General features: G+C 35.7%; 100 protein-coding genes, 4 pseudogenes, 5 riboswitches and 1 other annotated feature (2 of these 110 cut by a window edge). Of the genes and pseudogenes, 70 read left to right on the top strand and 34 right to left on the bottom strand.

Annotated elements, in window-relative coordinates:
- The 8 genes from gatA to AC2CGR_RS24635 all read left to right on the top strand — a co-directional run.
- Positions 1 to 933 carry the 3' portion of an Asp-tRNA(Asn)/Glu-tRNA(Gln) amidotransferase subunit GatA gene (gene gatA / locus AC2CGR_RS24670; protein ID WP_484481314.1) on the top strand. 525 nt of this gene lie to the left of the window's left edge, so 933 of the gene's 1458 nt are visible here — the last part of the coding sequence; its start codon lies off the left edge, out of view; it ends in the stop codon at positions 931 to 933.
- Between the two features lie 14 nt (positions 934 to 947).
- Positions 948 to 2375: an Asp-tRNA(Asn)/Glu-tRNA(Gln) amidotransferase subunit GatB gene (gene gatB / locus AC2CGR_RS24665; protein WP_001047685.1), complete on the top strand. Its 1428-nt coding sequence runs from the start codon at positions 948 to 950 to the stop codon at positions 2373 to 2375.
- 471 nt (positions 2376 to 2846) lie between these two features.
- Positions 2847 to 3752, top strand: coding sequence for a diacylglycerol kinase (locus AC2CGR_RS24660; RefSeq protein WP_000977671.1), 906 nt, complete (start codon positions 2847 to 2849; stop codon positions 3750 to 3752).
- A 139-nt stretch (positions 3753 to 3891) separates the two neighbouring features.
- The gene (locus AC2CGR_RS24655) at positions 3892 to 4638 is read left to right on the top strand and encodes an HAD family hydrolase (protein ID WP_087964060.1); all 747 of its coding nucleotides are present in this window, start codon (positions 3892 to 3894) and stop codon (positions 4636 to 4638) included.
- Between the two features lie 154 nt (positions 4639 to 4792).
- Positions 4793 to 6157 carry a 4-aminobutyrate--2-oxoglutarate transaminase gene (gene gabT / locus AC2CGR_RS24650; protein ID WP_087964061.1) on the top strand — a complete coding sequence of 455 codons (1365 nt, stop codon included), beginning with the start codon at positions 4793 to 4795 and terminating at the stop codon, positions 6155 to 6157.
- Between the two features lie 116 nt (positions 6158 to 6273).
- Positions 6274 to 7641: a sigma-54 interaction domain-containing protein gene (locus tag AC2CGR_RS24645; RefSeq protein ID WP_087964062.1), complete on the top strand. Its 1368-nt coding sequence runs from the start codon at positions 6274 to 6276 to the stop codon at positions 7639 to 7641.
- Entirely contained in the window at positions 7634 to 9085 is a 1452-nt protein-coding gene (gene gabD, locus AC2CGR_RS24640; protein ID WP_484481313.1) for an NADP-dependent succinate-semialdehyde dehydrogenase, read from the top strand. The genes AC2CGR_RS24645 and gabD overlap by 8 nt, the downstream gene beginning before the upstream one ends.
- A gap of 47 nt (positions 9086 to 9132) precedes the next feature.
- A complete protein-coding gene (locus AC2CGR_RS24635) occupies positions 9133 to 9456 on the top strand; it encodes a DMT family transporter (protein ID WP_000263262.1) in 324 nt (107 codons plus the stop codon).
- Between the two features lie 40 nt (positions 9457 to 9496).
- Here AC2CGR_RS24635 and AC2CGR_RS24630 read toward each other — a convergent pair whose 3' ends face one another.
- The 4 genes from AC2CGR_RS24630 to AC2CGR_RS24615 all read right to left on the bottom strand — a co-directional run bounded on the left by AC2CGR_RS24630 (position 9497) and on the right by AC2CGR_RS24615 (position 14814).
- Positions 9497 to 10726: an aminopeptidase gene (locus AC2CGR_RS24630; protein WP_087964064.1), complete on the bottom strand. Its 1230-nt coding sequence runs from the start codon at positions 10724 to 10726 to the stop codon at positions 9497 to 9499.
- 116 nt (positions 10727 to 10842) lie between these two features.
- Positions 10843 to 11925: a polysaccharide deacetylase family protein gene (locus tag AC2CGR_RS24625; protein WP_087964065.1), complete on the bottom strand. Its 1083-nt coding sequence runs from the start codon at positions 11923 to 11925 to the stop codon at positions 10843 to 10845.
- A 311-nt stretch (positions 11926 to 12236) separates the two neighbouring features.
- The gene (locus AC2CGR_RS24620) at positions 12237 to 13340 is read right to left on the bottom strand and encodes a polysaccharide deacetylase family protein (RefSeq protein WP_087964066.1); all 1104 of its coding nucleotides are present in this window, start codon (positions 13338 to 13340) and stop codon (positions 12237 to 12239) included.
- 277 nt (positions 13341 to 13617) lie between these two features.
- A complete protein-coding gene (locus AC2CGR_RS24615; protein ID WP_029437217.1) occupies positions 13618 to 14814 on the bottom strand; it encodes a NupC/NupG family nucleoside CNT transporter in 1197 nt (398 codons plus the stop codon).
- 202 nt (positions 14815 to 15016) lie between these two features.
- Positions 15017 to 15118: riboswitch (purine riboswitch) on the bottom strand.
- A gap of 121 nt (positions 15119 to 15239) precedes the next feature.
- On the opposite strand from AC2CGR_RS24615, the gene rlmD reads away from it, so the two are divergent.
- The 3 genes from rlmD to AC2CGR_RS24600 all read left to right on the top strand — a co-directional run bounded on the left by rlmD (position 15240) and on the right by AC2CGR_RS24600 (position 19894).
- Positions 15240 to 16616, top strand: a complete 1377-nt coding sequence (gene rlmD, locus AC2CGR_RS24610; protein WP_087964067.1) for a 23S rRNA (uracil(1939)-C(5))-methyltransferase RlmD — start codon at positions 15240 to 15242, stop codon at positions 16614 to 16616.
- A 96-nt stretch (positions 16617 to 16712) separates the two neighbouring features.
- Positions 16713 to 17702, top strand: coding sequence for a tRNA dihydrouridine synthase (locus AC2CGR_RS24605; protein ID WP_087964068.1), 990 nt, complete (start codon positions 16713 to 16715; stop codon positions 17700 to 17702).
- A gap of 173 nt (positions 17703 to 17875) precedes the next feature.
- A complete protein-coding gene (locus tag AC2CGR_RS24600) occupies positions 17876 to 19894 on the top strand; it encodes a GAF domain-containing sensor histidine kinase (protein WP_087964069.1) in 2019 nt (672 codons plus the stop codon).
- A gap of 103 nt (positions 19895 to 19997) precedes the next feature.
- On the opposite strand, the gene AC2CGR_RS24595 is transcribed toward AC2CGR_RS24600, so the two are convergent.
- The gene (locus AC2CGR_RS24595) at positions 19998 to 20909 is read right to left on the bottom strand and encodes an endonuclease NucS domain-containing protein (RefSeq protein ID WP_001108406.1); all 912 of its coding nucleotides are present in this window, start codon (positions 20907 to 20909) and stop codon (positions 19998 to 20000) included.
- A gap of 229 nt (positions 20910 to 21138) precedes the next feature.
- On the opposite strand from AC2CGR_RS24595, the gene AC2CGR_RS24590 reads away from it, so the two are divergent.
- Both AC2CGR_RS24590 and AC2CGR_RS24585 read left to right on the top strand, forming a co-directional pair.
- Positions 21139 to 21657, top strand: a complete 519-nt coding sequence (locus AC2CGR_RS24590) for a YehS family protein (RefSeq protein ID WP_484481312.1) — start codon at positions 21139 to 21141, stop codon at positions 21655 to 21657.
- 94 nt (positions 21658 to 21751) lie between these two features.
- A complete protein-coding gene (locus AC2CGR_RS24585; RefSeq protein WP_087964071.1) occupies positions 21752 to 22459 on the top strand; it encodes a M48 family metallopeptidase in 708 nt (235 codons plus the stop codon).
- Between the two features lie 60 nt (positions 22460 to 22519).
- On the opposite strand, the gene AC2CGR_RS24580 is transcribed toward AC2CGR_RS24585, so the two are convergent.
- On the bottom strand, positions 22520 to 23215 hold the full coding sequence (locus AC2CGR_RS24580; RefSeq protein ID WP_087964072.1) for an N-acetyltransferase: 696 nt from the start codon (positions 23213 to 23215) through the stop codon (positions 22520 to 22522).
- A gap of 14 nt (positions 23216 to 23229) precedes the next feature.
- Positions 23230 to 24339, bottom strand: a complete 1110-nt coding sequence (locus AC2CGR_RS24575) for a mandelate racemase/muconate lactonizing enzyme family protein (RefSeq protein ID WP_087964073.1) — start codon at positions 24337 to 24339, stop codon at positions 23230 to 23232.
- 92 nt (positions 24340 to 24431) lie between these two features.
- Here AC2CGR_RS24575 and AC2CGR_RS24570 point away from each other — a divergent pair, with 92 nt between their 5' ends.
- Positions 24432 to 25703 (top strand): hypothetical protein, encoded by a 1272-nt coding sequence (locus AC2CGR_RS24570; protein WP_001978750.1) that lies wholly within the window; start codon positions 24432 to 24434, stop codon positions 25701 to 25703.
- Here AC2CGR_RS24570 and nhaC read toward each other — a convergent pair.
- The gene (gene nhaC / locus AC2CGR_RS24565; protein ID WP_484481311.1) at positions 25692 to 27113 is read right to left on the bottom strand and encodes a Na+/H+ antiporter NhaC; all 1422 of its coding nucleotides are present in this window, start codon (positions 27111 to 27113) and stop codon (positions 25692 to 25694) included. The two genes, AC2CGR_RS24570 and nhaC, sit on opposite strands and share 12 nt — an antisense overlap.
- A 295-nt stretch (positions 27114 to 27408) precedes the next feature.
- Here nhaC and AC2CGR_RS24560 point away from each other — a divergent pair, with 295 nt between their 5' ends.
- The 3 genes and pseudogenes from AC2CGR_RS24560 (at position 27409) to AC2CGR_RS24550 (ending at position 30015) form a co-directional block, all read left to right on the top strand.
- A complete protein-coding gene (locus AC2CGR_RS24560) occupies positions 27409 to 28524 on the top strand; it encodes a M20 peptidase aminoacylase family protein (RefSeq protein ID WP_000853526.1) in 1116 nt (371 codons plus the stop codon).
- A 132-nt stretch (positions 28525 to 28656) separates the two neighbouring features.
- Positions 28657 to 29265, top strand: coding sequence for an SAM-dependent methyltransferase (locus tag AC2CGR_RS24555; RefSeq protein ID WP_087964076.1), 609 nt, complete (start codon positions 28657 to 28659; stop codon positions 29263 to 29265).
- Between the two features lie 3 nt (positions 29266 to 29268).
- Positions 29269 to 30015 (top strand): annotated as a pseudogene (locus AC2CGR_RS24550) (hypothetical protein).
- A gap of 53 nt (positions 30016 to 30068) precedes the next feature.
- Here the strand turns inward: AC2CGR_RS24550 and ahpF are convergent.
- Together ahpF and ahpC are read right to left on the bottom strand one after the other, a co-directional pair.
- A complete protein-coding gene (ahpF, locus tag AC2CGR_RS24545; protein WP_000599518.1) occupies positions 30069 to 31595 on the bottom strand; it encodes an alkyl hydroperoxide reductase subunit F in 1527 nt (508 codons plus the stop codon).
- Between the two features lie 14 nt (positions 31596 to 31609).
- The gene (gene ahpC, locus AC2CGR_RS24540; RefSeq protein ID WP_000924420.1) at positions 31610 to 32173 is read right to left on the bottom strand and encodes an alkyl hydroperoxide reductase subunit C; all 564 of its coding nucleotides are present in this window, start codon (positions 32171 to 32173) and stop codon (positions 31610 to 31612) included.
- A gap of 589 nt (positions 32174 to 32762) precedes the next feature.
- Between ahpC and mtnK the strand changes: the two genes are divergently transcribed.
- The 3 genes from mtnK to AC2CGR_RS24525 are packed head-to-tail and all read left to right on the top strand — an operon-like array spanning position 32763 to position 35744.
- Positions 32763 to 33992: an S-methyl-5-thioribose kinase gene (mtnK, locus tag AC2CGR_RS24535; protein ID WP_087964077.1), complete on the top strand. Its 1230-nt coding sequence runs from the start codon at positions 32763 to 32765 to the stop codon at positions 33990 to 33992.
- Between the two features lie 12 nt (positions 33993 to 34004).
- Positions 34005 to 35048 (top strand): S-methyl-5-thioribose-1-phosphate isomerase, encoded by a 1044-nt coding sequence (gene mtnA, locus AC2CGR_RS24530; RefSeq protein ID WP_131101303.1) that lies wholly within the window; start codon positions 34005 to 34007, stop codon positions 35046 to 35048.
- Between the two features lie 54 nt (positions 35049 to 35102).
- Positions 35103 to 35744: an L-fuculose-phosphate aldolase gene (locus tag AC2CGR_RS24525; protein ID WP_087964079.1), complete on the top strand. Its 642-nt coding sequence runs from the start codon at positions 35103 to 35105 to the stop codon at positions 35742 to 35744.
- A 46-nt stretch (positions 35745 to 35790) separates the two neighbouring features.
- On the opposite strand, the gene AC2CGR_RS24520 is transcribed toward AC2CGR_RS24525, so the two are convergent.
- Genes AC2CGR_RS24520 through AC2CGR_RS24510 form a run of 3 tightly spaced genes read right to left on the bottom strand, consistent with a single transcriptional unit; the run spans position 35791 to position 38801 of the window.
- Complete coding sequence (locus tag AC2CGR_RS24520) at positions 35791 to 36798, bottom strand: FecCD family ABC transporter permease (protein ID WP_087964080.1); 1008 nt, start codon at positions 36796 to 36798, stop codon at positions 35791 to 35793.
- A complete protein-coding gene (locus tag AC2CGR_RS24515; RefSeq protein WP_131101305.1) occupies positions 36795 to 37835 on the bottom strand; it encodes a FecCD family ABC transporter permease in 1041 nt (346 codons plus the stop codon). Before AC2CGR_RS24515 ends, AC2CGR_RS24520 begins: the two co-directional genes overlap by 4 nt.
- 48 nt (positions 37836 to 37883) lie before the next feature.
- Positions 37884 to 38801, bottom strand: a complete 918-nt coding sequence (locus AC2CGR_RS24510) for an iron-hydroxamate ABC transporter substrate-binding protein (protein WP_484481310.1) — start codon at positions 38799 to 38801, stop codon at positions 37884 to 37886.
- Positions 38802 to 39133: 332 nt separating this feature from the next.
- Between AC2CGR_RS24510 and AC2CGR_RS24505 the strand changes: the two genes are divergently transcribed.
- Positions 39134 to 40183, top strand: a complete 1050-nt coding sequence (locus AC2CGR_RS24505) for an NAD(P)/FAD-dependent oxidoreductase (protein ID WP_087964083.1) — start codon at positions 39134 to 39136, stop codon at positions 40181 to 40183.
- Between the two features lie 195 nt (positions 40184 to 40378).
- On the opposite strand, the gene AC2CGR_RS24500 is transcribed toward AC2CGR_RS24505, so the two are convergent.
- Positions 40379 to 40747: a hypothetical protein gene (locus AC2CGR_RS24500; RefSeq protein ID WP_087964084.1), complete on the bottom strand. Its 369-nt coding sequence runs from the start codon at positions 40745 to 40747 to the stop codon at positions 40379 to 40381.
- 181 nt (positions 40748 to 40928) lie between these two features.
- Here AC2CGR_RS24500 and AC2CGR_RS24495 point away from each other — a divergent pair, with 181 nt between their 5' ends.
- The 7 genes and pseudogenes from AC2CGR_RS24495 (at position 40929) to AC2CGR_RS24465 (ending at position 45680) form a co-directional block, all read left to right on the top strand.
- Positions 40929 to 41168, top strand: a complete 240-nt coding sequence (locus AC2CGR_RS24495; protein ID WP_001004507.1) for a helix-turn-helix domain-containing protein — start codon at positions 40929 to 40931, stop codon at positions 41166 to 41168.
- A 236-nt stretch (positions 41169 to 41404) separates the two neighbouring features.
- On the top strand, positions 41405 to 41902 hold the full coding sequence (locus AC2CGR_RS24490; RefSeq protein ID WP_484481309.1) for a spore coat protein: 498 nt from the start codon (positions 41405 to 41407) through the stop codon (positions 41900 to 41902).
- Between the two features lie 20 nt (positions 41903 to 41922).
- On the top strand, positions 41923 to 42372 hold the full coding sequence (locus AC2CGR_RS24485; protein ID WP_484481308.1) for a spore coat protein: 450 nt from the start codon (positions 41923 to 41925) through the stop codon (positions 42370 to 42372).
- A 162-nt stretch (positions 42373 to 42534) separates the two neighbouring features.
- Entirely contained in the window at positions 42535 to 43203 is a 669-nt protein-coding gene (locus AC2CGR_RS24480; RefSeq protein ID WP_060629358.1) for an LSm family protein, read from the top strand.
- A 237-nt stretch (positions 43204 to 43440) separates the two neighbouring features.
- Positions 43441 to 44706, top strand: a complete 1266-nt coding sequence (locus AC2CGR_RS24475) for an S-adenosylmethionine decarboxylase related protein (protein WP_042515781.1) — start codon at positions 43441 to 43443, stop codon at positions 44704 to 44706.
- A gap of 161 nt (positions 44707 to 44867) precedes the next feature.
- A pseudogene (locus AC2CGR_RS24470) lies at positions 44868 to 44992 on the top strand (ATP-binding protein); the annotation flags it as partial.
- 307 nt (positions 44993 to 45299) lie between these two features.
- Positions 45300 to 45680 carry a hypothetical protein gene (locus tag AC2CGR_RS24465; protein ID WP_087964086.1) on the top strand — a complete coding sequence of 127 codons (381 nt, stop codon included), beginning with the start codon at positions 45300 to 45302 and terminating at the stop codon, positions 45678 to 45680.
- 27 nt (positions 45681 to 45707) lie between these two features.
- Here AC2CGR_RS24465 and AC2CGR_RS24460 read toward each other — a convergent pair whose 3' ends face one another.
- Complete coding sequence (locus AC2CGR_RS24460) at positions 45708 to 46340, bottom strand: cyclase family protein (protein WP_029437289.1); 633 nt, start codon at positions 46338 to 46340, stop codon at positions 45708 to 45710.
- Positions 46341 to 46426: 86 nt separating this feature from the next.
- A riboswitch (SAM riboswitch) is annotated at positions 46427 to 46539 on the bottom strand.
- Between the two features lie 151 nt (positions 46540 to 46690).
- On the opposite strand from AC2CGR_RS24460, the gene AC2CGR_RS24455 reads away from it, so the two are divergent.
- Positions 46691 to 47800 carry a PRK06851 family protein gene (locus AC2CGR_RS24455; protein ID WP_087964087.1) on the top strand — a complete coding sequence of 370 codons (1110 nt, stop codon included), beginning with the start codon at positions 46691 to 46693 and terminating at the stop codon, positions 47798 to 47800.
- 121 nt (positions 47801 to 47921) lie between these two features.
- Positions 47922 to 48704, top strand: a complete 783-nt coding sequence (locus AC2CGR_RS24450; protein ID WP_087964088.1) for a nucleotidyltransferase domain-containing protein — start codon at positions 47922 to 47924, stop codon at positions 48702 to 48704.
- Between the two features lie 12 nt (positions 48705 to 48716).
- Here the strand turns inward: AC2CGR_RS24450 and AC2CGR_RS24445 are convergent, their stop codons facing one another.
- Positions 48717 to 50018, bottom strand: a complete 1302-nt coding sequence (locus tag AC2CGR_RS24445) for an MFS transporter (RefSeq protein ID WP_242229942.1) — start codon at positions 50016 to 50018, stop codon at positions 48717 to 48719.
- Between the two features lie 262 nt (positions 50019 to 50280).
- The gene (locus tag AC2CGR_RS24440) at positions 50281 to 51807 is read right to left on the bottom strand and encodes an FAD-dependent oxidoreductase (protein WP_270185548.1); all 1527 of its coding nucleotides are present in this window, start codon (positions 51805 to 51807) and stop codon (positions 50281 to 50283) included.
- Between the two features lie 580 nt (positions 51808 to 52387).
- Here AC2CGR_RS24440 and desB point away from each other — a divergent pair.
- A complete protein-coding gene (gene desB / locus AC2CGR_RS24435) occupies positions 52388 to 53473 on the top strand; it encodes a Delta(10) desaturase DesB (protein ID WP_000661225.1) in 1086 nt (361 codons plus the stop codon).
- Between the two features lie 52 nt (positions 53474 to 53525).
- Here desB and AC2CGR_RS24430 read toward each other — a convergent pair whose 3' ends face one another.
- From AC2CGR_RS24430 to AC2CGR_RS24420, 3 genes are all read right to left on the bottom strand, one after another.
- Positions 53526 to 54218, bottom strand: a complete 693-nt coding sequence (locus AC2CGR_RS24430) for an amino acid ABC transporter permease (RefSeq protein WP_000461611.1) — start codon at positions 54216 to 54218, stop codon at positions 53526 to 53528.
- Positions 54219 to 54309: 91 nt separating this feature from the next.
- The gene (locus AC2CGR_RS24425; protein ID WP_000823731.1) at positions 54310 to 55104 is read right to left on the bottom strand and encodes an ABC transporter substrate-binding protein; all 795 of its coding nucleotides are present in this window, start codon (positions 55102 to 55104) and stop codon (positions 54310 to 54312) included.
- Between the two features lie 116 nt (positions 55105 to 55220).
- On the bottom strand, positions 55221 to 55943 hold the full coding sequence (locus tag AC2CGR_RS24420) for an amino acid ABC transporter ATP-binding protein (protein WP_000616945.1): 723 nt from the start codon (positions 55941 to 55943) through the stop codon (positions 55221 to 55223).
- A gap of 210 nt (positions 55944 to 56153) precedes the next feature.
- Between AC2CGR_RS24420 and AC2CGR_RS24415 the strand changes: the two are divergent.
- Together AC2CGR_RS24415 and AC2CGR_RS24410 are read left to right on the top strand one after the other, a co-directional pair.
- Positions 56154 to 56504 (top strand): annotated as a pseudogene (locus AC2CGR_RS24415) (HAMP domain-containing protein); the annotation flags it as partial.
- A gap of 369 nt (positions 56505 to 56873) precedes the next feature.
- Positions 56874 to 57446, top strand: a pseudogene (locus AC2CGR_RS24410) (methyl-accepting chemotaxis protein); the annotation flags it as partial.
- Positions 57447 to 57476: 30 nt separating this feature from the next.
- Here the strand turns inward: AC2CGR_RS24410 and AC2CGR_RS24405 are convergent.
- Positions 57477 to 58811, bottom strand: a complete 1335-nt coding sequence (locus tag AC2CGR_RS24405) for an FAD-binding oxidoreductase (RefSeq protein ID WP_087964092.1) — start codon at positions 58809 to 58811, stop codon at positions 57477 to 57479.
- A 243-nt stretch (positions 58812 to 59054) separates the two neighbouring features.
- Between AC2CGR_RS24405 and AC2CGR_RS24400 the strand changes: the two genes are divergently transcribed.
- The 4 genes from AC2CGR_RS24400 to AC2CGR_RS24385 all read left to right on the top strand — a co-directional run bounded on the left by AC2CGR_RS24400 (position 59055) and on the right by AC2CGR_RS24385 (position 66664).
- Entirely contained in the window at positions 59055 to 60719 is a 1665-nt protein-coding gene (locus AC2CGR_RS24400) for a glycoside hydrolase family 13 protein (RefSeq protein ID WP_484481307.1), read from the top strand.
- 200 nt (positions 60720 to 60919) lie between these two features.
- Positions 60920 to 62557 carry a PTS transporter subunit IIBC gene (locus tag AC2CGR_RS24395; RefSeq protein ID WP_000705537.1) on the top strand — a complete coding sequence of 546 codons (1638 nt, stop codon included), beginning with the start codon at positions 60920 to 60922 and terminating at the stop codon, positions 62555 to 62557.
- A 4-nt stretch (positions 62558 to 62561) separates the two neighbouring features.
- The gene (locus AC2CGR_RS24390) at positions 62562 to 63353 is read left to right on the top strand and encodes an endonuclease/exonuclease/phosphatase family protein (protein ID WP_087964094.1); all 792 of its coding nucleotides are present in this window, start codon (positions 62562 to 62564) and stop codon (positions 63351 to 63353) included.
- 305 nt (positions 63354 to 63658) lie between these two features.
- Positions 63659 to 66664, top strand: coding sequence for a YhgE/Pip family protein (locus AC2CGR_RS24385; RefSeq protein WP_484481306.1), 3006 nt, complete (start codon positions 63659 to 63661; stop codon positions 66662 to 66664).
- A 40-nt stretch (positions 66665 to 66704) separates the two neighbouring features.
- On the opposite strand, the gene topB is transcribed toward AC2CGR_RS24385, so the two are convergent.
- Positions 66705 to 68894, bottom strand: a complete 2190-nt coding sequence (topB, locus tag AC2CGR_RS24380) for a DNA topoisomerase III (RefSeq protein WP_484481305.1) — start codon at positions 68892 to 68894, stop codon at positions 66705 to 66707.
- Between the two features lie 276 nt (positions 68895 to 69170).
- Positions 69171 to 69280: riboswitch (TPP riboswitch) on the top strand.
- A 63-nt stretch (positions 69281 to 69343) separates the two neighbouring features.
- Here topB and thiM point away from each other — a divergent pair.
- Together thiM and thiE are read left to right on the top strand one after the other, a co-directional pair.
- Positions 69344 to 70159: a hydroxyethylthiazole kinase gene (gene thiM, locus AC2CGR_RS24375; RefSeq protein WP_346655051.1), complete on the top strand. Its 816-nt coding sequence runs from the start codon at positions 69344 to 69346 to the stop codon at positions 70157 to 70159.
- Between the two features lie 16 nt (positions 70160 to 70175).
- Positions 70176 to 70835: a thiamine phosphate synthase gene (gene thiE, locus AC2CGR_RS24370; RefSeq protein WP_087964400.1), complete on the top strand. Its 660-nt coding sequence runs from the start codon at positions 70176 to 70178 to the stop codon at positions 70833 to 70835.
- 97 nt (positions 70836 to 70932) lie between these two features.
- On the opposite strand, the gene AC2CGR_RS24365 is transcribed toward thiE, so the two are convergent.
- A complete protein-coding gene (locus AC2CGR_RS24365) occupies positions 70933 to 72246 on the bottom strand; it encodes an anaerobic C4-dicarboxylate transporter family protein (RefSeq protein WP_000498715.1) in 1314 nt (437 codons plus the stop codon).
- Positions 72247 to 72529: 283 nt separating this feature from the next.
- A riboswitch (cyclic di-GMP riboswitch) is annotated at positions 72530 to 72614 on the top strand.
- 142 nt (positions 72615 to 72756) lie between these two features.
- Between AC2CGR_RS24365 and AC2CGR_RS24360 the strand changes: the two genes are divergently transcribed.
- From AC2CGR_RS24360 to AC2CGR_RS24330, 7 genes are all read left to right on the top strand, one after another.
- On the top strand, positions 72757 to 74496 hold the full coding sequence (locus tag AC2CGR_RS24360; protein WP_087964401.1) for a methyl-accepting chemotaxis protein: 1740 nt from the start codon (positions 72757 to 72759) through the stop codon (positions 74494 to 74496).
- 61 nt (positions 74497 to 74557) lie between these two features.
- Positions 74558 to 74659, top strand: a riboswitch (TPP riboswitch).
- Between the two features lie 100 nt (positions 74660 to 74759).
- On the top strand, positions 74760 to 75080 hold the full coding sequence (locus tag AC2CGR_RS24355) for an MTH1187 family thiamine-binding protein (RefSeq protein WP_000082900.1): 321 nt from the start codon (positions 74760 to 74762) through the stop codon (positions 75078 to 75080).
- Entirely contained in the window at positions 75052 to 75825 is a 774-nt protein-coding gene (locus tag AC2CGR_RS24350; protein WP_001057155.1) for an ABC transporter permease, read from the top strand. The genes AC2CGR_RS24355 and AC2CGR_RS24350 overlap by 29 nt, the downstream gene beginning before the upstream one ends.
- Positions 75822 to 76820 carry an ABC transporter substrate-binding protein gene (locus AC2CGR_RS24345; RefSeq protein ID WP_042874280.1) on the top strand — a complete coding sequence of 333 codons (999 nt, stop codon included), beginning with the start codon at positions 75822 to 75824 and terminating at the stop codon, positions 76818 to 76820. The genes AC2CGR_RS24350 and AC2CGR_RS24345 overlap by 4 nt, the downstream gene beginning before the upstream one ends.
- Complete coding sequence (locus AC2CGR_RS24340) at positions 76817 to 77566, top strand: ABC transporter ATP-binding protein (RefSeq protein ID WP_029437307.1); 750 nt, start codon at positions 76817 to 76819, stop codon at positions 77564 to 77566. The genes AC2CGR_RS24345 and AC2CGR_RS24340 overlap by 4 nt, the downstream gene beginning before the upstream one ends.
- Positions 77567 to 77631: 65 nt before the next feature.
- Complete coding sequence (locus AC2CGR_RS24335; protein ID WP_087964402.1) at positions 77632 to 78405, top strand: hypothetical protein; 774 nt, start codon at positions 77632 to 77634, stop codon at positions 78403 to 78405.
- Positions 78406 to 78711: 306 nt separating this feature from the next.
- Positions 78712 to 80250 carry an ABC-F family ATP-binding cassette domain-containing protein gene (locus AC2CGR_RS24330; RefSeq protein ID WP_131101320.1) on the top strand — a complete coding sequence of 513 codons (1539 nt, stop codon included), beginning with the start codon at positions 78712 to 78714 and terminating at the stop codon, positions 80248 to 80250.
- A 465-nt stretch (positions 80251 to 80715) separates the two neighbouring features.
- Here AC2CGR_RS24330 and AC2CGR_RS24325 read toward each other — a convergent pair whose 3' ends face one another.
- Entirely contained in the window at positions 80716 to 82740 is a 2025-nt protein-coding gene (locus AC2CGR_RS24325) for a glycosyl hydrolase family 18 protein (RefSeq protein WP_484481304.1), read from the bottom strand.
- 371 nt (positions 82741 to 83111) lie between these two features.
- Here AC2CGR_RS24325 and AC2CGR_RS24320 point away from each other — a divergent pair, with 371 nt between their 5' ends.
- From AC2CGR_RS24320 to AC2CGR_RS24285, 8 genes are all read left to right on the top strand, one after another.
- Positions 83112 to 83483, top strand: coding sequence for a DnaJ family domain-containing protein (locus tag AC2CGR_RS24320; RefSeq protein WP_270185545.1), 372 nt, complete (start codon positions 83112 to 83114; stop codon positions 83481 to 83483).
- Positions 83484 to 83493: 10 nt separating this feature from the next.
- The gene (locus AC2CGR_RS24315) at positions 83494 to 83808 is read left to right on the top strand and encodes a thioredoxin family protein (protein WP_131101326.1); all 315 of its coding nucleotides are present in this window, start codon (positions 83494 to 83496) and stop codon (positions 83806 to 83808) included.
- A gap of 13 nt (positions 83809 to 83821) precedes the next feature.
- Positions 83822 to 84067 carry a hypothetical protein gene (locus AC2CGR_RS24310; protein WP_131101328.1) on the top strand — a complete coding sequence of 82 codons (246 nt, stop codon included), beginning with the start codon at positions 83822 to 83824 and terminating at the stop codon, positions 84065 to 84067.
- Positions 84068 to 84193: 126 nt separating this feature from the next.
- Positions 84194 to 84337 (top strand): hypothetical protein, encoded by a 144-nt coding sequence (locus AC2CGR_RS24305; RefSeq protein WP_000817976.1) that lies wholly within the window; start codon positions 84194 to 84196, stop codon positions 84335 to 84337.
- Between the two features lie 80 nt (positions 84338 to 84417).
- Positions 84418 to 84999, top strand: coding sequence for a TetR/AcrR family transcriptional regulator (locus tag AC2CGR_RS24300; protein ID WP_131101330.1), 582 nt, complete (start codon positions 84418 to 84420; stop codon positions 84997 to 84999).
- Between the two features lie 65 nt (positions 85000 to 85064).
- On the top strand, positions 85065 to 86297 hold the full coding sequence (locus tag AC2CGR_RS24295; RefSeq protein WP_484481303.1) for an MFS transporter: 1233 nt from the start codon (positions 85065 to 85067) through the stop codon (positions 86295 to 86297).
- Between the two features lie 56 nt (positions 86298 to 86353).
- Entirely contained in the window at positions 86354 to 86605 is a 252-nt protein-coding gene (locus AC2CGR_RS24290; protein ID WP_087952017.1) for a helix-turn-helix transcriptional regulator, read from the top strand.
- A gap of 12 nt (positions 86606 to 86617) precedes the next feature.
- The gene (locus tag AC2CGR_RS24285; protein WP_484481302.1) at positions 86618 to 87010 is read left to right on the top strand and encodes a hypothetical protein; all 393 of its coding nucleotides are present in this window, start codon (positions 86618 to 86620) and stop codon (positions 87008 to 87010) included.
- A gap of 36 nt (positions 87011 to 87046) precedes the next feature.
- Here AC2CGR_RS24285 and AC2CGR_RS24280 read toward each other — a convergent pair whose 3' ends face one another.
- Both AC2CGR_RS24280 and AC2CGR_RS24275 read right to left on the bottom strand, forming a co-directional pair.
- Positions 87047 to 88330, bottom strand: coding sequence for an MFS transporter (locus AC2CGR_RS24280; protein ID WP_087952018.1), 1284 nt, complete (start codon positions 88328 to 88330; stop codon positions 87047 to 87049).
- 108 nt (positions 88331 to 88438) lie between these two features.
- Positions 88439 to 89752 (bottom strand): alkaline phosphatase family protein, encoded by a 1314-nt coding sequence (locus tag AC2CGR_RS24275; RefSeq protein WP_087952019.1) that lies wholly within the window; start codon positions 89750 to 89752, stop codon positions 88439 to 88441.
- Positions 89753 to 89906: 154 nt separating this feature from the next.
- Between AC2CGR_RS24275 and AC2CGR_RS24270 the strand changes: the two genes are divergently transcribed.
- Both AC2CGR_RS24270 and proS read left to right on the top strand, forming a co-directional pair.
- Entirely contained in the window at positions 89907 to 90200 is a 294-nt protein-coding gene (locus AC2CGR_RS24270) for a YesK-like family protein (protein ID WP_000364817.1), read from the top strand.
- Between the two features lie 93 nt (positions 90201 to 90293).
- Positions 90294 to 90500 (top strand) — a binding site (T-box leader).
- A 47-nt stretch (positions 90501 to 90547) separates the two neighbouring features.
- Entirely contained in the window at positions 90548 to 91978 is a 1431-nt protein-coding gene (gene proS / locus AC2CGR_RS24265; RefSeq protein ID WP_131101337.1) for a proline--tRNA ligase, read from the top strand.
- Between the two features lie 117 nt (positions 91979 to 92095).
- Here the strand turns inward: proS and AC2CGR_RS24260 are convergent, their stop codons facing one another.
- Positions 92096 to 93040 carry an LPXTG cell wall anchor domain-containing protein gene (locus AC2CGR_RS24260; protein WP_484481301.1) on the bottom strand — a complete coding sequence of 315 codons (945 nt, stop codon included), beginning with the start codon at positions 93038 to 93040 and terminating at the stop codon, positions 92096 to 92098.
- A gap of 202 nt (positions 93041 to 93242) precedes the next feature.
- Here AC2CGR_RS24260 and AC2CGR_RS24255 point away from each other — a divergent pair, with 202 nt between their 5' ends.
- The 7 genes from AC2CGR_RS24255 to AC2CGR_RS24225 all read left to right on the top strand — a co-directional run bounded on the left by AC2CGR_RS24255 (position 93243) and on the right by AC2CGR_RS24225 (position 99817).
- A complete protein-coding gene (locus tag AC2CGR_RS24255) occupies positions 93243 to 94121 on the top strand; it encodes an ROK family protein (RefSeq protein ID WP_087964407.1) in 879 nt (292 codons plus the stop codon).
- Positions 94122 to 94249: 128 nt separating this feature from the next.
- Positions 94250 to 94846, top strand: a complete 597-nt coding sequence (locus AC2CGR_RS24250; RefSeq protein ID WP_001121586.1) for a TerD family protein — start codon at positions 94250 to 94252, stop codon at positions 94844 to 94846.
- A gap of 23 nt (positions 94847 to 94869) precedes the next feature.
- The gene (locus AC2CGR_RS24245) at positions 94870 to 95454 is read left to right on the top strand and encodes a TerD family protein (protein ID WP_000146723.1); all 585 of its coding nucleotides are present in this window, start codon (positions 94870 to 94872) and stop codon (positions 95452 to 95454) included.
- Between the two features lie 79 nt (positions 95455 to 95533).
- Positions 95534 to 96112 (top strand): TerD family protein, encoded by a 579-nt coding sequence (locus AC2CGR_RS24240; RefSeq protein ID WP_001007533.1) that lies wholly within the window; start codon positions 95534 to 95536, stop codon positions 96110 to 96112.
- Between the two features lie 72 nt (positions 96113 to 96184).
- Positions 96185 to 96976: a TerC family protein gene (locus AC2CGR_RS24235; RefSeq protein WP_000025695.1), complete on the top strand. Its 792-nt coding sequence runs from the start codon at positions 96185 to 96187 to the stop codon at positions 96974 to 96976.
- 108 nt (positions 96977 to 97084) lie between these two features.
- Positions 97085 to 98716, top strand: coding sequence for a YceG family protein (locus AC2CGR_RS24230; protein WP_484481300.1), 1632 nt, complete (start codon positions 97085 to 97087; stop codon positions 98714 to 98716).
- 18 nt (positions 98717 to 98734) lie between these two features.
- On the top strand, positions 98735 to 99817 hold the full coding sequence (locus AC2CGR_RS24225) for a toxic anion resistance protein (RefSeq protein ID WP_001064409.1): 1083 nt from the start codon (positions 98735 to 98737) through the stop codon (positions 99815 to 99817).
- A gap of 187 nt (positions 99818 to 100004) precedes the next feature.
- Here the strand turns inward: AC2CGR_RS24225 and AC2CGR_RS24220 are convergent, their stop codons facing one another.
- Positions 100005 to 102671: a cation-translocating P-type ATPase gene (locus AC2CGR_RS24220; RefSeq protein ID WP_484481299.1), complete on the bottom strand. Its 2667-nt coding sequence runs from the start codon at positions 102669 to 102671 to the stop codon at positions 100005 to 100007.
- A 193-nt stretch (positions 102672 to 102864) separates the two neighbouring features.
- A complete protein-coding gene (locus tag AC2CGR_RS24215; RefSeq protein ID WP_000366196.1) occupies positions 102865 to 103089 on the bottom strand; it encodes a DUF1128 domain-containing protein in 225 nt (74 codons plus the stop codon).
- Positions 103090 to 103263: 174 nt separating this feature from the next.
- On the opposite strand from AC2CGR_RS24215, the gene AC2CGR_RS24210 reads away from it, so the two are divergent.
- Genes AC2CGR_RS24210 through AC2CGR_RS24200 form a run of 3 tightly spaced genes read left to right on the top strand, consistent with a single transcriptional unit; the run spans position 103264 to position 105173 of the window.
- Positions 103264 to 103728: a low molecular weight protein-tyrosine-phosphatase gene (locus AC2CGR_RS24210; protein ID WP_000250910.1), complete on the top strand. Its 465-nt coding sequence runs from the start codon at positions 103264 to 103266 to the stop codon at positions 103726 to 103728.
- A 53-nt stretch (positions 103729 to 103781) separates the two neighbouring features.
- Entirely contained in the window at positions 103782 to 104297 is a 516-nt protein-coding gene (locus AC2CGR_RS24205; RefSeq protein ID WP_001085393.1) for a DUF4075 domain-containing protein, read from the top strand.
- A 6-nt stretch (positions 104298 to 104303) separates the two neighbouring features.
- Positions 104304 to 105173: a YihY/virulence factor BrkB family protein gene (locus AC2CGR_RS24200; RefSeq protein ID WP_001226530.1), complete on the top strand. Its 870-nt coding sequence runs from the start codon at positions 104304 to 104306 to the stop codon at positions 105171 to 105173.
- 183 nt (positions 105174 to 105356) lie between these two features.
- Here the strand turns inward: AC2CGR_RS24200 and AC2CGR_RS24195 are convergent, their stop codons facing one another.
- Positions 105357 to 107282 carry a heavy metal translocating P-type ATPase gene (locus AC2CGR_RS24195; protein WP_029437325.1) on the bottom strand — a complete coding sequence of 642 codons (1926 nt, stop codon included), beginning with the start codon at positions 107280 to 107282 and terminating at the stop codon, positions 105357 to 105359.
- Between the two features lie 271 nt (positions 107283 to 107553).
- Here AC2CGR_RS24195 and AC2CGR_RS24190 point away from each other — a divergent pair, with 271 nt between their 5' ends.
- The 3 genes from AC2CGR_RS24190 to lepB all read left to right on the top strand — a co-directional run bounded on the left by AC2CGR_RS24190 (position 107554) and on the right by lepB (position 110096).
- Positions 107554 to 108504 carry a DMT family transporter gene (locus AC2CGR_RS24190; RefSeq protein WP_270185539.1) on the top strand — a complete coding sequence of 317 codons (951 nt, stop codon included), beginning with the start codon at positions 107554 to 107556 and terminating at the stop codon, positions 108502 to 108504.
- 122 nt (positions 108505 to 108626) lie between these two features.
- Complete coding sequence (locus tag AC2CGR_RS24185) at positions 108627 to 109307, top strand: lysoplasmalogenase (protein WP_087964413.1); 681 nt, start codon at positions 108627 to 108629, stop codon at positions 109305 to 109307.
- Positions 109308 to 109559: 252 nt separating this feature from the next.
- Positions 109560 to 110096 carry a signal peptidase I gene (gene lepB, locus AC2CGR_RS24180; RefSeq protein ID WP_087964414.1) on the top strand — a complete coding sequence of 179 codons (537 nt, stop codon included), beginning with the start codon at positions 109560 to 109562 and terminating at the stop codon, positions 110094 to 110096.
- Positions 110097 to 110291: 195 nt separating this feature from the next.
- Here the strand turns inward: lepB and AC2CGR_RS24175 are convergent, their stop codons facing one another.
- Positions 110292 to 113054: a tetratricopeptide repeat protein gene (locus tag AC2CGR_RS24175; protein ID WP_270185538.1), complete on the bottom strand. Its 2763-nt coding sequence runs from the start codon at positions 113052 to 113054 to the stop codon at positions 110292 to 110294.
- 474 nt (positions 113055 to 113528) lie between these two features.
- On the opposite strand from AC2CGR_RS24175, the gene AC2CGR_RS24170 reads away from it, so the two are divergent.
- Positions 113529 to 114122 (top strand): DedA family protein, encoded by a 594-nt coding sequence (locus AC2CGR_RS24170; RefSeq protein ID WP_087964416.1) that lies wholly within the window; start codon positions 113529 to 113531, stop codon positions 114120 to 114122.
- An 11-nt stretch (positions 114123 to 114133) separates the two neighbouring features.
- Here the strand turns inward: AC2CGR_RS24170 and AC2CGR_RS24165 are convergent, their stop codons facing one another.
- The 3 genes from AC2CGR_RS24165 to AC2CGR_RS24155 form a co-directional block, all read right to left on the bottom strand.
- On the bottom strand, positions 114134 to 114562 hold the full coding sequence (locus tag AC2CGR_RS24165; protein ID WP_000100304.1) for an EamA family transporter: 429 nt from the start codon (positions 114560 to 114562) through the stop codon (positions 114134 to 114136).
- 145 nt (positions 114563 to 114707) lie between these two features.
- The gene (locus AC2CGR_RS24160) at positions 114708 to 114854 is read right to left on the bottom strand and encodes a BH0509 family protein (RefSeq protein ID WP_000817786.1); all 147 of its coding nucleotides are present in this window, start codon (positions 114852 to 114854) and stop codon (positions 114708 to 114710) included.
- 154 nt (positions 114855 to 115008) lie between these two features.
- Positions 115009 to 115343, bottom strand: partial view of a pyridoxamine 5'-phosphate oxidase family protein gene (locus AC2CGR_RS24155; protein WP_000550219.1) — the 3' portion only. The gene runs 82 nt beyond the window's last position; the window shows 335 of its 417 coding nt (coding positions 83–417); its start codon lies off the right edge, out of view — the gene reads right to left on this strand; it ends in the stop codon at positions 115009 to 115011.

The raw sequence follows: 115343 nt of genomic DNA, 5'->3' as shown, positions 1-115343 counted from the left end.
GGTTCTATCCGTCAGCCAGCTGCATATTGCGGTGTTGTAGGTTTAAAACCAACTTACGGACGTGTATCTCGTTACGGATTAGTAGCATTCGCATCTTCACTTGACCAAATCGGACCGATTACACGTACAGTAGAAGACAATGCATACTTATTACAAGCTATTTCAGGTATCGACCGTATGGATGCAACTTCTGCAAACGTTGAAGTAGGAAACTACTTAGCTGGTTTAACAGGCGACGTTAAAGGTTTACGTATTGCTGTACCGAAAGAATACTTAGGAGAAGGTGTTGGCGAAGAAGCTCGTGAGTCAGTACTAGCTGCTTTAAAAGCATTAGAAGGTATGGGCGCAACTTGGGAGGAAGTATCTCTTCCACACTCTAAATACGCTCTAGCAACGTATTACTTATTATCTTCTTCTGAAGCATCTGCTAACCTTTCACGCTTTGACGGTGTACGTTACGGTGTTCGTTCTGATAATGTAAATAATTTATTAGACCTTTACAAAAACACACGTAGCGAAGGTTTCGGTGATGAAGTAAAACGCCGTATTATGCTTGGTACATTTGCACTTAGCTCTGGTTACTATGATGCATACTACAAAAAAGCACAACAAGTACGTACATTAATTAAAAACGACTTTGAAAATGTATTTGCTAACTACGATGTTATTATTGGACCAACAACGCCAACTCCGGCATTTAAAGTGGGCGAAAAAGTTGATGATCCAATGACAATGTATGCAAACGACATTTTAACAATCCCAGTAAACTTAGCGGGTGTCCCAGCGATTTCTGTTCCATGTGGATTCGGTGCTAACAACATGCCACTTGGTCTACAAATCATTGGTAAACACTTCGATGAAGCGACAATTTACCGCGTTGCACATGCGTTTGAGCAAGCAACAGACTATCATACAAAAAAAGCAAGTCTGTAAGGAGGCGAGCATAGATGAATTTAGAAACAATTATTGGTTTAGAGGTTCACGTTGAGTTAAAAACAAATTCGAAAATTTTCTCTGCGAGTCCAACAGAATTCGGAGCAGAGCCAAATACACAAACAAGTGTAATTGACTTAGGATACCCAGGGGTACTTCCTACTTTAAATAAAGAAGCAGTTAACTTTGCAATGAAAGCTGCAATGGCATTAAACTGTGAAATCGCAACGGAAACGAAGTTCGACCGTAAAAACTATTTCTACCCAGATAATCCGAAAGCTTACCAAATTTCTCAATTTGATAAGCCAATTGGTGAAAATGGCTGGATTGAAATCGAAGTAGACGGTAAAAAGAAACGTATCGGTATTACACGTCTTCATTTAGAAGAAGATGCTGGTAAATCAACGCATACAGCTGATGGTTCATTAGTAGACTACAACCGTCAAGGTATGCCTTTAATCGAGATCGTGTCTGAGCCAGATATGCGTACACCTGAAGAAGCATATGCATACTTAGAGAAGTTAAAATCAATCATTCAATACACTGGCGTATCTGATTGTAAGATGGAAGAAGGTTCCTTGCGTTGTGATGCGAACATTTCTCTTCGTCCAGTTGGACAAGAGAAGTTCGGTACAAAAGCAGAACTGAAAAACTTAAACTCATTCACTTACGTACAAAAAGGTCTTGAGCACGAGCAAGTGCGTCAAGAAAAAGAATTATTATCTGGTGGTATCATCCAACAAGAAACGCGTCGTTATGATGAAGCAACGAAGAAAACAATCTTAATGCGTGTGAAAGAAGGATCTGATGATTACCGTTACTTCCCAGAACCAGACTTAGTTGAACTTTACATCGACGATGAGTGGAAAGAAGCAGTTCGCGCTTCTATTCCAGAACTTCCAGATGCACGTAAAGCTCGCTACGTTGCAGAATTAGGCTTACCAGCTTATGATGCACACGTATTAACATTAACGAAAGAAATGTCTGATTTCTTTGAAGCAACTGTTGCAGACGGTGCTGATGCGAAATTAACATCAAACTGGTTAATGGGTGAAGTACTTGCATACTTAAACAAACAACAAAAAGAATTAAAAGATGTTGCATTAACGCCTGCTGGTTTATCTAAAATGGTTCAATTAATTGAAAAAGGTACAATTTCTTCTAAAATTGCGAAGAAGGTATTTAACGAATTAATTGAAAAAGGTGGAGACCCAGAGGAAATCGTTAAAGCGAAAGGCCTTGTTCAAATTTCTGACGAGGGTACACTTCGTAAAGTTGTAACAGAAATTCTTGATAATAATGAGCAATCTATCGAAGACTTTAAAAACGGTAAAGACCGTGCGATTGGATTCTTAGTTGGTCAAATTATGAAAGCTACAAAAGGACAAGCAAATCCACCGCTTGTTAACAAAATCTTACTTGAAGAGATTAATAAGCGATAATAGTAGTAACTTTTAAAGATTAAGCAGAAAAACACCCGTACATGGGTGTTTTTCTAGGTTAATCAAACGTTTGTTTAAATGAGAGAAAATCATTTAAACAAACGTTTGATTAACTGTCAAAAGTGGAAAAATGTTTGTATAGCAACTATGGTATGATAGTTGCAAAAAGGTGGGAATAATGATAAATCTAGACATAGAGGTTTTTTTCATCTCATGAAATAATAGATAATTATTATTCGTTATATGTAAATTGTTGTGAGGAAATAGATGGACATAAATTTTTTTGTCAAATAAAACAAAACCATTGAAATGAATATTTACTTTTGATGGGCTACACGAATCGGGTTCTTACTGCCTGTTTGAGCGAGATAAAAGAAGGATAGGAAGATGAGAGGAGGTAGGCATGGGAATACTGGATAGAAGTTCGGTATGTTCTTTTTCGATATATAAAGAAATTTCCTGTGCTAATAAATGATGAAGCGAGCAAGAATTATTTATAATCCTACTTCTGGGCGTGAGCTATTTAAGAAGAGTTTACCAGAAGTATTACAAAAATTAGAACAAGCTGGGTATGAAGCATCTTGTCATGCGACAACGGGTCCTGGAGACGCAACTGTGGCGGCGAGGCAAGCTGCGGATCGTAAATTTGATGTTGTTATCGCAGCTGGTGGTGACGGCACGTTAAATGAAGTGGTGAACGGTTTAGTAGGGCATGAACATCGTCCAAAGTTTGGAATTATTCCGGTTGGAACGACTAATGACTTTGCACGTGCAATCGGTGTACCTCGTTCTATTGAAGAGGCAGCTGATATTATTTGTGAAGGGAAAACTGTGCCATTAGACCTTGGTAGAGCAAACGATACATATTTTATTAACATCGCTGGTGGCGGTCGTATTACAGAATTAACATATGAAGTACCGAGTAAGCTAAAGACAGTATTAGGACAACTTGCTTATTATTTAAAAGGTATCGAAATGTTACCGTCATTACATCCAACATATGTTGAAATTGAGTATGATGGAAAATTACTACAAGAAGAAATTACGATGTTTTTAATTACAAATACTCGTTCAGTGGGTGGCTTTGAAAAGGTAGCACCATATGCATCAATTAACGACGGATTATTTGATTTATTAGTGCTGAAAAAAGGGTCTATTGCTGACTTAATTAAGGCAGCAACACAAGCGCAGCGTGGTGAACATATTAACAATCCAAAAGTATTGTACACACAAGCGAACCGAATTAAAGTACATTCACCAGATAAACTAATGATTAATTTAGACGGTGAATATGGTGGAGATGCACCGATGGAATTCGAAAATATATATCATTGTCTGGAACTATTTGTTCCTGAACATCAAGAGGATGCCCTGTAAAGGCATCCTTTTTATTATATAGAAGGATTGTAAATTGGAAGTTAGTTTGATTTTCATGATATTTTTACAATTCGTTTATTTTATATCCATACTTTATTGATACACTGGAGGAGATAAGAGACGAGAGGTAGGGTGTGCTATGGAGAAGATAAAAGCAATACTATTTGATAAAGATGGGACATTAATGGATTTTCATTCAATTTGGATAAAAGTAGCTGAAGAACTTGTGGCGGAATGTATAAATTTATATGAACTGCCAAAGTCAATGCAGCCTACTTTATTAAAAGAAATCGGCGTGGATGGGGTGTTTGTGAACCCTCGTAGCGCGATAGCAGCAGGAACGAGCCTTGATGTTGCAAAGGGGCTTTGTAAGTATATTACGTCATCTAAAGAACAGGAGATGCATGAGTGGGTAAGTGAAAAATTATTTTCGCTTATGTACGAGCATCGTTCCTATATGAAAATGACGGCGGATTTACCGAGAATTTTACAAGGTTTAAAGGATAGAGGATTTATTTTAGGTGTTGTCACGGCGGATGATTTCGCACCAACAGAATTATTTTTAAAACAGTATCAATTAGAGTCTTTTTTTGATTATATTGTAGCTTCAGATACGTTTCCGGCACAAAAACCAGATAAAAGAATTGTAGAATCCTTTTGTGAGAGGTTTCATTTAGATGCATGTGAAGTAGCGGTCGTTGGGGATACACCGACCGATTTATATTTAGCAAAAAATGGAGGAGATTGTTATGCAATTGGAGTACTATCTGGTACAGGAGATCGTCAAACATTAGAGCCACTTGCGGATTTAGTAGTACAATCTGTTGGGGACTTTATTTCTCATTCAGGTGAGTTTATTTGGGAACAAGGAAAGTCTAATGTGTAAGAAAAATAAGTCTATAAAGACTCTTAATGAGTCTTTATAGACTTATTTTTTATGGCGAAATAGAAGGTGTGTAGGATGAATACTGAAAAAGAATGTTGGCATACATTTTGCAATGAAAAGAGAAAACAATGTAAAGAAAAGGATGGGATACGTAATGAATACAAAAAAATTTGCTAAAGTAAATGAACAAATTCCTGGACCGAAAGCAGCGGCTTTACTAGAACGCCGTCAAAATATAGTACCAAAAGGAGTAAGTAACGGCATCCCAACGTTTGTACAATCTGCAAATGGTGCTCTTGTAATAGATGTTGATGGCAATCAGTACATTGATTTTGCTGGAGCGATAGGAACAATTAACGTAGGGCATTGTCACCCAGCTGTTAAAGAAGCACTCCATAAACAAGTAGATCAATACATTCATACTGGATTTAATGTCATGATGTATGAGCCATATATTGAATTAGCGGAAAAACTTGCGGTATTAGCGCCAGGAGGTTTTGATAAGCAAGTACTATTTTTAAATAGTGGTGCAGAAGCAGTTGAGAATGCGGTGAAAATCGCTCGTAAATATACAAAAAGACCTGGTATTATTGCATTTTCTAAAGGTTTCCATGGACGCACATTAATGACAATGACGATGACAAGTAAAGTAAAACCATATAAATTTGGATTTGGCCCATTTGCTCCAGAAGTATATAAAGCGCCATTCCCGTACGAATATCGTCGCCCGGAAGGACTAACTGAAGAGCAGTACGATGACTTTATGATTGAAGAGTTTAAGAATTTCTTCATATCAGAAGTAGCGCCAGAAACGATTGCAGCCGTTGTAATGGAACCTGTTCAAGGGGAAGGCGGATTTATCGTCCCAAGTAAGAAGTTTGTGCAAGAAGTACGCAATATTTGTTCAGAGCACGGCATCTTATTTGTAGCGGATGAAATTCAAACTGGATTTAGCCGTACAGGAAAATATTTTGCCATTGATCATTATGATGTCGTTCCGGATTTAATCACGGTATCTAAATCATTAGGTGCTGGTGTACCGATTAGTGGTGTTATTGGGCGCAAGGAAATTATGAATGAGTCTGCACCAGGAGAACTTGGTGGAACGTATGCAGGAAGTCCGCTAGGATGTGCGGCAGCATTAGCAGTACTTGATGTAATAGAAAAAGAGAATTTAAATGATAGAGCGATAGAATTAGGAAAAGTCGTAATGAACCGATTCGAAGAGATGAAAAATAAATATAATTGCATCGGTGATGTGCGCGGTTTAGGAGCAATGTGTGCATTCGAGATCGTTCAAGACCGTAAGACGAAAGCACCTGATAAAACGTTAACAGCTAATTTGTGCGCAGAAGCAAACAAACGCGGTTTACTTCTACTATCAGCAGGAACATACGGTAATGTTATTCGTGTGCTAATGCCATTAGTGATTACAGATGAGCAACTTGAAGAAGGATTAACAATCATTGAAGAATCATTGCAAGTCTGTTATGAGAAAGCAAATATTGCTCGTGTTTAAAAGTTAAATAATAAAACAGCAAACATTCTAGCTGACTCTATATAAAATGCAGAAAATTCACTTTATAATAAAGGTAGTGAAGTGAATTGATGGATTGGAAGTTAGGGGTGGCTAGGATGGTTGCAGAAAAGGAACGAGTGTTAATGGATTTACAAGATGTATTTGAATATGCGTTTGACGAAATTTTTGTGACTGACGAAAAGGGAATCGTTGTGCGTGTAAATAGTACATGTGAAAGGCACTATCAATTAGCGGCTAAAGAGTTAGTAGGTAAACATGTAAAAGAATTGCAGAAGGATGGTATCTTTTATCCATCAGCAACGTTAGAAGTAATTGAAAAAAAGAGACCGATTGAACTTGTTCAAACGACAAAATCAGGAGAGTATTTACACGTTCGTACAAGGCCCGTTTTTGATGATGAGGGAAATTTAAGAAGGGTGATTAGTTACTCTCGTGATCTTACAGAACTTTATCAATTACGTCAAAAGGTAGAAGAAATGGATAATCAGTTAAAAACATATAAAAAAGAATTAAGAGAAACATATGAACATGAAGGACTTATTTTTAAAAGTATCGCTATGCAAAAAATAGTCGAGACAATAAAGAAAGTATCCGTGGTAGATAGTACTGTTCTCGTTTTAGGTGAGACAGGAGTGGGGAAGAGTCGATTGGTGCGTCATTTACATGAAGTGAGTAACCGGAAGAATGAAAGTTTCTATGAAATTAACTGTGCGGCATTGCCAACGAATTTAATTGAATCGGAGCTTTTTGGATACTCAGGCGGATCTTTTACAGGTGCGAATCGTGAAGGGAAAAAGGGACTATTAGAATCAGCGCATAAAGGAACTCTTTTCTTAGATGAAATTGGTGAAATGCCGCTTGAAATTCAAGCAAAACTTTTGCAAGTGTTGCAAGAAAAAACGTTTCGCCCTATAGGTGGAAGAGAATTAAAAAAGGTGGACGTTAGAATTGTAGCGGCAACAAATAGAGATTTAAGTATGATGGTGAAACAAGGAACATTCCGTAAAGATCTATATTATCGTCTGAATGTCATTCCAATTTTAATTCCACCACTAAGGGAAAGAAGCGAAGACATCTTGCCACTCATTTATCATTATTTACACCACTTTAACAAAAAATATGGTCGGAATGTAAAATTAGCACCTAGTACATTGCAAATGTTTGTTGGTTACCCGTGGGAAGGAAATAATAGAGAAATTGAAAATGTGATTGAGCGAATTGTTATAACTGCTGATGATATCGTTACGATAGAGGATTTGCCAATAGCGATGCAAGAATCAACAGTTGAACAGTCTGGTCAAAGTCTCTATAAAATGTTAGAAGAAGTAGAACGGAATATTATTTTGAAAGCATATAAAACATATGGATCGAGTTATAAAGTAGCGGAGTTTTTAAAAATAAGTCAATCTGCTGCCACGAGGAAAATAAAGAAACTTATAGAGGAGGAAGAGAACATTGGATAAAAAAGCGACGTTTGTAAATGTAGAGAAAAAGGCGATGTATATAAATGGTGAGTGGATTACATTGCAAGAACAAATCGAAGTAAATAATCCAGCAACGAAGGAAATATTTGCGACTGTACCAAAGGGTGGGGTAACAGAGGCAAAGCAAGCCGTTGATGCTGCGCATGAAGCTTTTAAAACGTGGTCTAAGTTAACAGCGGCAGACCGTGCAGCAAAATTAAAAAAATGGTTTACACTTATCGATGAAAATAAAGAAGAGATTGCAGCAATTATGACGAGAGAACAAGGAAAGCCGTTTGCAGAAGCGCTTGGTGAAGTGAATTATGCAAATAGTTTTGTTGAATGGTATGCAGAAGAAGGAAAACGCGTATATGGTGAAATGATTCCTGCTTCTCATCCGAATAAACGTATTTTAGTTATGAAGCAACCAGTCGGAGTTATGGCAGCTATTACGCCTTGGAACTTCCCCGCTGCTATGATTACGAGAAAGGTAGCCCCGGCACTTGCAGCAGGCTGTACAGCGGTTGTAAAACCAGCAAGTCAAACGCCGTTAACTGCACTGAAATTAGCTGAATTAGCTCATGAAGCGGATATTCCAAAAGGTGTAATCAATATTGTAACAGGTAGTGCGAAAGCAATTGCTGATACGTGGATGGAAGATGGACGTGTTCGAAAAGTTTCCTTTACAGGATCAACGGAAATTGGAAAAGAATTAATGGCTAGTGCTGCACAAACGATGAAAAAAGTTTCACTTGAGTTAGGTGGTCACGCACCGTTTATTGTTATGAATGATGCGGAATTAGATAAAGCGGTAGACGCAGTAATCGGTTCGAAATTCCGTAACGCAGGACAAACGTGTATATGTACAAACCGAGTATTTGTTCAGGAAGAAGTGTATGAAGCGTTTGTAGAGAAGTTCCAAAAGGCAGCAGGGCAGTTGAAAGTAGGAGATGGTTTCGGTGATGGAACGACTGTGGGACCACTTATTGACGAGAATGCAGTTTCGAAAGTACAGGAACATATCGAAGACGCTATTCAAAAGGGTGGAACAGTTTTATATGGTGGCCAAAAGGTTGCAGAGCTAGATGGACATTTTATGCAACCAACTGTAATTGGATTGGCGAATGATACGATGCTTTGTATGAATGAAGAAACTTTTGGTCCAGTTGCACCAGTTGCAAAATTTAAAACGATTGAAGAAGTAATCGAACGTGCAAATCATACGCCATATGGTTTAGCTGCGTATATTTTCACGCAAGATATTAGCCAAGCGTTCCAAATTAGTGAAGCACTAGAGTATGGTATTATCGGTTTGAATGATGGACTCCCGTCAGTTGCACAAGCGCCGTTCGGTGGCTTTAAAGAGAGTGGCATTGGCCGTGAAGGAGGTCATTTCGGTATCGAGGAATATTTAGAAATTAAATATATTTCATTAGGACTATAAGTAGTATACTAGAGTCTCTATAAGGTAACAGAGAAGGAGATTCTAGTATGGTATATTGGTTATTATTACTCGTAACAATTATTTTTGAAGTAGCTGGAACAATTGCGATGAAATTATCAAACGGTTTAACAAAGCTCGTTCCAAGTGTACTTATTTTCGTATTTTATGGAATTTGTTTCAGCGTATTTGCTATCGTCGTTAAAAAGATTCATTTAAGTATTGCTTATGCCATTTGGTCTGGCGTTGGAACGTTACTTATTACAATCATTAGTGTGTACTTTTTTAAAGAGCATATTAGCTTATTCCAAGCATTTTGTATTCTTTTTATTGTGTTAGGAGTAATTGGACTTAAGGTTTCATCAGCATCATAAAAGGCTATCTTCCGGTGTGGAAGATAGCCTTTTATTTGTATTAAAATGCCCAGTTACCTTTACGGAAGATTGGTTCATGTCTGCCATCAGCTGTAATACCGTCGATATCAAGCTCAGCTGATCCAATCATGAAGTCGTTGTGTGTAATACTAGTGTTTGCACCATTTTCAGCAAGTTCTTCTTTAGACATTGTTTTTCCGCCAACTAAGTTAAATGCATAAGCGCTTCCGATTGCAAGGTGGCAAGATGCGTTTTCATCAAATAGCGTATTGTAGAATAAAATATTTGTATTTGAAATTGGTGAATCATGAGGTACTAAAGCAACCTCGCCTAAGAAGTGAGAACCTTCATCTGTTTCTACTAAATGTTTTAAAGCTTCTTCGCCAACTTCAGCTTTATAATCTACGATACGTCCGTTTTCAAATGTTAACGTGAAGTTATCAATAATATTCCCTGCAAATGCTAACGGTTTTGTGCTACATACTTGGCCGTTTACACCTGTTTTAAGTGGCATTGTAAATACTTCTTCAGTTGGAATGTTCGCCATAAATGGTACGTTCTTTTCATTTAAACTACCAGCACCAGCCCATACATGCTTTTCTGGAAGTTCGATCGTTAAATCTGTTCCAGGGCCTGTATAGTGAAGAGCTTTATAATGCTTTTCATTTAAGTAATCAACTTTTGTATGTAACGTTTTATCATGTTCTTTCCATGCTTCCACAGGATTTTCTAAATCAGCACGAGTCGCTTTAAAGATAGCATCCCATAGTTTTGCTTCTTGTTCTTCTGGCGTTACGTCAGGGAATACTTTTGCAGCCCATTCTTTCGTAGGAACAGAAATGACACACCAGCTTACTTTATCAGCTTGTACGTAATCACGGTATACTTTCATTGCTTCACCAGCTACTTTATGAGCTGTTGCGATACGAGTTGGTTCTACACCTTTTAATAAATCAGGGTTTTCTGCATAAATAGACATAAATGCAGCGCCTTCTTTTGCTAATTCTTCACGAGCGTGTGCTTTCCAAGATGGAAACTCAGCGAATGCTTCTTCAGGAGCTAGATCGAACTTTAAGCGTGTTAACGTCTCATCATTCCAATCCACATATACGTGTTTTGCACCAGATTTATATGCTTTTTCTGTAACGAGGCGTACAAATTGTACAGCTTCAAGAGGTGCACTGATTGATAATGTTTGTCCTGGTTGAATATTAACACCAACATTGACTGCAAGGGCAGCATATTTCTCTAACGTTTGTTCAAATGACATATGTATAATCTCCTTTAATTTGAAAGATTTCTTACTATATATAATACAAGAAAATTCAAAAAATATATATAAATATAGCTTAAAAAGAGAGCTCAAAATATATTGAGCTCTCATCGTTATTTAATCGAAGAAGCAAATTGTTCTACAGTCGTTGTATAGTGTATGCGAACACGCTTCATTTTTAACAACTCATCAGGTTCACCTTTTGTAATGAATTTTCCAGGTTTTGTTGTTGTTGCAAATTGATAATATTTTTTCGTTTCTGCAACGACTTTATCATCTACATGACCGAATGGATAAGCAACTGCGATAACGGGTTTACCTGTTATTTTTTCTAGCTTTTCTTTCGATTCCTTTAATTCTTCTTCATAGTTTGTAATCTTCGGCAAGTCTGCATGTGTTGCAGTATGAGATTGCATAGAGAAAATGCCGGAATCAACCATTTCTTTTATATCAGATGTAGAAAGAGATCCTTCAGCATCAACATTATTAACAATCATATATTCTGTTGCCGCTGGTTTAAATGTATCGTCTTTTAGCTTTTGTAAAACATGAAATGCATTCATATTATTTTTCATACCATCATCAAATGTAACAAAGATAGGTTTATTTACTTTATTTATATCGCCCCAGCGTTCAAACGTTAACAGTGTATAACCATTGTCCTTTAAGTGTTTCATTTGGGCTTCAAAGTTAGCAGGTGATACGAATAAGTCTTTAATACCTTGACCGTGATAATCATCGATTGCATGGTACATAAGAACGGGAACCTTTTGCTCAAAAGTAATAGCAGATTTTGTGAGTGGAATGGTTTTCCCATCTTCTTTTATGCCTATTGCTTCAATTTGGAACTCACCGCGTTTTCCTTCAAATTCTTTTATATCAAAAGGAAGTGAAAATTGTTTTTCCTTTTCTTTAGAAGACAAAGATTTAGCAGTTTCCTTTCCATCAGCGGTACGCCAAATTTTATATTGTACCTCAGTTAAAGTATCTTTTATGTCTGTCATATGAATAGTAGTATTTGTAGCTTCGTGTGTAATCGGGTTATAAGAAATTTTACCTTGTTCTTGAACAGTCTCTTCTTGTTTCTTAGTTTCTTGAACCTTTTTCTCTTTTTTAGGCTCTGGACTTACATTGCTAGTATTACAACCTGCTAGAATGGCAGACATACATAAAGCAATTGCTGCATATTTTCTCATAAGATCACCTTCTATTGTGTATTATGTTGCGTACTGATATTTAAAATCCCCACCGCTGTAAGAGAGGTGGGGACATACCCTTGTTCATCATATCATTTTAGTTATGAGATAAGTTAGTGCCTTTTAATAGAACTATTTTTATCATCTTTTAGTAAAGTTTACTTTATCCCGCTTTAATGGGCAGTAAGACCCCCACCTCAAAATTCAGCGAAAGCAAAGAAGTTAGGTGGGGGGCGGGCTGCCCATAAAAGTCCGATTGGTGAGGGCTAATAATCAGTGGGGGATGAAGAAAACCCCCACTGATTAAAGTTTCACTTTATAAGAGATATGAATTTTTCCATCGATGTATTAGGCCCTACAAAATGGCGTTTAATTAAGTACTGTTCGTTTGGCATTCCTTTTGTAATGTGATTACCGTGATCAGTAGTTACTGCGAACTCATAATATTTTTTCGTTTCTTCAACAGCTGGATCATTATAAGAACCTACTGGATAGGCGAGAGCGATGACCTTTTTACCAGTAAGAGCTTCAATCTTTTCTTTTGAACCACGTAATTCCTCATCATAGTTATTGGAGTGAGCCATCATCGTATGATTAGCAGTATGAGATTGAATAGAAAAAATGCCTGAATCCATCATTTGTTTTATATCATCTGTTGATAGACGATTCGGTTTGTCTATCTCATTTGCAGTAAGGAATTCAGTAGCCGTAGGTTGGAATGTATCATCCTTTAATTTTTGTAAAATATGAAGAGCGTTCATATTATTTTTTCGACCATCGTCCATTGTTATGAAAATAGGTTTATTTACACGATTTATATCATTCCAACGTTCAAACGTAAGCATCGTATAACCGTTATCTTTTAAATATTGCATATGTTTTTCAAATTGTGCAGGTGGCACGTATAAGCCGTAATCTCCATCACTTGGTCCAGGGAATTTTTCAATTGCATGATACATTAAAATAGGTACATGTTGCTGGAATGTAATTTTAGATGTTACTAGATTTGTTTCAGTATTATCTTCTTTAATTCCTACTGTTTCAATTTGAAATTCTCCACGTTTTAAATGAAATGTTTTTAAATGAAGTGGGAGGGCAAAATCACGATCTTTTTCTTGTGAAGTGAAAGTTTGTTTGCTTTCAGAGCCATCAGCAGTACGCCAAATGTTATAACGTACTTCTTTAAACGAATCTCTTAAATCTTTTGTGTAAAGCGTGGTATTTTGTGCGTTATATTCATACGGATCCCATGTAATAACTCCTTGTGTTAAAGGAAGTTCAACTGCTTTCGCTTTTTTTTGTTCAACTGCTTGTTTCGCCGTTGTTTCTTTTATTTGTTTATCACTAGTGCTACTAGTGTTACAACCTACGAGAATAGCAGAAGAAAGTAAAGCGATATATGTATACTTTTTCATTCTATCATCCTTCTATTGTGATTTAATTATCATCACTTATGTCATGAAACTATCGTTTTTATAAGTGACACTAATTCAAATTTTTGATTCTAAAAATTTGAATTATACCCTTGTCCATCATATCACTATAGAATATATAGGGGAATATGTTTTTGGAATATTTAGGGAAAGATACCTTATTTTTTTCTGGTGTTATTTACATAAAAATACATATAGAAGGTAAAAAAACTCCACCCAAACTTCTTTGAGAAAAGGAGAAGTAAGGTGGAGTTTTTCATTAAATAAACAATCCAGCGATTGTCGCAGATAAAATAGAAGCAAGTGTTGATGCAAATAGCATTTTCCAACCAAATTTCGATACGACGCTTCCTTGTTTCTCAGAAAGAGCACGAATTGTACCAACGATCGCGCCAATTTGGCTAATACTTGCGAAGCTAATTAAGAATACTGTAACGATTCCAACTGTGCGTGGGGATAATGTTGCTGCAACACCTTTTAAATCAAGGATTGCTACAAACTCGTTTAATACAATCTTCGTACCCATAATTCCACCAGCTGGGATAATATCTTGAGCTGGAATACCCATTAAGAATGCGAATGGAGCAAGTACGTAACCGAAGATTTGTTGTAACGTAACAGCATGTCCCATTGCACCTGAAGCTGCGCTAATTACATAGTTTACAACTTCCATCACACCGATGAAAGCGATCATTAATGCGGCAACGATACCAGCTACTTTTAAACCGTCAAGCGCACCGTTAATCATTGCACCGATAAAGCTGTCTCCGAATAAAGTACGGTCAAATTTCTGAACTACTTCGTCTTCTTTTTTCGTATCAACAGGTGTTAATAACGAACAAACGATTAAGCTTGAGAATAAGTTTAATGGAAGAGCTGCTAGTACATATTTCGCATCTAACATCATTACGTATGATGCTGTAACAGAAGCAGAAACTGAGCTCATCGCAGAACAACAGATGATAAACATACGGTTTTTGTTAAAATGCTGTAAATCATTTTTAATAACAATTAACGCTTCACTTGAACCAAAGAATACAGAGTTTACTGCGTGGAATGATTCAACGCGTGGTAAACCAGTAATTTTTGAAATGGCACCGCCGACAACGCGAACGATGAATGGTAAAACACCTAAATAACTAAAGATAGAAAGTAGTGCTGAGAAAAATACGATAATTAATAATACGTTTAAGAAAAAGACAAAATCTCTTTGAATTCCATTAAAGAGAAAATCGACGCCTGTCGTACCAAGTTTAATTAGTTTGTTGAAAACTTTACTAATGAAGATGATAATTTGTTGACCAATTTTTGTGCCAAACATAAACCAACCGATTAAAATTTGGAAACCAATCATAATTGCAATTGCACGGAAGTTGATTTTACTTTTGTTGTTTGACAAAGCAAAGCATAAACCTAAAACGACAAGAATACCGATAATGCTCATTACATATTGCATGTAGTTGCCCCTTTCAGAAGTTCGTATAAAGTTTGTACATAAAACGCTCGTTATATTACTAAAAACAAAACAAAGAGGTTTTATGTCATACGTAAGATGTCTGACCTTTTAGAAAAATAAAAATAAAAAAAGACCCATATGGATTCACTTTCATCTATGAGAGAAAGCTAATCAATATGAGTCCCTTTTTGCACATAGGCTAATATTCATTAGTTTTCCCCATAGTCCAGCAATTTAAGGTTGCCGGGTAGAAACTCTCGATCCATATTATCGAGTATATATGAGGTAACATCGTCCGTATTAAATTAGTAGTAGCGTAACATTAACAGAGAACTATCGTCAATAGCTTTTTTTCTTCCAATAGAAATAGACCATATAAGTATGATAAAATGTAACGCAGTGTTATGAAAAAGAGAGGTCGGAAAATGAGTACAAAAATGACGCCACCAGTTGAAAAAAACGAGTTTATAGATGTAGTATTTGAAGATTTAACACATGATGGTGCCGGTGTTGCGAAAGTAAAAGGATATCCTATTTTCGTTAAAAACGGATTACCAGGTGAAGAAGCGCAAATTAAAATTATTAAAGTGAAGAAAAACTTCGCATTCGGTCGTTTAATGAAGCTTCATACAGAGAGCCCATATCGTAAAGATGCAGAATGCCCAGTGTACAATCAGTGCGGCGGTTGTCAGCTTCAGCATTTAACATATGAAGGACAATTACAAGCGAAAGAAAAACAAGTACGTGACGTTATGCAGCGTATTGGCGGATTAGGTGATGTTCCTGTTCATCCTGTACTTGGCATGAAAAACCCTTGGGTATACCGTAATAAAGCACAAGTACCAATCGGAGAACGTGAAGGCGGACTTGTAGCTGGTTTCTATCGTCAAGGAACGCATGACATCATTAATATGGAATCATGTTTAATTCAAGCGGAAGAAAACGATACATTAATCCAAGAAGTAAAACGTATTTGTGAAAAGCACGGTATTTCGGCGTACAACGAAGAGCGTAACAAAGGAACACTTCGCCACGTAATGGCTCGTTACGGACAAGTAACAGGGGAAATTATGCTTGTCTTCATTACTCGTACAGCAGAATTACCAAATAAAAAAGCAATCATTGAAGAAATTGCTGCGAAATTCCCAGAAGTAAAATCAATTGTTCAAAACGTAAACCCGAAACGTACAAACGTCATTTTCGGAGACAAAACAACAGTACTGTACGGATCAGAATATATTTATGATTTTATTGGCGACATTAAATTTGCGATTTCAGCACGTTCATTCTATCAAGTAAACCCAGAACAAACGAAAGTGTTATACGATAAAACGTTAGAATACGCAAAATTAGATGGCAATGAAACAGTAATTGATGCCTATTGCGGAATTGGATCAATCTCCTTATTCCTAGCACAAAAAGCGAAAAAAGTGTACGGCGTTGAAATCGTCCCAGAAGCAATTGAAGACGCAAATCGTAACGCAGCACTAAACAATATGACAAACGCTGAATTTGGCGTAGGAGAAGCAGAAGTAGTCATTCCAAAATGGTACAAAGAAGGCGTAATCGCTGACACAATGGTCGTAGATCCACCGCGTAAAGGCTGTGATGAAGCATTACTAAATACAATCATCGATATGAAACCAAAACGCGTCGTATACGTATCATGCAACCCAGCAACATTAGCACGTGACTTAAAAGTACTAGAAGAAGGCGGATATAAAACGCAGGAAGTACAACCTGTTGATATGTTCCCGCATACGACTCATGTAGAGTGTGTGGCTTGGCTTAAGTTGGTATAATAAAAAAGCAGTTGATATAGGAAAATCTATACCATCTGCTTTTTGGTTTATTGAGAGTTTGAAATTGTATTCATAGTGAGAGGATTTGAATTTGAAATGATAGATAATTTTTGGCATGATTTACCACGACCATTTTTCGTACTTGCACCAATGGAAGATGTGACAGACGTTGTTTTCCGTCACGTAGTAAGTGAGGCTGGGCGTCCAGATGTATTCTTCACAGAGTTTACAAACTCGGATAGTTATTGCCATCCAGAAGGTATGAAAAGCGTACGTGGCCGTTTAATTTTTACAGAAGATGAACAGCCAATGGTGGCACATATTTGGGGAGATAATCCTGAATATTTCCGTCAAATGAGTATTGGTATGGCAGAGTTAGGATTTAAAGGTATTGATATTAATATGGGTTGTCCTGTACCGAACGTAGCATCAAGAGGAAAAGGTAGTGGCCTTATTCTACGTCCAGACGTTGCGGCAGAACTTATTCAAGCTGCAAAAGCAGGCGGATTACCTGTCAGCGTAAAAACACGACTTGGCTTTAAAGAGTTAAGTGAGTGGGAAGATTGGTTAACACACATCTTCAAACAAGATATTGCGAACCTTTCTATTCATTTACGCACAAGAGAAGAGATGAGCCAAGTAGATGCGCACTGGGAGCTAATTCCGGAGATTAAAAAATTACGTGATCGTATTGCACCAAATACGCTCCTAACGATAAACGGAGACATCCCTGACCGTAAAACTGGGCTGGAACTTGCTGAAAAATATGGTATTGACGGTGTAATGATTGGACGAGGCATCTTCAAAAATCCATTTGCTTTTGAAAAAGAGCCAAGAGAGCATAGCAGTAAAGAGCATCTTGACCTTTTAAGACTACAGCTTGATCTTCAAGATCAATATGCAGAAGTATTGCCTCGCTCTATCACAGGGCTACATCGCTTCTTCAAAATTTATGTAAAAGGCTTCCCTGGAGCTGCTGAACTACGAAATCAATTGATGAGCACAAAATCAACGGATGAAGTACGTACATTGCTTAATAAGTTTGAGGCGAGTGTTAATGTGGTAGAAGGTAGTGAAACGGTGTAACTTTTGAAAGTTACACTGTTTCATTTTAATTAAGGTGGACTGTATCAGAAGTAAAGGCGTAAAACAAGGGTAAGAAAAGAATACAGGAGAAAAGCGAAAATGGTAGATTGTTCTTGATTTTCAATGATAGTATCATGTTTATTTTATTATGCCTATAATTGGAGGTCATGTGAATGTTAAGTGATCAGACGAGATATTCTAGGCTCGCGAATATAACGAAAATAATAAATACAAAATTAGAACTACGTGAAGTATTGCAGCGTGTAACAGTAGCGATATCAGAGGAGATTGTTAAGTGCAACGCTGTTGGAATTTATTTACCCCAGGCAGATGGAACATTTAGAGGATTTGCAGGAAAACCAGAGACTATAAATGGCGTAACGCTCGATACTCAGGTAATTGATCCTGAAATAGACTTACTGGCAAAAGAAGTTATTGAAACAAAAAAACCCATCTATATCCCTGATACCTCAAAGGACCATCGGCCGGATCCAAAATCAGTTGATGCGTTCAAAATTAAGTCCTTATTAGCTCTGCCTATTTCATTTGAGAAAGAGTTATTTGGTCTTGTTTTTCTATTTGATTATGGAAATCCAATGAACTTAACAGATTCAGAAATTCAAAGTGTTGAAGCTTATGTAAATATGGCGGCGGTCGCCATTCAAAACGCAAAAAATTTAACCCAAAAAGAAAATCTTATTGCCGAGAAGCAGCTGTTACTAAATGTTACCCGTGATTTATCAATGTGTTCCTCAATACAGGAGAGTTTTGATAAATGCTTTTTTTACTTAGGACAGATTTTAGAGAGTAAAAACATGGCTGCCCACCTTTTAGATCCGCTAGACAAAATAACGATTAAGACAACGAAGTTAAGCTCGGGCTGTGATTGGATAGAAGCAGATTGGATGGAGAAAAGCTATGAAGCCAAGATTCAAGAGATTATTCGAACAAAAAATATAGATAGTAAGGGTTTACTGATGATTCCATTGGTTTCAATGGGAGAAGTATTAGGGGTAATCGTCGTTGGCAAAGAGGGAAAAGCTCACAATTACGATAATTCCCAAATTCAACTGGCAAAATCTATCGTTGATGCCACAGCTCCTACGTTTTCAAACTTGTTATATATGGACCAACTTGAAAGTATGGTGGAAGAACGAACGAAAGAACTAGCAGCTGCTAATGAAAAAGTTACAAGTGTGATTGAAAGTATTACGGATGGATTCTTTACTTTAAATAATACATGGGAATTTACGTATGTAAATAAGCATCAATATTTTCCACAAAGAAAAACAGCAAAAGATGTATTAGGAAAGAATGTATGGGAGGTTTTCCAGAGTAGCGTCGACACAGTTATGTATAAGGAATTTCATCGTGCAATGTCAGAGCGAATTACAGTTCACTTCGAAGTTCTTTCTACCTCTGATGAATATTGGCACGAAGTTATTGCCTACCCGTATGATGATGGTATTTGTTGTATTTTTAAAAACATAACGGAAAAAAAGCAATATGAGCAGGAATTGAAAAGGCTATCCAACATAGAGTTAATAGGGCAAATGGCAGCAGGTATCAGCCACGAGATTAGAAATCCAATGACAACAGTACGAGGATTTTTGCAGTTATTAAAAGAAGAGAACAACTATGAGAAACATAATAACTACTTTAATTTAATGGTTGAAGAACTTGACCGTGCCAATTCTATTATTACTGAATTTCTTTCAATAGGTAATACAAAGAAATCAGATTTGCAGATGTTAGATTTAAACTCAATTATCCATGATATTATTCCTTTAATAAAGATAGATACGCATAATCAAAATAAATATATTCAAGTCGATACAAATGACGTTCCAGAATTACTTTTAAATCGTAATGAGATAAGGCAATTATTAATGAACCTATACCGTAATGGCTTAGAAGCGATGAGTACAGGGAAAACTCTAACCATTAGCACCTATAAGGAAGGGCAAAATTGTGTGGTGCTTGCAGTGCGGGATGAAGGGAAAGGTATCAGGCCTGAAGTATTAGAGAAACTGGGGACTCCATTTTACACGACCAAAGATAATGGAACTGGATTGGGATTAGGCATATGTTATGCTATTGCTGCCCGTCATAATGCAAAAATAGAAATTCAAACGGGATCCGAAGGCACTACCTTTTTTGTTAAATTTAATTATGAAAATAATAAAAACTAATCTTATTTAGATTAGTTTTGTTGAACTGTATCACAAATATTTATATTTGAGTAGTATAAAAAAATGGACAAACCTATATTAGATTTGTCCATTTTTAAGTGTGTTAATTAATAGTAAAGCCCCAACCATAATTTCGCACGGTTATTCCATCCCTTTTTGCTTTATTAATATCATCCTCAAAGGAAGGTGCTATCCCACTACCAACTAAAATACCTTTTACAGTATTTAATTTTAATTCTTTTTTACATAGTTTAATATAATGTTTAATTTGATTTAAAGCGTTTCTATCAATAGGTCCTTTCTTAATTTCTACTACAATAAATTCGTTATTAGTAGTATCTCTTAATAACAAATCTAAACGTGATTCATCTGAGAAGATATGTTGTGATTTTTCAATTTTATAGTTTACATCAAGTATTGAAGGGTTAGAAATGATGAATTTCTCGATATCTCTTTCTAAAATTTGAAATACTTCTTCAGCGGTTAAAACTCTATTAGTAAGTCTACCCTTGGACTCATTTTGCTCAATTAAATCTAACAATAAATTGATATCAGATGGATTCAATTCTTTCCAAGTACGAAGAGCAGAAGAAATTGCACTTAATAAAGATTGATTAGGATTAAGGTTTGCAGGTCTGGATAATTTACTCAATAATTCAGGGGTAATTTCCAAAGGAACTTGAAGGACTTTAGATTGAATGGGATTTCCAAACGCAATACATTCGCTTGGTGTTAGTTGTTGTATCTCTTTCTTTAGGTGGGGATTATCATATTTATTCATGATTAAACGATTCTGTTTGATATCTTTTACAATCACGACTTCTTCGACCAGATAATATGCGGTTATATAGCGCTTGTTATGTATTGTTTTATGAAAGAATAGAAAATCTCCCTTTTGTACTTTTTGGAGTTTGTCGGTATTAGCCCCTGACTCTCCATATGTATATTCTGTTAGCATCGGGTCCTCATGTCCGAAATTTCGTTCAGCATCTTTATAACCAATTAGATAATTCATTATTGATTCCCTCCTATATGAACTCTAGTATCATTATAATCCAATTGGTTTTAAATGGATAATTTAAAGTGCCTAAAAGCATATGTTGCTGTTTTAAAATCATCTCCACAAGCATTAATCCACCTAAGACTACAAAACCTTCCCCTAAAGTGTTAAAGTAGTAATTTGACGACATTCATTTACACATGCTAAAAGCATTATGATAATCAACATTTCAGGAGGAAACCCAATGGCAATGAGCAATAACGATATATTAAAAAGAGTAAGATACGCTTTAGATATAAAAGATATAGATATGGTAGAAATCTTTAAACTTGGCGGCATGGAAGTAACGAAGGAAGACGTAGTTGATATGCTTACAAAAATAAAGAGAGCGCCTCAGCACGAACCTGAAAACCCTGATGGGGAAGAAGATGAGTACGTAAAAACATGCGATATGATGATGTTAGAGGCATTTTTAAATGGATTTATTACTTTAAAAAGAGGGAAGCAAGATCCGAAACCTGGACAACCGGCACCTGTACAAAGCAAAGAGAGTGCCAATAACCTTCTTCTAAAGAAAATGAAAATCGCACTTTCATTAACGAGTGAAGATGTGCTTGATATATTAGATAGTGTGGGCGTTAAGGTGACAAAAGGAGAACTAGGCGCTCTATTAAGAAAAAAAGGCCATAAAAATTACAAAGAGTGCGGCGATAGATACGCAAGGAATTTCATTAAGGGATTAGCTGTAAAGTATAGAGGATAATGAGTTCGTTAAAGCAGTAAATGATATAATAGGTAGAGTAGGGTGTTCGTATCCTACTCTTTTTTATTTGTAAAATAATACGTTAGGTGATGAAATGGTACATACATATTTAGGTGAGACAATTAATTTTCATATAACTTATAAGAAGAAAAAATCGGTGCGTCTTTTTGTAGATTCGTACGGAAATGTGGAAGTGCAAGCTCCGAAAGGGACACCTGTTGAATACTTAGTCCAGTTGCTGGAGGAGAAGTGGGATTGGATCCAGACAACTCGTAAGGAAATGGCGGAGCGAGCGCGTGGACCACAGGAAAAGGATTATGATCAAGGAGAAGGCTTTTTATATTTAGGGAATACGTATCCAATACAGATTTCCCAAGATGCAAGTATTGAGCAAGACAATGCAATTTTTGAAGGGGATAAGCTACATATTTATGTGAAAGAGCTAAAGGATGAGAAAATACAACAAGCTTTAAAGCGATTTTACTATAAACAGTGTAAGTCATTAGTAGAGAAGAGTATTAAAGCGCATCAAAGTAACTTCAAAACAAAACCACGTTCTATTCGTATTACAGATAGTAGTCGTACTTGGGGTACTTGCGATGCAAATTTACAGCTAACATTCAATTGGAAGTTAGCGATGGCACCACAGCGGGTAATTGATTATGTAGTCGTTCATGAAATGTGTCATATGGTTCATTTAAATCATGATCGCTCTTTTTGGCGTCTTGTCGGGAAGATCATGCCTGATTATAAGGAAATGGAGAACTGGTTAGCATTATCTAGTTGGAAGATGACGGTTTAATTATTAATTTGGAATAAAATAAAGTAGAACCCTAATACATTAGGGTTCTTTTTGTATGAATTATCTTCTAAACTTTACAATAAAAGCATCTTCTGTTTTTTTCATCTCATACCCACGATACCCCTCCGAAAGCAATGCCTGTTGTCTCCCAGCATCACTCATCAGAATATGCTTAACATCCGTCCAATCACTTTCTTTATCTCCGCGCAATTCCTTCACAAAAACATACCGCAGACTCCCACCATACTTTTCCTTCAGCGCAGCAATCTCCATCCCTTGCGCAAATTTATCCTTCAAACTCGGAATGTTAAAAGGAGCAACGGTGCAACAAACATAGTCGTACTGGCTATCTTCTTTTTGCAATTCTTCCATAATGACTTTTGCTAATATTTTTTGCATCCCATTTCCTCGGCAGTTCGGATGAACGTTTGAGATTTCTTGATAGATTACGCGGTGCAGTTCACTTTCTGGTAAGCCGATATCAAGTCCTAAATGTTCATCGTCGATAGGAGGGACGAGTAGGGCACGAAATGCGATGAGTTCGTTTTCGATAAAAGCACCGATCATCATGCCATTTCCTTCTAGAATGTATTGAAATTCTTCTTGTGAAAGTGGTTGTAAACGGCTTTTATCTTCTAGTGCTTCAACTACAACGTTCTGTAGTAATGAAATTTGTTCGATGTGCTCTTTGGATAGTAATGTAACATGAAATGGATCGTTATTTTGTTTTAATGATCCTTTGTATAGAACTGTCATGCGTTAGTCCTCCTTTAGCTTACAACGTCTTGAAATACGGTTAGTTCTTGTAGTGTATCTTCGTTTATTTCAATGCCAAGTCCTGGCTTTTCGTTTAAGCGAATAAATGGTACATCGTAATGTAAGTTTCCGATGTCTTTCGTGAACTTTAATGGACCTGTAAGTTCAACGCTCGTAATGATTTTCTTTGAGAAAGCGACATGGAATCCTGCGGAAGAGGCAACAGATGATTCGACCATTGATCCCACTTGGCATTCAATGCCGGCCATTTCTGCTTGATGAGCGAGTTTTACAGCGGGATATATGCCGCCGCATTTCATTAGTTTTATATTTACTTTATCAGCCGCGTCTAATTTAATGATTTGGCGCATTTCACGAGAACCTTTTAATCCTTCATCAATCATAAGCGGAAGGTCTGTTTTCGAACGAATGTGAGCCATTGCGTCAATATCGTCTGCAATGACAGGCTGTTCAATCCAGTCGATGTTTAAATGACCTAATGAACGAAGTGCCATTAATGTGTTGGCGCTATTTTTCCAACCTTGGTTTACATCAACACGAATCGCAATATCATTTCCTACACGTTCACGTACCGCTTCAATTCTTTTTACATCTTCTAGTACATTTGTACCGACTTTCATTTTGAAAGATTGGTAACCTTTTTGAATCATGGAAGCAGCTTCTTCAGCCATGGCTTTAGGTTCGGCGATACTTAAGACGTGAGTGACAGGAAAGTCTTCATGGTAGCGTCCGCCAATTAATTGATATACAGGTTGATTTAATTTTTTGCCCATTATATCAAAACAAGCAATATCAATCGCAGCCTTCGCAGTAGGCACACCGTAAATTGTATTGTCCATCATATCGTGTATTTTCTCGATATTCATTGGATTGCATCCGATGAGTGCGGGAGCGAGTGTATGTTTTAAAGTATGGAAAGTACTTTCCCATGATTCGCCTGTAACGTGATCGTCAGCAACGCCTTCACCATAACCGATAGTTCCTTCATCTGTTTCCATTTTGACGATAATAGAAGGCATATCAGAATAAGAACCGTAACTAATAACAAACGGATCGCGAAGCGGTAAACGAATTGCGTAAAGGTGAATAGCTGTAATTTTCATTGAATAAAGACCCCTTCCTGTTTACAATGGTTTTGTATATTTGATATAGTTGACGTTAAATAGTCGTTAATTAATGATAAGGAGTTAGAGAAATGATGATAAAAATTGCGGTTGTCGGTTCAAAAGAGTTTATGGAGACAATTTTACCTATTGCTCATAAACTAGAAGAAATAGAGATTGATCCATATATTTACCTTCATCCGGCGGAATCTTCTGAACTATTAAAGCGTTTAAAGCCTTGTGATGTCATCTTTTTCTCAGGTGCTTTACCTTATTATATGGCAAAAGAAATAAGAGAACAATTACGAATTCCAAGTACGTACTTACAGCAAGACGAGACAACTGTCGCATCTTCAATTCTTTCTATCATGTATCATCAAAGTATTCAACCACATAACATTTCTATCGATTTAGTAGACCGCTCGTTTATTACAAATGTGTTCCATGATATCGGTATAAAAGAAAGTCCACAAGTGTTTGATTATGAAAATATGCTGTGGAGTAAAGATGAAATAAATAGAGTTATCGATTTTCATGTAGCTAAATATCAATCTGGAGAGGCTCATTTAGCTTTAACTAGTATTCACGCTGTTTACGACGAGCTTCAAAAACTAGGTGTTCCTTCAGAGCGAATGATTGATCCAACACAGTCCATTATACATGGGTTAAAAGATGCAAAAATAAAAGCTGAGTTAGCAAAAAGCTATTCAGCTACTGTTGGTGCTTGTATTATTTCTTCCTTAGAATTACGAACGAATTTGCTTGAAAAACTAGATGTCATTTCAAAAGAACTACGTGGTTCATTTAAACAAGTGGATGAAATGACATGCATTTTGTATACAACTCGTGGTGATATCGAATCGATTATTAAAACAAATGCGATAGATAACTTGTTTGCGAGCGTAGAAGGAACGATAGCTATTGGATTTGGTTATGGAAAAACCGTGAAAGAGGCGGAGCAAAATGCAAAAATTGCTCAAAGTTTTGCAAAGAATAATCCAATAGATCGTTGTTTTTATATACTAACAAGTGATAAAGATTTATTTGGTCCGTTCCCGAAAGAACAGAGAGTACAAAGTTTGAAAAATGATAATCCGGAACTAATGAAAATAGCGAAGGAAACGAAGCTTAGTCCGGCCAACTTGTCAAAAATCATTCAATTTAGTCAATCGCATCCGTCATTGAAGTTTACAGCAGCTGACCTTTCTGAGTACTTACAAGTGACTCGAAGATCGACAGAAAGGTTGTTAAAGAAATTAGTTGATTACGGGTATGCTCATATTTGCGGCGAGGAAATGCCCTATCAACAAGGGCGACCTCGCGCACTATATGAATTGAATTTACCGCTATTTTTAAGCTTCTAGTTGAGCTTTTTGTTTCTTTAGTAGTTCTGCTTTTTCAATGTCTGATAGTTTTGTAATTGTGAGACCAGTTATACCGTAAATGATTGAGATAATAGGTACAATGAAATTCAAAATAGCATAAGGAGCATATTCAAATGCACCTACGCCAAGTGTTGCGAGAATAAATACACCGCACGTATTCCAAGGAACAAAGACAGAAGTTAATGTTCCACCATCTTCTAATGCTCTGGATAAGTTTTTTGAATGTAGTCCTTTTTCCGTGTATGCATTTGCGTACATTCTTGAAGGGACAACAATTGAAATATATTGTTCAGAGCAAGTAAGGTTTGTTGCAAAACAAGATGCGATAGTAGAAGCGATAAGCCCTTTTGCTGATGTCGCTAATTTTAAAATTTGATTTACAATGGAACGAAGAATACCTGTATGTTCTAGTACTCCTCCGAAAGTCATAGCGACAATTGTCATAGAGACTGTATTCATCATCGAATCTAAGCCACCGCGGTTAAATAGTTCGTCTACTAGCTTGTTTCCAGTGTCTATAACAAATCCAGCTTGGAGTGCACCGACAGATGCGGAGACAGAACCACCTTGAATAAAGACTTGGGATAAAAATCCTAAAATAATACCGACGAGAATGGCTGGTATAGCAGGAACCTTTTTAGCGACCAATACCATAACGACTATGGGTATGATTAATAGGAAAGGTGAGATAACAAAGTTTTGTTGCAAAACTTGTAACGTTTGCTCGATACTTTTGGCATCAATATTGTTAGCGCCGAAGCTTCTTCCTAAGAACGCATAAACGATAAGAGTAATAATTAAACCTGGAATTGTAGTAAATAACATATGACGAATATGTGTGAATAAATCTGTATTTGTTAATCCAGCGGCTAAGTTTGTTGTGTCTGAAAGCGGTGACATTTTATCGCCGAAATAAGAACCGGAAATAATGGCACCAGCAACCATTGGAGCTGGGATTCCCATACTAAGGCCAATCCCCATTCCAGCAACACCAATTGTTCCCATTGTAGACCAGGAGCTACCGATTGCTAACGCAACGATAGAACAAATCACGGTAATTGAAACTAAAAATAGTGATGGAGTTAAAAGTTTTAAACCGTAATAAATCATTGTTGCGACGATTCCTCCGCCAATCCAAGCACCGATTGTTAAACCTACAAGAATAATGATAACGATAGCGGGTAATGCAAGACGAATTCCTTTATACATTGCTTCTTCAAGATCGTTCCATTTGTAGCCATAGCGCCAAGCGACGATAGAAGCAACGGTTGTACCGATAATAAGTGGAACGTGAGGGCTTTGTTTTAATACAACAATTGTAACCATCATAACTGCAACGGTAATGATAATAGGGATAATCGCTATTCCAAAAGGTATTTCTTTTTTCATAAATTTCCTCCTTGTTACGTATCTTTGTTTGTATTTTTAGAATTGTCGTAAAATGGACGTTTATTAGGTTATGATAACTAAAAATATATGTAAGCGTCAACATAAAAAAACAGAAAATAAGGAATGTTCTAGTTGTTTGTTTAGTTTGTAATATAGATGCAGAGTAAGCTTTTTAAGTATTTAAAAATAAACAATTGACTTTTTTCTTAAAATTCAATATGTTCATAAAAACATCTGTTTTTCATAAGTATAATTAACCTGAATGGTTTTGGAATTTAGGAAGGAGAATGTAGCTTTGAAAACCTTAGAACTACAAGAGCGTTTAACTGAAATTTTTCAGCATTTACATGAAAACCCTGAAGTGAGTTGGAAAGAGTATGAAACGACAGCGTATATTACTAACTTTTTAAAAGAAGAAGGAATTTCATATAAAATATTTGATGATTGTCCAGGCGTGATAGCTGAAATTGGAAGCGGAAATCCAGTTATTGCGATTCGTGCTGATATGGATGCACTTTGGCAAGAAGTGAATGGAGAGTTTAAAGCGAATCATTCATGTGGTCATGATGCTCATATGACGATTGTAATGGGACTTATTTTACAATTAAAGAATATGAGATGGAAAAGTGGCACAGTTAGATTTATTTTTCAGCCGGCAGAAGAAAAAGGGAATGGAGCTTTAAAAATGGTAGAGAAAGGTGCTGTGGATGATGCGGATTTCCTATTCGGTGTTCATTTGCGCCCAATTGAAGAACTATCTTTGAAACAAGCTGCCCCATCAATTCGTCACGGAGCAGCAGGATTTTTAGAGGGTACGATTCACGGAGAAGATGCACATGGAGCACGCCCACATCAAGGAATAAATGCGATTGATGTTATTTCCATGATTAATATTGGTTTGAAAAACATATGGCTACCACCGCAAAGTTCCTATTCAGTCAAGATGACGAGGTGCCAAGCTGGTGGTGATAATTTAAATATTATTCCGGGTAACGGTCATTTTAGTTTAGATGTAAGAGCAGAGAATAATACACTATTAGAAGAGTTAAAGAAAAAGATAGAGCATGTCATAGAATCAGCTGCATCGATGGGATCGAAAACTTCATATGAGTGGATTGATCTCGCACCAGGAGCTGAAGTTTCAGAAGAAGCTGAGCGATTTATGCGTAAAGGTATTCTTGAAGTGTATGGGGAAGATAAATGTACGGGACCACTTTATACGACAGGAAGCGATGATTTCCATTACTACACAGTAAAGAGACCACATTTAAAAGCTGTCATGCTTGGACTAGGAGCAGACTTACAACCTGGATTACACCATCCGTATATGAAGTTCGATCATAGTTGTATTATGGATGGAGTAGAAATATTGAAACAAACTGTATTGAAAGTGTTAGAAGACAGGGGCTAGAGAGCTCCTGTTTTTTTGTCATGAATTGTTTTTAAGTTTATATAATTTCACGTATCAATTAATTCGATAAAAAATCCCTCTCCAGTACATGGTGTATAATAATAAGTACCATTTTTTAATAGGAGAAAACGAATGAACGAACAATATTACGATGCAGTTTTACATATAAAAACAGTCGGTGAGCAAAAAGGGTTTAACAAGTCTATGCATTATCATCGCTATGAACCGACGCCATATAGTGGATTAGATGAGTTATTGAATCAATATGAAATAAGAAGTAGTGACCGAATGGTAGACTTTGGATGCGGAAAAGGACGATTAAACTTTTATATGCATCATAAATGTGATGCTTCAGCGGTTGGAATTGAAATGAATGAAGAGTTTTATAAAGAAGCGATGGATAATCTTGAACGCTATGCACGAAAGGTAAGAAACAGTAAAAATAAAATTCAATTTCAGTGCTGTTTAGCACAGGAGTATGAGATTGATCCACGTGATAACCGGTTTTATTTCTTTAATCCATTTTCTGTACAAGTGTTTATGAACGTAGTAAATAACATTTTACTTTCGGTAGAAGAAACGGGGAGAGAAGTGGATATTATTTTATATTATCCTTCTGAAGATTATATTTTTTTCTTAGAGAACCAGACTGCGTTTGAATTGAAGAGGGAAGTAAGATTGCCTGGGGCTTATGAGAAGAATGGGAATGAGAGGTTTTTAGTGTATGGATTGGAGCGTTAATGTATGGGTGCTTGGGGAGTAGCGATATTGTCAGATGATATTGCTGGAGAGATTAAGTTACTGTATAAGGATTTGTTAGGAAACTATTATTCGAATGAGGAAGCAAGTAGGATTGTAATTGAAGGGTAGCAGCATGAACTAGATGATGAAGAGCTGATTGTTTTTTGGTTAATATTTTCTTCCGTGCAATGGAAGTTAGGAAGACTTCAAGAGAATGTTAAACAGGAGGCATTGCAAATAATAGAGAGCGGTGCAGATTTAGCTCGCTGGGAAGAAGAACCTAAATTACAGAAGAAACGTGAAGTAGTTTTAAATAAATTAAGAGAGCAGTTAAATTCTCCGCAGCCAGAAGCGAAAAAAGTACCGAAGAGATTTATAGCTAATACTTCTTTAAAAGTGGGTGATGCTGTTAGTTATGAATTAGTATCAGGGAATTATATTATCCTTAAAGTCATTAAGATTGTTGAGGAATGGCATGGAGATCGATATCCTCTATTTGAAATGTGTGATTGGGAAGGAAAAGAGATTCCTTCAAAAGAAAAAATAGACCAATTAGAATTGAAAATAAAGACTTATGAGGGTGGAAAACAGGAAGTTGTAAAACTTGCTATTTATCCGGCCGGAAAAAGAGACAGCACATTAAAAAGAATCCAAGTAGTGGCAGAGGATGTAAGAGTAGTATTGGATATAGGGCCGCCGTATACAATACTATGTTGGAAGGATTTTGACGACTACGTAAATACATTGTAATAAAAAGAAGCATTACCTAATTGGTAATGCTTCTTTTACTCACGTCTATATAATTAGTTACGGATTAAGTAATCAAATGCACCTAAAGCTGCGTTTGCACCTGAACCCATAGAGATGATGATTTGTTTGTACGGATTATTTGTACAGTCACCTGCAGCAAACACTCCTGGTACATTTGTAGCGCCGTGCTTGTCTGTTACGATTTCACCGCGAACGCGTTCAACTGTTTCGCCTAACCAGTCTGTGTTTGGAACAAGACCGATTTGTACGAATACACCTTGTAATTCAACGTGATGAACTTCTTCAGTTTCACGATCGATGTAAGAAATACCGTTTACTTTATCAGTACCAGTAATTTCTTTCGTTTGAACGTTTTTCAGAACAGTTACGTTTGGTAAGCTGTTAAGACGTTCTTGTAATACAGCATCAGCTTTTAATTCTGGCATGAATTCAAGAACAGTTACGTGCTTAACAATACCTGCTAAGTCGATAGCTGCTTCAATACCAGAGTTACCTCCGCCGATAACTGCTACGTCTTTTCCAGTGAATAATGGACCGTCACAGTGTGGGCAGTATGCTACACCTTTATTTTTGAACTCAGCTTCACCTGGTACGCCAACGTTACGCCAGCGAGCACCTGTTGAAACGATTACGCTCTTACTTTTTAGAATAGCGCCGTTTTCAAGTTCCACTTCAATAAGTTCTTTTTTCTCTAAACGTTTTGCACGTTGTAGATTCATTACATCGATGTCGTATTCTTTTACGTGCTCTTCAAGGCTTGCTACTAGCTTAGGACCTTCAGTGCGTTTTACGCTGATGAAGTTCTCAATGCCCATAGTATCCATTACTTGACCACCGAAGCGCTCAGCAACGATACCAGTGCGGATGCCTTTACGTGCTGCATAAATTGCTGCACTTGCACCAGCAGGGCCGCCACCAACAACAAGAACATCGTATGGATCTTTATCAGAAAGCTCTGATGCATCTGGACCGTTACCCATTTTAGCTAAAATTTCTTCAAGTGTCATACGACCGCTTCCGAAAGATTCGCCGTTTAGGTAAACAGTTGGTACTGCCATGATGTCTTTGCTTTCTACTTCTTCTTTGAATGCAGCGCCATCAATCATAGTATGTGTAATACCAGAATTAAGAACGCTCATTACGTTAAGAGCTTGTACAACATCAGGACAGTTATGACAACTTAGGCTGATATAAGATTCAAAATGATATTCGCCTTGAATGTTTTTAATTTGATCGATTAATTTTTGTTCAACTTTTGGAGCGCGTCCACTTACTTGTAGTAAAGCTAACACTAATGAAGTAAATTCGTGTCCTAATGGAATACCAGCGAATACGACACCAGTGTCTTCACCAGGGCGGTTTACGCTAAAGCTTGGTGTTCTCTCTAATTCAACTTTTTCTACTGTAATCTTAGATGACATAGTAGCTAATTCGTCTACTAGAGCTAACATATCTTTAGATACGTCGTCGTTTCCTGCGCTTACTTTAAGTAAAATATCGTTCTCCATTAACTGAAGGTATTGGGATAGTTGTGTTTTTATATCTGCATCTAGTATCATTTTGATCGAACTCCTTAGATTTTGCCTACAAGGTCAAGGCTTGGTTTAAGTGTTGCAGAACCCTCTTGCCATTTAGCTGGGCAAACTTCACCTGGGTTGTTACGTACGTATTGAGCTGCTTTAATTTTGTTAACAAGAATGCTTGCGTCACGGCCGATACCGTCAGCATTGATTTCCATAGATTGGATCACGCCGTCTGGATCGATGATGAATGTACCACGAGCAGCAAGACCTTCTTCTTCCATTAAAACGTTGAAGTTTGTAGTGATTGTGCGAGTTGGGTCACCAATCATGATGTACTCGATTTTGCCGATAGTTTCTGAGCTATCATGCCATGCTTTGTGAGTGAAGTGAGTGTCTGTAGATACAGAGTATACTTCAACGCCTAAATCTTTAAGAGTTGCATATTGGTTTTGTAAGTCTTCAAGTTCAGTTGGGCAAACGAATGTGAAGTCAGCTGGGTAGAAACAAACTACACTCCATTTTCCTTTTAAACTTTCGTCAGTAACTTGGATAAATTCTCCATTATGGTAAGCGTTAGCTTTAAACGGTTTTACTTCTGTGCCGATTAATAACATATTAAAATTCCTCCTAAATGTTGGTTTTGAGCATCAAAAAATAGTGTGCTCATAAAATATATTTTTTAATTAACTATAATAATTCTAATTCGATATTAATTATCATATAGAAGTGGTTATTTTGTCAAGAGAATAAACCAACTTTATATCAATTTAATTAATATTTATTCTCAATTAAGATTGTTAGAGAATTAAAAGGTGATTTTTATGTCATAAATTTTCAATGAGTGTTTGAAAGAGTAGTGTGTATGTTAGAGATATGTTGTAAGTATAAATCATAGGAAGGAAATATTTCTTAGAAGTTGTCTTTTTGAAAAGGAACTGCTTATTTCTATTTTACAAAGAATTGTGTGATAAATAAAATAAAATGAATTAGAATCTTTTTGAACAATTTTTGTCCTCTCAAATATATAATTAAGAAGTATATTGTAATGATAATTAGAAACATTGACTCAAAGTGCTAACAAGATATAATAAAACCTAGATATACATTTCAAAAAGAAGAACATATATTATAGGATGAAAGATTTAATCCTATTATTTTTTATAGCTTTTAGAAAACGCTTACAATTAGTGTGGAGGGGAAACCATGTCTAAGTTCACGAAGTATTTTTTAATGGAAGCTAACGATGTGATTGTATATGTGAAAGAGAAATTATCTAAGTTTGAACATGCAAAGGGGCTAAAGTGTAAAGAAATAGGTGATGGTAATTTAAATTATGTGTTTCGTGTTTGGGATGAAAAGGAGAACATTTCTGTCATTGTAAAGCAAGCTGGGAATACAGCACGCATTTCAGATGAGTTTAAGTTGTCGACGAATCGTATTCGTATAGAATCAGATGTTTTGCAGTTAGAAGAAGAGTTAGCACCTGGGCTTGTTCCAAAGGTGTATTTTTTTGATAGTGTGATGAATTGTTGTGTAATGGAAGATTTATCGGACCATACCATATTACGTACAGCACTTATAAATCATCAAATGTTTCCAAAGCTTGCAGATGATTTAACGACCTTTTTGGTAAATACACTCTTATTAACATCGGATGTTGTAATGAATCATAAAGAGAAGAAGGAATTGGTGAAGAATTATATAAATCCTGAATTATGTGAGATTACAGAAGACCTCGTATACGCTGAGCCATTTACAAATCATAATAAGCGTAATGAGCTGTTTCCGTTAAATGAAGGATGGATTAGAGAGCATATTTATAGTGATAAAGAGCTTCGTATGGAAGTAGCAAAACTTAAGTTTTCTTTTATGACGAATGCACAGGCGCTTATTCACGGTGATCTGCATACTGGTTCTGTTTTTGTGAAAAATGATTCCACAAAGGTAATTGATCCTGAGTTTGCCTTTTATGGACCAATGGGATATGACATTGGGAATGTAATGGCGAATTTAATATTTGCTTGGGTAAATGCAGATGCAACGATGTCAGCTGGGGCTGAGAAAGATACGTATATGGATTGGTTACAATCGACAATGGTAGAGGTAATTGATTTATTTAAGAAGAAGTTTTTAAATGCTTGGGATATTCATGTGACAGAGATTATGGCGAAGGAAGAAGGCTTTAACGAAATCTATTTACAATCTGTATTAGAGGATACAGCTGCGGTGACGGGACTTGAGTTAATTCGTCGTATTGTTGGGCTAGCGAAAGTAAAAGACATTACTTGTATTGAGAATGAGGGAGCACGTGCTAGAGCGGAACGTATTTGTCTTCAAGTAGCGAAGAAATTTATTTTACGAGCGAATCAATATAAAACAGGTACAAGCTTTGTAGAAACGTTAAAAGAACAGTCAATGCACTACGCGAAGTAAGGGGAGAAGATGATGGAAGAGCAATTAATACCAATTCAGTGGAAAGGTGAAGCTTTAGTTTTATTAGATCAAACATTATTACCGAATGAGGTTGTCTATGAATCTTTCAAGACAGCTGAAAGTGTGTGGGATGCCATTCAAGTAATGAAAGTAAGAGGCGCGCCAGCGATTGGTGTTTCAGCAGCTTACGGTGTGTATTTAGGAGCCAAGGAAGTTACCCAAAGTACGGTGGAAGAATTTATAGAGGAAGTCAAAAAGGTATGTGCATATTTGGCAACATCAAGACCGACAGCAGTAAACTTATTTTGGGCACTTGAAAGAATGGAAGCAGTAGCGCTAGAAAACGCTCACTTATCAATCGCACAGTTAAAAGATAGATTACTAGAAGAGGCAAAAGAGATTCATAGAGAAGATGAAGAAATTAACCGTCAAATTGGGGAACATGCATTAACGTTATTCCATGATGGAATGGGAGTATTAACACATTGTAATGCTGGTGCGTTAGCGACGACTAAGTATGGTACTGCGACAGCTCCAATGTACTTAGCGAAAGAAAAAGGATGGGACTTAAAAATCTATTCTGATGAAACGCGCCCTAGATTACAAGGTTCAACGTTAACAGCATTAGAATTGCAGCGAGCAGGAATTGATGTCACTGTCATTACGGATAATATGGCGGCTATGGTTATGTCACAAGGGAAGATTGATGCGGTAATCGTTGGATGCGACCGTGTGGCAGCAAATGGTGATGTAGCAAATAAAATTGGAACATTGGGTGTATCTATTTTAGCGAAATACTACAACATTCCGTTTTATGTAGCAGCACCAACGCCGACAATTGACTTGAAAACACCGACAGGAAAAGAAATTCCGATCGAGGAAAGAGATGCTTCTGAAGTGATTAATCGCTTCGGGCAATATTCTGCTCCGAAAGAAAGTAAAGTATATAATCCAGCCTTTGATGTCACACCATATGAAAATGTAACAGCAATCATTACGGAAAAAGGGATTGTAAAAGCACCGTTTACGGAGAATTTAAAAAAGCTATTTCAATAGGAAGATAGATTTAAACAGCCAGTCATCATAAGCTTCATACTTAGGGGGATGTATATGTTATTACAAAAAGAGAGAGAAGAAATTGTAGCGTACGGAAAGAAAATGATTTCTAGTGGTTTAACAAAGGGGACAGGCGGTAATATTAGTATTTTCAATCGCGAACAAGGTCTTGTTGCCATTAGCCCAAGTGGTTTAGATTATTATGAAACAAAGCCTGAAGATGTAGTTATATTAAACTTAGATGGCGATGTAATAGAGGGAGAGAGAAAACCATCAAGTGAACTTGATATGCACCTTATTTATTATAGAAAGCGTGAAGATATAAATGCGCTTGTGCATACACATTCTCCTTATGCGAAGACGATTGCATCATTAGGATGGGAACTGCCCGCAGTATCGTATTTAATTGCTTTCGCAGGCCCTAATGTTCGCTGTGCACCGTATGAAACATTTGGTACGAAGCAATTAGCAGAAGCTGCTTTCGAAGGAATGATCGATCGTCGTGCCGTTTTACTTGCGAACCACGGTTTAATTGCAGGTGCAAATCATATAAAAATGGCATTTACTGTTGCAGAAGAAATTGAGTTTTGCGCCCAAATTTATTATCAAACGAAAAGTGTCGGAGAGCCGAAGCTATTGCCAGAAGATGAGATGGAGAATTTGGCAAAGAAGTTTGAAGGGTATGGGCAGCAGTAGAATGATACAAAAAAACACCCTCAAGATTTGACTCTTGAGGGTGTTTCTATGCTTTCTTAAGCAATAAATACATAAAGTAAGGAGCACCAATTAAAGCGACAACAATACCTGCTGGGATGCCGTTAGGTTCCACGATGTTTCGTCCGATTGTGTCAGCTAATAGTAATAGCCATCCGCCAATTAAAATGGCGATAGGCATGAAGATTTGATGCCTTGGACCTACTAAAGATTTTGCGATGTGAGGAGCCATCAGCCCGATAAAGCTAATTCCTCCTGTTACGGAAACAGCTGCAGCTGCAAGCGCAACGGCTGCAATTAATAAGTATCGGCGTTCTTTTTCAATTTCAATTCCAACGCCGATTGCGACTGGTTCGTTTAATGCTAGAATGTTTAATCGGTTTGCTTTATAGAAAACAAACGGAATGAATACGATTAACCATGGGAGCATTGCGAAAACGAAGATCCAGTCATCTCCCCAAATATTTCCGGCAATCCATTTTGAAATAAAGTCTACTTTCATACGATCTGCAGATGAAATAAGGACAATCATCATTCCAGATAGTGCAAATGCAAAACCGATACCGGTTAATGTTAATCGCACCGGCTGAAGTCCAGTTGATTTACTATATGAAAATACGTAAATTAGAACAGCTGTCAGAAACGCTCCGATAAATCCAACGACAGGTAGTAAGTAAAGAAATGAACCTACATCTATTGGAAAGTATAAGAAGAAAATAGCAACAGCAACACCGGCCCCAGAGTTGATACCGAGAATACCAGGTTCAGCTAAATCATTTCGGGTAATCCCTTGCAGAATAGCTCCTGATAAAGCGAGAGCCATACCAGCTAGTAATGTAATGATAATTCTAGGTAGTCTTAAAGAGTATAAAACAAACTCCTCTTTAAAAGTTCCTTGCCCCATTAATGTTGGGAGTAGTCGATCATAAGATAAAGATGCTGAACCGAGCCCCATTCCAACTACAATGGTTGTGATGGTTAGTATAAGTAAAGCGAGTAGGATAAGACGTTGTTTTCTTAGAATAGATGGTATCATGAGAACATTTTTCCTCCTTTACGTACAATGAATAGGAAGAATGGTAATCCTACAATTGCGACAATAGCGGCAACTGGTGTTTCGTACGGAGCGTTAATGGTACGTCCGATTGTATCTGCAAGTAGCATAAAGGAAGCGCCAGCAATTGCTGACATCGGTATAACAAATCGGTAATCTGGACCGACAATTGGGCGTACCATGTGAGGTACCATTAAACCGATAAATGCCATATTTCCGACAAGTGCTACAGATGCACCTGCAAGTAAGATGATAATGATAAATAGAATGGTTTTAATAACAATAATTTTTTGACCTAGTCCAATAGCCACTTCTTCACTGAAACTAAGAACTGTCAATTTTTTTGCTAGTAAGATAGCGATAAAGATACTAATTGAAATGACTGGAATAATAACTTTCAATTGGCTCCAAGTAGTTCCAATTACGCCTCCAGCAGTCCAAAGTGATACATCTTGTGAAATTTTGAAGTAGATGCCGACTCCTTCTGAAATTGCGAGTAGAAATGCTGAAACGGCAGCACCAGCTAATACAATTCGAAGAGGGGAGAGCCCGCCTTTTTTCACCATACCAATTCCAAATACCATAATTGCGCCAACAGCAGCACCGATAAAGCAAGCTAATGTTAAGTAAAGATAGCTGATGGAAGGGTTGAAAGCAAGTGTTAGTGCAAGCGCAGCATTTGCTCCACCAGATAGCCCTAATAATCCAGGATCTGCAAGTGGATTTCGTGTTAATCCTTGCATAATTGCTCCAGAAACAGCAAGTCCAGCTCCTACAAAAATAGCGGCAACTTCACGTGGCAAACGTATTTCTCGAATAATAGAGATTTTGTCTCCTTTAGCGGAGGAAGTGAGTGCTGACCATACATCTTTTATGGAAGTATCTGCAGCACCTAATACCATAGCCACCATAAAAATAAGAAAGAATGCAATTAAGCTTAAAATTAGTTTGTATGTAAAAGCTATAGAACGTGGATTGTCATGATCTTTTGTCATTCGTTTCACATCTTTTCTGTTCATAGAATAAAGGAAGAGGAATTCTTAAATTAAGAATTCCTCATGTTTGTATTATTTACCAAGAAAGCTTTTTTTGAAGAAGTCTAGTTGGAAATCTAATGTAAGTGGATCATTGAAATAGAATTCCATCATGTTTGCTTCATATACGCGATTATTTTTTACTGCTGGGATGTTTTTATATGATTCTGTCTCTTGGAATGAGTTATCAGTATCTTTGTTTTTACTTACGATTAAGTAATCACCAGCAAACTCAGGTAATACCTCAGTAGATAATGCGTAGTAACCTTCTTTTAATGCTTTTTCTTTTACTTTTTCAGGCATTTTTAATTTCATTTCTTGGTACAGAATTTCTGTTCCGCGGCCCCAGTTCTCGCCGTATACATAAAGCTGTTTGTTGAAGTTTTCTACAACAGAAACTGTAGCATCTTCACCGATTTTTGCTTTAATTTCTTTACCAGCGTCTTGTGCACGTTTCTTGAAGTCATTAACCCAAGTTTTTGCTTCTTTTTCTTTGTTTAATAACTTCCCGATTTCTAAATGCTGTGTTAAGTAATCAACTTTTCCGTAAGTGTATGTTACAGTAGGAGCGATTTTCTTTAACTTATCGACATTTTTAATATTTGATAAGCCAATGATTAAATCTGGATTTAGTTCAGCGATTTTTTCAACATTTTCATCTGATACTTCAGCAACATCTTTAAGTTTGCTATCAAAACGTGGGTTTTGTTTAGACCATGAATCTACCCCAACAAGATTTACACCTAATGACATTACGTTACCAGCGAATGATGATAAAACAACAACGCGTTTTGGATTTGCAGGAACTTCTACTTTACCATTTTCAGATTGGTATGTAATTGTTTCTGATTTACTATCTTTTGCATCATTCTTTTTGTCTGTAGAGCCATTGCTACAAGCGCTCATAACAAGAACGAAAAGAACCGTTAGTGAAATAAATAACTTTTTCATCGTCTTTCTCCTTTAACATAGATGATATGTGTATACAATCATTTGTTTAACTGCAATCTTTTTGAATGAGTAGTGGTAATGCAAAATGTTTATTAAAAATCTTGAATATGAGATTTCACAATATAGTATTAGCCATATTAATGAAAGAAGATATAATCTCAAATTTGCTAATTATTAACAAAATGATAATGATTATCACTATTGATTCTCTAAATAATATAATTTTATATAGGTGTATTGTCAATAGTAATTTTGATTGTAAATTTTGCAGAAACAGGTTATATTTTATTGAGAATGATAATCAATGATTAGTAGCTGAGGAGTGAGCACGAATGAATCGAGAAGAATTGTTTGATGTAACTGTGATAGGCGGAGGACCTGCAGGGCTTTATTCAGCTTTTTATAGTGGACTCAGAGAGATGAAAACGAAAATAATAGAATTTCAACCACAGCTAGGTGGAAAAATACATGTTTATCCAGAGAAAATGATTTGGGATATTGGGGGATTATTACCGGTTACGGGTGAAAAATTAATTGAGCAACTTGTACAACAAGGTTTAACATTTCAGCCGGAAGTTGTATTAAATACAAAAGTAGAATCGATTATTCGTAATAAAGATGGTACTTTTACATTAAAAACAAGCACTGGAGAAGAACACTTTTCAAAAACAGTTATTGTGGCAACTGGAAGTGGCATATTGAAACCACAAAAGTTATCAATTGAAGGTGCTGAGCGATTTGAAGTATCGAATTTAAATTATACAGTGAAATCTTTAAAGCGTTTCAAAGATAAAACGATCATTATTTCCGGTGGAGGAAATTCTGCCGTTGATTGGGCAAATGAATTAGAACCAATCGCGAAAAAAGTGTACGTAACGTATAGAAAAGAAGAATTATCTGGTCATGAAGCACAAGTGAAGCAACTGCTGAACAGCTCAGTTGAGTGTTTCTTTCATACATCGATTACAAAATTAATTGCTGGTGATAGTCATGAAGCGATTGAATATGTAGAATTAACGAATCATGAGACAGGTGAAGTTTCTCATTTACCTATTGATGAAGTTATTATTAATCATGGATATGAACGTGACATTACATTATTAGAAAATAGTGAGTTAGACGTTGCGATTATAGATAATTATTATATTGCAGGGAATGCAAATAGTGAGTCTTCAGTAGATGGATTATATGCTGCTGGGGATATTTTAAAGCATGAAGGAAAATTACACTTAATTGCGGGAGCATTCCAAGATGCTGGAAATGCTGTGAATAAAGCGAAACAATTTATTCAGCCAGATGCAAGTGAGTATGGAATGGTTTCTTCGCATAATGAAGTATTTAAGAAGAGAAATCGAGAATTGATTAAGCAGATGATGAAATAATAAAGGAACAAGTATACCCCCATTTACTTCTCTATTCGAATGACGAGAGAGGTAAATGGGGGTTTTCCTGTTTACTATATTTTCAATCATTATAATGACACCGGTTTCATCAGTTCATGTGACATGAACATTTTATTTGTGAATCTTCCTAGAAAATAATGAATCTATGTTTTGCTGACGCAGAACAGTATTACATTATGCTGTTCCTTTAGCTCGTTCGTTAGGAAATGGCATATTTAATATAGAAGCAATGTACTGTTTTCCATGCATTCGAGCTAATGATTCTAATATTTGGCGAACACGTTTTGTAAGATGACCTTGTTTTTTTATTTCCTCACAATATGCGTCATAGAAAACGTATTTAGCCCAAAGGAAATCATCTTGTTGGAATAAGAAATGATTTTTGTACCATTCCCCAATTGTATGGTAACAATTGTTTTCCTGTATTGCTGTGCTTTGAGAAAGAATACGATCAGATAAAGATGCTGTTAAATGAGAAATTGTGTTTTCTGTTTCAATTTGTAATGTTTTTTCTAACATTGTAATGATGTGACGAGTAGCCATATGTTAACTCTCCTTTGTGTAAATGGGTAATACCATTCTATATTTAAAAAATTCTTACTATATACTATTATACAATATATGGAATGCATCTACCTGCTTTTTAAGTTGCATTTACAAAATCTTTTTTATTTGTTTACAAAAATAAAGTAAGATACAGTATATAGGAAAAAATAATAAAGGAATGAACGAGTTGTATATAACAGTAGAAGAAGCTGCGGAGTATTTGAATTTACCAAAGTCGTATATTGAAGAGTTAATTCAGCAAAAGAAAATTCGTGCACTATTTGATGGAGAGCAATATTTATTAAATAAAGAACAATTCAATACACATTTAGAACAAATGGAGAAATATAAGCAATTAGTGGAAGAAATATTGAACGAACCAATTCCAGAAGATATGGATGTTAAAGACGAAGATTAAACGATGGGAAATCCCGTATGAAGATAGGCAGAAATGTATCTTCATACGGGATTTTTTTGTTTAAAGATATCAAAAGCCTAAGGAGCGCTTAGTGTTTCTTCGAAGTTTGATAGGTAGTAGTCTACCATGTTAAAAGCATATTTTTTTCTAGCTAGGACAAACATAGAGAACGTAACCTGTACAGATACATATACTATCAGTGCAAAAGCTTATAAATTAATGGAAGGGGTTTTCTCGTGAGTTTATTTCATTGTAATTTTCTGAAAGACTTAATTGGATCTTTTGTGAGAGTAAACAGAGGTGGTCCAGAGGCCCAAAAAGGGACAATAGTCGCAGTATGCTCGGATTACTTTGTATTAAGGAATGAAAAAGGAGAGCTCTATTACTATCAGATTCGTCATCTGAAAAGTGTTACAAAAAATGTGAAAGATTGTAAAGCAGATGATTGTGAATGGTTGGAATGTGAGTGTGAAGATGACTTTGAAAAGCTGCTTCAAAGCTTCAAATATCGCTGGGTGAAAATTAATCGTGGTGGCCCAGAGAAAGTTGAAGGTATTTTACAAGATGTTTCTTGTGAATTTGTGACATTAATTGTAAAAGAAGAAGTTATATTAGTTGCAATATCCCATATTAAGAGTGTCACAGTAGAGTGCGGAGAGGACGAAGAAAGTAATAGTGAAAGCGATAATTCAGGCCGAGCTCGTGCACAAAGACAATCAAGTAGAGGGAGATAATAAGAAAGGGGGATACGAAATTGGAGAATGTATTATGCTGTGAGCAAATTAAATGCTTGGTCGGCGAGACTGTAAAAGTAAATCTTCGTGGACCAGAGAGTCGAGTAGGGGTACTTGTATCGTTAGGGAGAGATTACCTTACATTACAACTTCCTCTTGGTGAATTAGTATATTATCAATTGAAACATGTGAAGAGTCTAGTTAAGAAAGTGAAAGAAAGTAAATGTGACGATGGCTATGTTTCATGTTTCTACTCTGATGATGATACTTTTGTTGATGTATTGTGTGACTTGACGTATAAGTGGGTAAAGATTAATCGTGGTGGTCCAGAGTGTGTGGAAGGTTTATTAAGTGAAGTTCATGAAGAATATATTACACTAGTAAACTGTGATGAAGTTATTTATATCATTAATTATCATATTAAGAGTGTGAGTCAAGTAGTTAAATATAAAAAGAATGAAGATGAATAATGTTTAATAAATAAGAGGGGCATTATGAGGGAAAGAGAAGAACAATTTCTTATTTCGATAGTATGAAAAGGAATTACTTACTATTAAAACAGAACTTTGCCCTGATTATTTTTTTAGAAATGAAAGACAGGAAAGAGGAAATTCATAGGAAGGAGGATATAGATGAATGAGTTAAACAAAAGGATTGGGGAAAATATATATGTTAAATTAATCGGTGAAAAAAGATTTAAAGGTGTATTAATAGATGTAGGAAATGATATCGTTGTTCTTTACAATGGACAAGACTACGTATATATATCTTTATACCATGTACAATATTATAAATTTTTACGACCACATGATGAAGAAATCTCAAAACCAGATGCAGATTCTGTAATTAAGAGAGAATCTCCTTCTATTTCTTTGAGGAAAGTATTAAGTACCTCTAAAGGGATTTTCACAGAAATTTATGTAGCTGGAAATGCTCCAATACATGGATATGTTACAAGTGTAATGAACGATTATATTGTTTTTTATAGTCCAGTTTATAAAACAGTATATATATCTTTAAAGCATTTGAAATGGTTAATTCCGTATAAAGAAAATCAAGTGCCTTATGCCCTCAATAAAAATGAACTCCCTGTGAATCCGTTAAATATTACGTTAGCTCGAACGTTTGAAGAACAACTTATTAAAATGTCTGGCAAAATCATGGTGTTCGATTTAGGTGAGGAATCTAATAAGATCGGAAAGATGGCGAAGATTGATGAAGGGCATATTGAAATATTAAAAGCGCGTGATGCGAAAATGTATGTAAATATTCAACATGTAAAATCTGTCCATTGTCCGTAGACTAGTTGAAAGGGCTGGCTTTTTCTTTTATATGCAGAAGAAAAGGTCGAGCCTATTTGTTTAGTACAATTTGAATATGAGGGAAAAAATGAATTGAATATAAATATGTTTGTATGACCGTTGAAAAGGAAACCTTGTGCTAAATTATAAAAAATATGTACGAGCTATCTTTTGGTGTATTCAATTTATTTTTTTGAGGGAGAACTGCTTAACTAATATATTAAAGGGGTTTTGTTGGTGGAGCAGTTTTCAAATTCGTTATCGATTACATTACTTGGTAGTGCTGGTGGAGCAGCAAAAGCAGTTTTAGCGATTTTAAATCAAGCGATAGTAAATGAAAAAGACCCGATTTATGAAGTGATAAAGAATGTTACATTTCATTTGGTTGATATAAAACAAAAAGATAGGACGTATTATGACGAGTTGTTTCCAAATTTGAAAGATCAATTGTTTTTATCCGAAATAGACCTACAAGATGTAGTGACATTTAAAAAGCATTTAAAAGAAAGTAGTACGAGTGTTGTTATTGATGTTTCGGGGGCAGATACAATCAGGGTATTAAGCTGTTGTAATGAACTTGGAATTTGTTATATTAATTCAGCTTTGGAAAATGAGGCAGTAGATCAGGACGATAGTTTAATCGGCTTTCAACTTACGGAAAGATATACGCGGTTTGAGAAGGAAAAAGAGAAATTTACAAATACAAAAGCAATTATAGGCTCAGGTATGAACCCAGGTGTTGTTCAATGGATGGTTGTTGAACTTATGAAGGAACGTCCAAATGAAAAGCCAAAAGCATGCTATATAGTAGAACATGATACGTCATTTTTAAATGATACAGCACTTATAAAGCCTCATACACTTTATGCTTCATGGGCAGTCGAGCGATTTCTAGATGAAGCAATATGGAGTTATCCGATGTATATGAGTCATCATCGTCCTCTTTATTTTTATGAAGATGTATATGCTTCAGAGTATAAAGTAAAGTTGGGAGAGAAAGAGTTTTATGGTTGTTTAATGCCACATGAGGAAGTTTTAATTTTAGGGAAAAACTTTAACATGGAAGTTGGGTTTCTTTACCGAATTAACGAGTATACAACAAATATAATTAGACAGAACTTAGATAAGGTAGAAGATCTATGGAACTGGAATCGTAAAGTATTTAATCCAGCCGAAGAAGAGATTGCGGGCGAGGATCTAGTAGGTGTATTACTCGTTTATGAAAATAGCGAGACATATATGTATAACGTGATGAATAGCAGTCAAGTTTTTCATAAATATAAAACAAATGCGACATACTTCCAAGTAGGATGTGGAATTTATGCTGGCTTGTGTAGTTTACTGTTCGATAACTTTAAACAAGGTGCCTATTATGTAGAGGAATTATTATTAAATACAGAAAGTAAGTACGGAGAATATTTGAATTTATATATGAAGGATTTTGTAGTGGGGGAAAATGATTTTACGGATGGATTGCTACATGATCGGGTAAGATGGATATAAGTTGTGACGAAAAGGAAGGGGAAATCTCCTTCCTTTTTGCGTTATAAGGTTACATATTGTCCGGAACGTAATTTCCTTATCATTTAATGAGATAATATGTAGAGTTTTTGTATTGATTATGGGGAGTATTTATATGAACAAATTTTTAAAAAATAACGGATTTGTTAGGGAAACCAAAGTCAACAAATTATGAATGGTGTGTAATATAGGAGAAATCCTTTTATATGTTGTGCAGTTAATGGAAAGTTATGCAGCGCAATATAGAAGGAAGCTTTACTTGAAATTATTGAGGAGTATCAAGGGAGTATTGCGATTTAAAGTAGCGTAGAAATAGGAACGGGAGTGGAGATTTTTTTACCGACAGCATAATGTGCTAGAAGAAAATATTTTTCAGAAAAGTGTTCTTGTTGTGTAAATATAAACATTTTATAAAATGTTTCAAGAAGGGTTTTTTTTATAAAATACTTCGTTTATAATGGAGGAAAATATCGACATGAGATTTGTTATTCATGTAACGGTTCGGTAGTGTTAGGAAAAGAAGGGGTGCACGCGCATCCTTTTTTCTATGCAGATATGATGAAAGAGGTGGTATGATGGAATTAACATTAAATTCGACTGTATGTTTACACACGATTCAATTTCGAAAAGAGCAAAAGAATTATATTGTAAAAGATACAATTACAGGAGAAAAATATGAAATGCCGCCACTTTGGATTGATGCATTGGCAATGATGCGTGACGGTTTTTTATTGGGGGAAATTGAGGAGAAATTAAAAGAAGAGTATCCAGACGAAGAAATAAATATGTTAGCATTTACGAGGCAACTGTTAGAGCTAGAGCTTGTCGGAATGGTAGATGGGGAAGAAATAGCTTGTACAAAGAAGAAAGAGAAAGATTATTTAGCTTGGTTCCGTCCTCGTGTTGAGCAATTCTTTCTTAGTTTAAATAAAAAAAATAGAAGCAAAGGTCAATGATGATCTTTGCTTTTTTGTATAGTTTGTTTAAAAAATTACAGCGAATGCCCTTGCGAAAGCACCGTCACTATCTTTAATTTTTAAAGGTGCTGCTGAGAAAAAGAAACGTTTCGCATTAATGGCATCTAAGTTTGTTAAGTTTTCAATTAAATAAATATTATTCCCAAGTAGTATGTGATGAATCGGTGATGTTTCTGTCGTTACCTCGTCAGGAGAAATGAAATCTAAACCGACAGATTTTACTTTTAATTGAACTAATTCTTCAGCTAATTCTTCGGAAAGATAAAAGGCTTCTTGTTCATACGCTTCTGTATTCCATTTATTAGATAGGTTGGAATGGAAAATGACAATATCTCCTTCTTTTATGTCAGCGTTGTGTAATACTTCTTTAGGTAATTTTCGTTCTTGTACATGAGTTACATCAATGAGAACAGCTTCACCTACAAATTGATTTAGGGGTAATTGATCAATAGTCGTTGCGCCTGAAATGAAATGCGCAGGGGCATCGCAATGCGTACCAACATGAACGACAGAATGAAAATCTGTAACTTGATAACCTGTCTCTTCGACGCTTGTAATGGCTTCTAAATTGATTTTTGGTGTTCCAGGAAATTGAGACATATTGTTTTCAAATGTTTGGGATAGGTCAATTACTTTCACTTTAAATACCTCCAATATATGTTTTGAAATATAAAAAAACTCATCTTTCATAATCAAGAAAGATGAGTTTTACACACAATAGTTACGTTTTATCTTTCAAAATGCAATGCATTTTGCAGGAATTAGCACCTATTCAGTTTGTATAAACTGAGGTTGCTGGGCTTCAAAGGGCCGGTCCCTCTGCCTCTCTTGATAAAGATATATTAAGTTTTTTAAATTCTGAATATTAACTGTATTTAAATTGTAATTCATTTCCTTTTTTTGTGCAATATCAAATAGGTATTCACCCAAATAAAGCTACTCGCATATTGTAGCTTATGTAAATAGAATGCTGCGAAGGAGTGAGTGCAGTGACAGGGAATGTATTGAATTATTATGCTGGTGGAAATACAGCTAGAGGATTTCATAATTTATACGAAGAGAATTTAAAAGGACTAGACAGATTATTTATTTTAAAGGGTGGACCTGGAACGGGGAAATCTTCTTTAATTAAGGCAATAGGTCGTGAATGGGTTGAAAAAGGATATGATATTGAATTTTTACACTGTTCTTCTGATAACAAATCGGTTGATGGTGTCATTATCCCGAAGTTAAAAGTAGGAATTGTTGATGGAACATCACCGCATGTGATTGAGCCGAAAATGCCAGGAGTTGTCGAGGAGTATATCAACTTGGGTGTTGCTTGGGATTCAGATAAATTAAGAAAGCAGAAGGTGGAAATTGAACGATTTGTTTCAGAAGCAAGCAAAGCTTTTCAAGCTGCTTACGCTTGTTTTAATGAGGCGCTGATTATACATGATGAGTGGGAGAAAATATATATTAGTAATATTGATTTTAATAAAGCGAATGAACTAACCGATCAGCTAATTCAGAAGTTATTTACAGATAAAAGCGGGAAACAATCGCTTGTGAAACATCGCTTTTTAGGAGCAGCTACACCGAAAGGAGCAGTTGATTTTGTTCCTAACTTAACAGAAGGATTACCACATCGTTATTTTATAAAAGGACGCCCAGGTTCTGGGAAATCAACAATGCTCAAGAAATTAGCTAAGGAAGCAGAAGAAAAAGGATTTGAAGTTGAAGTATATCATTGTGGGTTCGATCCAAATAGTCTTGATATGGTTATCGTAAGAGAATTAGGGTTTGCGATTTTCGATAGCACCGCACCACATGAATATTTTCCAAGCCGTGAAGGTGATGAAATTATAGATATGTATGCTCTTATTGTGACACCAGGGACGGATGAGAAGTATGCGGAGGAAATTCGTGACGTCTCCATTCGATATAAAGCAAAAATGAATGAGGCGATGTCTTTCTTAGCGAAAGCGAAATCAGTTCGTGATAAATTAGAACGAATTTATATTGCTGCTATGGATTTTTCAAAAGTAGATGCATATAAAGAGGAGATTCAAAAAGAGTTTGAACGAATTGCGGTTAGTGTAACTGAAAAGAGCAAGTAAAAAATAAAGAATTTTGACAGGCTGTCGGGAATTTTCTGACAGCTATTTTAGTATGTAGTAAACTTAGTAATATATTTGTCGAATTTCCAAGGAAATAATCAAAAAATGGAGAGGGTATGAAATGAGAGAGAAAATTAAGTTGGAGTTAGAACGAATTGAGAAAGAAAATGATGTGAAAATTTTATTCGCTGTGGAGTCAGGGAGTCGTGCATGGGGATTTCCTTCGAAAGATAGTGATTATGATGTTAGATTCGTTTATATGCATCCGGTAGAATGGTATTTATCAATTCATGATAAACGAGATGTAATTGAGTATCCGATTAGTGATGATTTAGATATAAGTGGATGGGATATAAAAAAAGCGTTACAACTATTTGCAAAGTCAAACCCAGCTTTACTCGAATGGATTCGATCACCGATTTTTTATTCGAAAAACTCTAATTTTCCAGAACAGCTTCAGCAAATGAGTGAAAAGAATTTTGATCCAAAAGCAACGATATATCATTATTTACATATGGCTTCAAAAAATTATCGTGAATTTTTGCAAGGTGAGAATGTAAAGTTGAAAAAGTACTTTTATGTATTGCGTCCTATTTTAGCTTGTAAGTGGCTAGAGGAGAAAACAACTTTGCCTCCTGTAGAGTTCAATCGATTAATTACAGAATTATCATTAGAACGTAGCGTATTAGATGAAATTAAACAGTTGTTAATAAAGAAAAAGGCAGGTACTGAATTAGATGTTGGATTAAAAATTGAGGTGTTGAATCAATTTTTAGAAGAACAAATTCATTACTATCAGCAATATGTAAAAGGAATTGAAAAGGGATCAGGGATCGATATTGAAATTTTAAATACACTATTTCGGGACATGTTGTTTGCGGTATATGAAAAAGAGCACAAGTAAGTTTGTGCTCTTTTATTTTGTAGGAATAAAGAAAACAGATATAGCCGCGAGAAGACCTGCAAATGAGAATAAGTAAAAATTCCATACTAAGTCATATTGCATTGTCATAATAATACCGACAAGAATAGGACCAGCAATCGCACCAACTCGGCCAAGTCCAAGTCCCCAGCCTAAGGAAGTAGCTCGGATATGTGATGGGAAGTATTGTGTTACATATGCATTTAATATTTGAGTAATACCGACTGATCCAATTCCAGCAAGACCAATTAAAAGATAAATGATTGTAACAGATGGTTTAATTGTTAATAGTCCAATACATATAGCTGCCATAAGATAGGAGATGCTAATAACAATTTTAGCTCCTATACGATCCGCGATTGCTCCAGCAAATAATGCACCGATAGCGGCAGTAATATTTAGCATAAGTAGAAATGATAAACTAGATCCAAGAGGGTATCCTGCCTGTCGCATCATCTGAGGTAACCAAGTATTTAAACCGTATATTAAAAACATACCCATTATATAAGTAATCCAAAAAAGCAGCGTTGCTTTTCTGTATTCTTTTGAGAATAAAGTAAGAAATCCATTTCTCTTTCGCATATTAGATGAGGGTTGATGAGTTTCATCTTTCACATAGAATTCAATTTGAAAACGATTAAGGATTTGGTCAACTTCTTTTTGGCGATTACGTGATAATAAAAATTGAATGGATTCAGGTAAATAACGAATAATGAAAGGAATAAGGAGTAGTGGAATCATTCCGATGCCAAACATAGCTCTCCATCCGAAACCTTCTAACATAAACATAGATAAAATAGCGCCTAACACGATCCCTAAAGGATAGCCAGTAAACATAAGAGCATAAATAAAAGATTGTCGCTTTTTTGGTGAATATTCAACAGTAAGTGCTGAAGCTGTTGGAATAACACCACCTAATCCGATTCCTCCGATAAACCGAGATAAACCAAATAATTCGGGAGAAGGAGCAAGTGCGGCTAGGCCCATTGTGATAGAAAAAAGTGCTAAACAGCATATAAGGGTCCATTTCCGTCCAATTAGATCTGTAATGGTTCCAACTAGAATAGCGCCAATAAACATCCCGAATAAAGCATAACTGGCAATTGTACCAGCATGTGCTGGTGAAAGTGCCCAGCTCTTATCTTCTAGGAGCTTTGGCAGAACGGCACCATAAATACCTAAATCATATCCATCAGCTAGAATGGCTAACCAGCAAATAAAAACAACAAGTTTTGTAATAGAGCTTGAAAAGATAGTTTCTGTAGATTCTAGATGAGGTGGAGCTGAAGGTTGCATAGTATTCACCTCTTTTATTTGTAGATGAATATATTATTTTATTTTATGTTAATATTTTCCTCCCTGTGTCGAAATTTATCCCGCTTTAATGGGCAGTAAGACCCCCACCTCAAAATTCAGCGAAAGCAAAGAAGTTAGGTGGGGGTCGGGCTGCCCATTAAAGCCCGATTGGTGAGGGCTGATTAAAGTTTCACTTTATCTGAAAAGGTTTTATAACAAATAAAGAAGCTCAACAGTCATTCTGTTGAACTTCTTTATTTGTTTACTCATTATCAACTCGTTTTAACGGTTGATCTGCCGGACCTTCAATAACATCTCCCTCAATTGAAAAGCGGGAACCGTGACAAGGACAATCCCAAGTACAATCACCATTATTCCATTCAACTTCGCAGCCGAGATGTGTACAAGTTGTATCGACAATATGTAATTTTCCTTCTTTGTCTTTATAAGCACCTGCCCGTTTCCCGTTAACATGTACGACAGATCCTTCGCCAACTTCGAGATCTTCTGGCTTACGTAATGCGGTTTCAATCTTTCCTTCAATTAAATGTTTCGCAACATCAATGTTTTGGGAGATGAACGTTTTTATATCTGGATTTGCATGGAAGCGTGAGGGGGCATACAGTTCTTTATATGGACTGTCTACTTTTAGAATGGAATCTTTCAGTAAATGAGCGGCAGCAGTTCCAGTTGTCATTCCCCATTTACGATATCCAGTTGCAACAAATATGTTTGGATTGCTCTCGTTAATATGTCCAATATAAGGGAGCTTATCTAGCGTGATTAAATCTTGTGCTGACCATCTATAAGGAACTTCATCTATTCCAAACGTTGTTTCCGCAAAAGAATAAAGTGCTTCGTAATGAAGCATCGTGTTTATTCCTTGTCCTGTTTTATGACTTTCTCCTCCAATTAAAATTAATTTTTCACCATTGTTTGTTGTGTAGCGTAAGGAGCGTTTTGGATCATCAATACTCAAATACATGCCACCTGGATAATCTGTTTTTGCTTTAATAGCAAGAGCATAAGAGCGTTCTGCGTACATTCGCGTAAAGAAAAAGCTATTTGCATCATAAAAAGGAAAATGTGAACAAGAGACAACATATTCACAAGTGATGCGATGTCCGCCCTTTGTAATGACTTGTGGATAATCCCCCTTTTCCACATCAATAGCTGTTGTTTGTTCATAAACTTTGCCGCCCATCTCCACAAACTTTTCTAAAAGTATTTTCAAATAAAGAAGGGGATGAAATTGTGCTTGGTTTTTCATGACAAGTGCAGATTGTACTGGAATTGGAATCGATAGAGATTGTACATAGTCACAAGGTATATTTAATTTTTGGTAGGCTTCATATTCTTTCGATAAATTTCTTAATCCCTTATCAGTAGTTGTATATAAATATGAATCTTCATTTGAGAAATTACAGTCGATTTTATATGTTTGCACAGTTTCATTAATAAATTGTAGAGCATGATTATTTGATTCATAGTAAAGCCCGGCCTTTTCGATACCGAAATGATTTATTAATTCATCATAAATAAGATCATGTTGTGCAGTTACCTTTGCTGTTGTATGCCCAGTAGTCCCGTTTAAAATAAGACCAGAATCAATTAACACAACATCGATGCCTTCTTTTGCAAGTAAATAGGCAGTAGTAATACCTGTTATACCAGCACCGATAATAGCAACTTTTGTCTTTATATTTTCAGATAAAGGGGGAAAAGCAGGTATTTGAGTAGATTCAATCCAATAAGATGATGGGAATTGTGGAAATATATCGCTTGTCATTAAGGAAACCTCCTGATTTAGAACAATTTTCCTTTTAATATTTCCATATGATATGAAATTCATGTGTGCTGTTTTAGGGGGAGGCTATTTTTATTTAAAAGAAAGATAAAATTATCTTAATATAATTATTAGGCGTTATCGGTATGAAGAGGTAGGAGTTGTGTAAAGCTAGATTTAGATGAGTATATTTGTTGTTTACATAGAGAGTTCTTGAATAAGATAGAGTCTATAGCATGGCAAAATACGTATATGCATAATGAATGAAACCTTATAAAATCTATGTTTTTTCTTTAGTGAAATAAAGTATAATTATAAAAATATAACCAACTTTTATTACTAGGTCATAAAAGTTGTTGACAATGTGGAAATTCTATTGATATGATTCATCATGTGGAAAGGTTGATAGAGAGTAAAAAGAGAAATGTTTTTCATTGATAATAAAAGCGAAAAATAAGTGACGATAGAGTGAGTATATTTTCCTTATAATAGATGCTTTTTAATCAACTAATAAAATCAATCTGGAAGCAAGAATTGATATATGTAAGTTGCGCAAGGCGCGGCATAAGAAAGGGGCAAAAGGATGAAGGAGCTTCATACGTTTGGGTGGTATGCAGCACGTGTATCACCACATTTGCCGAAAAAAGCATTTAAACCAGTTCCTACTCGTTTATTTGGCGGACTGGCTTATTTACTTGTGGCATTGGCGGGGTTAATATCGATTGGTGTATTCGAATTGAATGTGTGGGCTAATCTAGGAATTGCGATCGTTCTTGGATTATGTTTTGCTTCACTTGGGTTTTTAGGGCATGAAATTTTACATGGAACTGTTGTAAGAAAGGCATGGCTTCGTGATTTCTTAGGAGCAATTGCATTTATGCCATTATCAACAGGTCCTAAACTTTGGAGAAAGTGGCATAATGCAACGCATCACGTTCATACACAACATGAAGAGAATGATCCAGATGCATGGCCTACACTTGAGAAGCTTAAAAAGAGTAAGTTTTTGAGCTGGGTATATCGCATGCCTCTTCATGTACGTTCATTCTTTAGTTTTCTGTCACTAACCATTCAATTTACATTGCATTCGACTCGAATGTTCTTTCATTTTATAAAAGAGTTTAAGTCATCCAATCAAAAATCTGTATGGCTTCAACTTCTTTTGCCTTGGACTGTTTGGATTAGTTTATTGTTTATTATGGGACCTGGAAAATGGTTATTTGCATATGTGATTCCATTGTTAATTGCTAACTTTATTGTAATGGCATATATCGCAACAAATCATCGCTTAAACCCAATTGTTCCAGTAAATGATCCGTTAGCAAACTGTTTATCAGTAACAGTGCCGCGTTGGGTAGACGTTTTACATTTCAATTTCTCATATCATACAGAACACCATTTGTTCCCTGCTATGAGCTCTAAATACTACCCGTTAGTAAAAGAGAAAATTAAAGAAATGTGGCCGGAACGCTATCATGAGATGCCGATGACAAAAGCTTTGGCAGCGCTATGGAATACACCACGTGTGTATTATCAAGGAAGTGAATTAGTCGATCCGCATAGAGAGCATTTCTATGGCTCTTTAGGAAATGGGCTAGATCCTCATAATATTTCATATCGTGAGGAACATATAGAGGAAGAAGAGAGTATTAAAAAAGTAAATCAGTAAAAATTGATATATGTTGCAGTGAAAAAGCAAGCCATCTCAGGCTTGCTTTTTCTTATAAAGAGACTTCTTTTTTATTCTTTGTATTAACTTGAACGGAGTTTGTTTCTTTTCGCTGTAATCGTTTTTCTAAAAGATTAACAAAATAAGTAAATAGAAGAACAAGTACGAGGTAATATAAACCAACGATCATGTATGTATCTAATTGTTGGAAGTTACCTGCAGCAATGGATAAACCTGATCCCCATAATTCGGACAATCCTACGTAAGCAACGAGGGAAGAGTCCTTTAATCCAATAATAAACTGATTTCCTAAAGGAGGAATAGATTGACGAAATGCTTGCGGTAATACAATACGGCGCATCGCTAAAGGATATGGCATACCTAGAGAGCGAGCTGCTTCCATTTGTCCACGATCGACAGATTGGATAGAGCCTCGGAAAATTTCAGTAATATATGCACCGTTGTGGATTGCTAAAGCAATGGCTCCTGCCCAAAAAGGAGTGAAAACAACAACGGATGTAATCCCAAAATAGAGAATGGCGATTTGAACAATTAAAGGTGTACCACGAATAATGGCGATGTATACGTGAGCAATACTATTTAAAACTTTATTGTTAGAGATTCGAAAGAAAGCGAATAGTAATCCAATTAGTGAACCGAGTAATAGGGATGTTAGTGTTAATTGTAATGTGACAATAGTAGCTTTTAAGAGTGTGGGATAGGTAGACATAAAAATTTCAAACATGCGTTTCACCTCATATTGTATAGATTTTAGTAGAGAATGAAATGCCCCACATAAAGTGGGGCATGATTTAGGGAAACTTTGAATGGCTAAATTACTTCGTTTTTTCCTCTTCACCAAGAATATTACGCCCAAACCATTTTTTACTGATCTTTTCATACGTACCATCTTTAATAATTTCATCTAAAGCTTTATTTACTTTCTCGACCATTTCTTTATCATCTTTACGAATAGCAATTCCCATTTCATCAAGATTTAGTGGTTTTCCAGCTTCTTTTATATTTGATTTACCTTCTTTGATCATGCGTAAACCAACCATTTGATCTGTAATTACTGCGTCAATGCGTCCAGGCTCTAAGTCCATAAGTGCAGTAATATCGCTATCGTATTCTGTAATTTGATCTGTATGTTTTGCAACAAGGGCTTTAAAGGTACTAGCTTTTACAACACCAATTTTCTTACCTTTCAAATCTTCTGGAGAAGAGATTGATGTATTCTTTTTAGCTACAAAAATTTGGGCACCAGAACGATAATAAGGATTTGAGAAATTAACAGCTTTTAAGCGTTCTTCTGTAATTGCCATACTGCCCAGTATTACATCATACTTTTTCGCTTTGAGACCTTGGATTAGCGTTTCCCATGGATTTGTAATAGGAGTTGGTTTCATATTCATTTTTTTCGCAAGTGCCTCACCTATTTCCACATCAAACCCGGCAAGCTTTCCGTCATTTTCTTTATAGTTAAAAGGTTTATACAAGCCACTCATCGCATAACGAAATTCTTTTTCCCCATTTGAAGAAGTAGTAGCACTTTCCTTACTACAGGCTCCTAGTATAAAGGATGTACATAATGTAATACTCGCAACAATGGTTAATAGTTTTCTTTTCATAAAACCCCTCCTATATATTGATCATACGGATGGTTTTAAGTATGTTATTGAGATATTTTATTTAGATGATTAGTTGTGTACCGTATGAATGTATTTCTTTTCATTTGAAACAGAAGTTATAAAACGTTGCGTAAAAATTGTTTTGCTCGTTCATGTGATGGAGATGAAAAGAATTGTGCTGGCGGAGCGTCCTCTACAATCTTTCCATCATCCATAAAAATGACGCGATCAGCTACATCTCTTGCGAAATTCATTTCATGAGTAACAATAACCATGGTCATTCCTTCTTCAGCAAGTTCTTTCATAACTTGCAATACTTCTCCAACAAGTTCAGGGTCTAAGGCTGAGGTAGGTTCATCAAATAGCATAATTTTAGGATTCATAGCAAGAGCTCGTGCAATCGCAATACGCTGCTTTTGACCACCTGATAGGAGGTGGGGAGTTACATCTGCTTTATCTTGTAGGCCGACTTTTTGTAAAAGCTGATTTCCGATTTCCTTTGCATTTGCAGCTTCTAATTTTTTTACATGAATAGGTGCTTCTATGATGTTTTCTAGTGAGGTCATATGGGGAAAGAGGTTAAAGTGCTGAAAAACCATACCGACATTTTCACGGACTTTGTTTAAATTTGAATGCTTTGGATCAATTCGTTCACCTTGTAAGTGAATTTCACCTTCATCGTACATTTCTAAAAAGTTAAGACAGCGAAGTAATGTACTTTTACCGGAACCACTGGCACCAATTAAAACAACAACTTCTTTTTCTTGTACTTCTAAATCAATTCCTTTTAAAACATCAAGTGAGCCAAACGATTTTACTAGATTTCGAACCTGAATCATACAAAACCCCCAGTCAAAAATATATTTTACAAATGTTGCCCCTTATTTCTGTTATTAGTCATAAATTGTCAGAATCCTTTATTTTTTTCGGGTGATTTGATATTCAAGGGAATAATGATTTTTAAAATCCCTATATCTTTCTATAACGAAAATATGGATAATAATATATAGGCAGTACTTATATTGCTTATAAAAAGGGGGAAAGAAGAGATGGAAAAAGAAAGGAAAACATTTTCCTTTGGCTTACGTACACAACTTATGCTATTCACTACAGTTTTAGCTTTTATTACATATTCAACAAGTATATTTTTTATTTATGTGATATATGATTATTTTCAAAGTTATGTAAGTCAAACTGTTTATAATGTTATCGTTATGTTATTAGGGGTAGTATGGTCTGGAATTTTAGCATATGGAGCAGCCATATTTTTAATTAAACCGCTGCGAAAGTTAGAGGAGGCGGCGAGAAAAGCGGCTGAAGGAGATATTCGTGAAGACGTTCCATTACCAAAAACAGATGATGAGATTAAATCTTTAAGTGTTGCATTTAATATGATGCTAGGAAACTTAAGGGGCATGGTGAAAAATATTGATACAACATTTTCGTATACAAATAATCAAGTTCAGCAAATTAGAAAGCAAACAGGGGAAGCAACGAAACAAGCACAAGGTGTTTCTGAAACTCTTGCAGAGATTTCTTCTGGCGCTGAGCAATCAGCGGCATCAATTCAAGCGATTGTTTCCGCTGTTGATACAACAACTTCTATTGCAAGTGAAGTAGAAGAGAAAGCAAAACAGTCTGATGAGTTGTCTTCAGAAATGGTTCAAGCTTTAGGGCATAGTACTCGTGTCTTTACGTCTTTAATTCAAGGTATTCAAACATTGGCGAAAGAAAATGAAGATTCAATGCAAAATGTACAGAAGTTAGAGGAAAGAATGAAACAAGTAGAACATATTGTATCTGTTGTGAGTGAGATTGCTAGCCAAACGAATTTATTAGCACTTAATGCTTCTATTGAGGCTGCTCGTGCTGGAGAGCATGGACGGGGCTTTGCCGTTGTAGCTGAAGAAGTACGTAAACTTGCAGATGAAAGTGACCATTCTGCAAGAAATATATCGCAGTTATTACGGAATATGCAAGAGGAAGTGCAACAAGTTGCAACGAAAATGACAGAACAAGTGAAAATAGCTAAAGAAGAGGCGAAACGTGGGGAAGCTACCGAATTAATTTTAAAAGAAATGTCATCAAGTGTTATGGAAGTGGCGGATGCAACGAAGCAAATTAGTAGCTATATGAATGAACAAGTGAGTCACATTCATCAAACAGGTGCACAGACGAAGGCTGTAGCAGCAATTGCTGAAGAAACGTCAGCTGGTTCACAAGAAGTAGCACGTGTGACGTTGCAACAATCTCAAAATATGATAGCGATCGATCAATTATTAAAGGATTTAGAGAAGCAAGCAACAGACTTGAAACAAACAATTGAACGATTTTCAATGTAAAAAGGAAGAACAGTATTTTGTTCTTCCTCTTTACGTATGAAAGGGTGGAATACTTTGTTGAAAACGAAAAACATTGCAAGGATCATATATGGTTTTCACTTTACGTAATCTTTGAAAGTTAGGTCCATAATAACTAGTTTGCCAATTTTTAATGTCGATATCGGGCCAATTGACATAGTCACCTAGTGTATAAGGATCTAAGCTTTCTCGTAAATCTTTAACCCAGCGTATATTTCGATTTTCTTCATCATCACATTTCCAAGAGGTAATGTATTCTTGCGCAATAATTGCTTTGCGATGGAAATAAGCTGTTTCAGTAGGCGGAATATTTTCAACAGCACCTACGAGCGATTGGTGCCAAATACTCGCATCTTTATTTGGTGCATGTGAAAGAAAATACTGCATGATTTGAATTCCTTTAAGAGGAATAGGTTTATATACGTAGGAACCGGAGCGCTTGAAGTTTTCAGGGATGTTACCACTGTTAAAAAATTCAACAGCCTTTATATAAGGAACTTCATCTATAAAGAGAGAGGGGGTACCAGTTTCAAGAAGAGGAGATAATAAGGAATGGAGTTCAGAGGGAGAGCCAACAAACTCACCTTGTGCTTCAATTTTGTTTTGTTGTTTTGTGAATAATTCAATTGATGAAGTAAGACGTTCGTCTACATAAGGCGCCCAGTTTTGCCAAGCTTGAAAGGCAGCAATAAAATCTTCCCATTCCCATGTAATGGAGAAGATTGATACATTTTTTATAGGGTGTACGCGAAAAGTCAAAGAAGTAATAATTCCGAAGTTTCCACCACCGCCACCGCGGCATGCCCAAAACAAGTTATGGTTTTCATGTTCGCTTGCACGAATGATTTTTGCTCCAAATTTACCACATGCTTGTACCATTTCAACTTCTATTAATTGATCACATGTTAATCCAAATAAGCGTGAAAGCATACCGATGCCACCGCCAAGTGCTAATCCAACAATTCCAACGCTTGCGCTTGTACCAGCGGGTATTGTCACACCATAATTCCAAAGTTCTTTATAAACAGTGCCAAGGTTTGCACCAGCTTCAATTGTTGCTGTTAATTTATCTGTATGAACAGTAATACGATGCATTTCACTCACGTCAATAATAAGTCCCCTATTTAAAAGAGAAAAATTTTCATAGCTATGACGTCCGCTTCTTAAGCGAAATGGTACATGACGCTCGCGTGCCCATTTTAAGGCGTTACACACATCATTTTTATTTTGGCAAAAAACAATAATACAAGGGAGTTTTGGAATACTTAAATTTAAGTTCATTCGGGCTAAGTCATAGTCAGGGTCTGAAGGAACGACGATACGCCCTGTTAATTTTGTTTGTTTCAATTTATCACTCCTTTCTAAAATAAGCGGTGCTTTTTATTAATATATGAAAAGTATATGTAACGTGCGTGGACAAGGAGATGAGAAGAATGAGATTTGCCTTTGTGAGAAATAAATAAAGCATAAGAATAAAGAAACTACATAGAGTTCAATGAAAACAGTTGCAAACTATTCATATTTTGTTATGATAGTGTTACGAAAACGTTTGCATAAAATTCTGATGGGATGCAAAAGGAGAGAATGACTATGAATAAAACATGGTGGAAAGAAGCGGTTGCTTATCAAATTTATCCACGTAGCTTTATGGATTCAAATGGCGATGGTATTGGAGATTTACAAGGTATTATTGCGAAACTGGATTATTTAAAAGATTTAGGAATAGATGTAATTTGGATTTGTCCAATGTATAAGTCACCTAATGATGATAATGGTTATGACATTAGTGATTATCAAGATATCATGGATGAGTTTGGTACGATGGAAGACTTTGATGCTTTACTAGATGAAGTTCATAAACGTGATATGAAGCTTATTATTGATTTAGTTATTAATCATACAAGTGATGAACATCCATGGTTTATTGAGTCTCGTTCATCTAAAGACAATCCGAAGCGTGATTGGTATATTTGGCATGATGGTAAAGATGGTGCGGAACCAAACAACTGGGAAAGTATTTTTAATGGTTCGGCATGGGAATATGATGAAGTAACAGGACAATATTATTTACACTTATTCTCACGTAAACAACCAGATTTAAACTGGGAGAATAAAGAAGTTCGCGAAGTGTTATACGATACAGTTAATTGGTGGCTTGATAAAGGAATTGATGGTTTCCGTGTGGATGCGATCAGCCATATTAAAAAAGAAGATGGCTTTAAAGATATGCCAAATCCAAAAGAACTAAAGTATGTATCATCTTTTGATAAACATATGAATGTGGATGGTATTCAACCTTTATTAGAAGAGTTAAAAGAAAATACATTTTCTAAGTACGATATTATGACTGTTGGTGAAGCAAATGGTGTTAAGATTGAAGATGCTGAGCTTTGGGTTGGAGAAGAGCAAGGTAAGTTCAATATGGTATTCCAATTCGAACATTTAAGCTTATGGGATGCAGAAAAGAAGAAAGATCTTGATGTTGTAGGGCTGAAAAAGGTATTAACGAAATGGCAAAAAGGGTTAGAAAATAAAGGGTGGAATGCTTTATATATTGAGAATCACGATAAGCCACGTATCGTTTCAACTTGGGGAGATGATAAACAATATTGGCGTGAAAGTGCAACAGCTCTTGGAGCAATGTATTTCTTTATGCACGGTACACCGTTTATTTATCAAGGACAAGAAATTGGGATGACAAATGTTCAATTCCCAAACATTGAAGATTACGATGATGTAGCAATTAAAAATTTATATCGCGAGAAAATTGCAGAGGGTGTATCTCATCAAGAGATGATGGAAATTATATGGGCTTCTTGCCGCGATAATTCACGTACACCTATGCAGTGGAGCGATGAGATAAATGCTGGTTTCACAACAGGTGTAACTTGGTTTGGTATGAATCCAAACTACAAAGAAATTAATGTTGAAAAGCAAAAGAATGAAGAGAACTCTATTTTCAATTTCTATAAGAAAATGATTGCCTTGAAAAAAGAGCACGATGTACTGAATTATGGTACGTACGATTTACTTTTAGAAGATGATCCGCAAATTTATGCATATACTCGTACATTAAACGATGAAAAAATCATTGTAATTAGTAATATCTCAAAAGAGGAAGCTGTATATAATGAGGATTCATTTGTACTAGAACGCAAACGTTTGCTTTTAAATAACTATGAAGTTGCGGAACATGAACAAGTAACTTCAATCACGTTAAAGCCTTATGAAACAAGGGTTTATCGCATTTCATAATAAAAAAGGATGCTCTAAGAGCATCTTTTTTTATGAAAAATAATAAATTTCTATTGCAAAGTGAAAACGCTTTTATTAAAATAGATTTATGAAAACGGTTGCGTAAAGATAAAAACGAAATAAGGAATCGTTTTCATAAAGGAAACAGAAATTATAATTTAAATCATTATGTTGTTATAAATAAAGGGGAGGAAGAACAGATGAAAATTACGTCTTTTGATTTTTGGCAAAAGTTCGGGAAAGCGTTATTAGTTGTTGTAGCTGTAATGCCAGCAGCTGGTTTAATGATTTCTATCGGTAAGTTAATTGGAATGTCTGCTGGGGATATTAACGCAGTTCATACAATCGCTCGCGTAATGGAAGACATCGGTTGGGCAATTATTACTAATCTACACATCTTATTCGCAGTAGCAATTGGGGGATCTTGGGCGAAAGATCGCGCAGGTGGTGCATTTGCAGCGCTATTAGCATTCGTCTTAACAAACAGAATTACAGGAGCTATATTTGGCGTAAACGCTGAAATGTTAGCGGATTCAAAAGCGAAAGTTTCTTCAGTATTAGCAGGGGACTTAATTGTAAAAGATTACTTTACTTCTGTACTTGGTGCACCAGCATTAAACATGGGGGTTTTCGTAGGGATTATCACAGGTTTCTTAGGAGCTACTTTATATAACAAATATTATAACTATAACAAACTGCCACAAGCATTAGCATTCTTTAACGGAAAACGATTCGTACCATTCGTTGTAATTGTTTGGTCTACAGTAACTGCAATTGTATTATCACTTTTATGGCCATTCATCCAAAGTGGATTAAATGAATTTGGTCGCTGGATTGCAGCTTCAAAAGATAGTGCACCAATTGTTGCACCATTTGTATATGGAACGTTAGAACGTTTACTATTACCATTCGGTTTACACCATATGTTAACAATTCCGATGAACTATACAGAGCTAGGTGGAACATATACGATGTTAACTGGCTCAAAAGTTGGACAAGTTGTAGCAGGACAAGATCCTTTATGGCTTGCATGGATTACAGATTTAAATAACTTATTAGCAAATGGAGATACAAAAGCATATAACGATCTATTAAATAATGTTGTACCAGCTCGTTTCAAAGCTGGACAAGTTATCGGTTCAACAGCAGCATTAATGGGTATTGCTTTCGCGATGTTCCGTAATGTTGATAAAGAAAAACGTGCAAAATATAAACCAATGTTCTTATCAGCAGCATTAGCAGTATTCTTAACAGGTGTAACAGAACCAATTGAATTCATGTTCATGTTTATTGCTCCAGTATTATATGTTGTATATGCAATTACAACAGGACTTGCATTCGCATTAGCAGATTTAATTAACTTACGTGTTCACGCATTCGGATTCATTGAGTTAATTACTCGTACACCGATGATGGTTAATGCAGGACTAACTAGAGATTTAATCAATTTCGTTATCGTTTCATTAGTATTCTTCGGTCTGAACTTTACATTATTCAATTTCTTAATTAAAAAGTTCAACTTACCAACACCAGGACGTGCAGGTAACTATATTGATAATGAAGATGAGGCATCAGAAGGAACAGGAAATGTACAAGATGGTTCATTAGCAACAAAGGTTATTGATTTATTAGGTGGAAAAGAAAATATTGCTGACGTAGATGCTTGTATGACACGTTTACGTGTAACAGTAAAAGATTTAGATGTTGTTGCACCAGAAGCGCAGTGGAAACAAAATGGTGCTTTAGGACTTATCGTAAAAGATAAAGGTGTACAAGCGGTATATGGCCCGAAAGCTGACGTATTAAAGTCAGACATTCAAGATATGTTAGGTGCGTAATAATATGAAATTGCTAACTTTAAACTGTCACTCTTGGCAAGAAGAAAATCAAATAGAAAAGATAAAATATCTTGCTAAAGTCATTCAAGAAGAAGAGTACGATGTTATCGCATTGCAAGAAGTAAGTCAGTCGATAGGAGCTAAAAATGTATGCGGTAACAAGAAAGAAGATAATTTTGGACTTTTACTATTAGAAGAGTTAAAAGCGTTACATGTAAAAGATTACAATATTACTTGGGATTTCTCTCATATTGGTTATGATGTGTATGAAGAAGGATTAGCGATTATAACGAAGCATAATGTTGTAAAAGAAGATACGTTCTTTATTTCAGAAAATAAGGATACAACGTATTGGAAAACACGCAAAATTGTAAGTGCAACAATTGCTTACAATGGTAAGAACATCACGTTTTACTCTTGCCACCTCGGTTGGTGGAATGATGAAGAAGAATCATTTAAAGGTCAAGTGAATCGTTTGATGGAGCATGTAGATAGCAATGGAATTTCCTTCTTAATGGGTGATTTTAATAATAATGCCCGTTTGCAAGGTGAGGGCTATGAATATATGATGCAAAAAGGTTTGCATGACACATATGAACTAGCAATAGAGAAGGATGAAGGAACAACTGTCCAAGGTGAGATTGCTGGTTGGGATGAAAATAAACATAATTTGCGAATCGATCTAATATTGTGTAACCGAAGTGAAAAAGTTCGTTCTTCAAAAGTTATTTTTAATGGTACAAACCGAAATATAATTTCAGATCATTTCGGTGTAGAAGTGCAAGTGGATATATAATAGAAGAAATCCTCACAGATAATAAAAAGCTGTGAGGATTTTTTTAGGAATACAAGTATTTCCAAGAGAAAATACTTGTATTTTTTATGACATTTCCTATATATTTGTTATTATTGAATGTAAAACCGATTTGGTCATTTTGTATTCATACTTTGACTTACTTCGTTATATAATGTAGTAAGTTAAAGTTAATGGGAAAAAATAGTTCGTTTTTGGTTAATCCACGATGTAGAAAGTGATATAATTGCAAAATGTATGTATCATTTTCTAAAGAAGGAAAAATATATAATTAGGTGATAACTTCTATGAAACAAATTTGGCGTATTTATAAGACTGATTTACGGAATGTAGCTAAACATTGGGCTGCAATTGTTATTGTTGTAGGGTTAATGATTTTACCATCGTTATATGCATGGTTTAACATTAAAGCTTCTTGGGATCCATATGGAAATACAAAAGAAGTTCCCATTGCAGTTTCTAACCAAGATGCAGGCTCTAATTTAAGAGGGAAAGATATCAATATCGGGGACGAGATTGTAGATTCTCTTAAGAAAAACAAAAATCTTGGCTGGAAATTTGTAGATGAAAAACAGGCAATTTACGGAGTGGAACGCGGGGATTACTATGCAAGCATTACAATTCCAAAAGACTTCTCTGAAAAGATTGCAACTGTTCTGGACGAAAATCCACAGAAACCAGAACTTGATTACTATGTAAATGAAAAGGTAAATGCGATTGCACCGAAGATTACAGCAAAAGGTGCATCAGGTATTACAGAAGAAATTAGTAAAAACTTTGTTAAAACAGCGAACGGTGAGATTTTTAAAATCTTCAATGACCTTGGAATCGATTTAGAAACAAACTTACCAAGTATTGAGAAAGTAAAAGATCTTGTATTTAAGTTAGAAGCGCAGTTCCCAGAAATGAATACATTGATGGATAAGGCGTTAGATGATGCGACTCGAGCAGAGGATGTCGTGAAAGTAGCGCAGAAAGAATTGCCGGTTGTGGAAAGTGTTATTAATGATGGTCAGGATACACTTAAGAGCTTAGATGCATTCTTTGCGAGAAATGATGAAACATTGAATCGTGCTCCGGGAACTATTAAGAATAATTTAATTGTAACGAAGCAGGGATTGGATGCTGCAGCGAAAATTACGGATTACTTAAAAAATCCTTCATTTGATTTTAATCTGACACTTCCAGATCCAGCTAAATTACCAGTGTTACCTAATATAACTATTCCGCAAATACCACAAATACCAGAAATACCAGAAATTCCAGCATTACCGCAAGTGAATGGTGAGGGGTATAAAAATATTGCTAAAAATATTAATCAAACTGTAAATAATGTTTTTAGTTCGATACGTGTCGGAACAACTTACGCACAAGGTGTTATAAACGGGTTGCAAAATGGTAATTTTGATCCAGAGAAAGCGAAACAAGATCTTAATAATGTTTCTGAGACGCTACAAGGTAGAGCAGATAGTGTTTCATATGTAATTGATATCTTTACTAAATTTAAAGAGTCGGCATCAACTGATTTTGGAAAAGAATTCTTCCAAAAGAGAATAGAGAAATTAACAAACCTTAAAACAGCAATTGTAAATGCAAATGGTGGCGTTAAAGATATTGCCAATATTATTGGTACAGGGCAAGAAGTGAAACAAGATGTAAGAGATGCTACTGATAAAAAGCTAGATGCAATAAATAACTTGGTAAATCAAGCAGAAGCAGATTATAATGCTACGTTTGTAGCAGATTTCGAAAAAGCAGTAAGCACAGCTGAGCAATTGAAAAACCAAGCTGAGCAATTGAAAGACAAAGCTGAAAATGTAAAAGAAGATGCTCAGCAACTTAGAGGTAATTTAAATCAAGATATAAAAAAAGCGAATGAGTTAGTAAATCAAACCAATGAGGCATTAGACAATGGTAGAGAAAAGTACGATAAGGCTGTAAGTGATTACAGCAGAGTAAAAACAGAACTTGGAAAAGCAAGAGAAGACTTAAGCAACGCAGGTGTTAATGGATTAGACTCTACAAAAGTAGCCTTAAATGATTTAAATGGACAGTTCAAAGCAGCATGGAATTTAGTTAATGATATGATTCCAGTTCTGGAAAATACAAATAAAGTTTTAGCAGATGTAAATAGTGATAAGAACACGAATAACACGATTTCTAAATTGAATAAAGTAAAAGATGGTCTTCAAAAAGGTATCGATTTAACTGATAAAGGAATTGACTCTATTAATAAAGGGCAAAAACCAGCGGCAGATGTTATTGAGAGCATTAATGAAGTATCTAAAAATGTTTCGGGCCAAATTGGTGACATTTTAGCTAAATATGACTCAGAAATCACTCCAAATTTCAATGCAGCTATTGCTCGTACGAAAGAGATGTCTAAAAACACATCTCAAATTTTAAAAGAAGCAGACAAAAAGCTTCCAGATGTTAAAAAGTTACTAGAAGATTCATCAAAAGGCTTAGTAGATGGTAAAAAGAAATTAGCAGATATTAAAGCTGAAATGCCAGCTACTGAGAAAAAGATTAAAGAATTAGCAAATAAAATTCGTGATTTTGAATCTGAAGAGGATTTAAAAGACATCATACGCTTATTGAAAAACGATGTTGAGAAGCAAAGTGATTACTTTGCAAATCCAGTCAATTTAAAAGAGAATAAATTATTTGCGATGCCGAACTACGGTTCAGCAATGTCACCATTCTATACAGTGCTTGCATTATGGGTAGGCGCATTATTAATGGTTTCATTATTAACGGTAGAAGTGCACGAAGAAGGCGCGAATTATAAGAGCCATGAAATTTACTTCGGACGTTTATTAACATTTTTAACGATAGGTCTTTCACAAGCGTTTATCGTATCAATGGGAGATATATTCTTACTCGGTACGTACGTAGTCGATAAATTCTGGTTTGTATTATTTAGTTTATTTATTGGTGGAGTCTTCGTTTGTATCGTATACTCACTCGTTTCTATTTTCGGAAACGTTGGGAAATCGATGGCGATCATTTTACTTGTACTGCAAGTAGCAGGATCGGGCGGAACATTCCCAATTCAAATGACACCAGCGTTCTTCCAAGCGATTTATCCGTTCTTACCATTCACATACGCAATTAGCGCAATTCGTGAAACAGTTGGCGGAATGCTTTGGGATATCGTGACGCGAGATTTACTTGTGTTAAGTGCTTTCGTAGTAGTTATGATTGTAGCTGCGTTATTACTGAAAACACCAATTAACAAATCAAGCGAAAAATTCGTTGAGAATGCAAAAGGAAGTAAAATCATTCACTAAAATAAAAAGTTCCTACCGATAGAGGTAGGAACTTTTTTGTTTAATCAAATTTTAATTTTTTTAATGCTTCTGCGAACGGATTGTTTAATGGTTCTTCTTCTTTGTTCTGTTGTTTCATATATTTTTGAACATCGCGCTTATCAGCTTTGTTTCCAGATTCTTTTTTACGTCTCTCTTGGAACGTGGAAAGTTTTTCGCGATAGCCACATTTACATGCGAAAATTTGTCCTGCACCTTCACCACGTAATTCTAATTTCTTCTTACACTGCGGACAACGAGCGTTTGTTGTACGAGATACATTTTTACGATGACCACATTCACGGTCTTGGCAAACGAGCATTTTTCCTTTTTTGCCGTTTACTTCTAGCATTGGTTTACCGCAATCTGGACAAGACTTTGTTGAAATATTGTCATGTTTATATTTTTTATCACTCGATTTTATTTCAGAAACAATTTCTTTCGTATAGTTCTTCATTTCTGAAATGAATACTTCTTTTTTCAGTTTACCCTTTGCGATCGCCTCTAGCTTTTGTTCCCACTCACCAGTTAGTGTAGGTGATTTTAACTCTTCTGGTACTAAATCAAGTAACTGACGGCCTTTTGAAGTAATGTGAATATCTTTACCACGTTTTTCAATTAAGAACGAATTGAATAGCTTGTCGATAATATCAGCACGCGTTGCTACAGTACCTAATCCACCAGTTGATTTTAACGTATCAGCAAGTTGTTTATTTTGCGTATCCATATATTTTGTAGGATTTTCCATTGCTGAAAGTAAAGTTGCTTCGTTAAAACGTGCAGGTGCTTTCGTTTGACCTGATGTTTGCATAATTAACTTTACAGTTAATGTATCGCCTTTTTCGATGCGAGGTAAAAGTTGCTCTTTTACGTCATCAGTTACATCATCATCTTCAAAGCGATTTTCATATACTTCCTTCCAACCTGCATGTAAAATTGTTTTTCCGCGTGCAATGAACGTTTCATTGCCGACTTTTGTGCGTAACGTTAGTTGTTCGTATTCGAATGCCGGGAATAAAACAGCTAAGAAACGTTTTACAACTAAATCATAAATTTTACGTTCTTTATCTGTGAAGGCGGAGAAGTTAACGTATCCTTCTGTTGGAATAATTGCGTGATGATCACTTACTTTACTATCATCAACAAATGATTTATTAGCCTTGATAGGCTTTTGTAATACTTTATGTGCTAAGGAACGGTACTCTCCAACACCACATGCTTTTAGACGTTCTGGAAGTGTTCCAACGATATCAGATGAAATATAGCGTGAATCTGTACGAGGGTACGTTAGCACTTTGTGTTGTTCATACAATTTCTGCATAATGTTTAATGTTTCTTTCGCAGAGTAACCGAACTTTTTATTTGCATCACGTTGTAATTCAGTTAAATCGTAAAGACCAGGAGAGAATGATTTCTTCTGTTTTTTATCAATTTCCACAACAGTAGCATTATACTTATCTAAACCTTTTACAATACCATCAATTTTTTCTTTATTAAAACTACGGCTATTACCATTTGCATCTTGCCACGTTAGTTTTAACTGATTCGTCGTTTGCGCTTCAATGCCGTAGTAAGTTTGAGCTTTGAAGTTTTTTATTTCATCTTCGCGATTAGCAATCATAGCGACAGTAGGTGTTTGCACACGGCCACAGTTTAGCTGGGCATTAAAGCGAGTCGTTAAAGCTCGAGTCGCGTTAAGACCGATATACCAGTCAGCTTCTGAACGTGCGACAGCTGAAGCGTATAAATTGTCATATGCTTTACCTGGTTTTAAATTTGCGAAACCATCTTTAATTGCTTTATCAGTAACAGATGAAATCCATAGGCGTTTGATTGGTTTGTTAATTCTAACTTTATCAATAATCCAACGAGCAACTAATTCTCCTTCGCGTCCAGCGTCTGTCGCTACAATAATTTCATTTACATCTTTTCTAAGTAGCTGACTTTTTACAGCATTAAATTGTTTCCCTGTTTGTTTAATAACAGTTAATTTCAAACGCTCAGGTAGCATCGGTAAATCTTCTAAATTCCACTTTTTATATTTTACATCATAGCTTTCTGGATCTGCTAATGTAACAAGATGACCTAAAGCCCAAGTTACAATATATTTACTACCTTCAAGGTAGCCATTTCCTTTTTTATCACACTTAAGTACACGTGCAATATCTCGTGCAACGGAAGGCTTTTCAGCGATTATAACGCTTTTTGACATATTAAAAACATCCTTTCAAATTTCCATACGTTAACTATAGCATACATCTTCTTGAGATTCAGTTTCGCTCTAGATTTGAACGCTTTTTAGTGGAGTGAACAAAATCTGTTTGAAATCAAATGATATCGACAGAACATAGTATGCACCATGATGAGACTATGAAAAAAAGATACTTATTTATTATGCTTATTGTTTTATCAGTTTCTTCTATATGAAATAGAAAAGTAAAGAACTTGTTATTTTAGTAGAATAAGAGTAGACTTTGAAGTAGAAGAATAATAAGCACATGGGAGTTTGTGGATGCAAACTGAGAGTATGACTAATCCGTCATTGACCATTTGAACCTGTTGGATAATGCCAGCGTAGGGAGAGTGTAAAAGCACATGTTCAGGCACTTTGCGTACGCGCAAAGTGCCTTTTTGTGTATCTCCCATCACTATAGTTAGGAGATGAGAAGGATGAATAGGAAAGAAATTAGTAAAGTAGTGGATTTGGTGAGAGAATCTAATCCGCTCGTTCATAATATTACAAATGTTGTTGTAACAAATTTTACAGCTAACGGCTTATTAGCATTAGGGGCATCACCTGTAATGGCGTATGCAAAAGAAGAAGTGGCAGAAATGGCTAGCATTGCTGGAGCGTTAGTATTAAATATGGGAACACTTCGTCCGGAAGAAGTAGAAGCGATGTTACTTGCCGGTAAATCAGCAAATGTGAACAATGTGCCAGTACTGTTTGATCCAGTTGGTGCAGGAGCAACATCGTATCGAACAGAAGTTGCGAGACATATTCCGGCTGAAATCGAATTAGGGATTATTCGCGGAAATGCAGCTGAAATAGCGAACGTTATTAATGAGAGGTGGGAAATTAAAGGGGTAGACGCTGGTGATGGGAATGGTAATGTCGTAAGTATTGCAAAACAGGCAGCGGATGAATTAAATACAGTTGCGGTGATTACTGGAAAAGAAGATGTTGTTACAGATGGAGAGCGAACGATTCTTATTCGAAATGGTCACCCTATTTTAACGAAAGTTACGGGAACGGGTTGTTTACTAACTTCTGTAATAGGAGCATTTGTAGCGGTAGAAAAGGATTATGTAAAGGCAGCAGTAGCAGCGTTAACGTTTTATGGTGTAGCTGCGGAACTGGCAGCTTCTAAGACAGTGGAAAAAGGACCTGGTAGTTTCCAAATTGAATTTTTGAATCAGTTAGCGAATACGACTTCAGGTGATATAGAGAAGTATGGGAAGATTGAGGTTATATAGTAAGGAGGGAGAATAAATGTCGCGTATTTCAAAGGCAGAAATGTCTAGGTTGTTATCAGTATATTTTATTATGGGAAGTAGCAATTGTACGAAGGATCCACTGCAAGTATTGAGAGATGCGCTTGAAGGTGGTATAACAATTTTTCAATTTCGTGAAAAGGGGGAAGGCGCTTTAACGGGAGAGAAACGCATTTGTTTCGCAAAAGAACTACAAGCAATTTGTAAGGAGTACGGTGTACCATTCATCGTAAATGATGATGTGGAACTAGCTCTCGAGTTGGATGCAGATGGCGTGCATGTTGGACAAGATGATGAAGGAATTACTTCTGTTCGTGAAAAAATGGGGGATAAAATTATCGGTGTATCTACACATACAATTGAAGAAGCACGCTGGGCAATTGAAAACGGAGCTGATTATTTAGGAGTTGGCCCTATTTTCCCAACGAGTACGAAAAAAGATACGAAAGCAGTTCAAGGAACGAAAGGTTTAGCTCACTTTAGAGAACAAGGAATTACAATACCGATTGTTGGAATTGGTGGGATTACAATTGAGAATACAGCTTCGGTTATAGAAGCGGGTGCGGACGGTGTTTCAGTTATTTCAGCTATTAGTTTAGCGGAATCTGTGTATGAAAGTACGAAGAAGTTAGTGGAGGAAGTAAGTAAGAGTTTGTAGAAAAAGGGTACTTCACACAAATAGTAAAGGAAATAACGGAAGAATGGACAGTTAAAAAAGCACAAACCCTGTAAATTTGTAGGTTTGTGCTTTTTCTTTAAAACATAATTGAAATTAAGAGCATTCCAATTCCGATAGAAGTGAATGTTGCGATTAGGCCTGGAATCATAAAGCTATGATTTAAAACATATTTACCAATGCCAGTTGTACCAGTACGATCAAAGTTAATGGCAGCAACGATTGTTCCATAGTTTGGAATGAAGAAGTATCCATTTACTGCAGGGAACATCGCGATTAGTAGTGCTGGTGGAATACCGAGTGATAATCCAAGAGGCATTAAAGCGCGTACTGTTGCGGCTTGGCTATATAGTAAAATAGATAGAATGAATAATGCGATGGCAAATAGCCATGGTGCACTTGTTACTAGGTGCTGAATGGATCCTTGAATCATATTTAAGTTTCCGTTAAAGAAAGTATCTCCCATCCAAGCGATCCCGAAAATAGCAACAACTGCTGTTGCCCCCGCTTTAAAGACGTTACCAGACACGATGCTTTCTACATTTGGTTTGCAGAAAATAATAATAAGAGCTGCAATCGTTAACATAACCATTTCAATTGTATTTGGCATGGAAAGGCGGGCTAACTTCCCATCAACTATCCATCCTGGACGAAGTGCTTCAAATGAACCGAGAAGTACGACAAGAAAAGTTCCTACTAGGAAAAGGATAACTGATAATTTAGCACCTTTTACACCAACAAATTCTTTTTTCTCTTCAATCTTAGGAATCATGCCTTCTTTTAATCGTTTTAAGTATTCAGGGTCTTCATTTAATTCTTTCCCCATTTTGCTAGCAACAAATGCAGCTACCATACAAGCGATGAAAGTAGAAGGGATACTTACTTTTAAAATATCTAATAAAGTGATTTTATAGTCAGCTAACATTGCTAAAAGTGCAACTGTTGCAGCTGATATAGGACTAGCTGTAATTGCTTGTTGGGAAGCAATTACGGCGATTGACATTGGTCGTTCCGGTCTAATTCCGGATTCGCGAGAGACTTCTGCGATAACAGGAAGTACAGAATAAGCAACGTGACCAGTTCCTGCACAGAGTGTAAATAAATAAGTAACAATTGGAGCAAAGAATGTAATACGTTTTGGATTTTTTCGTAATGCTTTCTCAGCCAGATGAACAAGGTAGTCCATTCCTCCAGCGGCTTGGAGTGCACCAGCAGCAGTAATTACTGCTAAAATCATAAGCATTACATCAATAGGAGGAGCTGTAGGTTGTAAGTGGAAGACGAAAACAAGTATTGCCATACCAACGCCACCCATTACTCCTAGACCAACTCCGCCTAGGCGTGCGCCAATAAAAATGCAGAGTAGTAACGTAAGAAATTGTAGCCAAAACATGATAAACTACCTCCGAAATTCATTAGTTAAGATATATTCGAATAATTTAATTTAAATGAAAATTAAAATAAATACTCAAAATAATCCTTGTGTTATATACGTTTTTTATTATATAACACAAGAAATGTAACATTCACGTACTTTGTTAAATTATTTCGAAAAAATAATACGTTAAAAATTTACATTTATATCTCTAAATAGGTAGACATTTTAATTTTTATGTTGTAATCTTTGATAGAGAATAATGAAATTCTCATAGAACTCCCATATCGTTCAACTCGTTCAGCGAGAAAGGCAAACTGATGGAAACATTAGGACGCAAAACTACAGGAGCTAAGGCCGAAAGGCTACGCTAGCCAGTTACCGGACGGATAGGGTTGGTCTTGACCAATGCTTTTTCATTGGTCTTTTTTTTATTTGCAAATAAATGAGAATTGTTATCAATTGTTAATAAGGTTTATATTTTAATAGTTTTTCTTTATATTGAGTTAATTAAGAAAGGTGATGTTAATGAAAAAATATTGGCACAAACTATCATTTCTTCAAAAGAATGTATTGTTAACTGTGTTAGTTATTTTGACGCTTGTTGGTACTATGGGAGCGTTAAGTTTTAACATGTTTCAAAATAGCATGATGTCTATATTTGAAAGGCATTCCTTTGAAACAGGAGATACGGTATTACATAAATTAGACGAACAAATAGTGAGAGATGTTACAAAAGACCCAGTAGCACAAAGAGAAAAGAGAGAGAAGTTAACAGAGAAATTAGATGAAGCGACGGAAGAGTTGAATAGTGTCGGACAAACCTATATTGTTGGAGCAGAAAAAAATGAAAAAGGTGAGTTACTAATCGTCGACTTGTCTACAGACTTATCAAATATTGTTGAAGTAAAGCCGGGAGAATATTATAAACAACCAGATCTTTGGATGGAAGCATATGATAAGGTAATGAGCACGAAAAAAGCAAATATGACAGTAGTATATGAAGATCTATTAGGATCATGGGTAACGATATTAGAGCCGATTAAAGATGGAGACGGAAATATTGTGGCAATTGTTGCAGCCGATGTAGATGCCTCTATTGTTCCTAGTACAAAGGAAAAATTCATTATACAAGGTTTAATGTTTATTTGTATTTCTGTTTTAATTGCAACTGTTATTCAATTCTTAATCGTACGTAACGCACTTGCTCCATTGCGGGATTTACGTGAAGGATTGCGCAAAGTTGGTGAAGGTGATTTAAGTATTAAATTAGAGGAAAGACCAGATGATATTGGTATTATTAATGCGTATTTTAATAATACCATCGAGAAGTTTAAAGGAATTATAGATAAAGTGAAACAGACAGCAGAACAGGTTTCCTCATCTTCACAAGAATTGTCAGTGAGTACGAAAGAGAATAGCATGGCAGTTCAAGAAATCGTAAGTTCTATGGTTGAGTTAAGAGCTGGCGCTCAGTCACAAGAAACTTCAGTACCAGAGTATTTAGGTATTGTATATGAGATGGCAGATAAGATGGAAGAGATAACGAATGCTGCAAAACAAATGGCGAAAGAGTCTGAAGGTATAGAGCATCATTCAGGAGAAGGAAACGATGTTACTAAACAGGCGATTAATCAAATGAATATAATACAAAATGCAGTACAAGATTTATCTTCTATCATTTATTCTTTGGAAGTAAGATCAAAAGAAATTAGTGATATTGTAACTGTAATTACAAGTATTTCAAAGCAAACTAATTCGCTAGCTTTGCATGCTACTATTGAAGCTTCACGTGCTGAGGAAACTGGAGACGGATTTGCCGTTGTTGCTGATGAAGTGCGTAAATTAGCAGAGCAGACGGAAGCATCAGCAAAAGATATAGCAAAATTAATAGGGGAAACACAAGCTGGAACGGAAGAAGCTGTTGTTTCAATGCAAAAAACTTCAAAAGAAGTAGAATCTGGGATGAAACTTGTTGAAAGTAGTGGTGCTTTCTTTGAAAAAATTTCGGAATCAGCACAAACTGTTATCAATCAAGTTAGAGTTGTTTCTAGCAATTCAAGTGATATATTGCAAAATAGCCAAAATATTGTACGTGTTGTCAATGAACTATCACTTATCGCAAATAAGTATGCGAATAGTAGTAGTAATGTTGAAGAAAGCATGAAAGAACAGAAAATGTCTGTACAAGATATTGCTGAATTAGCCAGTTCTTTAAGCTGGCTTTCACAGGAGTTACAAGAGTTAATTGGGGAATTTAAAAGTTAAATGAAATGATTATACATGCTTTTGTTTGTTCAATAAAATAAATCATGCTACAATGAAAACGAATTAAGGACCGGGGAGCCAATTGGCTGAGAGGATGTGAGCAAACATCGACCCTCAACCTGATCTGGATAATGCCAGCGTAGGGAGTTACTTAAAGTGATGTAGCATATGTTATTCTATAATAACTTGCATACAAGGCTTTCCTACTGCGTAGGAAAGCCTTTTCTTGTTTTAAAATTTAATTTCATAAGGGGGATTTTACCATGTCACAACAAGTTACAATTTCGTTTTCAGTAGTACCACAAGCAAAAACAAAGGATGTATATTCTGTTGTTGATAAAGCAATTGAGGTTGTACAACAATCGGGAGTTCGTTATGAAGTAGGGGCAATGGAAACAACGCTGGAAGGAGAGTTAGATGTACTTCTTGATGTCATTAAACGTGCACAACAAGCTTGTGTGGATGCTGGAGCAGAAGAAGTGATTACTTCTATTAAAATCCATTATCGTCCAAGCACTGGTGTAACGATAGATGAAAAAGTTTGGAAGTACCGTGATGAATATGCAAAACCAGAAGCAATCTAAAATAATTACAACAATTTGGCTTATCCTTCTCATTGCGATATGGGAAGGATCTGTTTCATTATTTAAAATTGAACCGTGGATTTTACCGAAGCCTTCTGCCATTGTTCAAGAATTAATTGGGATGAAAGATTTACTATTACCGAATACGATGCAAACATTGCAAGAGGTTATAATTGGACTGTTCTTTGCGATTTTAATTGGGACAAGTATTGCAATTATTATGGACGTTATCCCTTTATTTCGTATTTTAATAAATCCGTTGCTTGTTATTTCGCAAACGATTCCAATCGTTGTACTTGCACCGTTATTTATTATTTGGTTTGGATATGGAATGCTACCGAAAGTAATGGTAGTAATACTCGTTTGTTTCTTCCCGATTGCGCTTAGCATTTTAGAAGGTTTTCAAACGGTAGATAAAAATATGTTGAAGTTGTTGCAAACGATGAAGGCAACGAAATGGCAAGTTTACCAGAAAGTAAAGTTTCCAGCAGTGCTTCCATACTTTTTCTCCGGTTTAAAAATTGCAGTTACATATAGCGTAATGGGAGCGATTATTGGAGAATGGCTCGGTGCCAGTGAAGGATTAGGAGTTATGCTTACAAGGGCTACAAAATCCTTTTTAACAGCCCGAGTATTTGGTGTTGCAGCAATTATTGTTATGGTGACATTATGTCTGTATTTTATCGTGGAGTTTATGGCAAGAATAACAGCACCATGGATATATAGAAAGGACGGCAGAAAATGAAAAAAGGTTTAAAGGTTATGTTGGCTGCCTTATTAGCGGTAGGTGTGGCTGGATGTAATCCGGCGAAGAAAGAAGAAAGTGCAAGTAAAGATCAAAAAGTAAAAGTAGTACTAGATTGGTTTCCGAATACGAATCATACTGGCTTATATGTAGCGCAAGCGAAAGATTATTATAAAAAGCAAGGCTTAGATGTAGAAATTATTCAGCCTGGTGATAATGTGACAGCGGAGCAAATGATAGCTTCAGGAAAAGCTGACTTTGCAATAAGCGCACAAGAAAATGTAACGTTGGCTCGTGTGGAAGGTATTCCTGTTGTATCTGTAGGAGCGATTATTCAGCATAACACTTCAGCTTTTGCATCGCTTAAGAAAGATAACATGACTTCACCGAAAGATTTTGAAGGTAAACGTTATGGAGGCTGGGGAGGACCAGCGGAAGAAGCTACATTAAAGACAATTATGGAGAAAAATCAAGCTGATTATAATAAAGTGGAAAAAATCATCTTAGGACAAACAGATTTCTTTAAATCAATTGGTCGTGATGCAGACTTTGAATGGATTTATTACGGATGGGATGGAATTGAAGCGAAACGCCAAGGAAAAGAGTTAAATACGATTATGGTAAAAGACTTAGATCCAGCGCTTGATTTCTATAGTCCTGTTATTATTACGAGTGAAAAACATACGAAGCAAGATAAAGACTTTGTGAAAAAGTTTATGAGTGCAACGACAGAGGGGTATAATTTTGCAATTAAAGAACCAAAAGAATCTGCTGATATTTTAATTAAAGCTGTTCCAGATGTAAATAAAGATTTAGTACAAGAAAGTCAAAAATGGTTAAGTACGAAGTATCAAGATGATGCAAAAGCGTGGGGAGTACAGAAGGAAGAAGTTTGGACGAATTACATGAATTTCTTATATGATAACAAAGTTATTAAGAAGAAAATTGATGTGAAAGATGCCTTTACAAATGAGTTCCTTCCAAGTGAAAAATGAGCGGATTACAAATAAAAGATATTGTGAAATCTTTCGATGGAAAGAATGTATTAGCAAATATTAGTGCTTCTATACGAGAGGGAGAGTTCGTTTCTTTTGTAGGACCGAGTGGTTGCGGGAAAAGTACACTATTAAATATGATCGCAAATGTTGAAAATCCAACAAGTGGAAGTGTAACGTATAACGATAAACAAATACAAGAGCAAGATGTTGTAAGTTATATGCCGCAACAGGATTTATTACTACCGTGGCGGTCAGCTTTGCAAAATATCGTTCTTCCGTTAGAAATTGAAGGAAAGCCGAAAAAACAAAGGCTGACAGAAGGAATGGAAGCATTAAAGCAGTTTGGACTAGATGAATATGCAGACCATTATCCTGATGAATTGTCTGGTGGTATGCGTCAAAGAATTAGTTTTCTGCGCACATATTTATGTGAAAAGCCAATTATGCTACTTGATGAGCCTTTTGGTAAATTAGATGCTTTTACAAAAATGGAAGTACATAGCTGGCTTTTAAACTCTTGGCACCAAGAGAAGCAAACAATCGTTATGGTTACACATGACTTAGATGAGGCAATCTTGCTTTCAGATCGCGTATTTATTTTATCTCAAAGACCAGCATCAATAGTTGGCGAGGTACAAGTGAAATTACCTAGGCCGAGAACGATGGATATGTTAACATCGCTTGAGTTAAAGAAGGACAAGGAAGAAATTTTGAGAGTATTAGCACCTTATATGAAAAAATAGAAAAAGTCTTTTAACAGTTTTTAGTATAATTACTGTTAAGAGGCTTTTTTTATAGGGGGAGAAAGATGAAAACTATAGAGAAGATAGTAGATGAATTAACGGCAGATAATCTTGAAGAAAGAAAAGCTTTATTAAAAAATCATATTTTATTAATGAAATATGGTATGGAACATCATGAATTAAAAGAAGAAGAAATGACAGAAATTTTAAAGTGGGTTCAAGGTCGAGATCAATTGAGAAAAGATGTTCCGGAGTTACGTGATTTACATTTAATTAAAAAGTTTCAAGCGGTATTAGATGAATTTATTCATTCCATAATTTCAAATGGTTATGTAGAAGACGCGGTAGAAATTCTAGAGAGTGTATTAAAAAGTATGGGGGCAGTCGCTCATATTGTAAAAATTATGTTTGTCAGCAAAATGAAAGTTAATAGAAATTCCTTGGAAATGGTAGAGGTGTTAAAACGAGAGTGTTACACCTTAATGGAACAGCGTGCTGTTGTCGGTTTACATGCTCAAATTTTTCACGTTTTAGGTTTTGTTCATTCAATTCAGTTTGATTTAGAAGAAAGTTCACAGGAACATGGACGAGTTGTGATAGGTCTTTTAACAGATTTTAAAACGGATGAATTGAAGTCTGTACAACAATTTCAAGCTGAGGACCATATTCCAGAAGTGAAAAGTATGGTTAGTAAAGGATACGGAATAGAATTACAAAGAAGAATTTATATGTGGAAATCGTTAACGCTCATCTTTACAAGTCCATATGCGTTAGAAAAGATGTATAAAGAAATGTATGCAGAAAACGATAAAACGGGGAAGGAACAAAAGGAAAAGTAGAGAATAGAATATAACAGAGTAGTTTATACTCTTAATATAACAAATGTTAAAGGAGTGAAAGGATAAAATGACTTTATCAACTGTTCTTCAAATGGTTTTAGCTTGATACGGGAGAAGTCTGCCCATTTTTATCGATTAAGCTAAATTGAAGACAGCAGGTAAAGAACCTTAATCCTTTTTTACGATAATATGTAATGGGTAAGGTGTATTCACCTTACCCATTTTTTTATATGCACAATTAAATAAGGCTTTATACTGTTGCTCTCTCTATTTAGCTTATGGACCATAAGTAAAGGAGAGAAAATAATGAGTATATTAACGGTAGAAAATGTAAGTCATTCGTATGGTGAGAAAGCCATTTTATATAATGCATGTTTTCGACTATTGAAGGGCGAGCATGTTGGGTTAGTAGGGAAAAATGGAATCGGAAAATCAACATTGTTAAGGATTTTAACAGGAGAGCTTATACATGATGATGGGAATATTGAATGGTTTCCTCATGTGAAGGTAGGTTTTTTACAGCAGCATATGGCTTTACAAGAAGGGATGACAATTGAGGGATACTTGCAAAGTGCATTTGCTGATTTGTATGCGATTGAATGTGAGATGTTAAAAATTGCTGAACAAATGAATGGAGCAGGAGAAGTAGAAAAATTGTTAGTAAAGTATGGAGAATTACAAACTATATTGGAAAGCTCTAATTTTTATCACATTCATACAGAAGTTGAAGAAGTAGCAAGCGGTTTAGGTTTATTTGAAATAGGGGTGAAAAAGGATGTATCGAAGTTAAGTGGGGGACAGCGAACAAAGTTATTACTTGGGAAGCTCCTTTTAGAAAAAGCTGATGTTTTATTGCTAGATGAGCCAACAAATTATTTAGATACAGCTCATATAGAATGGTTGCAATCATATTTGAGTCTATATGAAAAAGCTTATGTAATCATTTCACATGACGAAGTATTTTTGAACAGTATTACAAATGTTATTTTTCATCTAGAAGGAGGGAAAGTGAAGCGATACGTAGGAAATTATGAAAAGTTTGTGCAAAGTTATCAAGTGCAAAAGAAACAATTACAATCAGCGCATGCGAAACAACAAAAAGAAATCTCTCAGTTAGAAACATTTATTCAAAAAAATAAAATTCGAAAAGCGAAACAGGCTAAAAGTCGAGAGAAAGTATTGGAGAAAATGCAAAGGGTTGAAAAAATTAATCATGTAACTCGATCCCGTTTTGATTTCAATGTTTATGAGGAGCCGGTGAGTCGTATATTGCAAGCTGAGAAACTAAGGATAGGTTATAGTGATCCGTTATGTCCAGAGTTGAATTTACAAGTGAAAAAAGGAGAAAAGATAGCGATTATTGGTCATAATGGAATTGGAAAAACGACGATGTTAAAAACATTATTAGGTCAAATAAAGCCGCTAAGCGGTTCAATTTCTGTTGGAGAACGAGTAAATCCTGCGTACTTTGCACAGGAAGAGTTTGCTTCTGAAACAACACCGTTAGAGAAAATTTGGGCAGAGCGACCAGATATGACAAAGAAAGAAGTACGCCAAGCGTTAGCAAAGTGTGGATTGAAAGAAGAACACGTATTAAAACCTATTCGTTTATTAAGCGGCGGAGAACAAACGAAGGTACGTTTATGCGAACTGATCGTAACGAAAAGTAATGTTTTAATTTTAGATGAACCAACTAATCATTTGGATATAGAAACAAAAAAGTCTTTGCAGGAAGCGTTACAACAATATAAAGGAACAGTTTTACTTGTCTCACATGAGCCTTCTTTCTATGAAGCATGGATAACAAAAGTATGGAATATAGAAGAATGGAATGCTGAAAAATAATCACAAAGAAAAGGCATTAGCTTATATAAGCTAATGCCTTTTCTTTGTGATTAACATGATTTTCGAGAACTTTTACATGAGAATTGTATGAAGAAGCACTCTTATGGTGCGCTTATAAGCGTGCTTTTTCTTTTGTTATGTTTATAATTATAATAATAATACTAGATGCCTTTCCCTAATAGGCGACTATCTTTCTTTATATATATAGATAGTTTGAAATGGAATGAAAATAATGCCTATATGTAAAGGATAATGTGCTTAGTATAGGAAGACAATAGAACTTAAAGGAAATTCATGTAAAATTCAGGTGAACTTCACATAAACTTCATATTGGGAACTAAATATAATTATAATAAGTTATTATAATATTTATTAGTGATTTTCATAAAATTAAAAGTTTGAATTTAGGAGAGAGCACTCAAACCTAAATTCAAACTTCAATGAAATAATTAATGGAAGTTACTTTTAGTTTTCGCTAATGGATGCATTTACAAGCTCAGCAGGAGTGCCTGTTCCTGCCCCTCCGATTGTAATCGATCCACCAGGAGGAATTTCACCATTCCATCCTGCATTCGTAATTACGTAATGATTATTTATTTTACTACTAATTTTAGAATCCCAAACTTGTGTTAAATTGCCGTTATAATCAAATTCTAATTTCCAGTTTTTAACAGAAGTTGTTCCACTATTTTTAATTACAATCGAGAAGTTGTAACCACTTCCCCAATTTGAAGTGACTGAAAAGGTAGCATTGCTATTTCCACCAGGAGTTGTTGTGTTAGCATCATCTGTTTTTACAATAATAGAAGTAGGCTGTGATTTATTCCCAGCAGCATCTTTTGCTATTATTGAAAATGTGTATTCTGTATTAGATTTTAAGTTTTTAATTGTAATGCTATTTGTTGTTGTACTCCATTTCTCTTCTCCAGCAGTAATTTCATATTCCGTAACTCCTACGTTATCAGTAGATGCAGTCCAGTTTAATTGAACTGAGTTTGAATTTTTATTTGTAGCAGCAATATTTTTTACGTTTGTTGGTGGCTCAGTATCTTTTTGAGTAATAGGTCCACCTAGTAATTCTTTTACTAACGTATCAAGTAATTTTGGCCCACTACAACTATATTTTGGACTTGTACGGCAATCCCCGCTAAGCTCCCAAAACATTGCACCACTTAAACCTTTCGTCTTTATATAGTCTGTTTTATATTTCATAGATTCGTTGTCATCATAGCTAATAAATGTACCTGTAGTCGCATTATATAAATAAGGTACTTTCGCTACATCGTTCCATCCGCGAACAAAGCCATTTTTATTAACATAATTAGCTGCTAGATCACCATAATCATACACACCTGTATCACCGGTAGAATAATCATCCCAAGTACCTTTAGAAGCGAGCTTTCCATCACTACCTGGTTTACAAGGTTGGTATTGTCCGTTATTTTCTTTTCCGCAACTTTTCCATCCGCGTCCGTAAAATGGTACACCTAATACGAGTTTATCGGCTGGAACACCTTCATTTGTATAAATGTCTATCGCACCATCTACGTAAAATTTCGTATCTGCTGCTGGGTCATTTGGATCTTTGTATAGAGCTGCATTATGGTTAGAAGTAGCTTCCCACCCACCGTGGAAATCATATGTCATAATATTAATCCAATCCAGTATTTGAGAGATTTTCTTTAGCTCTGTATGATCAGCGTAACGTTGGCTTGCACCTGACGCGATTGTTAGTAAATATTGTTTACCATCTTCTGCACCAGCTTTATTTAATGCATTTCGAACATCTTGAAGGAGTAGGGTGAAGTTTTGCTTATCTTCAGGACGATAACTACCACCAGGAATTGTTTCTACGCCCGGATATTCCCAGTCTAAATCAACGCCGTCAAATCCATATTCGCGAAGGAAATCGACTGTAGATTCAGCAAATACTTTTCTTGTTTTTTCATCAGCGGCCATATCAGAAAAGCGGTTAGACCAAGTCCAGCCACCAACGGAAATAACTGTTTTTAAGTGAGGATACTTAGCTTTTAATCGTTTCAGTTCGCCGAAATTTCCGCAGCGTGCGTATTTATCACAATCTTCCCAAGTTGTACCTGAGCCAGGATAAGATTTTGTGACATCGGCCCATGGTTCACCGAGTACGAGAGTACCATTAGGGACCTCTTTATTTTGCAGTGGTACACCAGACTCTTTACAGTTCCACGTTTGTTTATTTGGATTATCGGGGTGAGTAGAAGGGTTTCCATGTTTTCCATTCCAGCAAATATCAGCGAAAGCATAGTTTAAATGGGTTAACTTGGATGCATCAATGTCTGCAACTTGATAATTACGTCCGTAAATCCCCCATGAAGGAAAATATCCAACAATTTTTTGACCTTGCTTGGGTGAATCTGCTAATGCGACATTTGGAGTAATAAAGTTTGTAAGAAAAAGAGGTAAGAAGAGTAGTAGGGATAGTAATAGCAGTGTGAATTTTTTTGATTTCATAGCCATTTCTCCTTTCAAAATAAAAGATATATTTAAAGGCATGCGCCAATAAATCAAAATGAATCTAGATGTATAAATCATCTAGATAAAAATGATCAGACATCACGAAGTCTATACAAGGAGCTGAGGATGATTAAATCGTAACAAATGTAAGATTTAGTGTAAACGCTTTATTCAATTTAGAAGGATTTTCTCAATATAAAAGGGCTTGAATACAAACTGTATATGAAAATAAAACATCTGTGAGTTAGAAAATAGCTCCTTATAAATAAAATTGAGAAAAAATTGTATGAAGTCAATTTCTTATGGCATAGCAAGATGAGAAAATATCATGTAAAATAATAGTAAAAATATGTAAAGGAGGGAATAGTGTGGATGTGTTTTTGAATATTGCTGAAGAAAAAATTCGAGAAGCAATACGGAATGGTGATCTCGATAATATTCCGGGAAAAGGAAAACCACTACAATTAGAAGATCTTTCAATGGTACCTCCAGAACTTAGAATGAGTTATAAAATTTTAAAAAATGCGGGAATGATTCCCCCAGAAATGGAACTACAAAAAGATATATTAAAAATAGAGGATTTAATTGCTTGCTGTTATGATGAAGAAGAGAGAAAAAAATTACAACAAGAGTTAACGGCAAAAACGCTACGTTTTCAGCAAGTAATGGAAAAGAGAAAGATTAAAGATAGTTCAGCATTTCGTATGTATCAAGATAAAGTATTTCATAAAGTACGTTAAGAGGGATAAGATGAAAAAATTTAAAACGATAGAAGAATTAGCAACATACATCGAAGAACAAAAATTAGTACTTCTGTTTATTAAAACCGAAAATTGTGGTGTTTGTGATGTCATGTTAAGGAAAGTAAATTACGTATTAGAGAATTATGATTACGTAGAGAAAATAGAGATATTACTACAAGACATGCAAGAGGTTGCAGGACGATATGCAGTATTTACAGGACCGACAATTTTACTATTTCATAATGGAAAAGAGATTCTTCGTGAATCGCGCTTCATTTCACTTGAAAATCTAGAGAGAACCATTCAATTGTTCGAAGATTAAGGGAGGGCTCTATATGGAATTTATTATTTTTATACTATTATTTGTTGTAGTTGGAATAATTGTAACAGCAGTTCGATCAAACAAAAAGAAGATAAATCTTACGAAACAAAATAACATTCATAATTCATCTAACAACTCATCGCCATTATTTTTCTTTGCTGGATCTGATAATGATAGCTCGCATGATGGAGGTTCACATGATTGTGGAGGGTCTTTTGGTGGAGATAGTGGGGGAAGCTGCGGTGGTGGCGGTGATTGATGAAAATGCGCCTTATATAGGCGTATTTCTTTTTAAACAAACGTTTGATTAGTTGGCTTACATATGCATAAAAGCAGTTAAACAAACGTTTGATTAAATACTTTTAACATACTAAGGGGAATGGAAATGAAAAGGGAGCCAAAAGTGAAAAACAAGGGGAAAGTAATGTTATTTTTATTAGCTGCGGGAGGCGTATTTCTTGTTAAATTAGGATTTAAAATTGGAATCATACATATGATTCGAACATGGTTTGAGAGTACGTTTTCTTAAATAAGGAATATAGCCTCTTGTAATAGAGGTTTTTAATTTGTTATTATTAGACTGAACGGTCGGTTTAAAGAGGTGTGAATATGAGAAGAAGTGCAGAAGAGATAAAGAAAGAAATTGCATATAAAGCAGAAAGTTTGTTTTCACAGCAGGGCTATGCAGCTACATCTATGGAAGAGATTTGTGAAATTACAGAGCGAAGTAAAGGAAGCATTTATTATCACTTTAAAAGTAAAGAAGAATTATTTTTATTTGTAGTGAAACAGCATACGTATGATTGGCTTGAAAAATGGAATGAAAAAGAGAAGTTGTATAGTACTAGTACTGAAAAACTATATGGTCTCGCGGAATATCATGTAGAGGACATACAGCAACCAATTTCAAATGCAATAGAGGAATTCTCTATGAGCCAAGTTGTAAGTAAAGAGATTTTGGATGAACTATTAGCTTTAACTAGAGAATCATATGTTATGTTTGAGAAACTAATTGAAGCAGGCATACAGTCTGGAGAGTTTCGTGAAGATAATACGCGCGATCTTATGTATATTGTGAATGGATTATTATCAGGGCTTGGAGTACTTTACTACGAGTTAGATTATAAAGAGCTACAACGTATTTATAAAAAGGCAATAGATGTATTGTTAAAGGGAATGGCAGCTGAATAATAGGTCAGTTGCTTTCTTACAAAACAAAATAGACCGAACGGTCGGTTTATGAAAGGGGAATGCAAATGAACGCTTTATTTAAAAACCGAGCATTTATGCTCGTTATGGCGTCTGATATTTTACAACAATTTGCAATTTGGATCAGAAATATGGCCCTTCTATATTTCATAATGGAGCGAACGAATAATGATCCAGTTTCCGTGTCGTTGTTATCAGTTATGGAATATGCACCTATTTTTATTTTCTCGTTTATCGGTGGTGCGCTAGCTGATCGCTGGAATCCGAAAAGAACAATGGTCGCTGGAGATGTATTAAGTGTCCTGTCTATTATAGGAATTGTCCTGTTGTTAAAACTGGATTATTGGCAGGCTATATTTTTTGCAACACTCATTTCCGCGATTGTAGGTCAGTTTTCTCAGCCATCATCTTCGCGTATATTTAAGCGCTATGTAAAAGAAGAACAGGTAGCAAATGCGATTGCATTTAACCAAACATTACAGTCATTATTTCTGATTTTTGGACCGGTGGTAGGATCGCTTGTGTATACACAACTTGGTTTATTTACGTCACTATATAGCTTAATCATTTTATTTTTGTTATCTGCTATCGCCCTTTCATTCTTACCAAAATGGGTTGAAAAAGAGCAAGTGGCGAGAGATTCATTAAAAAATGATATAAAAGAAGGTTGGAAATATGTTCTTCATACGAAAAATTTACGTATGATTACAATCACTTTCACCATTATAGGCTTAGCTGTTGGATTAACAATGCCATTAGAGGTGTTTCTTGTAATAGAACGCCTTGGAATGGAAAAGGAAGCAGTTCAATATTTAGCTGCAGCTGATGGAATAGGTATGTTAATTGGTGGTATTGTTGCTGCGATTTTCGCTTCAAAAGTGAACCCGAAAAAGATGTTCGTATTCGGTATGAGCATATTAGCGATGTCATTTTTAGTAGAAGGGCTATCTACATCATTTTGGATTACTAGTTTTATGAGGTTTGGAACAGGCATTTGTTTAGCCTGTGTGAATATCGTTGTCGGTACGCTTATGATTCAACTTGTACCAGAAAATATGATTGGAAGAGTAAATGGGACGATTTTACCGCTGTTTATGGGAGCAATGTTAATTGGAACTTCACTAGCTGGAGGATTGAAGGAGATGACCTCACTAGTTACCGTATTTTGTATAACAATGTTACTTATTTTATTAGCAATAGGTCCGGTTTTACGTATGCAAATAAAGAAAGAAGATGTTGTTAATCAAGAGGAAATGACGAATTCATTGGCTTCGAAATAGCTATTGCAGGGGGGCTGAATTGCTCCCTTTTTTCATGGCGATCTTTTGACAACGAAATGCCCCAATTATATACTGATGATGTAAAAACGATTTTACATGTTAGGAGAAATGGTGTGAAAAATCAAATCTATGAATTACGCACTGAAAATAATATTTCACAAGGTGCATTAGCTGATAAGTGTAAAGTTTCAAGACAAACGATAAATGCAATTGAGAATAATAAATATGATCCAAGTTTAGCGTTAGCGTTTCGTTTAGCGGAAGTATTAGGAACAACTGTTGATAAACTATTTTTGTACAAGCAGTAGGGGGAGTAGTTGTTGGGGAAAGAGAAAATAAACCTTGTAGTTACGGCATTAGTGGCTATAAGTACGTTAGTGTTTGCACTTTACTGTTGGTTAACTGAACTTCAAGTAAATTGGTATGCACTATTTATTTGTAGCATCGCGTTACATTATCTATTTAAAAGTTTGGCATCACATAGCGTTGAAGGGGATACTGAGGAGAACGAAGATTTAGAAAAACATGTATTAAAAACAAGTGCCAATGTTACATATTATGTACTCGTTGTATTCATTTTTGGTCTGTTTTTCGCATCGGTAGGCTTTAATAGATGGATTGATTTTCATAACATACCGTTATTGTTTGCGTTATGTGCTGCGATAGTTGTAAAGCCAGCTGTAGAATTTTTAATTGTAAGACGTTATAGATAAAAAAGATCCTCTTCTTACGTGAAGAGGATCTTTTTCTTATAGCGTTTTCGTTTTTGGACTAGGTGGTGTAACGGATGTAGGATTTTCTGGAACTCTAGTTAGTAAGAATCCACCGATAACGAACAGTACAATAATACTAAGGACACCAGCGTTTGTTTTTCCCGTTAATTGCGTTGTAACACCGACTAATACTGGACCCATAATCGCGGCAAACTTGCCAAATATATTATAAAATCCGAAGAATTCATTTGCAGATTCTTTAGGCACTAGTTTCGCAAAGTAGGAACGACTCAGTGCTTGAATCCCACCCTGAGAAGTGGCAACTAACATTGCTAAAATCCAGAAATCGAGTGTCGTTTTTAAGAAATAAGCATATGTGCAGATAATGATATAAATAATAATACCAACATATAGCATTTTTTTACCGGTAAATGTTTCTGATAGTTTTCCATACAATAAAGCAAATGGGCAAGCGACAATTTGTGTGACAAATAATATGATTAATAGATTCGTTGCACTAATACCGAGGTCTGTTCCGTAAGCGGTAGACATAGTAATAATTGTATCGACCCCATCAATATAGAAAAAGTAAGCAATTAAGAACATAAAGACCGTTTTATATTCTTTAATATTTTTAAAAGTATCAGCAAGGCGTTTGAAGCTCATTACAATTGGTCTTGGATGGCGTTCAATATAGTGCGTTTGCTCTACGTTTTTTAGCATTGGAATGGTGAATAATCCCCACCAAAGAGCTGTTATTGCGAATGAAATTTGACTAGCAATGCCGACTGATAAAGGGATAGTTCCTTTTTGAGCAAGAATAATAAGAGCAATACAACCGATAAATGGAATAGTACTCCCAATATAGCCTAAAGCGAAACCTCTCGTAGAAATTCGATCCATTCTATCTTTAGAGGTAACATCTACTAAAAATGCATCATAAAAAATGTTTGCTCCTGCAAAACCGACTAATGCGAGCATATAGCAGCCTAGTAATAAGTACCACTGAGATGTTGGGACGACTGCTAGCATACTTGTAAATACGATACCGAGTCCAAAGAAGAATGTGAAAAATCGTTTTTTAAACCCTTTATAATCAGCAACTGTGCCGAGAATAGGAGCAAGTATAGAAATTAAAAGTGTAGCGAATGAGTTTGCATATCCCCAGTAGGCTGTTGAAGTTGCACCAGATAGTCCAGCTTCTTTTGCAGCTGCTTTAAAGTAAATTGGAAATAATGCAGTTGTAATGACGAGCGAATATACGGAGTTCGCCCAATCGTATAATATCCAGCTTTTTTCTTGTCTGGACATTTTTTTCATATAATGTTCCCCCTCGAATTTGTTCTACTAACAGTGTACAAAAATAAAAATTATAAAAAGAGAAACAATGATGAATTTTACATAACTTTTACATATATACACAGTTCTTTACAATTGGAGTAAATCCTCTACAATTGATCCGTCTGTTTCACCTAAGTATAAACCGAGTAGTCTTGCGATAGTTGGGCCCTCATCAATAAGTCTCATATACGGTATGGTAATGCCGCTTTGTATCCCTTTCCCAGCAGCTATAAAAATTGTTTCATAGTTAGGTTTTGTTGGAGAGTATCCATGCGTACCAAACGTATATTTTTTACTAGGTGTAACATCTTTTTCAGTAATTTCTTTTATAAAATCTCCTGTATGGTTTTCAGTGAAATAATATCCTTCTCGTGCTTCCAACATAAATAAACAATTACCATCTGCACCGCATTCCTTTGCATCCTCATCATGAAGTATAAATTCAATACCGTTTTGTTTATTTTGAAGCAGTTCTTCAAGGAGTAGTTGTACTTCTCGAATTGTATCTGTATCGTTTTTGTCTTTCACATATACATAGGCGGACCCATCGCAACTTTGGCAATAAGCATTCCAGTCTACTAATTTTCCTTTTGAATTTATAGAGATAAGCCCTTTTTGATGAAATAGTACATTTAATTGAATGGCTTTGTTTTCACTTAAAGCGCTATGATCACCAAGAGCGATAATGGTGCTCTCTTCGTATAGTCCACTGTCTTTTAAAGCTTGAATAATTTTCCCTAGTCGCTCATCATGTCTATGAATTGCCGCTATTGTTTCTTTTGATTCAAAGCCGTGATAGTGTCTTTGGGTGTCTAAATCGGTGAAATGTACAAACATGACATTAGGCTTTTTCGTCTGGATTGTATGCACAGCAGAAGCAAGTACGAAATCATCGAGTTCAGGTTGTGACAATCCATTTCGTATATGGCCGAAACGACGATTTAAATCTAATTGGTATAGCGGACTACCGCTAAATAATGAAACTAAAACTTGATTTTGCCACGGTCTATTTGGAAAGATTTCTGGTAAATTGTAATCAATATTTGCTCTGCCGGTAACAGGCCATAGAAGGGCAGCTGTCGTTAAATTTGCTTTATGTGCTTCATCATATAATGTTGTTCCTTGTATTGATTTTCGGTACCAATGCCAATCGGGGGATTCACGTCCAGGTTGAAGTAACGTATTGCTAACAACACCATGTTTATTAGGGTAATTACCAGTTACGATTGTTGAGTGACTTGGATAGGTTACAGAAGGATAGATGGGCTCTACTTTTTCGACAACCGTACCCTTTTTGATTAGAGATTGGAAGTGAGGTAATTTTTGTAGTATAGGAAAATCTAAAGCTGATAAACAGTCGAATGATAAAATAATGACACGATTCGTTAATGCTTTATCCATAAAGTAATCCTCCTAATTATATGAAACCTATTACTATATATTACTATTAATACCTAGTAATAAAAATATGTTTTTAAATAAAATTTATTATTTATTTTCAGAAAAGTTAAACATATAATTAAGTATAAGGGAATGAATGAAAGGAGGGAATACTATGGATCTGCTAGATGGATTTAGTATCTTTTACATCATTGGCGGAATTACGATTATTCTTGTATTTGCTATTTCGTATTTACTAAAAAAACGGTTTCCAGACAAGCAGTTTGATATTATATTTGCACTTAGTTTAATACTTCTTTGCTTAGCGTCTTTTCCCGTTACAATGATGGTTATTGGTGGATGGGAAGGAATGGGATATGGATTTATTGGTTTCTTCGTCCTACTTGGCACACTTATCGGTATGATTGCACATCAACTTGTGAAAATTACGAGAAAAAGCTATGTATAAAACTATAAAAAACGAAAAGAATATATAAAAATAAGAAAATTCACACTTGTCTTGGGGTGAAATTTATATTATGATATTCAACAAATTTATTTCGTTATAACGATGAAAAAGGACTAGTACATGTTCAACCTTTTTAGCAGAGAGAGAATCCGTCAGGCTGAAAGATTCTTAAAAAGACGATATGGAACCTACCTTTGCGTTCTGCATATGCAGCGGGAATTTCCCGTTATCAAAAAGAGAGCATGCACAATTTTTGTGCATGAATCAGGGTGGTAACGCCGGCAAAGCTCGGTCCCTATTTAGGGGCGCGAGCTTTTTTGTATTTTCTAGAAGGAGGAAGAATGACTATGGCAAAAGAACAAGTACAAGCGATTACGAAGATGGAAGAGGACTTTGCACAGTGGTACACAGATATTGTAAAAAAAGCAGAACTTGTTGATTATTCAAGTGTAAAAGGATGTATGATTCTACGTCCGTACGGCTATGCCTTATGGGAAAATATGCAGAAAGTTATGGATGAGAAGTTAAAAGCAACCGGTCATGAAAACGTGTATATGCCAATGTTTATCCCAGAGAGCTTATTACAAAAAGAGAAGGATCATGTAGAAGGATTTGCTCCTGAAGTAGCATGGGTGACACATGGCGGGGATGAAAAGTTAGCGGAAAGACTTTGTGTACGCCCTACATCTGAAACTTTATTCTGTGAGCATTTCTCAAAAATTGTACAATCCTATAATGATTTGCCAAAGCTATATAATCAGTGGTGTTCAGTAGTTCGTTGGGAGAAAACAACTAGGCCATTCCTTCGTACCACAGAATTCTTATGGCAAGAGGGTCATACAATTCATGAAACAGAAGAAGAATCTCAAGCTGAAACATTAAATATTTTAAATCTATATGCTTCTTTCTGTGAAGACTACTTAGCGATACCAGTAATTAAAGGACAAAAAACAGAAAAAGAAAAATTTGCGGGCGCAAAGGCGACTTATACGATTGAAAGCTTAATGCATGATGGGAAAGCACTTCAAACAGGAACATCCCATAACTTTGGAACGAATTTCTCTGAAGCATTTGATATTAAGTTTTTAGATCGTAACGGTAAGTGGCAATATGTACACCAAACATCTTGGGGCGTATCAACAAGAATGATAGGTGGACTGATTATGGTTCATAGTGATAATAATGGGCTTGTAATGCCTCCTAAAGTCGCACCAGTGCAAGTTGTTATTGTACCGATTGCTCAGCATAAAGAAGGCGTTTTAGCGAAAGCAACAGAGTTACAAGAACATATTCAAAAGGTTGCACGAGTAAAAATAGATGCTAGCAATAAAACACCTGGTTGGAAATTTAATGAGTATGAAATGAAGGGGATTCCAATTCGATTAGAAGTTGGTCCGAAAGATATTGAAAAGAATCAAGTTGTACTCGTAAGAAGAGATACGAAAGAAAAAGAGTTTATAGCAATGGATCAATTAGAAGAACGCATTCCAGCACTACTTGAAGAAATTCATAACTCTTTATTTAATAAAGCAAAAGTATTTCGTGATGAAAATACGTATAGTGTGACGAAGTTTGAAGAGATGAAAAAAGTAGCTGATGAAAAGCAAGGGTTTATTAAAGCAATGTGGTGCGGGGAACTAGCTTGTGAAGAGAAACTAAAAGAAGAAGTTGGAGTATCTTCTCGCTGTATGCCTTTTGAGCAAGAGCATTTAGCTGACGAATGTATTTGTTGTGGTAAAGAAGCTAAACAAATGGTGTATTGGGGAAAAGCGTATTAATGCTCTTTTGGATAGGAAGGATGAAAAGGACTTTGGGCTGCATAATAAAATGCAATCCAAAGTCCTTTTTAGTTTTACAATTTGTTTCATGTATTTTTAAGATGGAAGGATGTGTTTTTATTTTGCGTTTTTACGGCGAATGAATAGTAACATACCAATTAGGAATGTTGAAAGTCCCATTAAAATAGATGAAGGATAATGTGTTGCAGTATTCGGTAACTTATCGCCTTGTTTTTTCGCGTTATCTTTTACGTTACCACCTTGAGAGCCATTTCCTCCTTGAGAACTGCTATCGCCTTTAACACGGTTACCGCCATGAGAGTCATTTCCCCCTTGAGAACTGCTATCGCCTTTAACACGATTGCCGCCAGAACCACTGCCGCCAGAGCCACTGCCATCAGAACCGTTGCCACCAGAACCACTGCCGCCAGAGCCACTGCCATCAGAACCGTTGCCACCAGAGCCACTGCCACCAGAACCGTTGCCACCAGAACCGTTGCCACCAGAACCACTGCCGCCAGAGCCATTGCCGCCAGAGCTACTGCCACCAGAACCGCTACCGCCAGAACCGTTACCACCGGAATCATTGCCGCTAGAGCCATTGCCACCAGAACCGCTACCGCCAGAACCGTTACCACCGGAATCATTGCCGCTAGAGCCATTGCCACCAGAACCATTGCCGCCAGAACCGTTACCACCGGAATCATTGCCGCTAGAGCCATTGCCACCAGAGCCATTGCCGCCAGAACCGTTACCACCGGAATCATTGCCGCTAGAGCCATTGCCACCAGAACCACTGCCGCCAGAGCCACTGCCACCAGAACCGTTACCACCAGAATCATTGCCGCTAGAGCCATTGCCACCAGAACCACTATCGTCCTGAGAACCACCGTTTTCTGGTGGTTTATTATTATCTTTTGAGTTACCTTCTGCGAAATGATCGTTATTTTGTACAATCGCATTTGTTACTGGAGAGAAGTTTTCTGTTGCTGCATTACCGATATTTAACCCACTAAAAAAAGATAAAGAAAGTGTTGATGCTAAAATGAAGATTTTCGTCATTGATTTCCTCCTGAAAAAATAATATTCCATCTAAAATACATCCCTTTGTAATATTTCATAGGAAAAAGAGTTTTATGCAAAAAAAACTATATATAGAAAAAGGTGGTATATTTCTGAAGAGAGAAAAGAGTTAGTGTAAATTCTTTATAATAGTAGAGTGGTGGGAATTTTACACCCATTACAGTAGAGGAAGTGACAGCAGATGAAAGCATATATTGCATTTGATATTGGTGGTACACAAATTAAATATGGAATTGTTTCAGAAATAGGAACAGTACTAAAGCATAAAACAGTTCCAACAGAAATTCATTTGGGCGGGGAACAAATTATTCAAAAACTCATTCTTTTATCAAAAAAATTAATGGGTGAACATACGATTTCGGGAATTGGCATTAGTACTGCGGGAATTGTTAATATTCATAAAGGGATTGTAACGGGAGGGGTGGAGCATATTCGGAACTACGCGACTATTCCTATTATTGATAGATTGCAAGAAGTATTACAAGTTCCTGTGTCCGTTGAAAATGATGTGAATTGTGCAGCTTTGGGGGAGACGTGGAAGGGTATTGGAAATGGAAAAAGAAATTTTATTATGCTTACTCTTGGAACTGGTATTGGAGGAGCAATTTTTATAGATGGAGAGTTATATAGAGGGCATTCGTTTAGTGCTGGTGAATGGGGAAATATGTTAATAGAAGGAAACGTGTTTGAAGAGGTCGCTTCCATTTCAGGGTTAATTCATCTTGTCCGAAAATATAAAGGAGAAGGTGATTGGAATGGGAAAACGATTTTCGAACTGTATGATAAAGGAGATAGGGAAGTTACGCAAGCAGTTGAGGTGTTCTTTAAATATTTAGCGATTGGAATTAGTAACCTTGCTTATATTTTCAATCCAGAAATGATTGTTATAGGTGGCGGAATTACTGATAGAGGAAATCAGTTCTTAAAAGAAGTAAAAGAAGAGGTAGAAAAATATTTACAAAAAGAGATTTATAATAATTGTGAGATTGAACTTGCGCAAAACGGTAATTGTGCAGGAATGATTGGTGCTATTTACCACTTCTTACATCATCATAAGTAAATTATATGAATGTTTTCATATAACTGAGAATTTATCCTTTTTATCACTAGGTAAATAATGCTACAATATAAGGGAAGAATACAATATTTTCCGTCTTGGAAAATGCTTTGTAGAAAGGAAGAAACTGCATGCCTATTATTTTAGAAAAAGGTCAAAAGATCGATTTAACGAAAGGACAACCAAAAGTAGCAAAACTACAGGTTGGCTTAGGCTGGGATCCAATTGGGCAATCAGGTGGGTTTCTGTCTTCATTATTTGGAAGTAAACCAAATGTAGATTGTGATGCATCTGTTGTTATGTTAGAAGGAGATCGCTTTTTAAACAAAAACGATTTAGTTTACTTCGGAAACAAGCTTTCTACTTGTGGTAGTATTATTCATTCAGGAGATAATTTAACAGGCGAAGGCGCTGGTGATGACGAAACAATTTTCGTAGAATTACATAAAGTTCCGAGCCGTATTAATCGTTTAGTATTCGTTGTAAATATTTATGACTGTGTAAATCGTCGTCAAGATTTCGGGATGATTCGTAATGCATATATTCGTATTCAAAACCCGCAAACTGGCGAAGAATTAGCACGCTATAATTTATCGGATAATTATGCTGGCAAAACGACTCTAATTGCAGGTGAAATGTATCGCCACGGAAGTGAATGGAAGTTTTCAGCTGTTGGAGAAGGAACACAAGATAAAAACTTAAGTGAGATTGTATCACGTTATCAATAATATAAACCAAGGAGGAATTGTATATGGCATCAATTTCATTGAAAAAAGGACAAAAGGTAGACTTAACAAAAACGAATCCAGGTCTTTCAAAAGTTCTTGTAGGACTTGGTTGGGATACAAATCGTTATGATGGACAAGCTGATTTTGATTTAGATGTTAGTATCTTTTTAGTAGGTGCTAACGGTAAAGTTTCAGGAGCAGAAGATTTTGTTTTCTATAATAACCCAAAAGGTGCGAATGGTGCTGTAGAACATTTAGGAGATAACCGAACTGGCGAAGGTGAAGGCGATGACGAGTCAATCAAAGTAGATTTGAAAAACGTACCTGCACATATTGAACGTATTTGCTTCACAATCACAATTTACGATGGAGAAGGTCGTAGCCAAAACTTCGGACAAGTTTCTAATTCTTTCGTACGTATTTTAGATGAAGAAAAGAATGCAGAGTTAATTCGTTACGATTTAGGAGAAGATTTCTCTATTGAAACAGCGGTTGTAGTAGGTGAATTATACCGTCATGCAGGTGAATGGAAGTTTAATGCAATCGGAAGTGGATTCCAAGGTGGATTAGCGTCTCTATGTAACAATTTCGGTTTAGATGTAGAGTAATAGATTTAGCTATCCATTAGTAAATATATATTTGCTAATGGATATATTTTTAAAGATTAAAATATAGAGGTGAATATACATGGCCATTCAGTTACAAAAAGGACAGAAAATCGATTTAGGTAAAACAAGCCCTGGCTTAACAAAAGCAGTAATTGGTCTTGGTTGGGATATTAAATCTTATGATGGTGGATCAGATTTCGATTTAGATGCATCTGCCTTTTTATTAGATGCGAACGGAAAATGTACGAAGGAAACTGATTTTATTTTCTATAATAATTTACAGTCTCCTTGTGGATCTGTTCTACATACAGGGGATAACCGCACAGGTGAAGGTGAAGGCGATGATGAACAACTTGTTGTGGACTTAAAGAAAGTTCCAGCAGATGTGCACAAAATTGCTATTACAGTTACGATTTATGATGCGGAAGGCCGTAGTCAAAACTTTGGACAAGTAGGAAATGCTTTCGTTCGTTTAGCAAATGAAGAAACGAATGAAGAAGTTCTTCGTTTTGATTTAGGGGAAGATTTCTCCATTGAAACAGCAGTTGTCTTTTGTGAATTATACCGTCATAATGGACAGTGGAAGTTTAATGCAGTAGGAAGTGGATTCCAAGGTGGTTTAGGTGCGCTTGTAAGAGCGTATGGCTTGGATGCATAGAAAGGAAACGATATTCGTTTCCTTTTTTTGACCTTTCTATAAATCTAGCAAAGAATAGGGGATATAGGTAAGATGAGTATTTTGCAAGGAATCCTTGATACGTATGCTCAGTTTTTCGACTTGGACATGTGGATTAAAGTGTTGCAAGATCCAGTATCTTGGGGATTAATAGGTACACTTGTTGTACTTGAAGGGTTATTATCTGCTGATAATGCACTTGTATTAGCAGTAATGGTAAAACACCTTCCGGAAGAAAAACGTAAAAAAGCATTATTCTATGGACTTATTGGAGCTTATGTATTTCGATTTATTGCAATTGGAATTGGAATGTTCTTAATTAAATTAGCATGGGTAAAAGTGTTAGGTGCACTTTACTTAGCGTGGCTTTCAGTTAAATACTTCATTGATAAAAGAAAAGGTAATGCAGAAGAAGAGGAAGCTCATGGTATGAACCAAAACAGTATTCTCTTCAGAATGTTTGGTGTCTTCTGGGGAACAGTTGCGATGGTTGAATTAATGGATATCGCATTCTCTGTAGATAGCGTACTTGCTGCATTTGGTGTATCAAATGAAGTTTGGATTCTATTATTAGGTGGAATGCTCGGTATTTTAATGATGCGCGGTATCGCTGGTGTATTTTTAAAATTGTTAGAGCGTATTCCAGAGCTTGAAACGACAGCATATATTTTAATCTTAATTATTGCAGCAAAAATGTTACTGTCTGTTATTCATATTGAAGTAAGTCATACATTGTTCTTCATTATTTTAGTTGTAGCATTTGGAGCAACATTTATACTTCACTACATGAAGAATTCTGGACAAGCTAAAGAAGAAGTTGCAGCTACTAAAGAAGACAATAAATAATTGAAATGGGTTTGCTCGTTTTACGAGCGCCCATTTTTTATAACCAAAAATAGTTTATAATAGAAGGAAGACTTAGAAAAAAGTAAATGTTTTTGGAGGTGAACTGTTGTGTTTTCACGTTTTACACTTCAACCATATGCATTAAAAGATGAATCAGATCTAAAGCAAGTTGAAACACTTTTAGAAAAACGTCCACACTATGAGCTGACAGAGAATGAGATGAAATTTAGTTATATAGCATGTCGAATCCTTGGCGTTCCTAATGATGTAGATGAATATTTTAATGAACTATTTGATTATAGTGAAGCGAAAGGAATCGAAGTTTTACACGAACAAAATTTAAACAAAGTGATCGATTCGGAAAAACTTCGTCATATTCAAGAAGTGTTCGGATTGCACCAAGAAGCACCAAATGGTCTAACAGTAAATAGGTTAGTAGCACATTTATCTGGGAAACAACTTTTACCGAAAGTAGACAATCCGGATTTACAGCATTATATACATACGACGTTTATTTCAGTATTGAAATTATATGAGAAACAACATAATCAATCTTTAAAGACAGAAGGCTTCCGTCGTTTTTTAATTGATATAATTAAATTAAGCGAAAATTACGTAGCGAAGTGGTTCTCTACGATTAACTATAAGAAACAAATGCCGCGTATCATTTGGTACGGTGATGCACAGGAAAGCCGTATATATTTCTTATACTTTCTTATTATGCTCGGTTGTGATGTGCTTTATTATCACTCAGAAGGAAAAGATGGATTTGAGAATGTCGATGAAGAGGGAAGGACCTTTATTGTGTCTCATCCAGGCCGTATTTCTCTTGAACCATTTCCAGATCGCCGCCGCGAGCGTGTGGCAACAGTAGCGTATCAAGCTTCAAAAGAAATTGAGCAAGTACTTCACCACGATAATTCACTGCTGTACAAGCCGTGGCAATTCCGTTCCTATACGCCTGTAGCGCGTACATTAAAAACAACATATGATGAACTCTTTTTAATTACGAAAGAAAAGGCGTTTGTACGCCCGACATTCTTTGTTGAAAATAAACACATTTATATCCCTTCTTTATTTGCGAAAATATCAGGTGTTTCAAAGAATGATAAAGAGTATTTTCAACGATTAAAGGCTGTTACATCATTTGATAACAGTTTATTAATTAATACATTTCCGTTTACGAAAGAACAAAAAGCAAATTTCCAATACCATTATCGAGATGCATTAGACCGCGGGGGAAAATTGCATCCAGATTTAATTATGAACAGTCATTGGTGGCCACACAAACGATTGCCAGAAGGATTACAACATGGTATTGCAGAAGCGATTATCCATACGTGTGAAAGTGAAATGTGTAAACCAATTGCAAAAGAGACGAAACAAGATGTAGCGCTATATGTTTTCGCGCAACTTTCTCAAATACCACCGAATATTTTAGAACAGCTTGAGAAATTTGATTATTCACAAGATGTACCGAAAATTGTTATATTTAATAATGAGAAGAGTGGAGAGTTAACTCGTTCTGATGCTGTTTTATTACTATTTTTAAATCAAATTGGAGTAGATGTATTCCATTTCAATCCAACGGGAAGAAACGATATTGAACCGTATATTGAGGCAGGGGCATTTGATTCACACTGGCTTGAAGAGGTTAATTTCGATCTTGAGTTTCATGGTTCATCAGCCTATAAAAATTTATCACAAACAATAAAAGGACTATTTCGTCCATTTTTATAAGGAAAGGGAGAATACCATATGAATAACCCAGTCGTACTAGATCCGAAAACAGAATTAAATGAGCAAACAGCGCAAGATGTTCGTTTGCAACTTAGACAAGATGCGGATGTACAACGTATTTATAATGCGGTAGATATTAAAGATCAATTAGAATTAATTGAACTTGGAAAAGAACCTTCTATGGAAATTTCACGTTTTGCTGATCAAATTTTACATACGATGTCATTATCAAAGATAGAAGATTCTGGTGAATTATTAAAACAGCTTGGTAAAATTATGGACCGATTCGATAGTAAAGACTTCGCGGAAGAGAAAAGCGGTTTCTTTTCACGTATGTTTAAAAAAGCGGATAAAATGATTGAACAAATTTTTAGCAAGTATCAAACGATGGGCCGTGAAATTGATAAAGTGTATGTGGAAATTACGAAGTATCAAGATGAAATGAAAAAATCAATTGGTACGTTAGATGGTTTATATGAGCAAAACTTAAAATATTATTTAGACTTAGAAAAATACGTAGTAGCAGGAGAAATGTTATTAGAGCGTTTAAATACAGAGTTAGTTCCGATGTATGAAGAGCGTGTACGTAATAATGATCAATTAGCAGGTATTGAATTAGAGTCGCTTAAAAACTCTGTTGAAATTTTAGAACAGCGTATTGATGATTTAGAAAAAGCACGTATGGTTGCGTTACTTACAGCACCACAAATTCGTATGATTCAACGTGGTAATAATAAATTAATTGGTAAAATCAATACAGCATTTATTACAACGATTCCTATCTTTAAAAATGGTATCATTCAAGCGGTAAATGCGAAGCGTCAAAAGCTTGTTGCAGATTCTATGGCTGAACTGGATCGCCGTACGAATGAATTACTTAAGAAAAATGCACAAAATATCGCGACGCAAAGTGTGGAAGTAGCGAGGTTATCGGGTTCTTCTAGTATTAAGATGGAGACGCTTGAGGAAACTTGGAACATTATTTCAAGAGGTATGCAAGAAACACAACAAATTGAAGAGCAAAACAAACGTGAGCGTGAAGAAAGCCGCAAACGTATGGCTACATTAACAGAGAACATCAAAAAAGAATTGCAAGGGTAAAGTGAAACTTTAATCAGTGGGGTTTTGTTCATCCCCACTGATTATTAGCCCACACCAATCGGATGTTTATGGGGCAGTTAATCTCCCACCTAGTTTCTTTATTCTAGCTAAATTTTGAGGTGGGAGTTTTACTGCCCGTTAATATGGGGTAAATGAAAAGGCAATGAGGAATAGTCCTCATTGCCTTTTAGTTTTTCTTCACTAATTTAATGATTTCATTCACAACAAGTGGAATGATACTTAATAAGAGAACAAATCCCCAATCTCGCATCGTTAATGTATGCACACCGAATATATTTGCAAGGGGCGGGATGGAGATGATGCAAACTTGCATAAGAACACCGATAAGAAGGGAGAAGACTAAATATTTGTTTGTAAAAATCCCAATTGAAAAGATCGATTTCGTTCTTGAACGCAAGTTAAATGAATGAACGAGCTGAGAAAAACTAAGAACGACAAATGCCATCGTTTGAGCGTGTAATAGAGCATCCTCATCAATTCGCTCTGGGAAAAGAGGGAATAAATTTGTATCTCCAGTATAGAACTTTGCTCCGGCGATAAAGGCTATTAGCGTTAAAAGTCCAATGACAATCCCATTGAAAATAAGAAAAGGAACGCTACCGCTAAATAAGCTTTCTTTCGCATGTCGTGGTTTTTCCTTCATCACATCAGGATCTTCAGGATCAACCCCAAGTGATAATGCAGGCAGCGTATCTGTAATTAAATTTACCCACAAAATGTGAATAGGTCTTAGTGGTGTTGCCCAGCCGAGTAAAATGGCTAAAAATAAAGTGATAATTTCCCCGAAGTTACAAGAGAGTAGGAAGAGAATTGATTTTTTTATGTTACGATAAATGTTTCTACCTTCCTCAACAGCTTTCACGATAGATGAGAAATTATCATCTGTTAATACGACATCCGCTGCCCCTTTTGCAACGTCTGTTCCTGTAATGCCCATCGCTACGCCAACATCAGCTTGCTTTAAAGATGGGGCGTCATTGACACCATCACCAGTCATAGAAACGATATTTCCTTTCGCGCGTAATGCTTTTACGATTTTTACTTTATGTTCTGGAGAGACCCTAGCGAATACATGTAAGTGATTAATTTTGCTTGCTAGTTCTGTATCTGAAATGTTGTCTAATTCAGTTCCAATCATAATTTCAGATGTTTCTTTAGCAATGCCCAGTTCTTTGGCAATTGCAAAGGCGGTATCTTTATGGTCACCAGTAATCATAACTGTGCGAATACCGGCTTTTTTACACTCTGTAATTGAATCTTTTACTTCAGTTCGCGGTGGATCAATCATACCGACAAGCCCAATAAAGATGAGGTTTTCTTCGAGATGATCTATATCCACATCGTTTGAATTGTATTGTTTAAATGCAAATGAAAGTACCCTTAAAGCTTCTTGAGACATTGACCCAGCGGCTTCTAATATTTGATCTTTATCAGCATCTTTTAGAACCTCGATTTTACCGTTTTTAAATATGTGGGTACATCGAGGTAAGAGTTTATCGATAGCACCTTTCGTCATGCTATAGTAGCCTTCATCATATGTATGCACGGTTGACATCATTTTACGATCTGAATCGAAAGGTAGCTCAGTTACACGTTCATATATTTTTTCTAAATGATCTTTTTGCATATTAAAGGTGCTTCCGGCAACGAGAAGAGCAATTTCAGTCGGGTCTCCCGTTTGTGAGTCATTATTGTAAGATGCATCATTACATAGCACCATATTTTCTAACAATAGACGTTGCGCATCATTATTTACATTTAAACTTTCTAATTGATCGTATGTGTTATCACTATAAAAGTGAGTAACGGTCATTTTATTTTGTGTTAACGTACCTGTTTTATCTGAACAAATAATTGTGACAGAACCGAGAGCTTCAACAGCTGGTAGTTTCCGAATAATAACATTTTGTTTAATCATACGCTGCACACCAATTGCAAGAACGATGGAAACGATAGCTGGTAAACCTTCTGGAATAGCTGCAACGGCTAAACTAATTGCAGTCATAAACATTTCTAGTGTATCTCGTCCTTGTAAAAAGCCGATGAGAAACATCACGATACAAATAGCTACAGCAACAAAGCCTAAATACTTTCCAACTTGTGCTAAGCTTTTTTGAAGTGGTGTCATATCATCGTCTGCTTCATGTAACAGGGTAGCAATCTTACCAATTTGTGAGTTCATTCCAGTTTGAACAGCAACACCGGCGCCTCGCCCATATGTAACAAGAGTAGACATAAAGGCCATATTCTTTTGATCACCGAGTGGTACTTGTTCATCACTTTGCATGGAAGGGTGGTAGATTGCATCTTTATCAACAGGGACAGATTCACCAGTTAGAGCAGATTCTTCAACTTTTAAATTTGCGGTTTCGATCAGGCGTAAATCGCATGGGATATATCGTCCGGCGTCGAGTATAACGATATCACCTGGAACGACGTGCTCAGATGGAATTTCTTTTAGTTCACCATCTCGCTTGACGATAGCTTTAGGTGTCGCCATCTTTTTCAATGCTTCTAGAGCTTGTTCTGCTTTCGATTCTTGAACGACACCGATAACAGCATTTAAAACTACAACGAGCGCAATGATACTTGCATCTGCCCATTCACCTACAAAGGCAGAAATAAGTGCAGCAACAATAAGGACATATACGAGGACGTCATTAATTTGGGCGAAAATACGCTGCAATAAAGTGCGTTTTTGTTTTGTAGCTAATTCGTTAGAACCGTATTGCTTTAAACGTTCATTTACAATTTCTTCTGTTAAACCGTGTTGTTCGTTTGTTTCTAGGTCGATTAATGTTTGATCTTTCGTCTTACTGTACCAATTGCTCATAAGTAAGCACCTCCAGTAAAAACAGCTAGCAATGGTAGTGTTGCTATTATTTGTGAGTAGTATGTATGGAGAAAAAATCTAAGGTGAGGTTCTACTTCTATTGTACAATATTTTACAGTTGGTTGAGGGAAAGAAAAGAGTTGTCATGAATTTGTTGGAAATAAAAAAGAGCCTCATATAAGAGAGGCTTTTTTTACTTTTTAATTAATGTACCTAATTCTTCTGTAATTGCTTGCATTTCACTAATACTGAATGTTTCACGCTTCATAACATGATCATAAATGTCACGTAAATCTTCGTACATTTCTTCGTTAAAACTAGCAGCTCTCATCGCTCCAGCATTAACCATACGTAATTTTTCTTTAATAGCTTCAACCATATATTCAACGTTTTCTTCTGACTTTACGGATAAATCCACCGAAGTGTCCCCCTTTAAAATAACATAAGGCTATCTTAACATTTTTTATCATTTTCGTTAATGAATCTTTTCAATCCTATTAAATTAGTAGGGATTTCCTTTATATTTAATAATTGGTTGTTTATACTATAAGTATATATTAAGAAATGCACCAAGAAGGGAAGAAACAAAAACATGGTTCAAGTATTGTTTGTTTGTCTTGGGAACATTTGCCGTTCTCCAATGGCAGAAGCGATTTTTCGAGATCTTGTCGTAAAAGAGGGACTCGAAGAGAAAATTGTCATTGATTCTGCAGGAACTGGAGATTGGCATGTTGGCCATCCGCCACATAAAGGAACACAAAAAATTTTAAAAGAAAATGCAGTCACTTTTGAAGGAATTAAAGCAAGGCAAGTAGAAAAAGAAGACTTAACAAAGTTTGATTATATTATTGCCATGGACAACAAGAATATAGCAGATTTAAAAAGTTTAGGTAAAACTGGAGGCTATATTGGTAGGCTGTCCGATTTTGTTCCAGACGGTGGCTGGACAGACGTTCCCGACCCTTACTATACAGGGAATTTCCAAGAAGTATATGACCTTGTAACAGAAGGGTGTGCAAAGCTATTAGCTTTCATTCGAAATGAACAAGGAATATGAGGAAGCTTAGAAAGAAATACTTTCTAACATAAGAAATGAAAGGGTGAAGGAATATGGCAAAGAAAAATAATATTGCTCGAAACATTGCGATTGGTGTAGCTGCAGGTGTAGCTGTATCTATGTTGAAGAAAGAAAATCGTGAAAAAGTAAAAAATACTGCAGAAAAAGCAAAAACAAAGATGATTGAAATTGGCGAAAATGCAAAGATCAAAGAAAAAGTGCAAACTGTTACAGATAAAGGACGCGAACTTGCTGATTTAAATGTAGTGAAAGCGAAAGTAGCAGAAATTAAAAAATTGACGCCGTCTGTTGTAGAGACGTTAAAAGAAACGAAAGAAATTTTTAGTAAGAAAAAAGTTGAGCCAGCAGAGAAGCCAGAAACGATTGAAATTCAAGCTGTATCTCCAAAAGTAGATGAACTGAAAGCAGAAGAAGAGCCAGTAGTTGCTGAAGATGGCGGTATGAAAGAAGCGCGTGAACTATTTATGAAAGACTCCAATGTAGAGGAAAAAAAAACTGAAGCGTACATTGAGTTGAAGCAAGATAAAGAAGAGAAGAAAAGCGTTTAAACATATATGAGAAAAATTTTAGAAAAGGTGAGAAGAAATCGTACGTATTCGTTTGGTAAAGATTTGTATGACCGGACGATGCGCGATGATGTAGCGGGCTTGGCAGCACAGCTCGCTTATTTCTTCTTGCTTGCGATTTTTCCTGGGCTTGTTTTCTTAATTACGCTTCTTGGATTCATTGACCTTCAAACAGAAAGTGTGCTCAATTTATTAGAACCGTACGTACCCGAAGATGCAATGTCCTTAATTGAAGTAAACGTGGATAAAGTTGTAAATGAGCAAAATGGTGGTTTATTATCATTTGGTTTATTGTCAATGTTATGGTTTGCTTCAAACGGGGTAAATGCGGTTATGAATGCTTTTAACCGTGCGTATGATGTAACAGAAACACGTTCTTTTATTAAAACGAGAGCGTTATCAATTGTATTTACATTAGCAATTATTTTTATGATTGTGTTTGCGCTAATTGTTCCAGTGTTTGGACAAGTCATTGGGGCAGCGGTATTTAAAGCAATTGGTTTATCGGATAGTTTTTCTTACGTGTGGAGCATTACACGATTAGTAGCGAGTTTCTTCGTACTATTTGCGTTGTTTAGTTTTTTATATACATTTGCACCAGATCGAAAGTTAAAAAGAAGAGAAGTCATTTCAGGAGCAACATTTGCTACTGTAGGATGGATTGTGGTATCGTACTCATTTGCTTATTATGTAGATAAGTTTGCGAATTACGCCAATACATATGGTGGTCTCGGTGGTATTATTATTTTAATGTTATGGTTTTACTTGACTGGATGGGTAATTTTACTTGGCGGTGAAATTAATGGTTTACTCCATCATTATAGGACGGGTGACAATAATTCCCGTAATGAAAAGTGAGCTCTTGTTCCATAATAATAAGGAACAGGGGGGATATGTCATGAGTAATAATAAAAAGAATCACAACAATAAAAATAACAATAAACAAAAGAGTAGTTCGCATCCAAAGCATAAAACGAGTGGTAGTGCGAACGGTCATAATAGCTACCATTAGAAAAAACGGGTCCTTTAGAGGGACCCGTTTTATTTGTTTCCTTTTAATAATCGTAAGCCATTTAAAATGACTAGAATCGTACTTCCTTCATGCCCGATAACACCAAATGGAAGAGCTAAAAATTGCATGAAGTTTGAACAAATCAGCATTGCAATTACAGCTAGTGAAAAGATTACGTTTTGCTTTACAATACGGTTCATTCGTTTTGATAAGCGGATTGCTTGTGAAAGTCGAGATAACTCGTTCTTCATAAGTACAACGTCTGCAGTTTCTAAAGCTACGTCTGTTCCTTCTCCCATCGCTACACCAATGCTAGCAGTAGCGAGTGCAGGGGCATCATTTATACCATCTCCGACCATTGCTACTGTCCCGTATTTTTCTTTTAGCTTTTTAATCGTTTCCACTTTTGTTTCTGGTAAGCATGATGCGTAATATTCCTTTATATTACTTTCAGAGGCAATTGCTTTTGCTGTTTCTTCATTATCACCAGTAATCATAATTGCTTCGACACCGATGCTTTGTAATTCGCGAATAGCAGCTATCGTTTCTTGGCGAAGTGTATCTTTTAAAGCGATAAGTCCAAGGATGCCATCCCCATCACTAATATAAACGACAGTTTTACCTTCTTTTTCAAGTGAGGCAGAAATACCATTATGAAATGTCTTTGTTTCTTCACCGATAAAATCAGCTTTACCTATTTTATAAGCTTTGCTTTCAAATATTCCTTTTAGCCCAAAACCAGTTACATCTTCGACATTTTCTGGTTTTTTTAATGTAATGTCATACGCATGTTGTGCATACTTCACAATAGATTCAGCTAAAGGATGTGTAGAGTGACTTTCAATTGCTGCTGTAATAGAAAGTACTTCTTTTTCTGTCATATTTTCTCGAACATATACATCTGTTACGGTAGGTTTTCCTTGCGTTAATGTTCCTGTTTTATCAAAGGCAATTGCTTTTACTGAAGCGAGGCGTTCTAAATGTATGCCACCTTTAAAGAGAATTCCATTTCTTGCTCCGTTAGAAATTGCAGATAATGTTGCTGGTGTAATGGCAGCAACGAGTGCACAAGGAGATGCGACTACAAGTAAGATCATAGCGCGATAAAACGTTTCATTCCAGCTCCAATCTAGTAAGAAATGAGGGACGAACATCATAAGCGCAACAACGAGTAGTACACCTTTTACATATGTTCCTTCAAACTTTTCGATGAATAGTTGTGATGGTGATTTTTCACTTTGTGCACTTTGAACGAGACGGATAATCTTTTGGAATAATGTTTGATCGCTTGGCTTCGTAATTTTAACTTCGATAGCACCGCGTAAATTTACAGTACCAGCAAATACTTCATCACCATGTTTTTTTTCATTTGGAATAGGTTCACCAGTAATCGCTGCCTCATCGATATTTGTTTCACCGCTATGAATCGTACCATCAGCAGGAACGCGCTCACCTGGCTTAATTAAAATAATGTCGTTAATTTGTAATCGTCCAACAGGAACACGTTCCTCGGTTCCATTTGAAATACGTAATGCTTCTTCAGGTTGTAGATCAAGAAGCGCTGAAATTTCTTTTTGGCTTTTACTTAATGTATAAGATTCCATCGCACCGCTTAGTGCGAAGATAAAAATTAAAATTGCGCCTTCTGCCCAGTAGCCAATAATGGCAGCCCCGATAGCAGCAAAGAGCATAAGCATTTCGACATTTAGCTCTTTCTCTTCGATGGTATCTTCAATACCTTCTTTCGCTTTTGCATATCCACCAACTATATAAGCAAGGATATAGCAAGTAATTCCTACATTCATTACATCGTTCTTTGTAAATAACCAACCAGCTAAAATGAAAATACCAGATGCGATTGCAAATATAAGTTCATAATGTTTCTTTAATGTATCCCATAAAGAGGGATGAGAAATAGACTTTTGTACTTGTAATGTTTTTACTTCTGAGTTCATTACTACTCGCTCCTTCCAAATTCTTATTGAGAAAAATAATCAAAATCGAAACCCCTATAAAACGACGAAAGCTGCCATCCATAATGGATAGCAGCATTTCTGTTGAATCTGTTTTTAACAGTTATTATGTTGTAATTATTCTATAGTATATCATATGTTTTTATAAGATGGCACAGTTTTGTTTCAAGTATAAACGGAAAACTTGTGTTTTCGCAATACCTTTGGTATATATGAATATTGTTCATAAAAAGATCGGAAAGGAAGACAACAAGTGAAGACAGAGAAATTTTTTACCCATCCGATTGGCGTATTAATTGCTGCAATAGTAGCAACTTTTTTATGGGGAAGCGCATTTCCTTTTATTAAATTAAGTTATGCTGAACTTGGAATTCAGCCACAAGAAGTTGGAGAGCAAATATTATTTGCTGGCTATCGTTTCTTTTTATCTGGAGTTATGCTTTTATTCTTCTTTAAAGCGTTAGGAAAAGATATGAACTTTAAAAAAGGAACGGGGAAGCAGTTAGTACAAATTGGTTTATTTCAAACATTTCTTCAATATATATGTTTTTATATTGGAATGAGTTATAGCTCTGGTATTGAAGGAGCTATCATTTCAGGAACATCATCATTCTTTCAAATTTTACTTGCACACTTTTTATATAAAGATGATGCTCTTAATGTGAGAAAAGTAATTGGAGTTTCTATCGGCTTCTGTGGTGTAGTTTTAGTAAATGTACCGAGTGATGGTAGTTTGTCATTCCATTTCGGAATCGGTAGTTTATTACTTCTTAGTGCAGCAATGTTGTATTCATATGGGAATATATTGGCGAAAGAAGGTAGTAAAACATTAGATGTTGGCTATATGACAGCATACCAAATGATTTTTGGTTCTATCGGACTATTATGTATAGGTGCTTTGCAAGTTGGAGTCATGCCATTTACATTTAATGTACATGCAATACTTATGCTGATTTACTTATCTTTCTTATCCGCAGCAGGATTTTGCATTTGGAATACAATTATGAAGTACAACAAAGTTGGAAAAGTATCAATGTATATGTTCTTTATACCCGTATTTGGTGTGTTATTATCGAGCATGATTTTAGGAGAAGCAATTCATTCATTTGTATTATTCGGTTTAGCGTGTGTAGCTGCGGGAATTATTGTGGTGAATCGAACGCCAGCTAAGCGGAAAATAGAGAAAGAAAAACAAGTAGCATAGATAATGAGAAAACGATTACAATGGAAGAACAGTGCTGTTCTTCTTTTTTTATATAGAAAAAGGATAATAGACTAGGTGTCACGAAAAAAGATACAAAAAGTATTTATTGAGGAGAACATATTATGAATCTACTTTACATGGTGTTAATTGCACAAATCATTCTTTTTTTAATTGGTGCAATTTATGCAATAGGACAGACAAAAAAGAAAAGAAATAATATGCCGTTACCTTTAGCGGTGCGTCTTATTCTTAGTTTTTCTTTAACAGTAAGTGCAATTTGGATATGGTTACAAGATCCATCAGTAGAGTATAGTACGTGGGTTGCACTAGGGATGACTTTATCAACTGTAGGAGATTTATTTATGGCGGGTTTGATTCCAATTGGTCACAGATTAATTGGAGGTATGATTACTTTCGCTCTTGCTCATTGTTTTTATGTAAAAGCATTTTTGCAAACAGGCATTTCATGGAATGGTTTTTGGATTGGTTTACTCCTATACGGACTCTTTCTCATTATAGGATGGTTCTTCTTTATTCGAAATGATAAACAAGATAAATTGTTTACGATAGGAGCGCTAATTTACGGATTGTGGGTTGGAGGAATGGCTTGCTTTGCATTCGCTTTATACTATGAGAATACAGGAATATGGTGGATACCAGCTTTTGGTGGTTTACTATTTGTGATTTCTGATTTTATTATTGGCGTGACAGATATTGGAGGACGCAAATTAAAGTATGAACCACTTTGGATTTGGTTTACATACGTAGCGGCTCAAATGTGTATTGTATATGTGGGAATATAAAAAGATACTCTCCAAATAGTGGATAGACTATTTGGAGAGTATCTTTTTTACTATTTTGAGCCGAGTTTTGAGATGAGAGTTTTACTGCCTATAAATAGTGAGGTAAATATAAAATATGGTATATAAAAATAAAAAATTTATGAGGATGTTATTTTTAAGTTTGCAATATTCGAATTATTAAATTCAGAATTTTGTGGAAATTAATCGATTGAAGTCCTTATAATAAAAGTAAAAAGATGATGAGATGGTGGAATGATGCAAAAGAAAAAACGTTTGCGTGAATTCTTTGGAACAATTGCAATTGCCTGTCTGCTCGTGTTTTTGGCGAAAATTTTCGTGTTTTTTCCTACGACTGTAAAAGGGGCGTCCATGAAGCCAACGTTACAAGATGGGGATAAGGTGATTGTGAATAAGTTGGCAAAGCAATTTGAAAGTTATGGGAGAGAAGATATTATTGTTGTGAAGACGGATAATTTTTATGTGAAAAGGGTTATTGGCTTGCCTGGCGATGTTATTGAGGTGAGAAATGATCAATTATATGTAAATCATGAAGTGATAGAGGAAGTGTATTTGTATAGTAATAAAAAACAAGCTGAAAAAAAACTTATGAATTTAACGGAGGACTTTGGACCGATTACAGTTCCTAAAAATAAGATTTTTGTTATGGGAGATAATCGCTTAATAAGCAGAGATAGTAGAAATGGTTTAGGACTCATTGATAAAGCTGATGTATTAGGAGAATTAGCAGCAATTTATTATCCATTTGAACATATGAAAATAATGAATTAAAGTAAAAAACCAAGCAAATTTCAGTTTGCTTGGTTTTTTATCCCGCTTTAATGGGCAGTAACACCCCCACCTCAAAATTCAGCGAAAGCAAGGAAGTTAGGTGGGGGTCGGGCTGCCCATAAAAGTCCGATTGGTGAGGGCTGATAATCAGTGGGGGATGAAGAAACCCCCCACTGATTAAAGTTTCACTTTATGTTAAATCGTAGGAGACTCATTAAATTCATAGACGTCTTTATTATTTTTGTTCGTACTTAAAACGAATTTGTGCTGCAATAGTTGCAGTTTAAAGAATGCTAGTGGATCATGATAAGTTTCTGGGTTGCTTCTTAATGTTGTTAAGGTTTGCTCGTCTTCCTGTATTTCAAGTTGAGCGGCTTCTACATTTTGTTTCAATATGCTAAGTGGATCTTTAAAGAACATCATGATATCTCGTTCTAATGCGCCTTCAAATACTTCAAATTGAAGGAAGAATTGTTTTGAGATTGTTTGAGCAATTTCCGTATAGTCTTCCGTTTCGATGTATTGTTTATATTTATTTGCGAGCATAGATTGATTTTTTTGCATGTTACCAAACAGTTTTCCTGCACTCTTTAAGAAAAATTGTGTCGGTGTAAAGCGTAATAGAATATTGATGTTCGATACTGTAATTCTATTTGTCATACGCACAACATCTCGATGCCAATCATCTAGTAATTTGAAATCGCAAGGAAGTTTCATTCGTTCTTCTTTATATAATTTATTAAACGTTTCACTCATTTCATCTAAATAAGATTGAGCCTGAATAAATTCATTATGCGCTGTTTCAATCCACTCTTGAATAAACCCAGTAAATTTAGGAAGAAGTACCTGTTGTACATGTTTTTGAATTCGTTCGTTCATCGCAGTATTTAATTCTTCATGAACTAATTTGAAATCACTATCTTCTTGAACAAGGTCAGAGCAGCTCTGTAATAATTCAGGAATTTGAGAATGGATATCTCGTGTGATTTCTTCTTTCGTTAAAAGATAAGACTCTGTAATAGAACGAATTTTATCTTTTTCAAGAGCGGTAAGATTGTTAATAAATCCATTTAGTTTTACTGAGATATGTTTATTCCAGCGTACTGATTTGACTAATGTATTTTCTAATTCCACACGTTCATTTACAAGGTATGCGATTGTCTTTTGAGTAAACCATATTAGTTTTTCTATACGTTCTTGTTCTATATCGCGTTCTGATAGATTAGAAAGAATAGACTCTGTCACGTCTCCAAGTTGCTGGCTACTCTCTTGTGAAGGAGAGTATGGGAAGAACTGCGCACTTGGGAAATGGACTTTAATCTTACTCATTAGTTTTTCATTCTTGTCCGCACTATTTGTGTGTAATACGAAATGAATTTGTAAGTTTGGTACTTGTTCACGTAAATAAAGTAATGTATCAAGCTCTTCACCATGTAACAGCGAAGCAGAATTTAATACGTAAATAAGACTATCTGCCGCTTGTAAGTATTCAAAATATGAGCTGTTTTTATCCACTTGTCCTTGAACAGATGGTGTAACAAGAAATGCAAACTTATTTTTTCTTAAAAATCTACTTGGTAACTTAATTTCTATACATTTGTTCTCAAGTTCTGACTGGTCAGGTGTAGCCATTATTTGATGGAATTCATCAAAGTTCGGTATATTGTGCACATCTAACGCAGTGAATTCTGTTATTTCAGTTTGGCTATCATCTTTAAATAGAATAGGAGTTGTTATAGTTTCAGTTAAGATGTTCTCTCCTAATATTGAATTGACGAATGATAATTTATCATGGTCACTAGTTCCCGCTATTAGTAATTGTGTAACATTTAAATCACATAGTTCATGAACGAGTAACGTAAATTGATGACTTAAATCTACATCATTTTTTTCAGCCCATACAGCAATTGTTTCGAATAAATGAGAAACAGTTTCCATATTTACATTTGTTTCAGCTGTTGAATTAGAGAGTAGGGCTCCCGCACTTTTTACAAGTAATGACTCTAAAGTTGTAGGTGCAACTTCATTCCATGCTAACACTGCGGCAGAGACAAATAGGGCGTCTTTTGCTCTCGTTAAACTAAACCAGTTTGTTAATAAATCAGGTACAAGTCCTTGCATTTCATGCATGAAATGCTCACCAGTAATTAATTCAAAGTACGTATCTTGATAGCGTTCAACAATTTCATGCCAATCGTCATTGTTGTCTGTTTCAATATGTAAGAATAAATGATTGATTGTTTGAATCCAAGGTAGATGCGATTTTTCATTTTGATAGCTGTTCCAAAGAGCAATAACTAGTTCCTTAAATTGGACTTGATCAATTGCATATAAAGCTTTTAAAGATTCATAGAAATATTCTGGTTTGATTTGTTTCGTAAATCCTTGATTCACATAATTGATTAAGGTATCGAACCAGTGTAATGATTTTGTTCGAATTCCTTCTTGAACGGCAAGTTCGATGGCGTTATTCCAATCTTCTTGTTTTTCATAGAATGAGCGAGCAATTGAAGTAATATTTGGATAATCAGGTTGAAATGCAACAGCCTCACTAATCGTCTTAAATGCTAAACCTAAACGATCTTGTTCGATATAAAGAGAAAGAAGTTGTAAGGAAACTTCCATTGTAAGAGTTGTATCTTCCGTTTGGATAGATTGATACATTTCTTCTGCTTTTGGTAAGAATCCTAGTTCAAAATAAGCATCTGCAATATTTTTGGTTGCCCAAAGTGCAAGCTCGTTATTTACTTTCTCCCATTTAAATATTGCTGCTTCAAAGTCTTTATTTTGGTAATAAAATTCACCTTGAGCAAAGCGGATATTAGAAATGTTGGAGAATTCATTTGTAGATTCATTTATATATGCTTCACCGAGTACTTCTGATACTGGAGTAGAAGTTTCTTCTGTTAAAAATGTTTTATAGTAAACCTTTTGGATAAATTGATTTTCAATGGTCATGTTCGTTCCCCCTGTATAATTTAGAAAAATGATGTTGTATGTAAAGGGTGCATGTTCTTTTAATAGGTAGAAGTTGCATTATATCGACCAAACTATGTTTTTGCTAGGTATATCATTTTTCCTGAGAGTTAAACCGTTGCGAAAAGTAACTTTCCTTTATTGTAACAAAAAAACAGGCAGATGAATTTTTATTTTTTAATCATGGTATTTGTAGATAGTAAGATTAGCGCTTCAAAAAGAGGTGAATATAAGGGAAGAAGGTGGGAGTCTAGCGCATGATTGATGTGTACTAAGAATGAGCGAGGATGAACAAACCCTCACTGGTTAATGGTTCAATTTCTTCCTGCTAAAGGAATGGATAGAAGTAGAGTTCATTATAAAAACAATGTATAGTGAATATGTATACCATGTTTGTCTGAAAGATAGAAAGGGCACAATGTGGAATAACGATCGTGCATAGGATGTGTCTTCCGAATGGAACAACATATTGGCGAGTTAATCGCACATTATGGGTATTTTGGAATTATTATAGCTTTAGCTGGCGGGATTGTTGGATTACCGATACCAGACGAGTTTTTATTGACCTTCGTTGGTTATAACGTTTCAAAAGGAGTTATGTCAGGGACTGCTGCTTTTTTAAGTGGGATGGCTGGTGCGATGTTAGGCATTACATTAAGCTACATATTAGGTTTAAAACTTGGACTTCCAGTTTTAAAAAAATATGGACCAAAAATTAGAATTAAAGAACATCACATTGAAAAAACACATGTTTTATTTGAAAAATATGGACCATTTCTTTTAATAGTTGGTTATTTTATCCCAGGAGTACGTCATTTAACAGCATATTTTGCTGGGATGTCGAATTTAACACTTTGGCGTTTTTGTTTGTACGCTTACGGTGGTGCGCTTATTTGGATCAGTGTTTTTATTGGACTTGGCTGGAAGTTAGGAGAGAAGTGGCGTTTCGTTGAGTATAGTTTGCATCATTATGGAATATGGATTTTATTCATTTCAGTAGTTGTTACATGTGTCGTATGGTTTTACATAAAGAAAAAGAAAAACCGCTAATAGCGGTTTTTTTAGCTGAAAGCAATAAATAGTACACCAGCTGTAATAAAGACAACACCAATACCGGTCATAAAGTTTAACTTTTCGCCGAGTATAATCATCGCGAGAATGATAGAAAATACGACGCTTAGTTTATCGACAGGAGCCACTTGGGAAACCTTCCCTGTTTTGAGGGCGAGAAAATAAAATAGCCATGAAGAAGCACCTGCAATTCCGCTTAATGTGATAAAGAGAAGTGCTTTTTTATTTAGTAGTACGTCGCCGATATTTTGAAATTTACCTTGTATAATAATAACGCCTACCATAAATAATGCCATGATAATAGAACGAACTGTCGTAGCGACATTGGCATCGATTCCATCTAAACCAATTTTACCGAAAATAGATACAAGGGCAGCAGCAATTGCTGATAATAGTGCGAATAAGAGCCATGAACTCATAGTAAAATTCCTCCAATCTTACATTATTATACATGAAAATCATTCTCATGTATAAAGTGAATGGGGTTTTACCGCCTCGCAAAGAGCTGGATAGATAACGAAATAATCCCCACCTTATATTTTTCATAAGGTGGGGATTATTATACTACTCTGCAATTTCTTCATATAAAAAGTACGTTACATTATAAATATGTTCTACTTCATCGTCTGTCATAAACAATAATTCGTCACGCTCAATCCCTTTTTTCTTTTCGATAAACTCAATCATGTTTTTACGTTCTTCTCTTTTCATCAATTTTATTTCTCCTCTCAATCTGTTTTAATACAGTTTATTTAAGTTACTGCTATTATATAACAGAATCTTTAGAAAGTTCCACCTATTTTATTGTTTTTTTCAGAATAACTTTTCGACAAAACAAGCCCACCTAAAGGGGGCTTGTTTTAATTTATAGTCGTAAAAACTCGGGCTCAGTCGTACCGGCACCATCAATGTAATAAATTGTATCGGGATTAATTTTAATTAGTACATAATTAGGATCTTCAGGACCAAGTAACCAGCGTTTTAGGCTATTATTCCAAAACTTATTTTTTAATGTGGAGTCTTCCTCGATGGAGGCTAAGCCTTCTACTTCAATATAATCTTCATCTAATTTTTTTCCTTCACGCCCAAGTAGTACATGTACATTTGGATTGTTTTCGATATCTGTTATCTTTTTGGATTGTCGATCTGTTGCAACATACAGTACAAAATCTTCATGGAAAAACATCATAAAGGCGCTAT

This window comes from Bacillus sp. LSHTCR4, assembly GCF_057197025.1.
This window is presented reverse-complemented; position numbering and strand designations above follow the sequence as displayed.

Coding starts and splice junctions, on each gene's coding strand:
- gatB (WP_001047685.1), top strand. CDS start 948: ATGAATTTAGAAACAATTATTGGTTTAGAGGTTCACGTTGAGTTAAAA.
- AC2CGR_RS24660 (WP_000977671.1), top strand. CDS start 2,847: ATGATGAAGCGAGCAAGAATTATTTATAATCCTACTTCTGGGCGTGAG.
- AC2CGR_RS24655 (WP_087964060.1), top strand. CDS start 3,892: ATGGAGAAGATAAAAGCAATACTATTTGATAAAGATGGGACATTAATG.
- gabT (WP_087964061.1), top strand. CDS start 4,793: ATGAATACAAAAAAATTTGCTAAAGTAAATGAACAAATTCCTGGACCG.
- AC2CGR_RS24645 (WP_087964062.1), top strand. CDS start 6,274: ATGGTTGCAGAAAAGGAACGAGTGTTAATGGATTTACAAGATGTATTT.
- AC2CGR_RS24635 (WP_000263262.1), top strand. CDS start 9,133: ATGGTATATTGGTTATTATTACTCGTAACAATTATTTTTGAAGTAGCT.
- AC2CGR_RS24630 (WP_087964064.1), bottom strand. CDS start 10,726: ATGTCATTTGAACAAACGTTAGAGAAATATGCTGCCCTTGCAGTCAAT.
- AC2CGR_RS24625 (WP_087964065.1), bottom strand. CDS start 11,925: ATGAGAAAATATGCAGCAATTGCTTTATGTATGTCTGCCATTCTAGCA.
- AC2CGR_RS24620 (WP_087964066.1), bottom strand. CDS start 13,340: ATGAAAAAGTATACATATATCGCTTTACTTTCTTCTGCTATTCTCGTA.
- AC2CGR_RS24615 (WP_029437217.1), bottom strand. CDS start 14,814: ATGCAATATGTAATGAGCATTATCGGTATTCTTGTCGTTTTAGGTTTA.
- rlmD (WP_087964067.1), top strand. CDS start 15,240: ATGAGTACAAAAATGACGCCACCAGTTGAAAAAAACGAGTTTATAGAT.
- AC2CGR_RS24605 (WP_087964068.1), top strand. CDS start 16,713: ATGATAGATAATTTTTGGCATGATTTACCACGACCATTTTTCGTACTT.
- AC2CGR_RS24600 (WP_087964069.1), top strand. CDS start 17,876: ATGTTAAGTGATCAGACGAGATATTCTAGGCTCGCGAATATAACGAAA.
- AC2CGR_RS24595 (WP_001108406.1), bottom strand. CDS start 20,909: ATGAATTATCTAATTGGTTATAAAGATGCTGAACGAAATTTCGGACAT.
- AC2CGR_RS24590 (WP_484481312.1), top strand. CDS start 21,139: ATGGCAATGAGCAATAACGATATATTAAAAAGAGTAAGATACGCTTTA.
- AC2CGR_RS24585 (WP_087964071.1), top strand. CDS start 21,752: ATGGTACATACATATTTAGGTGAGACAATTAATTTTCATATAACTTAT.
- AC2CGR_RS24580 (WP_087964072.1), bottom strand. CDS start 23,215: ATGACAGTTCTATACAAAGGATCATTAAAACAAAATAACGATCCATTT.
- AC2CGR_RS24575 (WP_087964073.1), bottom strand. CDS start 24,339: ATGAAAATTACAGCTATTCACCTTTACGCAATTCGTTTACCGCTTCGC.
- AC2CGR_RS24570 (WP_001978750.1), top strand. CDS start 24,432: ATGATGATAAAAATTGCGGTTGTCGGTTCAAAAGAGTTTATGGAGACA.
- nhaC (WP_484481311.1), bottom strand. CDS start 27,113: ATGAAAAAAGAAATACCTTTTGGAATAGCGATTATCCCTATTATCATT.
- AC2CGR_RS24555 (WP_087964076.1), top strand. CDS start 28,657: ATGAACGAACAATATTACGATGCAGTTTTACATATAAAAACAGTCGGT.
- ahpF (WP_000599518.1), bottom strand. CDS start 31,595: ATGATACTAGATGCAGATATAAAAACACAACTATCCCAATACCTTCAG.
- ahpC (WP_000924420.1), bottom strand. CDS start 32,173: ATGTTATTAATCGGCACAGAAGTAAAACCGTTTAAAGCTAACGCTTAC.
- mtnK (WP_087964077.1), top strand. CDS start 32,763: ATGTCTAAGTTCACGAAGTATTTTTTAATGGAAGCTAACGATGTGATT.
- mtnA (WP_131101303.1), top strand. CDS start 34,005: ATGGAAGAGCAATTAATACCAATTCAGTGGAAAGGTGAAGCTTTAGTT.
- AC2CGR_RS24525 (WP_087964079.1), top strand. CDS start 35,103: ATGTTATTACAAAAAGAGAGAGAAGAAATTGTAGCGTACGGAAAGAAA.
- AC2CGR_RS24520 (WP_087964080.1), bottom strand. CDS start 36,798: ATGATACCATCTATTCTAAGAAAACAACGTCTTATCCTACTCGCTTTA.
- AC2CGR_RS24515 (WP_131101305.1), bottom strand. CDS start 37,835: ATGAACAGAAAAGATGTGAAACGAATGACAAAAGATCATGACAATCCA.
- AC2CGR_RS24510 (WP_484481310.1), bottom strand. CDS start 38,801: ATGAAAAAGTTATTTATTTCACTAACGGTTCTTTTCGTTCTTGTTATG.
- AC2CGR_RS24505 (WP_087964083.1), top strand. CDS start 39,134: ATGAATCGAGAAGAATTGTTTGATGTAACTGTGATAGGCGGAGGACCT.
- AC2CGR_RS24500 (WP_087964084.1), bottom strand. CDS start 40,747: ATGGCTACTCGTCACATCATTACAATGTTAGAAAAAACATTACAAATT.
- AC2CGR_RS24495 (WP_001004507.1), top strand. CDS start 40,929: ATGAACGAGTTGTATATAACAGTAGAAGAAGCTGCGGAGTATTTGAAT.
- AC2CGR_RS24480 (WP_060629358.1), top strand. CDS start 42,535: ATGAATGAGTTAAACAAAAGGATTGGGGAAAATATATATGTTAAATTA.
- AC2CGR_RS24465 (WP_087964086.1), top strand. CDS start 45,300: ATGGAATTAACATTAAATTCGACTGTATGTTTACACACGATTCAATTT.
- AC2CGR_RS24450 (WP_087964088.1), top strand. CDS start 47,922: ATGAGAGAGAAAATTAAGTTGGAGTTAGAACGAATTGAGAAAGAAAAT.
- AC2CGR_RS24445 (WP_242229942.1), bottom strand. CDS start 50,018: ATGCAACCTTCAGCTCCACCTCATCTAGAATCTACAGAAACTATCTTT.
- AC2CGR_RS24440 (WP_270185548.1), bottom strand. CDS start 51,807: ATGACAAGCGATATATTTCCACAATTCCCATCATCTTATTGGATTGAA.
- desB (WP_000661225.1), top strand. CDS start 52,388: ATGAAGGAGCTTCATACGTTTGGGTGGTATGCAGCACGTGTATCACCA.
- AC2CGR_RS24430 (WP_000461611.1), bottom strand. CDS start 54,218: ATGTTTGAAATTTTTATGTCTACCTATCCCACACTCTTAAAAGCTACT.
- AC2CGR_RS24425 (WP_000823731.1), bottom strand. CDS start 55,104: ATGAAAAGAAAACTATTAACCATTGTTGCGAGTATTACATTATGTACA.
- AC2CGR_RS24420 (WP_000616945.1), bottom strand. CDS start 55,943: ATGATTCAGGTTCGAAATCTAGTAAAATCGTTTGGCTCACTTGATGTT.
- AC2CGR_RS24400 (WP_484481307.1), top strand. CDS start 59,055: ATGAATAAAACATGGTGGAAAGAAGCGGTTGCTTATCAAATTTATCCA.
- AC2CGR_RS24395 (WP_000705537.1), top strand. CDS start 60,920: ATGAAAATTACGTCTTTTGATTTTTGGCAAAAGTTCGGGAAAGCGTTA.
- AC2CGR_RS24390 (WP_087964094.1), top strand. CDS start 62,562: ATGAAATTGCTAACTTTAAACTGTCACTCTTGGCAAGAAGAAAATCAA.
- AC2CGR_RS24385 (WP_484481306.1), top strand. CDS start 63,659: ATGAAACAAATTTGGCGTATTTATAAGACTGATTTACGGAATGTAGCT.
- topB (WP_484481305.1), bottom strand. CDS start 68,894: ATGTCAAAAAGCGTTATAATCGCTGAAAAGCCTTCCGTTGCACGAGAT.
- thiM (WP_346655051.1), top strand. CDS start 69,344: ATGAGAAGGATGAATAGGAAAGAAATTAGTAAAGTAGTGGATTTGGTG.
- thiE (WP_087964400.1), top strand. CDS start 70,176: ATGTCGCGTATTTCAAAGGCAGAAATGTCTAGGTTGTTATCAGTATAT.
- AC2CGR_RS24365 (WP_000498715.1), bottom strand. CDS start 72,246: ATGTTTTGGCTACAATTTCTTACGTTACTACTCTGCATTTTTATTGGC.
- AC2CGR_RS24360 (WP_087964401.1), top strand. CDS start 72,757: ATGAAAAAATATTGGCACAAACTATCATTTCTTCAAAAGAATGTATTG.
- AC2CGR_RS24355 (WP_000082900.1), top strand. CDS start 74,760: ATGTCACAACAAGTTACAATTTCGTTTTCAGTAGTACCACAAGCAAAA.
- AC2CGR_RS24350 (WP_001057155.1), top strand. CDS start 75,052: ATGAATATGCAAAACCAGAAGCAATCTAAAATAATTACAACAATTTGG.
- AC2CGR_RS24345 (WP_042874280.1), top strand. CDS start 75,822: ATGAAAAAAGGTTTAAAGGTTATGTTGGCTGCCTTATTAGCGGTAGGT.
- AC2CGR_RS24340 (WP_029437307.1), top strand. CDS start 76,817: ATGAGCGGATTACAAATAAAAGATATTGTGAAATCTTTCGATGGAAAG.
- AC2CGR_RS24335 (WP_087964402.1), top strand. CDS start 77,632: ATGAAAACTATAGAGAAGATAGTAGATGAATTAACGGCAGATAATCTT.
- AC2CGR_RS24330 (WP_131101320.1), top strand. CDS start 78,712: ATGAGTATATTAACGGTAGAAAATGTAAGTCATTCGTATGGTGAGAAA.
- AC2CGR_RS24325 (WP_484481304.1), bottom strand. CDS start 82,740: ATGAAATCAAAAAAATTCACACTGCTATTACTATCCCTACTACTCTTC.
- AC2CGR_RS24315 (WP_131101326.1), top strand. CDS start 83,494: ATGAAAAAATTTAAAACGATAGAAGAATTAGCAACATACATCGAAGAA.
- AC2CGR_RS24310 (WP_131101328.1), top strand. CDS start 83,822: ATGGAATTTATTATTTTTATACTATTATTTGTTGTAGTTGGAATAATT.
- AC2CGR_RS24305 (WP_000817976.1), top strand. CDS start 84,194: ATGAAAAGGGAGCCAAAAGTGAAAAACAAGGGGAAAGTAATGTTATTT.
- AC2CGR_RS24300 (WP_131101330.1), top strand. CDS start 84,418: ATGAGAAGAAGTGCAGAAGAGATAAAGAAAGAAATTGCATATAAAGCA.
- AC2CGR_RS24295 (WP_484481303.1), top strand. CDS start 85,065: ATGAACGCTTTATTTAAAAACCGAGCATTTATGCTCGTTATGGCGTCT.
- AC2CGR_RS24290 (WP_087952017.1), top strand. CDS start 86,354: ATGCCCCAATTATATACTGATGATGTAAAAACGATTTTACATGTTAGG.
- AC2CGR_RS24280 (WP_087952018.1), bottom strand. CDS start 88,330: ATGAAAAAAATGTCCAGACAAGAAAAAAGCTGGATATTATACGATTGG.
- AC2CGR_RS24275 (WP_087952019.1), bottom strand. CDS start 89,752: ATGGATAAAGCATTAACGAATCGTGTCATTATTTTATCATTCGACTGT.
- AC2CGR_RS24270 (WP_000364817.1), top strand. CDS start 89,907: ATGGATCTGCTAGATGGATTTAGTATCTTTTACATCATTGGCGGAATT.
- proS (WP_131101337.1), top strand. CDS start 90,548: ATGGCAAAAGAACAAGTACAAGCGATTACGAAGATGGAAGAGGACTTT.
- AC2CGR_RS24260 (WP_484481301.1), bottom strand. CDS start 93,040: ATGACGAAAATCTTCATTTTAGCATCAACACTTTCTTTATCTTTTTTT.
- AC2CGR_RS24255 (WP_087964407.1), top strand. CDS start 93,243: ATGAAAGCATATATTGCATTTGATATTGGTGGTACACAAATTAAATAT.
- AC2CGR_RS24250 (WP_001121586.1), top strand. CDS start 94,250: ATGCCTATTATTTTAGAAAAAGGTCAAAAGATCGATTTAACGAAAGGA.
- AC2CGR_RS24245 (WP_000146723.1), top strand. CDS start 94,870: ATGGCATCAATTTCATTGAAAAAAGGACAAAAGGTAGACTTAACAAAA.
- AC2CGR_RS24240 (WP_001007533.1), top strand. CDS start 95,534: ATGGCCATTCAGTTACAAAAAGGACAGAAAATCGATTTAGGTAAAACA.
- AC2CGR_RS24235 (WP_000025695.1), top strand. CDS start 96,185: ATGAGTATTTTGCAAGGAATCCTTGATACGTATGCTCAGTTTTTCGAC.
- AC2CGR_RS24225 (WP_001064409.1), top strand. CDS start 98,735: ATGAATAACCCAGTCGTACTAGATCCGAAAACAGAATTAAATGAGCAA.
- AC2CGR_RS24220 (WP_484481299.1), bottom strand. CDS start 102,671: ATGAGCAATTGGTACAGTAAGACGAAAGATCAAACATTAATCGACCTA.
- AC2CGR_RS24210 (WP_000250910.1), top strand. CDS start 103,264: ATGGTTCAAGTATTGTTTGTTTGTCTTGGGAACATTTGCCGTTCTCCA.
- AC2CGR_RS24205 (WP_001085393.1), top strand. CDS start 103,782: ATGGCAAAGAAAAATAATATTGCTCGAAACATTGCGATTGGTGTAGCT.
- AC2CGR_RS24200 (WP_001226530.1), top strand. CDS start 104,304: ATGAGAAAAATTTTAGAAAAGGTGAGAAGAAATCGTACGTATTCGTTT.
- AC2CGR_RS24195 (WP_029437325.1), bottom strand. CDS start 107,282: ATGAACTCAGAAGTAAAAACATTACAAGTACAAAAGTCTATTTCTCAT.
- AC2CGR_RS24185 (WP_087964413.1), top strand. CDS start 108,627: ATGAATCTACTTTACATGGTGTTAATTGCACAAATCATTCTTTTTTTA.
- lepB (WP_087964414.1), top strand. CDS start 109,560: ATGATGCAAAAGAAAAAACGTTTGCGTGAATTCTTTGGAACAATTGCA.
- AC2CGR_RS24175 (WP_270185538.1), bottom strand. CDS start 113,054: ATGACCATTGAAAATCAATTTATCCAAAAGGTTTACTATAAAACATTT.
- AC2CGR_RS24170 (WP_087964416.1), top strand. CDS start 113,529: ATGGAACAACATATTGGCGAGTTAATCGCACATTATGGGTATTTTGGA.
- AC2CGR_RS24165 (WP_000100304.1), bottom strand. CDS start 114,562: ATGAGTTCATGGCTCTTATTCGCACTATTATCAGCAATTGCTGCTGCC.
- AC2CGR_RS24160 (WP_000817786.1), bottom strand. CDS start 114,854: ATGAAAAGAGAAGAACGTAAAAACATGATTGAGTTTATCGAAAAGAAA.